The organism is Pseudomonas sp. FG47, from assembly GCF_057809115.1.
On the sequence record NZ_JBMDJI010000005.1, the window covers coordinates 1 to 114,437 of the forward strand.

Annotated in this window: 96 protein-coding genes (1 of these 96 running past the window's edge); 47 read left to right on the top strand and 49 right to left on the bottom strand. The window is 64.4% G+C overall.

Annotated features, from left to right (window positions below; translation table 11 throughout):
* The first annotated feature begins 298 nt into the window (after nt 1–298).
* From ACODS5_RS06420 to ACODS5_RS06430, 3 genes are read left to right on the top strand one after another with little or no spacing between them, the layout of a single operon-like run.
* A complete protein-coding gene (locus tag ACODS5_RS06420) occupies nt 299–1,357 on the top strand; it encodes a putative 2-aminoethylphosphonate ABC transporter ATP-binding protein (protein WP_134691277.1) in 1,059 nt (352 codons plus the stop codon).
* Between the two features lies 1 nt (nt 1,358).
* Nucleotides 1,359–3,083: a putative 2-aminoethylphosphonate ABC transporter permease subunit gene (locus ACODS5_RS06425; protein WP_489108241.1), complete on the top strand. Its 1,725-nt coding sequence runs from the start codon at nt 1,359–1,361 to the stop codon at nt 3,081–3,083.
* 30 nt (nt 3,084–3,113) lie between these two features.
* A complete protein-coding gene (locus ACODS5_RS06430; RefSeq protein WP_134691281.1) occupies nt 3,114–4,136 on the top strand; it encodes a putative 2-aminoethylphosphonate ABC transporter substrate-binding protein in 1,023 nt (340 codons plus the stop codon).
* Between the two features lie 156 nt (nt 4,137–4,292).
* Here ACODS5_RS06430 and ACODS5_RS06435 read toward each other — a convergent pair whose 3' ends face one another.
* Together ACODS5_RS06435 and ACODS5_RS06440 are read right to left on the bottom strand one after the other, a co-directional pair.
* Nucleotides 4,293–5,657, bottom strand: a complete 1,365-nt coding sequence (locus ACODS5_RS06435; RefSeq protein ID WP_489108242.1) for a GTPase/DUF3482 domain-containing protein — start codon at nt 5,655–5,657, stop codon at nt 4,293–4,295.
* Nucleotides 5,650–7,041 (bottom strand): DUF2868 domain-containing protein, encoded by a 1,392-nt coding sequence (locus ACODS5_RS06440; RefSeq protein WP_489108243.1) that lies wholly within the window; start codon nt 7,039–7,041, stop codon nt 5,650–5,652. Before ACODS5_RS06440 ends, ACODS5_RS06435 begins: the two co-directional genes overlap by 8 nt.
* 54 nt (nt 7,042–7,095) lie before the next feature.
* On the opposite strand from ACODS5_RS06440, the gene ACODS5_RS06445 reads away from it, so the two are divergent.
* Nucleotides 7,096–7,611 (top strand): dihydrofolate reductase, encoded by a 516-nt coding sequence (locus ACODS5_RS06445; RefSeq protein ID WP_134691413.1) that lies wholly within the window; start codon nt 7,096–7,098, stop codon nt 7,609–7,611.
* 110 nt (nt 7,612–7,721) lie between these two features.
* Here ACODS5_RS06445 and ACODS5_RS06450 read toward each other — a convergent pair whose 3' ends face one another.
* The gene (locus tag ACODS5_RS06450; RefSeq protein ID WP_134691287.1) at nt 7,722–9,113 is read right to left on the bottom strand and encodes an L-cystine transporter; all 1,392 of its coding nucleotides are present in this window, start codon (nt 9,111–9,113) and stop codon (nt 7,722–7,724) included.
* A gap of 247 nt (nt 9,114–9,360) precedes the next feature.
* On the opposite strand from ACODS5_RS06450, the gene ACODS5_RS06455 reads away from it, so the two are divergent.
* From ACODS5_RS06455 to darG, 4 genes are all read left to right on the top strand, one after another.
* Nucleotides 9,361–10,416 (top strand): HAD family hydrolase, encoded by a 1,056-nt coding sequence (locus ACODS5_RS06455; RefSeq protein WP_167659465.1) that lies wholly within the window; start codon nt 9,361–9,363, stop codon nt 10,414–10,416.
* A 104-nt stretch (nt 10,417–10,520) separates the two neighbouring features.
* Nucleotides 10,521–11,108, top strand: coding sequence for a DarT ssDNA thymidine ADP-ribosyltransferase family protein (locus ACODS5_RS06460; RefSeq protein ID WP_489108244.1), 588 nt, complete (start codon nt 10,521–10,523; stop codon nt 11,106–11,108).
* A complete protein-coding gene (gene darT / locus ACODS5_RS06465) occupies nt 11,105–11,749 on the top strand; it encodes a type II toxin-antitoxin system toxin DNA ADP-ribosyl transferase DarT (RefSeq protein ID WP_489108245.1) in 645 nt (214 codons plus the stop codon). The genes ACODS5_RS06460 and darT overlap by 4 nt, the downstream gene beginning before the upstream one ends.
* Nucleotides 11,746–12,834, top strand: coding sequence for a type II toxin-antitoxin system antitoxin DNA ADP-ribosyl glycohydrolase DarG (gene darG / locus ACODS5_RS06470; RefSeq protein ID WP_489108246.1), 1,089 nt, complete (start codon nt 11,746–11,748; stop codon nt 12,832–12,834). Before darT ends, darG begins: the two co-directional genes overlap by 4 nt.
* 64 nt (nt 12,835–12,898) lie before the next feature.
* Here the strand turns inward: darG and ilvD are convergent, their stop codons facing one another.
* Both ilvD and ACODS5_RS06480 read right to left on the bottom strand, forming a co-directional pair.
* On the bottom strand, nt 12,899–14,740 hold the full coding sequence (ilvD, locus tag ACODS5_RS06475) for a dihydroxy-acid dehydratase (RefSeq protein WP_489108247.1): 1,842 nt from the start codon (nt 14,738–14,740) through the stop codon (nt 12,899–12,901).
* Nucleotides 14,741–15,014: 274 nt separating this feature from the next.
* Nucleotides 15,015–16,211 (bottom strand): class I SAM-dependent rRNA methyltransferase, encoded by a 1,197-nt coding sequence (locus ACODS5_RS06480; protein WP_489108248.1) that lies wholly within the window; start codon nt 16,209–16,211, stop codon nt 15,015–15,017.
* A 268-nt stretch (nt 16,212–16,479) separates the two neighbouring features.
* On the opposite strand from ACODS5_RS06480, the gene ACODS5_RS06485 reads away from it, so the two are divergent.
* Together ACODS5_RS06485 and mutM are read left to right on the top strand one after the other, a co-directional pair.
* A complete protein-coding gene (locus ACODS5_RS06485; RefSeq protein ID WP_177414216.1) occupies nt 16,480–17,298 on the top strand; it encodes an HDOD domain-containing protein in 819 nt (272 codons plus the stop codon).
* A gap of 3 nt (nt 17,299–17,301) precedes the next feature.
* Complete coding sequence (gene mutM / locus ACODS5_RS06490) at nt 17,302–18,114, top strand: bifunctional DNA-formamidopyrimidine glycosylase/DNA-(apurinic or apyrimidinic site) lyase (RefSeq protein ID WP_134691297.1); 813 nt, start codon at nt 17,302–17,304, stop codon at nt 18,112–18,114.
* A gap of 122 nt (nt 18,115–18,236) precedes the next feature.
* Here the strand turns inward: mutM and ggt are convergent, their stop codons facing one another.
* The 6 genes from ggt to ACODS5_RS06520 all read right to left on the bottom strand — a co-directional run bounded on the left by ggt (nt 18,237) and on the right by ACODS5_RS06520 (nt 24,434).
* Nucleotides 18,237–19,919, bottom strand: a complete 1,683-nt coding sequence (gene ggt, locus ACODS5_RS06495) for a gamma-glutamyltransferase (RefSeq protein ID WP_489108249.1) — start codon at nt 19,917–19,919, stop codon at nt 18,237–18,239.
* Nucleotides 19,919–20,170 carry a YfhL family 4Fe-4S dicluster ferredoxin gene (locus ACODS5_RS06500; protein ID WP_011531711.1) on the bottom strand — a complete coding sequence of 84 codons (252 nt, stop codon included), beginning with the start codon at nt 20,168–20,170 and terminating at the stop codon, nt 19,919–19,921. Before ACODS5_RS06500 ends, ggt begins: the two co-directional genes overlap by 1 nt.
* Nucleotides 20,171–20,278: 108 nt before the next feature.
* Nucleotides 20,279–20,758 carry a pantetheine-phosphate adenylyltransferase gene (gene coaD, locus ACODS5_RS06505; RefSeq protein WP_134691301.1) on the bottom strand — a complete coding sequence of 160 codons (480 nt, stop codon included), beginning with the start codon at nt 20,756–20,758 and terminating at the stop codon, nt 20,279–20,281.
* Between the two features lie 111 nt (nt 20,759–20,869).
* Nucleotides 20,870–22,468 (bottom strand): GMC family oxidoreductase, encoded by a 1,599-nt coding sequence (locus ACODS5_RS06510; protein ID WP_489108250.1) that lies wholly within the window; start codon nt 22,466–22,468, stop codon nt 20,870–20,872.
* Nucleotides 22,469–22,518: 50 nt separating this feature from the next.
* Nucleotides 22,519–23,004: a twin-arginine translocation pathway signal protein gene (locus ACODS5_RS06515; RefSeq protein ID WP_489108251.1), complete on the bottom strand. Its 486-nt coding sequence runs from the start codon at nt 23,002–23,004 to the stop codon at nt 22,519–22,521.
* Nucleotides 23,004–24,434 carry a coniferyl aldehyde dehydrogenase gene (locus tag ACODS5_RS06520; RefSeq protein WP_134691307.1) on the bottom strand — a complete coding sequence of 477 codons (1,431 nt, stop codon included), beginning with the start codon at nt 24,432–24,434 and terminating at the stop codon, nt 23,004–23,006. The genes ACODS5_RS06515 and ACODS5_RS06520 overlap by 1 nt, the downstream gene beginning before the upstream one ends.
* 172 nt (nt 24,435–24,606) lie before the next feature.
* On the opposite strand from ACODS5_RS06520, the gene ACODS5_RS06525 reads away from it, so the two are divergent.
* Together ACODS5_RS06525 and ACODS5_RS06530 are read left to right on the top strand one after the other, a co-directional pair.
* Nucleotides 24,607–25,272, top strand: coding sequence for a TetR/AcrR family transcriptional regulator (locus ACODS5_RS06525; protein ID WP_134691309.1), 666 nt, complete (start codon nt 24,607–24,609; stop codon nt 25,270–25,272).
* Nucleotides 25,273–25,307: 35 nt separating this feature from the next.
* A complete protein-coding gene (locus ACODS5_RS06530; protein WP_489108252.1) occupies nt 25,308–26,162 on the top strand; it encodes a sulfurtransferase in 855 nt (284 codons plus the stop codon).
* Between the two features lie 89 nt (nt 26,163–26,251).
* Here ACODS5_RS06530 and ACODS5_RS06535 read toward each other — a convergent pair whose 3' ends face one another.
* From ACODS5_RS06535 to ACODS5_RS06560, 6 genes are all read right to left on the bottom strand, one after another.
* Entirely contained in the window at nt 26,252–27,244 is a 993-nt protein-coding gene (locus ACODS5_RS06535; protein ID WP_134691313.1) for a hydrolase, read from the bottom strand.
* 59 nt (nt 27,245–27,303) lie between these two features.
* Complete coding sequence (locus tag ACODS5_RS06540) at nt 27,304–28,686, bottom strand: M16 family metallopeptidase (protein ID WP_489108253.1); 1,383 nt, start codon at nt 28,684–28,686, stop codon at nt 27,304–27,306.
* Complete coding sequence (locus tag ACODS5_RS06545; protein ID WP_489108254.1) at nt 28,679–29,986, bottom strand: M16 family metallopeptidase; 1,308 nt, start codon at nt 29,984–29,986, stop codon at nt 28,679–28,681. The genes ACODS5_RS06540 and ACODS5_RS06545 overlap by 8 nt, the downstream gene beginning before the upstream one ends.
* A gap of 97 nt (nt 29,987–30,083) precedes the next feature.
* The gene (rsmD, locus tag ACODS5_RS06550) at nt 30,084–30,686 is read right to left on the bottom strand and encodes a 16S rRNA (guanine(966)-N(2))-methyltransferase RsmD (RefSeq protein WP_489108255.1); all 603 of its coding nucleotides are present in this window, start codon (nt 30,684–30,686) and stop codon (nt 30,084–30,086) included.
* On the bottom strand, nt 30,686–32,179 hold the full coding sequence (locus ACODS5_RS06555) for a M16 family metallopeptidase (RefSeq protein WP_489108256.1): 1,494 nt from the start codon (nt 32,177–32,179) through the stop codon (nt 30,686–30,688). The genes rsmD and ACODS5_RS06555 overlap by 1 nt, the downstream gene beginning before the upstream one ends.
* Entirely contained in the window at nt 32,172–33,527 is a 1,356-nt protein-coding gene (locus tag ACODS5_RS06560; protein ID WP_134691323.1) for a M16 family metallopeptidase, read from the bottom strand. Before ACODS5_RS06560 ends, ACODS5_RS06555 begins: the two co-directional genes overlap by 8 nt.
* A 234-nt stretch (nt 33,528–33,761) precedes the next feature.
* On the opposite strand from ACODS5_RS06560, the gene ftsY reads away from it, so the two are divergent.
* The 4 genes from ftsY (at nt 33,762) to rpoH (ending at nt 37,959) form a co-directional block, all read left to right on the top strand.
* Nucleotides 33,762–35,300 (top strand): signal recognition particle-docking protein FtsY, encoded by a 1,539-nt coding sequence (ftsY, locus tag ACODS5_RS06565; protein WP_489108257.1) that lies wholly within the window; start codon nt 33,762–33,764, stop codon nt 35,298–35,300.
* Nucleotides 35,297–35,968 carry a cell division ATP-binding protein FtsE gene (gene ftsE, locus ACODS5_RS06570; protein WP_134691327.1) on the top strand — a complete coding sequence of 224 codons (672 nt, stop codon included), beginning with the start codon at nt 35,297–35,299 and terminating at the stop codon, nt 35,966–35,968. Before ftsY ends, ftsE begins: the two co-directional genes overlap by 4 nt.
* Nucleotides 35,965–36,993: a permease-like cell division protein FtsX gene (gene ftsX, locus ACODS5_RS06575; protein ID WP_134691328.1), complete on the top strand. Its 1,029-nt coding sequence runs from the start codon at nt 35,965–35,967 to the stop codon at nt 36,991–36,993. Before ftsE ends, ftsX begins: the two co-directional genes overlap by 4 nt.
* Before the next feature lie 111 nt (nt 36,994–37,104).
* Entirely contained in the window at nt 37,105–37,959 is an 855-nt protein-coding gene (rpoH, locus tag ACODS5_RS06580; RefSeq protein ID WP_134691329.1) for an RNA polymerase sigma factor RpoH, read from the top strand.
* A 137-nt stretch (nt 37,960–38,096) separates the two neighbouring features.
* On the opposite strand, the gene mtgA is transcribed toward rpoH, so the two are convergent.
* Complete coding sequence (gene mtgA, locus ACODS5_RS06585) at nt 38,097–38,807, bottom strand: monofunctional biosynthetic peptidoglycan transglycosylase (RefSeq protein WP_134691330.1); 711 nt, start codon at nt 38,805–38,807, stop codon at nt 38,097–38,099.
* 64 nt (nt 38,808–38,871) lie between these two features.
* Between mtgA and ACODS5_RS06590 the strand changes: the two genes are divergently transcribed.
* The 5 genes from ACODS5_RS06590 (at nt 38,872) to ACODS5_RS06610 (ending at nt 42,690) form a co-directional block, all read left to right on the top strand.
* Entirely contained in the window at nt 38,872–39,243 is a 372-nt protein-coding gene (locus tag ACODS5_RS06590) for a DUF423 domain-containing protein (RefSeq protein WP_046853826.1), read from the top strand.
* Between the two features lie 103 nt (nt 39,244–39,346).
* Nucleotides 39,347–39,547: a sulfur carrier protein ThiS gene (thiS, locus tag ACODS5_RS06595; RefSeq protein ID WP_038707614.1), complete on the top strand. Its 201-nt coding sequence runs from the start codon at nt 39,347–39,349 to the stop codon at nt 39,545–39,547.
* A gap of 53 nt (nt 39,548–39,600) precedes the next feature.
* A complete protein-coding gene (locus ACODS5_RS06600) occupies nt 39,601–40,413 on the top strand; it encodes a thiazole synthase (RefSeq protein WP_046853827.1) in 813 nt (270 codons plus the stop codon).
* A gap of 9 nt (nt 40,414–40,422) precedes the next feature.
* On the top strand, nt 40,423–41,145 hold the full coding sequence (gene trmB / locus ACODS5_RS06605; RefSeq protein ID WP_134691331.1) for a tRNA (guanosine(46)-N7)-methyltransferase TrmB: 723 nt from the start codon (nt 40,423–40,425) through the stop codon (nt 41,143–41,145).
* A gap of 141 nt (nt 41,146–41,286) precedes the next feature.
* Nucleotides 41,287–42,690, top strand: coding sequence for a S1 family peptidase (locus ACODS5_RS06610; protein WP_489108258.1), 1,404 nt, complete (start codon nt 41,287–41,289; stop codon nt 42,688–42,690).
* Nucleotides 42,691–42,719: 29 nt separating this feature from the next.
* Here ACODS5_RS06610 and ACODS5_RS06615 read toward each other — a convergent pair whose 3' ends face one another.
* From ACODS5_RS06615 to ACODS5_RS06655, 9 genes are all read right to left on the bottom strand, one after another.
* Nucleotides 42,720–43,046, bottom strand: a complete 327-nt coding sequence (locus ACODS5_RS06615) for a DUF3392 family protein (RefSeq protein ID WP_134691333.1) — start codon at nt 43,044–43,046, stop codon at nt 42,720–42,722.
* A gap of 9 nt (nt 43,047–43,055) precedes the next feature.
* Nucleotides 43,056–44,234 (bottom strand): radical SAM family heme chaperone HemW, encoded by a 1,179-nt coding sequence (gene hemW / locus ACODS5_RS06620; protein ID WP_489108259.1) that lies wholly within the window; start codon nt 44,232–44,234, stop codon nt 43,056–43,058.
* Nucleotides 44,231–44,827 (bottom strand): RdgB/HAM1 family non-canonical purine NTP pyrophosphatase, encoded by a 597-nt coding sequence (gene rdgB, locus ACODS5_RS06625; protein ID WP_134691335.1) that lies wholly within the window; start codon nt 44,825–44,827, stop codon nt 44,231–44,233. The genes hemW and rdgB overlap by 4 nt, the downstream gene beginning before the upstream one ends.
* On the bottom strand, nt 44,824–45,258 hold the full coding sequence (locus ACODS5_RS06630) for a DUF4426 domain-containing protein (RefSeq protein ID WP_489108260.1): 435 nt from the start codon (nt 45,256–45,258) through the stop codon (nt 44,824–44,826). The genes rdgB and ACODS5_RS06630 overlap by 4 nt, the downstream gene beginning before the upstream one ends.
* A gap of 25 nt (nt 45,259–45,283) precedes the next feature.
* Nucleotides 45,284–45,904, bottom strand: coding sequence for a methionine biosynthesis protein MetW (metW, locus tag ACODS5_RS06635; protein WP_134691337.1), 621 nt, complete (start codon nt 45,902–45,904; stop codon nt 45,284–45,286).
* Between the two features lie 7 nt (nt 45,905–45,911).
* Nucleotides 45,912–47,051 (bottom strand): homoserine O-succinyltransferase MetX, encoded by a 1,140-nt coding sequence (gene metX, locus ACODS5_RS06640; protein ID WP_489108261.1) that lies wholly within the window; start codon nt 47,049–47,051, stop codon nt 45,912–45,914.
* A gap of 99 nt (nt 47,052–47,150) precedes the next feature.
* Complete coding sequence (locus ACODS5_RS06645; protein WP_134691339.1) at nt 47,151–47,741, bottom strand: YggT family protein; 591 nt, start codon at nt 47,739–47,741, stop codon at nt 47,151–47,153.
* A 10-nt stretch (nt 47,742–47,751) separates the two neighbouring features.
* Complete coding sequence (gene proC / locus ACODS5_RS06650; RefSeq protein ID WP_134691340.1) at nt 47,752–48,570, bottom strand: pyrroline-5-carboxylate reductase; 819 nt, start codon at nt 48,568–48,570, stop codon at nt 47,752–47,754.
* A 38-nt stretch (nt 48,571–48,608) separates the two neighbouring features.
* Nucleotides 48,609–49,295, bottom strand: coding sequence for a YggS family pyridoxal phosphate-dependent enzyme (locus ACODS5_RS06655; protein ID WP_489108262.1), 687 nt, complete (start codon nt 49,293–49,295; stop codon nt 48,609–48,611).
* A gap of 65 nt (nt 49,296–49,360) precedes the next feature.
* On the opposite strand from ACODS5_RS06655, the gene ACODS5_RS06660 reads away from it, so the two are divergent.
* Complete coding sequence (locus tag ACODS5_RS06660) at nt 49,361–50,350, top strand: type IV pilus twitching motility protein PilT (RefSeq protein ID WP_134691342.1); 990 nt, start codon at nt 49,361–49,363, stop codon at nt 50,348–50,350.
* Between the two features lie 79 nt (nt 50,351–50,429).
* Here ACODS5_RS06660 and ACODS5_RS06665 read toward each other — a convergent pair whose 3' ends face one another.
* Complete coding sequence (locus ACODS5_RS06665) at nt 50,430–51,074, bottom strand: C40 family peptidase (RefSeq protein WP_134691343.1); 645 nt, start codon at nt 51,072–51,074, stop codon at nt 50,430–50,432.
* Nucleotides 51,075–51,231: 157 nt separating this feature from the next.
* Here ACODS5_RS06665 and ACODS5_RS06670 point away from each other — a divergent pair, with 157 nt between their 5' ends.
* The gene (locus tag ACODS5_RS06670; protein WP_134691344.1) at nt 51,232–51,657 is read left to right on the top strand and encodes an NINE protein; all 426 of its coding nucleotides are present in this window, start codon (nt 51,232–51,234) and stop codon (nt 51,655–51,657) included.
* An 87-nt stretch (nt 51,658–51,744) separates the two neighbouring features.
* Here ACODS5_RS06670 and ACODS5_RS06675 read toward each other — a convergent pair whose 3' ends face one another.
* The 3 genes from ACODS5_RS06675 to ACODS5_RS06685 all read right to left on the bottom strand — a co-directional run bounded on the left by ACODS5_RS06675 (nt 51,745) and on the right by ACODS5_RS06685 (nt 56,590).
* Nucleotides 51,745–52,446 (bottom strand): SPOR domain-containing protein, encoded by a 702-nt coding sequence (locus ACODS5_RS06675; protein ID WP_134691345.1) that lies wholly within the window; start codon nt 52,444–52,446, stop codon nt 51,745–51,747.
* 1 nt (nt 52,447) lies between these two features.
* Nucleotides 52,448–54,184: an arginine--tRNA ligase gene (gene argS, locus ACODS5_RS06680; protein WP_134691346.1), complete on the bottom strand. Its 1,737-nt coding sequence runs from the start codon at nt 54,182–54,184 to the stop codon at nt 52,448–52,450.
* Nucleotides 54,185–54,370: 186 nt separating this feature from the next.
* On the bottom strand, nt 54,371–56,590 hold the full coding sequence (locus tag ACODS5_RS06685; protein ID WP_489108263.1) for a primosomal protein N': 2,220 nt from the start codon (nt 56,588–56,590) through the stop codon (nt 54,371–54,373).
* A 169-nt stretch (nt 56,591–56,759) separates the two neighbouring features.
* Here ACODS5_RS06685 and rpmE point away from each other — a divergent pair, with 169 nt between their 5' ends.
* The 3 genes from rpmE to ACODS5_RS06700 all read left to right on the top strand — a co-directional run bounded on the left by rpmE (nt 56,760) and on the right by ACODS5_RS06700 (nt 59,237).
* On the top strand, nt 56,760–56,975 hold the full coding sequence (gene rpmE, locus ACODS5_RS06690; RefSeq protein WP_134691348.1) for a 50S ribosomal protein L31: 216 nt from the start codon (nt 56,760–56,762) through the stop codon (nt 56,973–56,975).
* Nucleotides 56,976–56,977: 2 nt separating this feature from the next.
* The gene (locus ACODS5_RS06695) at nt 56,978–57,793 is read left to right on the top strand and encodes a thermonuclease family protein (RefSeq protein ID WP_489108264.1); all 816 of its coding nucleotides are present in this window, start codon (nt 56,978–56,980) and stop codon (nt 57,791–57,793) included.
* A 175-nt stretch (nt 57,794–57,968) separates the two neighbouring features.
* Nucleotides 57,969–59,237, top strand: coding sequence for a malic enzyme-like NAD(P)-binding protein (locus ACODS5_RS06700; RefSeq protein WP_134691350.1), 1,269 nt, complete (start codon nt 57,969–57,971; stop codon nt 59,235–59,237).
* 103 nt (nt 59,238–59,340) lie between these two features.
* Here ACODS5_RS06700 and ACODS5_RS06705 read toward each other — a convergent pair whose 3' ends face one another.
* Nucleotides 59,341–61,791, bottom strand: coding sequence for a penicillin-binding protein 1A (locus ACODS5_RS06705; RefSeq protein ID WP_372239500.1), 2,451 nt, complete (start codon nt 61,789–61,791; stop codon nt 59,341–59,343).
* A 172-nt stretch (nt 61,792–61,963) separates the two neighbouring features.
* Between ACODS5_RS06705 and pilM the strand changes: the two genes are divergently transcribed.
* The 12 genes from pilM to ACODS5_RS06765 all read left to right on the top strand — a co-directional run bounded on the left by pilM (nt 61,964) and on the right by ACODS5_RS06765 (nt 78,473).
* Entirely contained in the window at nt 61,964–62,803 is an 840-nt protein-coding gene (gene pilM / locus ACODS5_RS06710; protein WP_489108265.1) for a type IV pilus biogenesis protein PilM, read from the top strand.
* Nucleotides 62,800–63,339 carry a PilN domain-containing protein gene (locus ACODS5_RS06715; RefSeq protein WP_489108266.1) on the top strand — a complete coding sequence of 180 codons (540 nt, stop codon included), beginning with the start codon at nt 62,800–62,802 and terminating at the stop codon, nt 63,337–63,339. Before pilM ends, ACODS5_RS06715 begins: the two co-directional genes overlap by 4 nt.
* Nucleotides 63,336–64,346: a pilus assembly protein PilP gene (locus ACODS5_RS06720; protein ID WP_134691354.1), complete on the top strand. Its 1,011-nt coding sequence runs from the start codon at nt 63,336–63,338 to the stop codon at nt 64,344–64,346. The genes ACODS5_RS06715 and ACODS5_RS06720 overlap by 4 nt, the downstream gene beginning before the upstream one ends.
* Entirely contained in the window at nt 64,297–65,538 is a 1,242-nt protein-coding gene (locus ACODS5_RS06725) for a type IV pilus secretin PilQ (RefSeq protein WP_489108267.1), read from the top strand. Before ACODS5_RS06720 ends, ACODS5_RS06725 begins: the two co-directional genes overlap by 50 nt.
* A gap of 4 nt (nt 65,539–65,542) precedes the next feature.
* The gene (gene aroK / locus ACODS5_RS06730) at nt 65,543–66,061 is read left to right on the top strand and encodes a shikimate kinase AroK (protein ID WP_134691356.1); all 519 of its coding nucleotides are present in this window, start codon (nt 65,543–65,545) and stop codon (nt 66,059–66,061) included.
* 98 nt (nt 66,062–66,159) lie between these two features.
* Nucleotides 66,160–67,257 (top strand): 3-dehydroquinate synthase, encoded by a 1,098-nt coding sequence (gene aroB, locus ACODS5_RS06735; protein ID WP_134691357.1) that lies wholly within the window; start codon nt 66,160–66,162, stop codon nt 67,255–67,257.
* 15 nt (nt 67,258–67,272) lie between these two features.
* Nucleotides 67,273–68,883 carry an SPOR domain-containing protein gene (locus ACODS5_RS06740; protein WP_134691358.1) on the top strand — a complete coding sequence of 537 codons (1,611 nt, stop codon included), beginning with the start codon at nt 67,273–67,275 and terminating at the stop codon, nt 68,881–68,883.
* Between the two features lie 375 nt (nt 68,884–69,258).
* Nucleotides 69,259–73,704, top strand: coding sequence for a glutamate synthase large subunit (gene gltB, locus ACODS5_RS06745; RefSeq protein ID WP_489108268.1), 4,446 nt, complete (start codon nt 69,259–69,261; stop codon nt 73,702–73,704).
* 122 nt (nt 73,705–73,826) lie between these two features.
* A complete protein-coding gene (locus tag ACODS5_RS06750) occupies nt 73,827–75,245 on the top strand; it encodes an FAD-dependent oxidoreductase (RefSeq protein WP_489108269.1) in 1,419 nt (472 codons plus the stop codon).
* Between the two features lie 128 nt (nt 75,246–75,373).
* On the top strand, nt 75,374–76,858 hold the full coding sequence (locus ACODS5_RS06755; RefSeq protein ID WP_489108270.1) for an amidase family protein: 1,485 nt from the start codon (nt 75,374–75,376) through the stop codon (nt 76,856–76,858).
* Nucleotides 76,859–76,944: 86 nt separating this feature from the next.
* Nucleotides 76,945–78,009 (top strand): uroporphyrinogen decarboxylase, encoded by a 1,065-nt coding sequence (gene hemE, locus ACODS5_RS06760; protein WP_134691362.1) that lies wholly within the window; start codon nt 76,945–76,947, stop codon nt 78,007–78,009.
* 116 nt (nt 78,010–78,125) lie between these two features.
* Nucleotides 78,126–78,473, top strand: a complete 348-nt coding sequence (locus tag ACODS5_RS06765) for a NirD/YgiW/YdeI family stress tolerance protein (protein ID WP_134691363.1) — start codon at nt 78,126–78,128, stop codon at nt 78,471–78,473.
* Between the two features lie 99 nt (nt 78,474–78,572).
* Here the strand turns inward: ACODS5_RS06765 and ACODS5_RS06770 are convergent, their stop codons facing one another.
* Complete coding sequence (locus ACODS5_RS06770; RefSeq protein WP_489108271.1) at nt 78,573–79,835, bottom strand: MFS transporter; 1,263 nt, start codon at nt 79,833–79,835, stop codon at nt 78,573–78,575.
* A 124-nt stretch (nt 79,836–79,959) separates the two neighbouring features.
* Between ACODS5_RS06770 and ACODS5_RS06775 the strand changes: the two genes are divergently transcribed.
* The gene (locus ACODS5_RS06775; RefSeq protein WP_134691365.1) at nt 79,960–80,865 is read left to right on the top strand and encodes a LysR family transcriptional regulator; all 906 of its coding nucleotides are present in this window, start codon (nt 79,960–79,962) and stop codon (nt 80,863–80,865) included.
* 52 nt (nt 80,866–80,917) lie between these two features.
* Nucleotides 80,918–81,691, top strand: a complete 774-nt coding sequence (locus tag ACODS5_RS06780) for a ParA family protein (RefSeq protein ID WP_134691366.1) — start codon at nt 80,918–80,920, stop codon at nt 81,689–81,691.
* Here the strand turns inward: ACODS5_RS06780 and trxC are convergent.
* The 7 genes from trxC to betI form a co-directional block, all read right to left on the bottom strand.
* A complete protein-coding gene (gene trxC / locus ACODS5_RS06785) occupies nt 81,688–82,122 on the bottom strand; it encodes a thioredoxin TrxC (RefSeq protein ID WP_134691367.1) in 435 nt (144 codons plus the stop codon). The genes ACODS5_RS06780 and trxC overlap by 4 nt on opposite strands.
* Before the next feature lie 128 nt (nt 82,123–82,250).
* Nucleotides 82,251–83,711 (bottom strand): protein adenylyltransferase SelO, encoded by a 1,461-nt coding sequence (gene selO / locus ACODS5_RS06790; protein WP_134691368.1) that lies wholly within the window; start codon nt 83,709–83,711, stop codon nt 82,251–82,253.
* A gap of 156 nt (nt 83,712–83,867) precedes the next feature.
* Nucleotides 83,868–87,173: a mechanosensitive channel MscK gene (gene mscK / locus ACODS5_RS06795; RefSeq protein WP_134691369.1), complete on the bottom strand. Its 3,306-nt coding sequence runs from the start codon at nt 87,171–87,173 to the stop codon at nt 83,868–83,870.
* Nucleotides 87,174–87,208: 35 nt separating this feature from the next.
* Nucleotides 87,209–88,951, bottom strand: coding sequence for a potassium/proton antiporter (locus tag ACODS5_RS06800; protein WP_134691370.1), 1,743 nt, complete (start codon nt 88,949–88,951; stop codon nt 87,209–87,211).
* Between the two features lie 248 nt (nt 88,952–89,199).
* The gene (gene betA / locus ACODS5_RS06805) at nt 89,200–90,897 is read right to left on the bottom strand and encodes a choline dehydrogenase (protein ID WP_134691371.1); all 1,698 of its coding nucleotides are present in this window, start codon (nt 90,895–90,897) and stop codon (nt 89,200–89,202) included.
* Between the two features lie 75 nt (nt 90,898–90,972).
* Nucleotides 90,973–92,445: a betaine-aldehyde dehydrogenase gene (betB, locus tag ACODS5_RS06810; protein ID WP_134691372.1), complete on the bottom strand. Its 1,473-nt coding sequence runs from the start codon at nt 92,443–92,445 to the stop codon at nt 90,973–90,975.
* A gap of 38 nt (nt 92,446–92,483) precedes the next feature.
* Entirely contained in the window at nt 92,484–93,140 is a 657-nt protein-coding gene (gene betI / locus ACODS5_RS06815) for a transcriptional regulator BetI (protein WP_489108272.1), read from the bottom strand.
* A 535-nt stretch (nt 93,141–93,675) separates the two neighbouring features.
* On the opposite strand from betI, the gene ACODS5_RS06820 reads away from it, so the two are divergent.
* Together ACODS5_RS06820 and ACODS5_RS06825 are read left to right on the top strand one after the other, a co-directional pair.
* On the top strand, nt 93,676–95,622 hold the full coding sequence (locus ACODS5_RS06820; protein ID WP_256660259.1) for a BCCT family transporter: 1,947 nt from the start codon (nt 93,676–93,678) through the stop codon (nt 95,620–95,622).
* A gap of 145 nt (nt 95,623–95,767) precedes the next feature.
* A complete protein-coding gene (locus ACODS5_RS06825) occupies nt 95,768–100,399 on the top strand; it encodes a dermonecrotic toxin domain-containing protein (RefSeq protein ID WP_489108273.1) in 4,632 nt (1,543 codons plus the stop codon).
* A gap of 4 nt (nt 100,400–100,403) precedes the next feature.
* Here ACODS5_RS06825 and ACODS5_RS06830 read toward each other — a convergent pair whose 3' ends face one another.
* The 4 genes from ACODS5_RS06830 to gpmI form a co-directional block, all read right to left on the bottom strand.
* A complete protein-coding gene (locus tag ACODS5_RS06830; protein WP_489108274.1) occupies nt 100,404–101,171 on the bottom strand; it encodes a divergent polysaccharide deacetylase family protein in 768 nt (255 codons plus the stop codon).
* 8 nt (nt 101,172–101,179) lie between these two features.
* Complete coding sequence (locus ACODS5_RS06835) at nt 101,180–102,511, bottom strand: S41 family peptidase (protein WP_134691377.1); 1,332 nt, start codon at nt 102,509–102,511, stop codon at nt 101,180–101,182.
* Nucleotides 102,512–102,598: 87 nt separating this feature from the next.
* Nucleotides 102,599–103,897, bottom strand: coding sequence for a murein hydrolase activator EnvC family protein (locus ACODS5_RS06840; protein WP_134691378.1), 1,299 nt, complete (start codon nt 103,895–103,897; stop codon nt 102,599–102,601).
* Nucleotides 103,898–104,083: 186 nt separating this feature from the next.
* Nucleotides 104,084–105,619 (bottom strand): 2,3-bisphosphoglycerate-independent phosphoglycerate mutase, encoded by a 1,536-nt coding sequence (gene gpmI / locus ACODS5_RS06845; RefSeq protein WP_489108275.1) that lies wholly within the window; start codon nt 105,617–105,619, stop codon nt 104,084–104,086.
* A 206-nt stretch (nt 105,620–105,825) separates the two neighbouring features.
* On the opposite strand from gpmI, the gene ACODS5_RS06850 reads away from it, so the two are divergent.
* The 3 genes from ACODS5_RS06850 to secB are packed head-to-tail and all read left to right on the top strand — an operon-like array spanning nt 105,826 to nt 107,020.
* Complete coding sequence (locus ACODS5_RS06850; RefSeq protein ID WP_134691380.1) at nt 105,826–106,239, top strand: rhodanese-like domain-containing protein; 414 nt, start codon at nt 105,826–105,828, stop codon at nt 106,237–106,239.
* A 1-nt stretch (nt 106,240) separates the two neighbouring features.
* The gene (gene grxC / locus ACODS5_RS06855; protein WP_134691381.1) at nt 106,241–106,495 is read left to right on the top strand and encodes a glutaredoxin 3; all 255 of its coding nucleotides are present in this window, start codon (nt 106,241–106,243) and stop codon (nt 106,493–106,495) included.
* Nucleotides 106,496–106,534: 39 nt separating this feature from the next.
* Nucleotides 106,535–107,020: a protein-export chaperone SecB gene (gene secB / locus ACODS5_RS06860; RefSeq protein ID WP_134691382.1), complete on the top strand. Its 486-nt coding sequence runs from the start codon at nt 106,535–106,537 to the stop codon at nt 107,018–107,020.
* 83 nt (nt 107,021–107,103) lie between these two features.
* Here secB and trmL read toward each other — a convergent pair whose 3' ends face one another.
* A complete protein-coding gene (gene trmL, locus ACODS5_RS06865) occupies nt 107,104–107,565 on the bottom strand; it encodes a tRNA (uridine(34)/cytosine(34)/5-carboxymethylaminomethyluridine(34)-2'-O)-methyltransferase TrmL (RefSeq protein ID WP_134691383.1) in 462 nt (153 codons plus the stop codon).
* Between trmL and ACODS5_RS06870 the strand changes: the two genes are divergently transcribed.
* The gene (locus ACODS5_RS06870; RefSeq protein ID WP_134691384.1) at nt 107,564–108,001 is read left to right on the top strand and encodes a hypothetical protein; all 438 of its coding nucleotides are present in this window, start codon (nt 107,564–107,566) and stop codon (nt 107,999–108,001) included. The two genes, trmL and ACODS5_RS06870, sit on opposite strands and share 2 nt — an antisense overlap.
* Nucleotides 108,002–108,244: 243 nt before the next feature.
* Here the strand turns inward: ACODS5_RS06870 and ntrC are convergent, their stop codons facing one another.
* From ntrC to glnA, 4 genes are all read right to left on the bottom strand, one after another.
* Nucleotides 108,245–109,681, bottom strand: a complete 1,437-nt coding sequence (ntrC, locus tag ACODS5_RS06875; RefSeq protein WP_489108276.1) for a nitrogen regulation protein NR(I) — start codon at nt 109,679–109,681, stop codon at nt 108,245–108,247.
* A complete protein-coding gene (gene glnL / locus ACODS5_RS06880) occupies nt 109,678–110,763 on the bottom strand; it encodes a nitrogen regulation protein NR(II) (protein ID WP_253093329.1) in 1,086 nt (361 codons plus the stop codon). Before glnL ends, ntrC begins: the two co-directional genes overlap by 4 nt.
* Before the next feature lie 254 nt (nt 110,764–111,017).
* The gene (aroQ, locus tag ACODS5_RS06885; protein ID WP_489108277.1) at nt 111,018–111,560 is read right to left on the bottom strand and encodes a gamma subclass chorismate mutase AroQ; all 543 of its coding nucleotides are present in this window, start codon (nt 111,558–111,560) and stop codon (nt 111,018–111,020) included.
* A gap of 146 nt (nt 111,561–111,706) precedes the next feature.
* Nucleotides 111,707–113,113 carry a type I glutamate--ammonia ligase gene (gene glnA, locus ACODS5_RS06890; RefSeq protein ID WP_134691388.1) on the bottom strand — a complete coding sequence of 469 codons (1,407 nt, stop codon included), beginning with the start codon at nt 113,111–113,113 and terminating at the stop codon, nt 111,707–111,709.
* A gap of 390 nt (nt 113,114–113,503) precedes the next feature.
* On the opposite strand from glnA, the gene thiI reads away from it, so the two are divergent.
* Nucleotides 113,504–114,437: the 5' portion of a tRNA uracil 4-sulfurtransferase ThiI gene (thiI, locus tag ACODS5_RS06895; protein WP_489108278.1), read on the top strand. The gene runs 521 nt beyond the window's last position; 934 of the gene's 1,455 nt are visible here — the first part of the coding sequence; it begins with the start codon at nt 113,504–113,506; its stop codon lies off the right edge, out of view.

A 114,437-nucleotide genomic window follows, 5' to 3' on the forward strand; every position in this document is an offset into this window, starting at 1 on the left:
CCTTCGCAAGGCCTGCGTTCGGCCTCCTGAAGTCGCGAAGTTACGGGCGGCGCTTACACTGGCGCAGCTGTCGCACGTGGGCTATGGCGCTAGCCTCTCGTTCGGCAACGGCAACGGCAACGGCAACGGCAACGGCATCGTAGGCAGGCCAAGCTTGTAGTTGCTTGACGACGCCTCGCCCTGGCAGGGCGCCTACAAAAATTTGCCAATACCACTATCACCCGCTTTTACCTAACCGCCACAGAACCTTCGCACAGCCTGCCTAGCATGGCCCCCATCGCTTCGATGAGGACCGGCCATGAACAACGTCACCCCAGGCGCACAGATGAAAGTGCGTGGTATCCACAAACGCTTCGGCGCCTTCACCGCGCTCAACGACGTGTCCCTCGACGTCGCCGCCGGCGAGCTGGTGTGTCTGCTCGGCCCCTCGGGCTGCGGCAAGACCACCCTGCTGCGCTGCATCGCCGGCCTCGAGCGCCAGGACCGCGGCACCCTGCACATCGGCCACCGCGACATCTCCGAACTGCCGCCCCAGGCCCGCGACTACGGCATCCTGTTCCAATCCTACGCGCTGTTCCCCAACCTCACCGTCGAGGCCAACATCGCCTACGGCCTGACCGGCGACAGCCGCGACGCCACCCGCCAGCGGGTCGCCGAAATGCTCGAACTGGTCGGCCTCTCGGGCAGCGAAAAGAAATACCCCGGCCAATTGTCCGGCGGCCAGCAACAACGCGTCGCCCTGGCCCGCGCCCTGGCACCCAAACCATCGCTGCTGCTGCTCGACGAACCCATGTCGGCACTCGACGCCCGGGTGCGCGAGCACCTGTGCACCGAGCTGCGCCAACTGCAACGCCAGCTCGGCATCACCACCCTGATGGTCACCCACAACCAGGACGAAGCCATGCTGATGGCCGACCGCATCGCCGTGATGAACAACGGCCAGGTCGAGCAATACGCCACCCCCCAGGAAATCTACGACCAGCCGGCCACGCCGTTCGTCGCCGAGTTCGTTGGCCAAGGCAACTGGCTGCCGTTCCAGCGCAGCGGCGACAACCATGCCCAGGTCGGCGGCATGCACATGCGCCTGGCGAGCAACGCCGGCTGTGCCAGCAGTGGTCGGCTGTTCTGCCGCCCAGAGGCGATCACCGTCAACCCGCTGGTGCACGAGGAAAACCTGTTTCCGGCCAAAGTTCGCGAAGTCACCTTCCTCGGCAACCGCTGCCGCATGAGCTTCGAACTCATGGCCCTGCCGGGCCACGCGCTGCTCGCCGAGGTGGCGCCAGAGGCCATGCCACGTCTGGGCTCGCAGGACATCTGGGTGGCGCTGCCGCCGCAGAGCCTGCAGGTGTTTGCCTGAGATGGCCGCGTCCATGACCCAGCCGCTCATCCATGCCAAGGCGGCGCCGCGCACCGGCGTCGCCCTGGGTGACCGCCTGTTCGTCGTCGGCGGCAAGGGATTGCTGTTGGCCCTGCTGGTGTTCGCGGTGCTGATGCCGCTGCTGGCGATCTTCTGGAAGGGCTTCAGTGGCGAGGCTGGCCAGGGTGGCGGGCTGCTGGCTGCCCGTGAACTGTTCGCCAGCGCGAACTTCCACTGGCTGCTGGGCAACAGCCTGTCGGTGGCCTTCACCGTCGCGGCCATCGTCGTGCCGCTGGCCTATCTATTCGCCTACGCGCTGCAACGCACGCTGATTCCGGCCAAGGGCGTGTGGCGTGGCATCTCGCTGCTGCCGCTGCTGGCGCCGTCGATGCTGCCGGCCATCGCCCTGGTCTATCTGTTCGGCAACCAGGGCCTGCTGCGCGGGCTGCTCAGCGACAATATCTACGGCTTCTGGGGCATCGTCCTCGGCGAGGCCATCTACACCTTTCCCCATGCCTTGATGATCCTGCTGTCGGCGCTGTCGCTGGCCGACGCACGGCTGTTCGATGCCGCCTCGAGCATGGGCGCCGGGCCTGTCCGGGCGTTCTTCAGCATCACCTGGCCAGCTACGCGCCAGGCAGTGTTCGCCGCCTTCTGCCTGGTGTTCACCCTGACCATCACCGACTTCGGCGTGCCGGTGGTGGTGGGTGGCGATTACCAGGTACTGGCGCTGGAAGCCTACAAGGCGGTGGTTGGCCAGCAGCAGTTTGGCCGCGGCGCGCTGATCGGAATGGTGCTGCTGGTGCCGGCGCTGCTCAGCTTTGCCGTCGATGCCTGGCTTCGCCGGCGCCAGGGCCAGGGTATGAGTGGCCGCGCCCAGGTGTTCGAGCCCAAGCCGTCGAAGCTACGCGATGGCTGCTACCTGGCCATCGTGCTGCTGGTGTGCGCGGTGCTGCTGGTGGTGATCGGCATGGCGGTGTACTCGTCGCTGGTCAAGTTCTGGCCCTACAACCTGTCGCTGTCGCTCAAGCACTACATGTTCGACGACACCGCCGGTGGCGGCTGGCTGGCCTATCGCAACAGCGTGACCATGGCCCTGTGCACTGCCTTGATCGGCAGCGTGGTGATCTTCACCGGCGCCTACCTGATGGAAAAGACATCGGGGCTGCGTCCGCTCAACCAACTGCTGCGCCTGCTCAGCTTCATTCCCATGGCGGTACCGGGCTTGGTGCTGGGCCTGGGCTACGTGTTTTTCTTCAACCTGGCCGGCAACCCGCTGCATGTGTTCTACGGCAGCATGGCGCTGCTGGTGGTGTGTACCATCGCCCACTACCTGACCACCGCGCAGATGACCGCCACCACCGCCCTGCGCCAGCTCGACGGCGAGTTCGAAGCCGCCGCGCTGTCGCTCAAGGCGCCGCTGTACAAGCATTTCATGCGCGTCACCGTGCCGATCTGCCTGCCGGCGCTGCTGGACATCATCCGCTACCTGTTCGTCTCGGCGATGACCACGGTGTCGGCGGCGATCTTCCTCTACAGCCCCGACACCATCCTTGCCGCCGTCGCCGTGCTGAACATGGACGACGCCGGCAACGTCGGCGGCGCCGCGGCCATGTCCACTCTAATCCTGCTTACCAGCGCCGCCGCTTCCCTGCTCCTTGCTGGCGCCTCACGCGGCCTGTTGCGCCGCTCCCAGGCCTGGCGCCAGCGCGCGCCGGGTCACTGACCGACTGCCCATACCCATAGGAAACGCATCATGTTCAAGCTCCTTGCACTTGCCGCTGCCGTATCCGCCGCCTTCACCCTGCAAGCTTCGGCCGCTACCCAGCTGACCGTCTACACCGCCCTGGAGGCCGAACAGCTCAAGAGCTACAAGCAGGCCTTCGAGAAGGCCAACCCGGATATCGAGATCAAGTGGGTACGCGACTCCACTGGCATCATCACCGCCAAGCTGCTGGCCGAAAAAGACCGCCCGCAGGCCGACGCGGTATGGGGCTTGGCGGCTTCCAGCCTGGCCATCCTCGACCAGAACGGCATGCTTGAAGCCTATGCACCGAAGGACCTGGGCAAGATCTCGACGAACTACCGCGACGCTGCCAACCCGCCAGCCTGGGTGGGCATGGACGTGTGGGCCGCGACTATCTGTTTCAACACCGTGGAGGCCGAGAAGCAAGGCCTGAGCAAACCGGTGAGCTGGCAGGACCTGACCAAGCCCGAGTACAAGGGCAAGATCGTCATGCCCAACCCGGCCTCGTCCGGCACCGGCTTCCTCGACGTGAGCGCCTGGCTGCAGACCTTTGGCGAGCCGCAGGGCTGGGCCTACATGGACGCGCTGCATCAGAACATCGGCCAGTACGTTCATTCCGGCTCCAAACCGTGCAAGCTGGCGGCGGCGGGCGAGTTCCCGATCGGGATTTCGTTCGAATACCCGGCGGTGCAGCTCAAGCGCCAGGGTGCGCCATTGGACATCGTGCTGCCGAAGGAGGGCCTGGGCTGGGAAATCGAAGCCACGGCGCTGATCAAAGGCTCGCCCAAGACCGACGCGGCCAAGCGCTTGGCTGACTTCTCGGCCAGCCCGGCGGCGATGGAACTGTACAAGGAGAACTTCGCCGTACTTGCCGCCCCGGGGATCGCCAAGCCGCAGACCGAGCTACCGGCCGATTACGAGCAGCGCCTGATCAAGAACGACTTCGCCTGGGCCTCGAAAAACCGTGACCAGATCCTCAGCGAATGGCGCAAGCGCTATGACGGCAAGTCGGAGCAAGTCGCGCAGCAGTAGGCCGCGGCCTCGTTCGCCGGCAAGCCGGCTCCTACCGGTCGCTGTAGGAGCCGGCTTGCCGGCGAACATTCCGTGCATCAGGAGCATGCCAGTGCTCTGCGACGGCGAGGACATGGGCGGCGATGGCGTGGTCAGCCACGAACGCATTGGCGCCGTCTACAGCTCCTCTACCAGGGCATCCAACTGCTCCTGGCGCTCGGCCTGGTTGACCTTGGCCCCGGGATTGAGCGTCGACCATTGCGGATGCGCTCTCGCCTTGCTCAGCGCCTCCGGCAGCTTGCCCTCGCGCCATGCCTTCTCGTCCGGTGCTTTCAGGCGAATGCTGTCCTGCGCCGCATGCCCACGCCCCTCCAACGCTACCATCAGTTGCTGCTGACGTAGCGCCAGCAAGCGCAACACCGTGTCGTCCACGGTCAGCTCACGTTGCCCCTTGAGCTTGCCCATCAGCCGCGATCCATAGTTGCGCGCGGTCTGCAGCGCACCGCCGGCAATCGCCCCGGCCAGGGCGGCGGCGCCGAGGGTCAGGCCGCCCACCAGCAGGTCCACCCCCGCGCCCGCCGCCGCGCCTGCGGCCACGCCGCCGCCCAGGCGCACGCCCAGCAGCTTCAAGGTCTCGGGGTTGAACAGGTCATCGCCCCAGCGGCCATCGAGCAATGGCAGGTCACCGGCGTTGGCATCTTCGCGGCGGAAGGCGTAGAGCTTGAGCAGCGCCTCGACGCAGCGCTGCTCGCGCTGGCGCACGTCCTGACGCAGGGCCGCGATGGCCTGGGCCTCGGCGGCAGGTTCGGCGACGACGCCGCGCCGGCAGGCGGCGCAGTCGAGCAGCAATTCGGCGATCAGGCGCTTGCCGCTGTGCCGGCGGGCCAGGCGCTGGGCCTGCTGGTCGTCGATCAGCCGGCGCAGGGCTGGGCCGGCATCCTCCAGCAGCAGCGCCAGGCTTTCATAGAGGCGGCGCTCGCCATCCTCGGGCGGCGCCACGCTGTCGAACCGCACCAGTGCGTGCAGGCCCAGGCGAGCCAGGGCCTCGCGCCATTCCGGCTCGCGATGCTGCGGGCTGGCGACGAAGTTGAGCACCGGCAGCAGCGGTTTGCCACAGCCGGCCAGTACCTCCAGTTCGTCGCGGTACTTGGCCAGCACCGGTTCCCGGGCGTCGATCACGTACAGGCCGGCGTTGCTCGCCAGCAACTGGCGCAACACCTTGGCCTCCTGCTCGAAACGCTGGCGCGCTTCGCTGCCCTGGAGAAAACGCTCCAGGCGGGCCGGGCCGTCCAGGCGCTCGCCCGGGCGTTCCAGGCGTTCGAGGTAGTCGAGCAGGGCGATGGCGTCTTCCAGGCCGGGTGTGTCGTACAACTCCAGCAGCGGCTCGCCATCCACCGACAGGCGTGCGCCTTCGACATGGCGGGTGGTGCTGGGGCGGTGCGAGACCTCGCCGAAACCGACATCGCGGGTCAGGGTGCGTAGTAGCGAAGTCTTGCCGACGTTGGTGTGGCCGACCACCGCCAGTTTCAGTGGCTCAGTCATGGCCTTGCTCCAGCCAGGTCAGGGGGAAGGTGTCGGCGTAGGGCAGGCCCAGGCGTTCCAGCGCATCGTGCCAGTCGCCCAGGCGCGCGGCGTCCAGGGCCTCGCCGGGTTGTGCCTGGAGCAGCCAGATCCGCGTTGCGCCGGCGTTGCGCGCCAGTTCGGCGAGCAGCGCCAGGCTGCCGCGGTCCGGCGAACGGCGTGGATCGCAGGCGATGGTCAGGCGTGCCGGGGGGAAGCGGCTGAGTTGTTCCAGCAACTTGTTGCGCGATTCGCGGCTGTCGAGCACGCCGGCATCGGTCACGCCCTTGGGCAGTGCGGGTGGCCAGGGGCGCTGGTCGTCCAGCTCCAGGCCGACCAGCAGGGCACCGCTGCTGCCGCTTTCCAGCTGCCCGGCCGCGAAGCGTGGCAGTGCCTCGGGCGCGGCGTCCTGCACGCCGATCCGCTCGCTGCGTGGCATCAGGCCTTCGCGCAGTTGCGCGTAACCGGGCAGGTTGAGGTCCAGGGCCAGGCGCGCGCGGCCCTGGCGCCAGCGCCACAGGCACAACGCGGCCAGCACCAGGCGCGGCAGCAGGCCGTAGACCAGCACCACGCCGAGCAGCCAGCTGGCCCAGGCCTGGCGTGCCAGGTCGAGGGCCGGCAGGCTGTCGCCGCTGGCGCGGATCATCGCGGCGTCCGGCACGTTGAAACCGAGCAGCGCGGGCAGGGCGCCCAGGGCCTGGGTCAGGCGAATGAAGGGTTCGGCGGCCAGTAGCGTGGTTTCCCAGACGAAGCCATAGCGCCGCGTCGCCAGCAGCGCCAGGAGCATGCCCAGGGCGCTGAGCATCGCCAGCAGCCACAGACCATGCACCAACAGGCCGAGCAGCCAGCGGTTCAGGCGCTGGCGCTGCAGCAACACCAGCAGCGCCGGGGCCAGTTGCGCAGCCTTGGCATCGCGGGCGAAGCGTTCGCTCAGCCATAGCCACAAGCGCCCCAGCGCCGCCCCTTGGTCGCCGGCGAAGCAGAAGCCCAGCGCCCAGCCGATCAGCAACAGCAGGTTGACCCCGAGCAGGCTGCCCAGGGCCCAGAACACGTTGACCGGGCGCTGGCCGTCGCCCAAGGCCGCCATGCCGAGGCCGGCGCCGCTGATTCCGGCAAACAGCAGCAGGGCCAGCAGCGCCAGGCGCGCGCCCTGCTTCCAGTGGTGCAGCGCCGTGGTCATGCCGTCGCGCTCGGCCAGCCACAGGGCGCGGGTTTCGATACGCGTCGCCAGGTCGCCGCCCAGTTGGCGGGCACGGCGGTTGGCCTCCTGGTCTTCCAGGGGCTCGGCGTGTTCCTCGCGCAGGCGCACCGCTTCGGTGAGCCAGCGCTTGTCGAGTGGCGTCAGTGCGGTCACAAGCTCTTCCATTGCACAGGTCAGGGCGCAAGCATAACCCACGTGCCCGATGCTATCCTCGCCGGCATGAATACATCACTCCCCCTCAGCCTGATCGCGGCGCTCGCCGAGAACCGTGTGATCGGCATCGATAACTCCATGCCCTGGCACTTGCCGGGGGACTTCAAGTACTTCAAGGCCACCACCCTGGGCAAGCCGATCATCATGGGGCGCAAGACCTGGGACTCGCTGGGCCGGCCACTGCCGGGGCGCTTGAATATCGTGGTCAGCCGCCAACCGGGGCTGCAGCTCGAAGGCGCCGAGGTGTTCGCCTCGCTGGAGCAGGCGCTGGTACGCGCCGAGCAGTGGGCGCGGGAGCAGGGTGTCGATGAGCTGATGCTGATCGGTGGCGCGCAGCTGTATGCGCAGGCGCTGGAGAAGGGGCTGGTGAGCCGGATGTACCTGACCCGGGTCGAGCTGTCGCCGCAGGGGGATGCCTGGTTCCCCGCAGTCGACGACAGCCAGTGGCACCTGGCCTCGAGCGCGGCTCAGGCTGAAGAGGGTAAGCCTGCCTATCACTTCGAGGTGTGGGACAAGGCTTGAGATTGCTGGGGCTGCTGCGCAGCCCTCTCGCGACACAAGGCCGCTCCTACAGGGAATAATCGGCGCGGCGCGATTAGATGTAGGAGCCGGCTTTGCCGGCGAATGCGGCCTCAGGAGTGGTTCAACTCGGCATGCTCATCGTCGCCCAGCACCTGCTGGTCGGTCTGCTTGAGCAACTGGCTGGTGACCACGCCGGCGGTCATCGACCCATTCACGTTCAGCGCCGTGCGGCCCATGTCGATCAGCGGTTCCACCGAGATCAGCAACGCCACCAGCTCCACCGGCAGACCCATGGCTGGTAGCACGATCAGCGCGGCGAAGGTTGCGCCGCCGCCGACCCCGGCGACACCCGCCGAGCTCAGGGTGACGATGGCCACCAGGGTGGCGATCCACAGCGGGTCGAAGGTATCGATGCCCACCGCCGGGGCGACCATCACCGCCAGCATCGCCGGGTACAGGCCGGCGCAGCCGTTCTGGCCGATGGTGGCGCCGAACGAGGCGCTGAAGCTGGCGATCGACTGCGGCACGCCCAGGCGCCGGGTCTGTGCCTCGATGCTCAGCGGAATGCTGGCGGCGCTGGAGCGGCTGGTGAAGGCGAAGGTCAGCACTGGCCAGACCTTGCGCAGGAAGCGCAGCGGGCTGACGCCGGTCAGCGCCAGGATCACCCCGTGCACCACGAACATCAGGCCCAGGCCGATGTACGAGACCACCACGAAGCTGCCCAGCTTGAGGATGTCCTCGAGGTTGGAGCTGGCCACCACCTTTGCCATCAGTGCCAGCACGCCATAGGGGGTGAGCTTCATCACCAGGCGCACCAGGCGCATCACCCAGGCCTGCAACACGTCGATGGCCGACAGGGCGCGCTCGCCTTTGTCCTTGTCATCCTTGATCAGTTGCAGCGCGGCAAGGCCGAGGAACACGGCGAAGATCACCACGCTGATGATCGAGGTCGGCTTGGCCCGGGCCAGGTCGCCCACTGGGTTGCTGGGGATGAACGACAGCAGCAGTTGCGGAATGTTGAGGTCGGCGACCTTGCCCGCGTAGTCGTTGTGGATGGCTTGCAGGCGCGCGCTTTCCTGGACGCCGGCCACCAGGCCCTCGGCGCTTAGGCCGAACAGGTTGGTCAGGGCGATGCCGATCAGCGCGGCGATGGCGGTGGTCAGCAGCAGGGTGCCAATGCTCAGCACGCTGATCCGGCCCAGTGACGAGGCGTTGTGCAGACGGGTCACGGCGCTGAGGATCGAGGCGAAGATCAGTGGCATGACGATCATCTGCAACAGGCCGACGTAGCCGTTGCCGACCAGGTCGAGCCAGGCGATGGTGGCCTTGAGCACTGGGTGGCCCGCGCCGTACAGCGTGTGCAGGACCAGGCCGAAGAGCACGCCCAGCACCAGGCCGAGCAGGACCTTTTTAGCCAGGCTCCAGTCGGTGCGGCGGGTTTGCGCCAAGCCCAGCAGCAGGGCCAGGAACGCCAGCAGGTTGAGTGACAGGGGCAGGTTCATTGAAGCTCCAGTTGAAGGCGGAAGAGGCATCGCCTCTGTGAGCGATTACGAACGGAAATGCTAACAGCCTGAAAACAAACGAATTTATACCCAAAAGTAATTTACATAGTCGTTTATGGAATAACGACGTGTCGTTATTGGCAATCAACATGGCGTTTGTGGTTGCGTCGGCGTCGGTACCGAGCGTCTGGATGTCACAAATCGGGTCTAGGGTTGAGCGGCCACGTCTTTGGGAGAACTGCACATGATGTCTGCTCCGAGAATCCTCGCCGCCAGCCTGGCCTTGCTGTTGAGCGCCAACAGCTGGGCGGCCACCGAGCTCAAGCACTGGCCAGCCGAGGCCGCGAAACAGCTGGATGCGATGATTGCCGCCAATGCCAACCAGGGCAACTATGCGGTGTTCGACATGGACAACACCAGCTACCGTTTCGACCTCGAGGAGGCGTTGCTGCCGTTCATGGAGAACAAGGGCTTGTTGAGCCGCGACAAGCTCGACCCTTCGCTCAAGCTGATGCCGTTCAAGGACACCGCCGAGCACAAGGAGAGCCTGTTCAGCTACTACTACCGCCTGTGTGAAGTCGACGACATGGTCTGCTACCCGTGGGTGGCCCAGGTGTTCGCCGGTTTCACCCTCAAGGAACTGAAGGTCCAGGTCGATGAGCTGATGGCTTCGGGCAAGCCGGTGCCGGCGACCTACTTCGACGGCGACCAGGTCAAGACCACCGAAGTGCAGCCACCCAAGGTCTTCACCGGGCAGGCCGAGCTTTACAACAAGCTGATGGAGAACGGCATCGAGGTCTATGTGATCTCTGCGGCGTCCGAAGAATTGGTACGCATGGTCGCCGCCGACCCCAAGTATGGTTACAACGTCAAACCGCAGAACGTCATCGGTGTCAGCCTGCTGCTCAAGGATCGCCAGAGCGGCGCGCTGACCACCGCGCGCAAGCAGATCAGCGCTGGGCACTACGACCCCAAGGCCAACGAAGGCCTGGAACTGACCCCTTACCTGTGGACCCCGGCCACCTGGATGGCTGGCAAGCAGGCAGCGATCCTCACCTATATCGACGAGTGGAAGAAACCGGTGTTGGTGGGCGGCGACACGCCGACCAGCGATGGCTACATGCAGTTCCATGGCGTCGATGTGAACAAGGGCGGCATCCACCTGTGGATAAACCGCAAGGCCAAGTACATGGACCAGTTGAACGGCATGATCGCGAAGAACGCGGCGGCCCAGGCCAAGGAAGGCTTGCCGGTGACGGCGGACAAGAACTGGGTGATCGTCACGCCGGAGCAGATCCAGTAGTCGCTACGCTACGTTGTGAATAACACTTTATAAATACTATTCATGCAGGTTGGATCCAATGCAGGATGCCATCAAATTGATGGCATCCTGCATTGAGGTGTTCAGTGGCAACTGCAATTCGCGATCAGTCCTTTGTCTATCACCTAACGAGCTTCGATAACGTTCCCTCGATTCTCCGGTCGGGGCTGCTGCCCAGGTCAGCCCTTGGACGCGACAAGTTCAAGGATGTGGCCGATCCTCAGATCATTGAAGGCCGCAGCCATGAGTCACTGGAAGACTACGTTCCATTTCATTGGTTTGCGAAAAATCCTTTTGACGGTCGCGTCCACTATGATCGTCCGTCGGATGTCTTTGTCCTCATTGCTGTTTACCGGACCCATGCGCGCCAGAACAACTGGCGTGTCATTCCTCGACACCCTTTGGCTGGAGGCAGATTCGAGCTGTTGGAGTACGATGCAGGCGTGAGGGCTATCGACTGGGATAAGATGGAGGTCCGTGACTACCATGATCCATCTTGTCGCCATGTTTGTATGGCGGAATGTCTTTCTCCTGGTCCAGTTCCTGCCACTGATTTTTCGAAGATTTTCACCCCGTCCGCAGAGATCGAGCACCTGGTGCGTCAGCATGCTCATGACGCTGGCCTGGACGGATTATGGGTCGGCGCGAATCCGAATATGTTTTCAGCTAGATGATCTACAGCAACCTAAATCCTGACAAAGCGCTCATCTGGCGGATTGTCCATCGGGACAACCTGAGCCATGTGCTGGATCATGGGCTGCATGCCATGGGGGCCGGAAAGCGCTTTGAAAATTACGTGAACATCGGGAACCCTGAGCTGATCGGCAAGCGTTCACAACGGAAGGTGATGTTTGCCCCAGGCAGCACCTTGGCTGACTACGTACCGTTCTACTTCACGCCGTTCTCCGTGATGATGAAGAACATTCAGTCAGGGTGGGGTGTGCAGCAAAGATTGAACGAGGAGATCGTGATCCTTGTCTCCAGCCTGTACCATGTCCAGTCGCTAGGCCTTCGCTTCGTGTTCACCGATGCGCATGCCTATCCGGACTGGACTGGCTATTACGACGATCTTCAGCATCTCGACAAGATTGACTGGAAGCTCCTGCAGCACCGTGATTTCAAGCGGGATCCGGATGACCCTCGGAAAATGGAGCGTTATCAGGCCGAAGCCCTCATTTACAGACACGTTCCAGTCGCTGGCCTTCTCGGAATTGTCTGCTACAACGAAGCTGTGAAACGTCGTGTCGATCAGGAGGTTCAGCGGCGCAACCTGAACCTTCCCGTACATGCTCGACCTGGGTGGTATTTCCAATGATTCGCTTTACGCAAGGTAACCTGCTGGAGGCCAAGGCCGAAGCGCTGGTTAATACGGTCAACACTGTGGGGGTGATGGGTAAAGGCATTGCGCTTATGTTCAAGGAGCGCTTTGCGGAAAACTATCGCCTTTATGCTGCTGCCTGCAAAGCGGACGAGGTGGTCACTGGGCGCATGTTTATCACTGAGGTTCGCGAGTTGGATGGGCCGCGCTGGGTCGTGAATTTTCCGACTAAGCGGCATTGGCGTTCACCTTCTCAAATCGCCTGGATCACCGAGGGGCTACAGGACCTACGGCGTTTCATTCTCGCGAATGGTGTGGAGTCTATTGCAATACCACCCCTGGGTGCTGGTAATGGTGGGCTGCCATGGGCTGCCGTGCGTGAGCAAATTGAGGCGACTCTTGGAGATATTGATGCTGATGTGTTGGTTTTCGAACCTATAGGCAAGTATCAGAATGTCTCCAAGCGTAGTGGAGTAGAAAAACTCACGCCGGCCCGGGCACTTATCGCGGAGTTGGTTCGTCGCTATTGGGTGCTGGGGATGGAGTGCAGCTTGTTGGAGATACAGAAGCTGGCATGGTTCCTGGAACGGTCAATCGAGCGTTTCACGCCTGAAGACAACCCGCTGGATTTGCAATTTTCCGCTCACAAGTACGGCCCGTACGCGAACCGCCTGGAGCATCTGCTGGATAATCTTGACGGTAGCTATTTGCACTGTGGGAAACGTATAGGTGATGCGGGGCCCTTGGATGTCATCTGGTTTGATGAGAGCCGCAAGCCTTTTGTACAGGCTTATCTGAACAGTGAAGCGAAGACTTACTTACCTGCGTTGGAATTCACTTCGGACCTGATTGATGGTTTCGAGTCTCCTTTCGGTATGGAGCTTTTGGCGACGGTTGACTGGCTCTTGCATAAGGATGGGGTCGAGCCAACGGTTGATGCCATTCGAGCCGGGTTGAAGCATTGGTCGGGTGGAAGGGGGGCGGCATCCCGGAAGAACAAGCTTTTCGACGACGACTCCTTGGCAATTGCCCTCAAGAAATTATCGGTTTTCCAGTCGCAGGGCGCCGCGTCATTACATTAGTCAATAACCTGCTTGATTAAAAAAACCGGCGCACCAGGCGCCGGTTTTTTCATACGTTCAGGCCTCAAAGCCCTTCGAGCATCGCCTTGTTGCGCACCGCGCCCTTGTCTGCGCTGGTGGCCAGCAGGGCATAGGCCTTCAACGCGGTGGTCACTTTGCGTGGGCGTACTTCGGCCGGTTTCCAGCCCTTCTTGTCCTGCTCGATGCGGCGTGCGGCCAGCTCCTCGTCGCTGACCAGCAGGTTGATCGAGCGGTTGGGGATGTCGATCAGTACCTTGTCGCCATCGCGCACCAGGCCGATGGCGCCGCCCGCGGCAGCTTCCGGCGAGGCGTGGCCGATGGACAGGCCCGAGGTGCCGCCGGAGAAGCGGCCGTCGGTGAGCAGGGCGCAGGCCTTGCCCAGGCCCTTGGACTTCAGGTACGAGGTCGGGTAGAGCATCTCTTGCATGCCTGGGCCGCCTTTCGGGCCTTCGTAGCGGATGATCACGATGTCACCGGCTTTCACCTCGTCGGCGAGGATACCGCGCACGGCGCTGTCCTGGCTTTCGAAGATCTTCGCGGTGCCTTCGAACACCAGGATCGAGTCGTCGACCCCGGCGGTCTTCACCACGCAGCCGTCCAGGGCGATGTTGCCGTACAGCACGGCCAGGCCGCCTTCTTGCGAGTAGGCGTGCTCGACGCTGCGGATGCAGCCGTTTTCACGGTCGTCGTCCAGGGTTTGCCAACGGGTCGACTGGCTGAAGGCGGTCTGGGTCGGGATGCCGGCCGGGCCTGCCTTGAAGAAGGTGTGCACGGCTTCGTCATCGGTCTGGGTGATGTCCCATTTGGCGATGGCTTCTTCCATGCTGCGACTGTGCACGGTCGGCAGGTCGGTGTGCAGCAGGCCGCCACGGGCGAGCGATCCGAGAATGCTGAAGATGCCGCCGGCACGGTGCACGTCTTCCATGTGGTACTTCTGGATGTTCGGCGCCACCTTGCACAACTGCGGTACTTTGCGTGACAGGCGATCGATGTCGCGCAGGTCGAACGCCACCTCGCCTTCCTGGGCCGCGGCCAGCAGGTGCAGGATGGTGTTGGTCGAGCCGCCCATGGCGATGTCGAGCATCATGGCGTTCTCGAACGCCTTGAAGTTGGCGATGCTGCGCGGCAGCACCGATTCGTCGTTCTCGCCGTAGTAGCGCTTGCACAGCTCGACGATGGTGCGCCCGGCGGTGAGGAACAGCTGTTCACGGTCGGCGTGGGTGGCCAGGGTCGAGCCGTTGCCTGGCAGGGCCAGGCCCAGGGCTTCGGTCAGGCAGTTCATCGAGTTGGCGGTGAACATGCCGGAGCACGAGCCGCAGGTCGGGCAGGCGCTGCGCTCGTACTCGGCGACTTTCTCGTCGCTGGCCGAGGAGTCGGCAGCGATGACCATGGCATCGACCAGGTCCAGGCCGTGGCTGGCCAGCTTGGTCTTGCCGGCTTCCATCGGGCCGCCGGAAACGAAGATCACCGGGATGTTCAGGCGCAGGGCGGCCATCAGCATGCCGGGGGTGATCTTGTCGCAGTTGGAGATGCAGACGATGGCGTCGGCGCAGTGGGCGTTGACCATGTACTCGACGGCGTCGGCGATGATCTCGCGGCTGGGCAGCGAATAGAGCATGCCGTCGTGGCCCATGGCGATACCGTCGTCCACGGCGATGGTATTGAACTCTTTCGCCACGCCTCCGGCGCGTTCGATCTCGCGGGCGACCAGCTGGCCCAGGTCCTTCAGGTGCACGTGGCCCGGGACGAACTGGGTGAACGAGTTGGCGATGGCGATGATCGGCTTCTTGAAGTCTTCGTCCTTCATCCCGGTGGCGCGCCACAGGGCGCGGGCGCCGGCCATGTTGCGGCCCTGGGTGGAAGTCTTGGAACGATAATCAGGCATGGAGCGCTCCTGGCGGCTTAATCAGGTCACTAATAGGGGAGTGAGCTTCTCTTCTCCTAATGCGCCGAAGGCCGATTGCCACAGGCAAGGATGGGAGTCGAAGGACCGCGCGGGATCGCCGCAGGCTCGACCAGAGCTCATAAACCCGCCGGGGATGACTGGCGATGAATAGGCCGATTCTACACCGCTGGCGCGGCGAGGGAATGCAGATGTGCAGGCCTGGAGAGGGGATTGCAGCAGGAAAGGGCCGCTTGGCGGCCCTTTTTGGCAGAGATCAGCTGTTGGGCAGCAAGCGGCAGGTGATGCTCTTGATGTAGCGGGTCTCGGCGATCGCCGGGTGCACCGGGTGGTCCGGGCCCTGGCCGCCGCGCTCGAGCAATTGCAGGTTGCGGTCCAGGTGGCGGGCGCTGGTCAGCAGGATGTTGTGCAGGTCGTCCTCGGGCAGGTGCATCGAGCACGAGGCGCTGACCAGGATGCCGTCCTTGTTCAGCATGCGCATGGCCTGTTCGTTGAGGCGGCGATAGGCCGCTTCGCCGTTTTTCAGGTCTTTCTTGCGCTTGATGAAGGCGGGTGGGTCGGCAATGATCACGTCGAAGCGCTCCTCGGCGGCCTTCAGCTCGCGCAGGGCCTCGAACACATCGCCTTCGATGCAGGTCAGTTTTTCGCTGATGCCGTTCAGCGCGGCGTTGCGCTCGACGCCGTCCAGGGCGAAGCCCGAGGCATCCACGCAGAACACTTCGCTGGCGCCGAACGCGCCGGCCTGCACACCCCAGCCACCGATGTAGCTGAACAGGTCGAGCACGCGCTTGCCCTTGACGTAGGGGGCCAGGCGCGCGCGGTTCATGCGGTGGTCGTAGAACCAGCCGGTCTTCTGCCCTTCGCGCACCGGGGCTTCGAACTTGACGCCGTTCTCCTCCAGCGGCACCCAGTCCGGCACTTCGCCGTAGACGGTGTCGACATAACGCTCGAGGCCTTCGGCGTCGCGGGCGGCGGAATCGTTCTTGAACAGGATGCCACTGGGCTTGAGCACCTGGACCAGGGCGGCGATCACGTCGTCCTTGTGCGCTTCCATGGTGGCTGAGGCCAGTTGCACCACGAGAATGTCGAAGAAGCGGTCGACCACCAAGCCTGGGAGCAGGTCGGAATCGCCGTACACCAGGCGATAGCACGGCTTGTCGAACAGGCGCTCGCGCAGCGACAGGGCCACGTTCAGGCGGTGCACCAGCAGCGACTTGTCCAGCGGCAGCTTGGCGTCGCGCGACAGCAGGCGGGCGCAGATCAGGTTGTTCGGGCTCACGGCCACCACGCCCAGGGGCTTGCCGCTGGCGCTTTCGAGAATGGCCTGCTGGCCGGCCTTCAGGCCCTGCAGCGGGGTCGCGGCAACGTCGACTTCATTGCTGTAGACCCACAGGTGGCCGGCGCGCAGGCGGCGGTCGGCGTTGGCTTTGAGACGAAGGCTGGGCAGGGACATGACGTCGCTCCGGGAAAAAAGAGCGGGAGTATACCGCGTCGGCCCCGGATGCGCTGTGGGCCGCGACCAAGCGTGGGTTTATCGCTTCATCCTGTGGGAGCCAGCAAGGCTGGCTCCCACAGCGCTAAAGAAATTCTTGGATCCAACGATCCACTGATAGTTACCCTGCCGGAGTACAGGGTTAGAATTCCCCGTCCCCAGCGAGAGTGCACGCATGTCCCAGGAACTTACCGCCGAACAGATCCAGCAAGCCCTGCAGGGCATTACCATTCCGCCGCAGCCGCAGATCATGGTCGACCTGCAGTTCGAGCAGTACATGCCCGACCCGGACCTGGAGACTATCGCCAAGCTGATCGCGCAGGACCCGGGCCTGTCCGGTGCGTTGCTCAAGCTGGTCAATTCGGCGCAGTTCGGCCTGGCCAACAAGATCGGTTCGATCCAGCGCGCGGTGAACCTGCTGGGCAGCCGCTCGATCATCAACCTGATCAACGCCCAGTCGATCAAGGGCGAAATGAGCGACGAAACCATCGTCACCCTCAACCCGTTCTGGGACACCGCCCAGGACGTGGCCATGACCTGCCTGACCCTGGCCAAGCGCACCGGCATCCAGGCGGTGGACGAGGCCTACACCCTGGGCCTGTTCCACGATTGCGGCGTGCCGCTGATGCACAAGCGCTTCCCCAACTACATGGAAGTGCTGGAAGAGTCCTACGCCAAGGCCAATGACGAAGTTCGCGTGGTGGACACCGAAAACCGCGTGTTCAACACCAACCATTCGGTGGTCGGCTACTTCACCGCCAAGTCCTGGCGCTTGCCGGAGCACATCAGCGCGGCCATCGCCAACCACCACAACGCCGTGGCGGTGTTCCGCGACGAGTCCTCGCGCAACACCCAGACCCAGCTGAAGAACCTGTTGGCGGTGCTGAAGATGTCCGAGCACATCTGCGCCTCGTACCGTGTCCTGGGCAACCAGAGCGTCGATCACGAATGGAACATGGTCGGCCCGCTGGTGCTGGACTACATTGGCCTGACCGAATACGACTTCGAGCAGCTCAAGCAGAACATTCGCGAAATGGGCGGGCACTGAAGCATGCCGGAATTACCAGAAGTCGAGACCACCCGCCGCGGTATCGCCCCGCACCTGGAAGGCCAGCGGGTCAGCCGCGTGGTGGTGCGTGACCGGCGCCTGCGCTGGCCGATTCCGGAAGACCTCGACGTGCGCCTGTCGGGGCAGCGCATCGTCAGCGTCGAGCGCCGGGCCAAGTACCTGCTGATCAATGCCGAGGTCGGCACGCTGATCAGCCACCTGGGCATGTCGGGCAACTTGCGCCTGGTCGAACTGGGCTTGCCGGCGGCCAAGCACGAGCATGTGGATATCGAGCTGGAGTCTGGGTTGATGCTGCGCTACACCGACCCGCGGCGCTTTGGCGCCATGCTCTGGAGCCTCGACCCGCTCAACCATGAATTGCTCATACGCCTGGGGCCGGAGCCGTTGACCGAGCTGTTCGACGGCGAACGTCTGTTCCAGCTGTCGCGCGGGCGGTCGATGGCGGTCAAGCCGTTCATCATGGACAACGCGGTGGTGGTGGGGGTAGGCAATATCTACGCCACCGAGGCGTTGTTCGCCGCCGGCATCGACCCGCGCCGCGAGGCGGGCGGAATTTCCCGGGCGCGTTACCTGAAGCTGGCGATCGAGATCAAGCGCGTGCTGGCGGCGGCCATCGAGCAGGGTGGCACCACCTTGCGCGATTTCATCGGCGGTGATGGGCAGCCGGGGTACTTCCAGCAGGAACTGTTCGTGTATGGGCGCGGTGGCCAGCCGTGCAAGCTGTGTGGCAGCGAGCTGCGCGAGGTGAAGCTGGGGCAGCGGGCGAGCGTGTTCTGCCCGAAATGCCAGCGTTGAGTAACTACGTGCAGCGATCCCTGTGGGAGCGGGCTTGCCCGCGAACACCGGCGTAGCCGGTGCCAGGCACCGCGTTGCCTGGTTCGCCCGCAAGGCTGGCTCCTACAGGAATTTGAACCGGATCAGTCGACGACTGCCGCCTGCCCCACGCCTCTGGGATCACTGGCCGCCTCGACGGTCCCGCCAGTCTTGTTCCAGTACAGCACCTGCTGATTTCCGTACTGGCGCCCGACATCCTTCAGCCGGTACCCACGTCCTTCAAGCTCGGCCTTCTGCCGTGCACTGAACGTCCCCGGCTCATGCTCCAGCACATCCGGCAGGTACTGATGGTGATAGCGCGGTATTGCCGGCCACTCGGCCACCGGCCTGCCTTCGAGCAAACCCATCACCGATAGCAGCACCATGCTGGGTATGCGGCTGCCGCCGGGGGTGCCGAAGCTGGCGAACTGGCCGGGGCTTTCGATGAAGGTCGGGCTCATGCTCGACAGCGGCCGCTTGCCCGCCGCCACGGCGTTCGCCTGGCTGCCTGCCAGCCCGTAGCTGTTGCTGCCGCCAGGATCGGCGGCGAAATCGTCCATCTCGTTGTTCAGCACCAGGCCCGTGCCGGGCACGCTGAAGGCTGCGCCAAACGGCAGGTTGACCGACAGCGTGGCGGAGACGGCATTGCCCTGGGCGTCGATCACCGAGAAATGCGTGGTGTGGTCGCCTTCGCGCCAGGCCGGCGCGGGGGGCAGGGCGCTGCTCGGCGTGGCCTGGTGCACGTCGATGCTGTCGGCCAGGCCGCTCAGGTAGTGCCGTGCCAGCAGGCGATTGACCGGGTTGCTGACGTAGTCCGGGTCGCCCAGCAGGCCGCGGTCGCGGTAGGCGCGGCGTAGCACCTCGATCACGTAGTGGCTGCGCTGCACCGGTTCGGCGCTTTGCCAGGGCAGGCGCTGGAGCATGGCCAGGCTCTGGGCCAGGGCGATGCCGCCGGCCGAGGGCGGTGGGCTGCTGATCAGCTCGCGCTGCTCGGCCAGTGGGTAGCGCAGTGGTTCGCGCCAGGCGCTACGGTAGCTGGCCAGGTCGTCGAGGGTCCAGATGCCGCCGGCCTGGCGCACGCCATCGACCAGGCGCTCGGCCAGCGGCCCGCGATAGAAACCGTCGCGACCATGCTCGGCCATGCGCAGCAGGGTGGTGGCCAGCTCCGGCTGGCGGATCAGCGTGCCCAGGGCCGGCACGTCATTGGCGGTGAGGAACAGCCGGGCGCTCTCGGCGTCGTCACGCAGGGCGTTCAGGCGCATGGTCGCGCGGTCGCGGTAGATGCGGTCGACGGCAAAACCCTGGTTGGCCAGGCGAATGGCCGGGGCCAGGCTGTCCTTGAGCGGCAGCTTGCCGTGGGTGGCGGCGAGGTCGGCCAGGGCCTGGGGCAGGCCGGGAATGGCGGCCGCCAAGGGGCCGTTGATCGACAGGCCCGGCTGCACCTTGCCGTCCTTGAGGTACATATCGGCACGCGCAGCGGCGGGGGCGCGCTCGCGCGCGTCGAGGAAGGCATAGCGTGGCGTGTCGCCCGCTTCGCGCAACAGGAAGAATCCGCCGCCGCCCAAACCCGAGCCATAGGGCTCGACCACGGCCAGCGCGGCGCTGATGGCCACCGCGGCATCGAAGGCGTTACCGCCCTGCTGCAGGATGTGCTGCGCCGCCGCGGTGGCCTCGTGGTGCGGGCTGGCGATCGCCGAGCGGCCCGGGCCGGCGGCCAGGGTAGCGCTGGCCAGCAGCGCGAGAACGGCGCCGAGGGCTGCGTGGCGTATCGCGGCGACGAACGGCATCAGGCCTTGCCGGTGATCCGGCGGTACTTGGCCATCAGTTCGTCTTCGGTTTCCGGGTGGGCTTCATCCAGCGGGATGCAGTCGACCGGGCAGACCTGCTGGCACTGCGGCTCGTCGTAGTGGCCCACGCACTGGGTGCACAGGTTCGGGTCGATCACGTAGATCTCTTCGCCTTGCGAGATGGCGGCGTTCGGGCACTCGGGTTCGCAGACGTCGCAGTTGATGCAATCGTCGGTGATGATCAGGGACATGGGGACTCCGGCCTGGGCGTCGGGCCCGGGCATGTTTCAAAGCGATGGGGGCAATTGTGCCGGATTCGCGCCCGCAGTGCACGCGGGCGCGACATCCTGCCCCGTGGCTTACTTGCGGAAGCGCTCGGTCAGCGCGTCGGCCACGGCCGGGTGGACGAACTTGGTGATATCACCACCCAGCGCGGCGATTTCCCGGACCAGGGTCGAGGAAATGAACGAGTAGCGCTCCGACGGCGTCAGGAACAGGCTCTCGACGTCCGGTGCCAGCTGGCGGTTCATGTTGGCCAGCTGGAACTCGTACTCGAAGTCGGAGACCGCGCGCAGGCCACGCAGGAAGACATTGGCGCCCTGCTCCTTGGCGAAGTGCGCCAGCAGGGTGGAGAAGCCGATGACTTCGACATTGGGCAGGTGCTTGGTGACCTCGCGGGCCAGCTCGACCCGTTGTTCCAGCGGGAACAGGGGGTTTTTCTTGGGGCTGGCCGCCACGGCGATGATCACGTGGTCGAACAGTCGCGAGGCGCGTTCGACCAGGTCGCCATGGCCTTTGGTAATGGGGTCGAAAGTACCCGGGTACAACACTCGGTTCATCGCGTCATCCTGGCTGGAGTGCGTTGGGGAGTCGGATGGTAGCGCAGCGATTGCGCCCGGCCAAGTCGCGTGGCCGGCCGATGGCACTATAGACAGTACGGCCATTGGCTGTCATGCGCGTGCTGCCAGGCGGCCGATCAGTGCGTCGCTGAGCCGCGCGGCCAGGGCATACACCGATAACTGCGGGTTGGCGCCGATGCTGGTGGGGAACAGCGAACCATCGTGGATCGACAGGTTTTCCAGCTGGTGGTGGCGGCCGAGGCTGTCGCAAACGGCCTGGCGCGGATCTTCGCCCAGGGCGCAGCCGCCCATCACATGGGCGCTGCCCAGGCGCATGCGCAACAGTTGCAGGGGCAACTGGTCGATCATCGCCTGGGCTTGCCCGACCGTGTCGACATAGCGGGCGTCGCCGTGCACCGGCAACACCCGGCGGGCACCGGCGGCGAACTGGATCTGCGCCATGCTGTGCCAGGCGCGACGCAAGCCGTCGCGCAGGTAGTCGGTAACCGGGTAGTCGAGCACGGGCGAGCCGTCGCCGCGCAGTTCCACCTGGCCGCCCGGGCTGTCGGGGTGGAAGCCGTCGCGCAGCAGCGCCAGCATCACATGGGTGTGGGGCAGCTCGGCCATGCGCAGGGCGTTGTCCTGGCCATGACCGCCCAGCAGGGTGCTGGCCAGCGCCGGGTGCAGCGGCGGCACCTCGAGCTTGTAGCCGACCGGCCCGGCGACGCCCGCCTGCCATTGGAACTGGTCGCTGTAGATCGACTGCGGGGCGCCGTAGTAAGGGTCGATGCGTGCCTGGAACTGCGCGGCGCTGAAATTGACCAAGTGCAGGAAGGTGCGTTTGCCCAGGCGCTGGTGCGGGTCCGGCGCTTGGGAGCGCAGCAGCAGGGCCGGGCTGTTGATGCCACCGCCGGCCAGCACGTAGTGGCGGGCGCGCACGCGCACATGGCGCCCCGTGGGCTGGATACCCTGGGCATCGAGAGCCTGGCACTGCAGGTGGTCGATGCGCTGGCCGTCGTGGCTGAAACGTTCGGCGCGGGCCAGGTAGAGCAGCGCGCCGCCGTTGTCCAGGGTGGCGGGGATGCTGGTCACCAGCATCGACTGCTTGGCGTTGACCGGACAGCCCATGCCGCAATAGCCCAGGTTCCAGCAGCCGCGCACATTACGCGGGATCACCGCCCAGCGATGGCCTAGGGCTTCACAGCCGCGGCGCAGCACGTCGTTGTTGGCATTCGGCGGCAGGGCCCAGGGGCTGATGCCCAGGCGTTGCTCCATGCGCGCGAACCAGGGGGCCATGGCGGCGCTGTCCAGGCCTTTGACCGCGTGCTCCCGGGCCCAGTGTTCGAGGGTTTGCGGCGGTGTGCGGAAGCTCGAGGTCCAGTTGACCAGGGTGGTGCCACCCACTGCGCGGCCCTGGAGGATGGTAATGGCGCCATCCTTGCTCAGGCGCCCGAGGCCTTCCTGGTAGAGGTCGGCGTAGGCCTGGTTTTCCAGCAGGTGGAAGTCGCTGCTGGTCTTCAGTGGGCCTTCCTCGATCAGCAGCACCTTCAGCCCGGCGGCGCTGAGCAGCTCGGCAGTGGTGGCGCCTCCCGCGCCGCTGCCGATCACGGCGACGTCGGCCTCGAGGGTCTGGTCTTGCTCCAGGCGTGAACCGTCATGGGTGGTCCAGCCTCGTTCGAGGCCTTGGCGAAACGGGTCTGGCACGGGCATGGGCTTCTCTCTGGCGCCTATCGGGTGGTTGAAACCATGGGAGCGATGAGTCAGATCCTGGGTGGTCCGGGGTAGCCGCAGGCCGCCCAGGCTTCGGGGCGCTCGTACCAGGCCATCAACAGCAATTGCAGTAACGACGCATGTCCCTGGCGCAGCAGGCCCAGGGAACTGTCGCGCCAGCGTTGCAGAAACGCCTCGACCTGCGTGGCGTCAGCGTTTGCCCAACTGCCCCAGACCCCGGTCAACGGCCCGCGGGTCAGGGGTAGGCTCAGCACATCGAACAATTGCCGGCTGAGTTTGAGCATGGCTGGCGACAGTGCTGCCAGTTTGTGGTCGAGGCTATGCAGTACCAGCTCTGGGGTCGCCTGGGTGCCGGCCAGCACCACCGGGATCAACGCCCGCAGCAGCGCCAGGTCGTCCTCGCGCAGCGTGTGGTAGCCGGACGAGGGCGTCTGCTGGCTGCAACCGACCAGGCTGGTGGCGCCCAGGAACAGCGTGGCCCCCATGCCGAAGCGCAGCAACTGGCGGCGTTGCATCAGCGGATGAACAGCTTGTAGACCAGGCGTTGCAAGGCCTTGCCATAGGGCGGGTAGATCAGCCGAGCCGCATTGATGCGCTGCTTGGCCAGCACCGCCTTGGCCTTGCTGAAGGTCAGGAAACCCTCGTGGCCGTGATAGTGGCCCATGCCCGACGGGCCGATACCGCCGAACGGCAGGTCATCCTGGGCCACGTGCAACAGGGTGTCGTTGAGGCACACCCCGCCGGAGTGGGTGTCGCGCAGCACCCGCGCCTGTTCGCCGCGGTCGTAGCCGAAGTAGTACAGGGCCAGCGGGCGCGGGCGCTGGTTGATGTAGGCCAGCGCATCGTCGAGGCTGTCGTAGGGCACCAGTGGCAGCAACGGGCCGAAGATTTCCTCGTGCATCACCTGCATGGTGTCGTCCACCCCCAGCAGCAGGTGCGGCGGCAGGCAGCGACCTTGACGCTGCTCTTCGGGGTACAGGTCGAGCACCTGGGCGCCGCGTTCGCGGGCGTCGCTCAGCAGGTGTTCCAGGCGTTGCAACTGGCGTGGGTTGATGATCGCGGTGTAGTCGGGGTTGTCGGTCAGGCGCGGGAACTGCCGACGCACGGCGCGTTGGTAGGCGTCGGCGAAGGCGCCGAGGCGATTGCGCGGCACCAGTACGTAGTCGGGCGCGACGCAGGTCTGGCCGGCGTTGAGGTTCTTGCCGAAGGCGATGCGCTCGGCGGCGGTGTCCAGCGGCACATCCGCGGAGACGATGGCTGGCGACTTGCCACCCAGCTCGAGGGTTACCGGGGTGAGGTTGTGCGCGGCAGCCTGCATGACATGGCGGCCGACGCCGGTGGCGCCGGTGAACAGCAGGTGGTCGAAGGGCAGGCGGGAGAAGGCCTGGCCCACCTCTACCTCGCCCAGCACCACACTGACCAGGTCGGCGGGGAACACCCGTTCGAGCAGGTCCTTGAGCAGCAGGCCGGTGGCGGGGGTGGCCTCGCTGAGCTTGAGCATCACCCGGTTGCCGGCGGCCAGGGCGCCGGTCAGCGGGCCGATGGCGAGGAACAACGGATAGTTCCACGGCACGATCACCCCCACCACCCCCAGCGGCTGGTACAGCACCTTGGCGCTGGCCGGCTGGAACGCCAGGCCCGCGCGCCGGCGCGAGGGCCGCATCCAGCGCTGCAGGTGTCGCTCGGCATGGCGCAGGCCCTGTACCGAGGGCAGCAGCTCGGCGATCAGGGTCTCGTCGCGGCTGCGGCCGGAGAAGTCACTGTCGATGGCGGCGACCAAGGCGTCCTGTTCTTTCACCAACGCTTCGCGCAGGCTCTTGAGCCACTGTCGGCGTTGCGCGGCCGGGGGCATGGAGTTGCCGGCGAATGCCTGGCGCTGGGCGGCGAACATCGTCTCCAGGGCGAGGTCGGATGTAACAGGAGGCGGGGTGGTGATCGAGGTCATGGCGCGGGCACCCGTGGTTGGTCGTGAATAGAGCCTATACTCTAATTCTTTCCACGGTGAGTGGTTGTTCTGCCAGATCAGCGGACATTTGCGCAGTTCGGCCCTGACGGCACCGGTCAATAGTCCGTAAGATGGCCCTTCATCAGAGAACGCCCGGAGACTGGAGCTGAGCATGGCCCCGCGCATGAAGACCCGAGAGCGCATCGTGCAGAACAGCCTGGAGCTGTTCAACCAGCAGGGCGAGCGCAGTGTCAGTACCAACCACATTGCCGCGCACATGGAAATCTCGCCCGGCAACCTGTACTACCACTTCCCCAACAAGCAGGCGATCATCGCCCTGTTGTTCAGCCAGTACGAAGAGCTGGTCGACAGCTTCCTGCGCCCGCCCCAGGGCCGTGTCGCCACCGTCGAGGACAAGCGCTTCTATCTCAAGGCGCTGCTGGCGGCGATGTGGAACTACCGCTTCCTGCACCGCGACCTCGAGCACCTGCTCGACAGCGACCCGGAGCTGGCCGCCCGCTACCGGCGCTTCTCGCGGCGTTGCCTGCAACAAGGCCAGGCGATCTACCGCGGCTTCGTCGAAGCCGGGATCCTGGCCATGGATGGCGCACAGATAGAATCGCTGACCATCAATGCCTGGATCGTGCTGACCTCCTGGGTGCGTTTTCTCAGCACTACCCGCGAGCATAGCGCGCACCTGGGTGAAGAAGCGTTCATGCGCGGCGTCTACCAGGTACTGGTGCTGGAGCTGGGCTTCGTCACCCCGGCCGCGCGCAGTGCCGTGGACACCCTCTGCGAAGAATTCCATGTACCTTTCAACCAGGCCCTGGAGCACTGAGCCAAGGCCTTCGAGTCACTTGTCAGGAGATTGTCATGCCCTTTGCGCAACTGATCACCCCGCAACAACTGGCCGAACGCCTGGACGCCCCCGGCCTGGTGATCCTCGACTGTCGCTTTGCCCTGGAAGATGTCGACTACGGTCAACGCAGCTATGCCGAGGGACATATCGCCGGCGCGCATTTTGCCGACCTGGAGCGTGACCTGAGCGGGCTGGTGGTCAAGGGCCGCACCGGGCGACATCCGCTGCCAGACCCGCAGCGGCTGGTCGAGCGCCTGCGCGAGTGGGGTGTGGACAATGACAGCCAGGTGGTGCTCTACGACGATGGCCCGGGTGCTTATGCCGCCCGTGCCTGGTGGCTGTTGGCCTGGCTGGGCAAGCGCAGCGCGGTGTTCATCCTCGATGGCGGCCTCAAGGCCTGGCATGCCGCGCATTTGCCGCTAAGCCTGGACCCGCCGCCACGGCGCGAGGGCACGTTCAGCGGTGAGCCGGACATGAAGCTGCTGATCGACGCCAAGCACTTGGCCGAGCGCCTGGGCGAGCCGGACTTGACCCTGATCGATGCTCGCGCGTTGCCGCGTTTCCGTGGTGAAGTCGAGCCGCTCGACCCGGTGGCCGGGCATATTCCGGGGGCCCAGTGCGCGGCGTTTACCGACAACCTCGATGCCGATGGGCGATTCCTGCCGGCCGTGCAGCTCAAGCAGCGTTTTGCCGAGAAACTGGGCGATCGCTCGCCAGCGCAGTTGGTGGCCTATTGCGGCTCGGGCGTGACTGCTTGCCACAACCTGTTCGCCCTGGCGCTGGCGGGCTATCCGTTGGGACGTTTGTATGCAGGTTCCTGGAGCGAGTGGATCAATGATTCGCAACACCCCGTGGCGACCGGCGACTGACCTGGACCTGTAGGAGCCAGCCTTGCTGGCGATGCAAGGCGCAGTCTTGCCAGAAGGCCCATTCGCCAGCAAGGCTGGCTCCTACAGAGTCACCGCCCCTGCAGCAGCCATTGTGGAATCCGTCGCTCCAGGTAATACCCCGGATTGCGCAGGCTGCCGTCCACGAACCCAACGTGGCCACCCCGGCTGTGCAGCTCGAACTGTGTCCCTGTGGCCAGCTCATTGGCATTGGGCAGGCTGTGGCCGAACACGAATGGATCGTCGCTGGCGTGGATGATCAGCGTCGGCGTGCGGTTTTCGCCCAGGTAATAGCGGCTGGAGGCCCGCCGATAGTAATCGTGGGCGTCGTTGAAACCATTGAGCGGCGCAGTGACCCGCCCGTCGAAATCCCAGAACGTGCGCAGGTTGCGCAGCGAGCCGAGGCGCTCGAGGGCGGCCAGCCCTTCGTGGTGGCCCTGGTCGCGAAAAAGCCGCTGCTTGTTGTGCACGTAGCCGCGCATCTCGCGCATGAAATGCGCCTGGTAGACCTTCGAGAAACCCTGGCCGATACGGTCGGCGCACTGGTCCAGGCGAAACGGCACCGACACGGCCACCGCCGCCTCCAGCAAGCTGGCCGAGCCACTTTCCCCCAGGTACTTGAGCAGCACATTGCCGCCCAGCGAATAACCCACTGCATACAGCGGTGCCAGCGGTCGCTGGGCACGCAGGTGACGGAGGGTCTCGGCCAGGTCTTCGCTGGCGCCGGAGTGGTAGCTGCGCGGCAGCAGGTTGGGCTCGCCCGAGCAACCGCGCCAGTTCAGCGCGACGCTGGCCCAGCCGTGCGCCTGCAGGGCTTGCTGCAGGCCTTTGACATAGGGCGAGTGGGATGAGCCGGTCAGGCCGTGCAGTACCAGCACCAGCGGTGCCTCAGGCCGGTGCGGGCCGTGCCAGTCGAGGTCGAGGAAGTCGCCGTCGGCCAGCCACAGGCGCTCGCGCTGGCGCGAAAGGTCGGGGAGTTTGCGCCACAGTGGCCCCCACAAGGTTTGCAGGTGGGGGTTGGACAGGCCGGTGGCCGGGCAGAAGGTGGCGCTGAGGCTGGGCATGCTGGGGGCTCGTGTTGTGCCCGCCTAGAGTGCCATGAAACAGCGCCACTGTACCTGCGCTATTGGTCGGTTGTCGTCGGTGCTGGCAACGGCTGCTGATCCAGCGATGGTCCTGCGCTCACCGCGACGATGGCATCGAGGTCCAGCAACTGCAGGGCCTGGCGCACATCATCCACGGTGAGGCTCAGCAACCGATCGACGTAAGTGGATAGATGGTCGTCCGGCAAGTCCTGCTGGCCCATTTTTGCCAAAAGCCGACTGAGTGTCTGGTTGCGGGCGACTTCACGCAGGCGCGTGCCGGCCAGTTGCCGGCGGGCCAGGTCCAGTTCGGGAAGGGTCGGGCCTTGAGTGATGAACTGGCTGAGCACCTCGCTCACCAGATCCTGGGAGGCATCGTTGTAGCGCGCGTCGATCTCCCACTCGATGACCAGTATCGTCGCTGCTTGCAGCGGTATCAGGGTCGATCGCACATCGTAGGTCAGGCCACGCTGCTGTCGCAGTGTGCGCATCAGTCGTGATTCCATGCCCACGCCCAGTACCTGGTTGGCCATCACCATGGCCAGATACGTCTGCGTACCGGCTCGCAGCGGGTGGCGTAGGGGGACGGCCAGTAGTGCCGTGTCGCTGGCGCCCGCTTGTTCCACATGGATGATTTCCGCTACCGGGGCCGGCACGGGGGGCGTATCGATAGCTGTCCAGCCCTGTGGCAGCGCCTGGCAGATGCGTTCAGCCAGGGTTTCGGCCTGTGCCCGGGACAAGTCACCCACCAGCGATATCTGCAGGTTGCTCGCCGAGTAAGCGCGTTGGTGGAAGGTCTTGACGGCGTCGACGTTGATGGACGCTATGCCTGCTTGGGTGGCGCTCAAGGCATGGGCATAGGCATGGCCCTTGAACAACTGCCGAAAGGCTTCGTCGCGAATGCGTGATTGCGCTGAAGCGTCTGTCGCGGCTTGTGCTGCCAGCACCTGGCGTTTGATGCGGGCCACGGCGGCGTCGCTCAATGCAGGTTGCGCGACCATGCCGATCAACAAGTCGACCGCCGGTTCCAGTACGGCGCTGTCGGACAGGCTGCGCAGGCTCACGCTGGCATGCTCTGCGCGCAGGCGCTTGTCGATGGTAACCCCCAGGCTTTCCAGGCGCTCGTTGAATTGATTGGCAGTCAGTGCCTGGGTGCCTTCGTCCAGGGTGTACAGCGTCAAGGCGGACAGGCCTGGTGAATCGCCATCCAGCGCGCGGCCAGCCTTGAACTCGAGCACAAGGTCGACCAGGGCAAGCTGGTGGCTCGGCACGAATCGAACCGAGGTCCCACTCTGGGTGTGCCAATGCTGTACGGGCTTGCTGATCGGCTCGAGCTGGTTCAGGTCCAGGTCCCGGGTCGAGCTGAATTGTTCCGGGATGATGCCGGTGGTTTGCGTTGATTCGCTTCGGATGATGTCATTCATCGGCGTGCTGCTCCTTGCGTTGCAGGTATGTAATGGTCATGCGTTCGCGTGTCAGCCAGGCTTGGGCCGCCTCCTGCACCTGGGCGGCGCTTACCTGGCTGATAAGCCGTGTTTCCTGGTCCAGCAGGTGCGGGTCCTGCCCGCCGACATAGGCTTGGCCAATGGCTGTGGCTTGCTGATCGATGTCGTCTCGCCTGAAGGTCAGTTCGGCCAGCAGGCGAACCTTGGCTCGTTTGAGCTCTTGTGCCGTCGGCGGGGTCGTGCGCAGCAGGTCTATCTGTTCCAGTACGCGCTCGGCTGCGGCGTGCACGGTGGTTTTGGCTGAGGTGTAGGCGGCGAGGGTCCATAAATCGTCACCGCGGCTCAGATGGGTGTAATCGGAGCGCACCCCCAGTAACAGCTCCTCGGTGGTTACCAACTGGCGGGCCAGCCGGGAGCTGGTGCCTTGGGTCAGGATGTGGCAGATCAGGCGCAGTGCATGGGGCTGTGCAGGGAGGATGGCGGTTGCCAGGCTGGGTGCATTGAAGCTGATCAGCACACCATCGCGCAGGCCCGGCAGCGTCAGGGTCTGTTCGCGACGATGCAGCTCGGTGGCGGCACGGGGGATCGTGCGGGGCGGTAACGGTTGCGCTGCGATGTCGTTGAAATGGCGCGTCACCATGGTTTTCAACTGCGCCAAGGTCATATCGGCGACCACCACCAATGCCGCGTTGTTGGGGCGGTACCATTGCCGGTGCCAGTCACGCATGGCTCGGCTGGTCATCCGCTCAAGGTCCTTGCGATGTCCGATCACCGGCGTCGCGTAAGCACTGCCCGTGTGGGCAAGGGCATTGTGCTGTTCGTATGCCAGGCCGAGTGGCATGTTATCGACCTGCGCGCGGCGTTCGGCCATGACCACTGCGAGTTCACGGTCGAAAGGTGACTCGCCCAGCGTTGCACTCGCCATTGCGTCAGCCATTGCTTCCAGGGCGATTTCCATGCGCGAAACGGGCAAGGTCATGTAGAAGCAGGTTGCATCGTGGGTGGTAAAGGCATTCGCAGCGCCGCTCAGATGCTCGATCAGGCGTGAGTACTGGCCGGGTGCGAGTTTGCTGCTGCCCTCGAACATCATGTGTTCCAGCAGATGGGAAAGCCCGGACTGGCCCGTGGGTTCCAGGCTGGCACCTACCTGGTACCACAACTGCGCGCAGGCCAGCGCAGTGCGACGGTCTACGCGCAGGTAGACCTTGAGGCCGTTGTCGAGGGTGAAGTGTTGCAGTGTCGGGGCTGTGGTAGCGCCCGTAGGGGAAAGTGATGGCATGACAGGGTGGCTCCTTGACGGCGGTATGCCGGAGCAGTGTCATGCCAGTGAGGTGCCCGCCTGCGTTACATAGTGCTGCAGGCGGGGCGCCGGTGTTTCAACCGCGTTGCCACAACGCGTAGTGCACCTGCCCGGTCTTTTTCTCGCGGTGCAGGCGCCAGTTACCCGGTATCGGCAGTGAGGAGGGCACGGCTTCGCTTTCGGTGTAGATCCACGCCTGCTCGCGCAGCCACTGGCCTTGTTCCAGCAGGTTGCAGGTGTTGGCCAGCAGGTCCTGGTGGAACGGCGGGTCGAGGAACACCACGTCGAATTGCTGCTTGGCCGGGCCTTGCAGGTAGCGCAGGGCGTCGGTCTGCAGGATCTGCCCGCGCGGGCAGCGCAACACTTCGAGGTTGTCCTTGAGGTTGGTGATGGCCGCGGGGTTGCTGTCCAGCGCCACGGCATCCTTCGCGCCACGGGATAGCGCTTCGAGCACCAGCGCGCCGCTGCCGGTGAAGGCATCGAGCACCAGGGCGCCCTCGATGTAGGGCGCTAGCCAGTTGAACAGGGTTTCGCGCACTCGATCAGGGGTCGGGCGCAGGCCTTCGCCTTCCGGCACGGCCAGGCGCCGGCTGCGCCATTCTCCGGCGATGATGCGCAACTGGCCGGGGCCCTTGCTGGCGCCTGGGGCCGGGCGCGCGGGAGTGTTGGGTCTTGCCATTAGTGCTCCGGTACGCCGAGCGGCTGCTCGGCGGGTTTGTCAGTGGGGGCCGGCAGCGGTTGCTGCGCCACCTTCGGGCCGACGGTGACGATCACCAGCTTGTCCGCCGCGAGATGCTTGTTCATCGCGGCCTTGACCTGCTCGACGCTCAGCGCCTGGGACTGTTGCATGAAGTCCTCCAGCCAGCTCAGCGGCAGGTTATAGAAGCCGATGGCGCCCAGTTGGCCGACGATGCTGGCGTTGCTGGCATTGGACAGCGGGAAGCTGCCGGCCAGCTCGCGCTTGGCGTCGTCCAGTTCCTGCTGGCTCGGGCCGTTCTTCAGGTACTCGGCGAGGATGTCCTGAACCAGCTTGAGCGTGCCTTCGCTAAGCTCGGCGCGGGTCTGCAGGTTGATCATGAACGGGCCGCGCACCTGCATCGGGCTGAACACCGAGTACACGCCGTAGGTCAGGCCGCGTTTTTCGCGCACTTCGCTCATCAGGCGGGTGCCGAAGGCGCCGCCGCCGAGGATCTGGTTACCCAGCGACAGGGCGGGCCAGTCCGGATCGTTACGGTCGATGCCCAGCTCGGCCAGCATCAGGTGGGTCTGCTTGGACGGGAAATCGATGTGGGTCACACCTGGCTTGGGTTGCCGCGGCTGCTCGGGCTTGGCCAAGGGCTGCCCCTTGGGCAGGCCGGCCGATACCTGGTTGGCGATGGCCTCGGCCTCGCTGCGGCTGAGGTCGCCGACCAGGGCGATCACTGCGTTGCCGGCGGTGTAGGCCTTGGCGTGGAAGGCGCGCAGTTGTTCCAGGGTGATGCCGGGGATGGTCTGCGCGGTGCCGTCGCTGGGGTGACCATATGGGTGGCTGCCGTACAGGTTGGCGAAAAGCGTCTTGCCGGCGATCTTGCCAGGGTTCTGCTTCTCGTACTCGAAGCCGGCGAGCATCTGGTTCTTGATGCGCTTGAGGGCGTCCTCGGGGAAGGTCGGTTTGCCGACCACCTCGGTGAATAGCCTGAGTGCTGGCTCGCGTTTGTCAGCGACGCTGAGGCTGCGCAACGAGGCCACTGCCATGTCACGGTAGGAGCCGTTGCCGAAGTCGGCGCCCAGTCCTTCGAAGCCTTCGGCGATAGCGGTCACGTCCTTGCCCGCCACGCCCTCGTTGAGCATGGCGTTGGTCAGGCTGGCCAGGCCAGGGACGCTGCCGTCCTGGCTGCTGCCGGCGGCGAAGGTCAGGCGCAGGTCGAACATTGGCAGCTCGCGGGCTTCGACGAACAGGACGCGGGCGCCTTCGGTGGTGGTCCAGTGCTGGATGTCCAGTTGGCGGCGGCTGGGCGCCTTGCCGTCGAGCTCGGCCAGCGATTGCAGGGTATTGGCCGGGCGGGCGGCGGTGTCCGGCTTGGCTGCGTTATCGGACTGGGCCGGGCGGGCCAGCAGGACGGCAACGGCCACCACCAGCACGATGATCGCCAGGCCGAACAGGGTGTAGCGCGGTGCGCTGCGATCACTCATGAGCGGACTCCTCGGGCAGTACATGGGCAACGCTCAGGCGTTCGCGGGTGAAGTAGGTACGGGCGGCGGCCTGAATGTCCTGCGGGGTGACGCGCTTGAGATCGTCGAGCTCGCTGTCGATCAGTTTCCAGGACAGGCCGACCGTCTCCAGCTGGCCGATGGTGGTGGCCTGGCTGCTGATGGAGTCGCGCTCGTAGACCAGGCCGGCGATTACCTGGGCGCGCACGCGCTCCAGTTCCTCGGTGCTGGGTGGGGTGGTCTTGAGTTCGTCGAGCAGTTCCCAGACGCCTTTTTCAACCTCGGCCAGGGTCTTGTGCTTCTGCACGTTGGGCGTGGCCGAGATCAGGAACAGGCTGTCGCCGCGGGTGAAGGCGTCGTAGCTGGACGAGGCGCCGGCCACCAGCTCCTGGCCGCGCTCCAGGCGCGCGGGCATGCGGGCGCTGTAGCCGCCGTCGAGCAAGGCCGAGATCAGGCGCAGGGCGTTGACGCTGCGCGGGTCCTTGGCGGTGGCCAGGGCCGGGACGTTGAAACCGTAGATCAGGCTGGGCAGTTGCGTGCGCAGGTGCAGGGTCAATTGGCGCAGGCCCGGTTCGGCCAGCTCCAGCGGCAGCTTGCTCGGCGGCACCGCACGCTTGGGGATGGGGCCGAAGTACTTCTGCGCCAGGGCTTTCACTTCGTCGGGCTTGACGTCTCCGACCACCACCAGGGTGGCGTTGTTCGGCGCGTACCAGGACTCGTACCAGTGGCGCAGTTCCTCGACCTTCATGCGCTCGAGGTCGGCCATCCAGCCGATGGTCGGGGTGTGGTAGCCGCTGGCCGGGTAGGCCATGGCGCTGAACAGCTCGAAGGCCTTGGCGTTGGGCTGGTCGTCGGTGCGCAGGCGGCGTTCTTCCTTGATCACCTCGATTTCCCGGCTGAACTCGTCGGCCGGCAGGCGCAGGCTGGCCAGGCGGTCGGCTTCGAGTTCGAAGGCCACCGGCAGGCGGTCGCGGGCCAGCACCTGGTAGTAGGCGGTGTAGTCGTCGCTGGTGAAGGCGTTTTCCTCGGCGCCGAGGTCGCGCAGGATGCGCGAGGCCTCGCCGGGGCCAACCTTGGCGCTGCCCTTGAACATCATGTGCTCGAGGGCGTGGGACAGGCCGGTCTGGCCCGGTGTCTCATAGCTGGAGCCGACCTTGTACCAGATCTGCGAAACCACCACCGGGGCGCGGTGATCCTCGCGCACGACCAGCTTCAGGCCGTTGTCGAGGATGAATTCGTGGGTGGGTTGCACATCGGCGGCCAAGGCCGCGAGCGGCAGGCACAACGTGCCGAGCAACAGGCCTGCGGCGCGGCGGGCTAGAGCATTCATACGGTGTTTAACCTGTTCGGCGGCCCGCTTGGGTTTAGCGTCGGCGGGCCAGGAGGTGCTAGGATACTGATCCGGTTGCCTGGCGACCATGCCTGTCGCCGTTCTGGCCCGCAGGCCCTTACGACAAAACGTTGCGCATGAACCAGATGGCTCCACGGTAGTCTGTTCTGCGTGACTCGAGAATTCCCGATGCGCCGCTGCTGGCCCATCGCTACCCTGAGATAGCCGTCTTCCATGTTTGGTTCCAACGACGACAAAAAAGCGCCGGCCGAGGCTGGCGAGAAGAAAGGCCTGTTCAGCTGGTTTCGCAAGAAGCCGCAGCCCACTGTCGCCGAACAGCCGCAAACCCCTGAAGCGCAGGTCGTAGAGCCGACGGCGCCGGTCGAACCGGTACCTGCGGTCGAACCGCCTGCTGCCGTTGAACCTGTTGCGCCGGTGCCCGCAGCGCCTGTGCCCGAGCCTGTGCCCGAGCCTGTGGTTGTCACGCCGTTGCCGACCCCTGTCGCAGAGCCGGTCGCGTCCGTGCCTGTGCACGCGCCTGTAGTCGAGCCGATGACCGCCGAGCCCTTGCCGATTCCGGTCGTCGAGCCCGTGGTCGCCGAGCCCGCCCCGGCGCCGCTGGCCGAACCAGCTGCGCCGGTGAGCAACCTGGTGCTGCCGGTTGCCGAAGAGCCGGTGGCGCTGGTCCCTGACCTCGAGCCCAAGGCGCCACCGGCTATTCCGGAGCGCCCGGCGGCCGAGCCGGAGGTGGTCGTGGCCGCCGTGGTGGCACCGGTGGTGGCTGAATCTGTCGTCACGGCCGTGGAGCCAGAGCCTGCCCCTGTCGTCACTGAGCCCGCCAAGCCTGGCTTCTTTGCCCGCCTCAAGCAGGGCCTGTCGAAGACCAGTGCCAGCATCGGCGAAGGCATGGCCAGCCTGTTCCTGGGCAAGAAAGTCATCGACGACGACCTGCTCGACGAGATCGAGACCCGCCTGCTGACCGCCGACGTCGGTGTCGAGGCCACCTCGACCATCGTCCAGAACCTGACCCAGAAAGTTGCCCGCAAGCAGTTGGCCGACGCCGACGCGCTGTACAAGTCGCTGCAGGAAGAGCTGGCCGCGTTGCTGCGCCCGGTCGAGCAGCCGCTGAAGATCGAGGCGCAGAACAAGCCCTACGTGATCCTGGTGGTTGGCGTGAACGGCGCCGGCAAGACCACCACCATCGGCAAGCTGGCTAAAAAGCTGCAGCTCGAAGGCAAGAAAGTCATGCTCGCCGCCGGGGACACCTTCCGCGCCGCCGCGGTGGAGCAGTTGCAGGTGTGGGGCGAGCGCAACCAGATCCCGGTGATCGCCCAGCACACCGGCGCCGACTCGGCCTCGGTGATCTTCGACGCCGTGCAGGCCGCCAAGGCCCGCAACGTCGATGTGCTGATCGCCGACACCGCAGGTCGTCTGCACACCAAGGACAACCTGATGGAAGAGCTGAAGAAGGTCCGTCGGGTCATGGGCAAGCTTGATGTCGAGGCGCCGCACGAGGTGCTGCTGGTGCTCGACGCCGGTACCGGGCAGAACGCCATCAGCCAGGCCAAGTACTTCAACCAGAGCGTCGAGCTGACCGGTCTGGCCCTGACCAAGCTGGATGGCACCGCCAAGGGCGGCGTGATCTTCGCCCTGGCCAAGCAGTTCAACATCCCGATTCGCTTCATCGGTGTGGGCGAGGGTATCGACGACCTGCGCACCTTCGAAGCCGAACCTTTCGTCAAGGCGCTGTTCGCCGAGCGTGAACCTTCATGATCCGATTCGAACAGGTAGCCAAGCGCTATCCCAATGGCCATGTCGGCCTGCACGAACTGAGCTTCCGGGCGCGGCGTGGCGAGTTCCTGTTCGTCACCGGCCACTCCGGCGCCGGCAAGAGCACCTTGCTGCGGCTGTTGCTGGCCATGGAGCGTCCGACCAGCGGCAAGCTGATGCTGGCGGGGCAGGATTTGGGGCAGATCAGCAACGCGCAGATCCCGTTCCTGCGTCGGCAAATTGGCGTGGTGTTCCAGAACCACCAGTTGTTGTTCGACCGCACCGTGTTCAACAACATCGCCCTGCCGCTGCAGATTCTCGGCCTGTCCAAGACCGAAATCGCCAAGCGCGTCGACTCGGCGCTGGAGCGTGTGTCGTTGAGCGACAAGGGCGAGCTGTTCCCGGCCGACCTGTCCACCGGTCAGCAGCAGCGCGTCGGCATCGCCCGGGCCATCGTCCACCAGCCGGCCTTGCTGCTGGCCGACGAACCCACCGGTAACCTCGACCCGCGCCTGGCCGCGGAGATCATGGGCGTGTTCGAGGACATCAATCGCCTCGGCACCACGGTATTGATCGCCAGCCACGACCTGGCGCTGATCGCGCGCATGCGCCACCGCATGCTGACGCTGCAACGCGGCCGCTTGATCGGCGATGGGGAGGCCGGGCAATGAGCACCACACGTACACCAAAGGTTTCCGAGCGCGTCGCGCCAAAAGCCGCCGATCCGCAGCCGTCGAAGCAAAAGCGTGGCGATCACGATGACGATGGCCCGGACTTGCGCAGCCTCCTGCACGCCTGGCTGGAAAGCCACCGTGCCAGTTTGGCCGACAGCTTGCGCCGCCTGGGCAAGCAGCCGATCGGCAGTTTCTTCACCTGCCTGGTGATGGCCGTGGCGCTGAGCATGCCCATGGGCCTGTCGTTGTTGCTCAAGAACGTCGAGAAACTCGGCGGTTCCTGGCAGCGCGCGGCGCAGATCTCGCTGTACCTCAAGCTCGATGCCAGCAGCCGCGATGGTGAGGCCCTGCGTGACGAGATCAAGGGCATGCCCGGTGTCGCCGAGGCCCAATACGTCAGCCGCGAGCAGGCGCTGGAAGAGTTCCAGCAACAGTCAGGCCTGGGCGAGGCGCTGCGCGAACTGCCGGACAACCCACTGCCCGGCGTGGTGGTGGTGACCCCGACCGAGGTCGACAAGCCAGCCCTGGAAGCCTTGCGTCAGCGCCTCTCCGAGCTACCTCGCGTGGAAGTGGCGCAGCTGGACCTGGTGTGGGTCGAGCGCCTGGCGGCGATTCTCAAGCTGGGTGACCGGTTCGTCTTCGGCCTGGCGGTGATGCTGATTTCCGCGTTGCTGTTAGTAATCGGTAACACAATTCGTCTACATATCGAAAACCGTCGGGTCGAGATCGAAGTGATCAAGCTCGTCGGTGGCACCGACAGCTACGTACGTCGGCCTTTCCTGTATATGGGCGCCCTGTATGGACTGGGTGCGGGCGTGCTGGCCTGGGGTATCCTGGCGTTCGGCCTGAACTGGCTGAACGACGCGGTGGTCGGGCTTTCCGGCCTGTATGGCAGTGATTTCGCCCTGGGTGGCGTACCGGCCTCTGATGGCCTTTCACTCTTGATCGGGGCGGTACTGTTGGGGTATATCGGTGCATGGATCGCAGTCGCTCGTCACTTGAACGAGCTTGCACCGCGATAAATGTTTCATAGCCAGTATTGACAAATTTTTCATCCTGGAACTTGTACAACGGTTCCTTGTCTATGCTGGCAGTGCCCAAAAGGCATGAGTCTGTAAGCCGGAGGTACTTGAATGACCAATTCGTTGCAACCTGCCTATGCCCTGGTTCCCGGTGCAAACCTGGAAGCCTACGTGCACACGGTCAACAGCATCCCCTTGCTGACGCCGGAGCAGGAGCGTGAACTGGCCGAGCGTCTCTACTACGAGCAGGATCTCGAGGCCGCTCGGCAAATGGTGATGGCCCACCTGCGTTTCGTTGTCCACATCGCCCGTAGCTATGCAGGCTACGGGCTGGCCCAGGCCGACCTGATCCAGGAAGGCAACGTTGGCCTGATGAAAGCGGTAAAGCGCTTCAACCCGGAAATGGGCGTGCGTCTGGTGTCCTTCGCGGTGCACTGGATCAAGGCCGAGATCCACGAGTTCATCCTGCGCAACTGGCGCATCGTCAAGGTGGCCACCACCAAGGCCCAGCGCAAGCTGTTCTTCAATCTGCGCAGCCAGAAGAAGCGCCTGGCCTGGCTGAACAACGACGAAGTGCATCGCGTGGCCGAAAGCCTTGGCGTTGAGCCCCGTGAAGTACGCGAGATGGAAAGCCGCCTGAGCGGTCATGACATGGCCTTCGACCCAGCGGCCGAAGCCGACGACGACAGCGCCTTCCAGTCGCCTGCGCATTACCTGGAAGACCACCGCTACGACCCGGCCGTGCAACTGGAAGACGCTGACTGGAGCGACAACTCCACCAGCAACCTGCACGAAGCCCTGCAAGGCCTGGACGATCGCAGCCGCGATATCCTTTACCAGCGTTGGCTGGCCGAGGAGAAGGCCACCTTGCATGAGTTGGCCGAGAAGTACAGCGTGTCGGCCGAGCGTATTCGCCAGCTGGAGAAGAACGCGATGAACAAGGTCAAGGCATTGATCACGATCTGATCGGCGCTTGGCTGGGTCGAAAAGGCCGCTTGCCTCCTGGGCAAGCGGCCTTTTCATTTGTCTTTCAGGTATCGCCTAACCCTTGTAGGAGCCGGCGTGCTGGCGAACACCGGCGTAGCCGGTGCCATCCATCGCGGTCAACGCCGGTGTGCAGGATCGAGCTGCATCAGGTAGCTCGGCCCGCCCAGTTGGCTCATTTGCCGGCGGATCCAGCCGGCGCGGCTGGCCACATAGGCACTGGGGCGGCTGGCACTCCACTTGATCGGGCTTGGCAGCACCGCGGCCAGCTGCGCGGCCTGTTGTCGTGTCAGGCGGCTGGCATCCACGCCGAAGTGATAGCGCGCCGCAGCCTGGGCGCCGAACACGCCTTTGCCCCATTCGGCGCTGTTCAGGTACACCTCGAGTATCCGCTCCTTCGACCAGAACAGCTCGATCAGCGCGGTGAACCAGGCCTCCAGGCCCTTGCGCAGCCAACTGCGCCCGGACCACAGGAACAGGTTCTTGGCCACCTGCTGGGTCAGGGTGCTGGCGCCACGCACCTTGCCGCCACGCTCGTTGTAGGCCAGCGCCGCCTGGATCGCGGGGATATCGAAGCCCCAGTGGCTGGCGAACTTCTGGTCTTCGCCGGCGATGACCGCCACCTTGAGCTCGTCGGAGATATCCGACCACGGCGTCCAGTCACGTTGCAGGTCGATCGGCTCGCCGCTGGCCCATGACTGCACCTTGCGTTCGACCATCAGCGCGGTGCCGGGCGGCGGCACCCAGCGCAACACCAGGACCACGGCGATGCTGCCAGCAGCGAACCAGAGCAGGGCGCGGGAAAGGCGGCGAAGAAGGGATGACAGCATGGTGATGGCTTGGCCGGACCGTTGGAACGGGCCATTATACAGACCCCTCCAGTGGAGTCGTCCCATGCTTCGCAGCTTCCTGATGCTCGCCGCGTTCTTCGGCTTTACCGGCGTCGCCCTCGGCGCTTTCGCCGCTCATGGCTTGAAAAGCCGCCTCAGCGCCGACTACCTGGCGATCTTCCATACCGGTGTCACCTATCAACTGGTGCATGCCCTGGCGATCCTTGGCGTGGCGGTGCTGTCGGCGCACTTGCCCGGGCGCCTGGTCGGCTGGGCCGGTGGCTTGTTCGCCGTGGGTATCCTGCTGTTTTCCGGTAGCCTCTACGCCCTCACGCTCAGCGGCCTGGGCAAGCTCGGCATGATCACCCCGCTGGGTGGCCTGTGCTTCCTTGCTGGCTGGCTTTGCCTGGGGCTGGCCGCCTGGCGGCTGGGCTGACCGGTCGGTCCACAATCGCGACTAATGGCGTGTGTCGCCCTTGGGTTGCAGGGCGGATCGGGGCTAGAATGCGGGCCCCCAAAGAACAATGGTGGCCGTGCGCATGCGCATTCAATTGAACGGTGAACCTTACGAACTGCCCGCAGGCGAGAGCGTCGCGGCGCTGCTGGGCCGGCTGGAGCTGGCCGGCCGCCGGGTGGCGGTGGAACTGAACCTGGACATCGTGCCGCGCAGCCAGCATGAGAGCACGCAGCTCAAGGACGGCGACCAGGTCGAGGTGGTCCACGCCATCGGTGGCGGCTAACCGCCCCTGAAACCTCGCCAGCAAAGTCCCGCAATCTTTCCTGAGGAACAACGATGAGCAACGTTCGCAGCGACAAGCCCTTCATCCTGGCCGGGCGCACTTTCCAGTCGCGCCTGCTGGTAGGCACCGGCAAGTACCGTGACATGGAAGAAACCCGCCTGGCCACCGAGGCCTCGGGTGCCGAGATCGTCACCGTCGCCGTGCGCCGTACCAACCTGGGCCAGAACGCGGGCGAGCCGAACCTGCTCGACGTGCTGTCGCCAGACAAGTACACCATCCTGCCGAACACCGCCGGTTGCTTCGATGCGACGGAAGCGGTGCGCACCTGCCGCCTGGCCCGTGAGCTGCTCGATGGCCGCAAGTCCCATGAGTCCAGGACGCTGGTGAAGCTGGAAGTGCTGGCCGACCAGAAAACCCTGTTCCCCAACGTCATCGAAACCCTCAAGGCCGCCGAAGTGCTGGTCAAGGAAGGTTTCGACGTGATGGTCTACACCAGCGATGACCCGATCATCGCCCGTCAGCTGGCCGAAGCCGGCTGCATCGCCGTCATGCCGCTGGCCGGCCTGATCGGTACCGGCCTTGGCATCTGCAACCCGTACAACCTGCAGATCATCCTGGAGGAATCCAAGGTGCCGGTGCTAGTCGATGCCGGCGTGGGTACCGCCTCCGACGCCACCATCGCCATGGAAATGGGTTGCGAAGCGGTGCTGATGAACTCGGCCATCGCCCATGCCCAACAGCCCGTACTGATGGCCGAAGCCATGAAACACGCCATCGTTGCCGGTCGCATGGCCTACCTGGCCGGTCGCATGCCGAAAAAACTCTATGCCAGCGCCTCTTCGCCGCTGGATGGTCTGATCAAGTAAGAGCTCCTGATGACTGAATCGCAAGAAACGCCGATCTCCGAAGACGGCGAAACCCGCCCGCACCGCCGTATCAAGAGCTTCGTGATGCGCGCCGGGCGCATGACCGAAGGCCAGCAGCGTGGTCTGGACCAGGGTGGCCCGCAGTTCATCCTGCCGCTGACCGACAGCCCGGTGGACTACGACCAGGTGTTCGGCCGTTCGGCGCCGCGCACCCTGGAGATCGGCTTCGGCATGGGCCACTCGCTGCTGGAAATGGCCGCCGCTTCGCCCGAGCTGGACTTCATTGGTGTCGAAGTGCACCGCCCGGGTGTCGGCGCGCTGCTCAATGGCGTGCTGACACAGGGGCTGAAGAACCTGCGGGTGTACGACTGCGATGCCATCGAAGTGCTCAACCGCTGCGTGGCGGACAACAGCCTTGACCGTCTGATGCTGTTCTTCCCCGATCCGTGGCACAAGGCGCGTCACCACAAGCGCCGGATCGTTCAGCTGGAGTTCGCCGAGCTGGTGCGCCGCAAACTCAAGCCCAGTGGCGTGTTCCACATGGCGACCGACTGGGAGCCCTATGCCGAGTACATGCTGGAAGTGATGAGCGCAGCGCCCGGCTATCGCAACCAGGCGGCTGATGGTACCTACGTGCCACGCCCGGAAGAGCGGCCGATCACCAAGTTCGAGCGTCGCGGCGAGAGGCTAGGGCATGGGGTGTGGGACCTGAAGTTCGAGAAGGTGGCCTGAGCTTCCCGCGCGCCTCTTTCTTACACTGGCTGCCGACACCTGGTCGCGGCTGTATAGCACATGTTATGTCTTCGCCGTCTAGCGGCTGTGTGAGCCTTCTGGTCCCGGGCATTGAAGCCCGACTCGGCCAGGAGGTTCACCATGTGCGTCGCGCGTTATTTCTCTTCTCCCCTTCGTTCGCTACTGACCGCTGCCATGCTGGGTATGACACCCGGTGTCAGTGTCGCGTCGGAGCCCCTTGACCACGGGCTCGATACCTCTGCTATGGGGCTGTATCAACGCACGGTAGGGAGTGACGGGGCGTTCGGTCTGCGTCAAGTTACCCAGGGCACGGCATTTTTGTTCGACAGTGGCAGCGACGCCGCACCGGCTCTGTTGGTGACTAGCGGGCATGCGCTGCATGACGACGGCGATTTTGTCGGCGCGCAGTTGGCCGGGGTTGGCCAGATTAGTTTCGGTAGCGTGCCAGGTCGTTACTTTCAGGTCGCGCACGTGCGTTACCTGTCCCGCCGGGGTCTGGACTTCGCCATCCTCGAATTGCCCCAGACTCAGGGTGAGCTCAAGGCCTTGGGGCTTACGCCAATGACCCTGGCGGGGCGCAAGGCGCTCGATGGCGAGGTGGTTATCGCGACGACGCGCCTGAGCGGCAGTCAGAATGGCGTCGCCAGTTGGCCAGTGCAGGACCTGCCCTGGATCAACATGCAAACCGGCGAGGGGGTCTTGTACCGACACCTGCTGCGAGTGGAAGGCGCAAGCCTGCGTGATGGCGATTCCGGGAGCCCGGTAGTGGATGCCAGTCATGCCGTGGTCGCAGTCTTGCACACCGATCTTGAGGGGGCCGCGCATGCCGCTGACCTGAGTTTTCTCCCGGCTTGCTTGATCCAGGGGCGGTTCAATGCCCAAGCCCCAGGTTGCGGCTTGGGAAACACCTTCAATGCCATAGTGGAAAAGGACGAGGACAACCGCTTGATCTACAAGCAGTCCGATCACAGGCCGATTGTCATCGATCCGTCCGTGTACGCGACGACGTCCTTTTACCAGGCCAAGCTTGCGCAATGGCCGGAACAGTGCGAGGGCTCAGAAGGGTATGGCCCTGTGCGCGCATCGGGGGAGGCGCTGAACCTGTCGGTGGCCGGTTTTATCCTGGCGCCCGCCAATCCAACCGTACTGGCGCTGTGTGTATGGGGGCGCGCGACGGATGGGCCAGAGCCTGCCAACCGCAATGCCTTGGCCGTGCCGGTGCTGGTGCACCCGCCCGGGCCTGCGGCGCAACCGGAACTGAAGGTCAGCGCGCCTTACCTGGACTTTTATGGGCGCAGGGCCTATCGAGTGAGTGTTCCCTCAAGGCACATTTTGTTCCAGCGGGTGGAGTTCAAGCTAGGGCCTTGGCGGCGCACCGATTGTGCGAACCCCCTTCACTACGGCGATTTACCTGGCACGGGGACCGGGAAGATCATCATTCGACAAGATAGCCGGCTGTGTGCCGTGGGGATTGATCATGCAGGGCAGCGTTCGGTAGCGGTAGAGGCCAGGTTGCAACCTTGAATATCGATGACCGCAGGTTGCGCCCAAGCTCAACCGCGGCGGTCTGCCACCACGCCGATCAGCACTAGCACCACCAGCAACACCGGCGCCAAGGCATAGTTGTTGAACTGGGCCAGCCCTTTCACCACCCAAGGCGTCGCGTAGATCAGCGCCGCGCCACTGCCGATCATCACCAGCAGGGCCATGAACGGCACGCGCAGGGCGCCCGCCAGGCCGCCCAGGCGGCCTTCCACCCAGCTCTTGATGTCGGTGCCGAACAGCACCAGCAGGCAGCCCACCAGGGCCAGCGAGATCTCCGACAGGTTGCTGCGGCTCCAGCGGGAAACGGTCGAGAGCAGGTCCAGTACCAGGTCCATGGGTCATCCTTAATTCAAGAAGTACTGCAGCAGGTCGTTGAGGAACAGCTGGCCGCGCGGTGTGGCCGCCAGCCGATCCGGTTCGACCTGCAAAAGGCCTTTTTGTTCGGCATCGCGGCGGGCCTGGGCAAGCTGGGTCAGTGGCAAGCCAGTGCGTTGGCTGAACAGCTCGGCTTGCACGCCATCGGTGAGGCGCAGCGCGTTCATCAGGAACTCGAAGGGCAGCTCAGCGGCCGGGAGCAACTTTTCACCGGCTTTGAACGGCTTGGCCGGGTTGAGATAGTCCTTGGGCAGGCGGGTCTTCCAGGTACGCAGGATGCGGCCGTCGGGGAACGACAGTTTGCCATGGGCGCCGGCGCCAATACCGATGAAGTCGCCAAAGCGCCAGTAGTTGAGGTTGTGCCGTGCGGCCCGGTCGGCCTGGGCATAGGCCGAGACTTCGTATTGCTGGTAGCCATGTGCAGCCATCAACGCCTGCCCGGCCTCCTGGATGTCCCAGAGGATATCGTCCTCGGGCAGCTCCGGTGGCTGGTTCCAGAACACGGTGTTGGGCTCCACCGTCAGTTGGTACCACGACAGGTGCGTTGGCGCCAGTTCGATGGCCTGGCGCAGGTCGCCAAGGGCGTCGTCGAGCGACTGGTCTGGCAAGCCGTGCATCAGGTCCATGTTGAAGTTGTCGAAGCCCGCGGCGCGGGCCATGTCGGCTGCGCGCACCGCTTCGGCGCCATTGTGGATGCGCCCGAGTCTCTCGAGCTTGTCGGGCTGGAAACTCTGCACGCCGATGGACAGCCGGTTGATGCCGGTCTGGCTGTAGGCCTTGAACTTCTCCTGCTCGAAGGTGCCCGGGTTGGCCTCCAGGGTGATCTCGATGTCCGGGGCGAACGGGATACGCTGTTCGACACCGCGCAGCAGGCGCCCCAATGCATCGGCGCTGAACAGGCTGGGGGTGCCGCCGCCGAAGAAAATCGTGCTGATAGGGCGGCCCTGAACGGCAGGCAGCTCCTGGTCGAGGTCGGCCAGCAGGGCATCGATGTATTCGGCTTCCGGCAGCGCCGGGCCGGCCTGGTGCGAGTTGAAGTCGCAGTACGGGCATTTGCGCACGCACCAGGGAATATGGATATAGAGCGACAGCGGCGGGAGTTCGGGAAGGATCAGGCCCGCCGGCTGTACCAACAGCTTTTCGCTCATGCCAGGCCCAGACGCTGACGCAGCAGGGCCATGGCGCGGGCGCGGTGGCTGAGTTGGTTCTTGTCGGCAGGGGCCAGGTCGGCGCTGGAGCATTTGCGCTCCGGCACCCAGAACAGCGGGTCGTAGCCGAAGCCGTGTTCGCCGCTGGCCTCGAACAGGATACTGCCGTGCCACAGGCCTTCGCAGAGGATCGGCAGCGGGTCGTCGGCATGCCGTACCAGGGCCAGCACGCAGACGAACTGCGCGCCGCGCTGGTCTTCAGGCACATCCTTGAGCGCATCGAGCAGCTTGGCGTTGTTCGCCGCGTCGCCCTTGCCGTCGGCGTAGCGCGCCGAGTAGATGCCCGGCGCGCCGCCGAGGAAGTCCACCGCCAGGCCCGAGTCGTCGGCCAGGGCCGGCAGGCCGGAGATGCGCGCGGCGTTGCGGGCCTTGAGTATGGCGTTCTCGACGAACGACAGGCCGGTCTCCTCCGGCTCTACCTGGCTGAATTCGCCGATCGAACGCAGCTGCACGGACTCGCCGAGCATGGCTTGCAGTTCCTTGAGTTTGCCGGCGTTGTGGCTGGCCAATACGAGTTGCTGGAAATTCATCATTCGCCTGGGAACACTTCCTGGTTGAAGCTGAGTGTGTGGCTGACGCCGCCGGATTCGATGTTGAGGTCGAAGGTGACGGTCTCGGCCTGGTCGATCTTGAACTGGGCGATATAGTAAACCGCGCCCTGGTCGGTGATCTGCTTGAACGACAGTGGGTTGCTGCGCCCGGTCAGGTCCTTCACGGTGCCGCTGATCACCGCCATGGCCGGCTTGCCGGCCTTGAGCACGGCGATGTTGAGCACGCCCTGGTTCTTGCTGCGGGTCAGGCCCGTGGCTGCGGCGATCTCCGGTTGCAGCATGCTCGAGGTGAAGGCGCTGTAGTGCACCGTCACGTCGCCGAAGTCCTGCTTGCGCTCGGGCCTGGCGGCATCGGCAGCCAGTACCGGCAAGGCCAGGCACAGGCTGATCAGAAACAGTGCTAGTCGACGCATGATCGCATTCCTCCGTTGACAAGAGTCAGACCGCGAGCTGGTGCTCCTGCAGGCCCGGGCTGCTGACCCGATAGATACCAATTTCACCTAGAAGATTAGGCCAAAGCCGGCCGCCCAACCCATTACGGTGCAGGCGGTCGACGGCCAGGCGGTCGAGCACCTTGGCACTGCGTTCGTGGCACAGGTTCTCGAAGTCTTCGAAGGTGCAGAAGTGGATGTTCGGGGTGTTGTACCAGGTATACGGCATGAAGTCCGATACCGGCATGCGACCCTTGGTCGCCAGGTACCAGCGGCAGCGCCAGTGGCCGAAGTTGGGGAAGGTGATGATGCACTGGCGGCCCACCCGCAGCATCTCGTCGAGGATCCGGTCGGGGTATTCCACGGCCTGCAAGGCCTGGGTCATGACCACCACGTCGAAACTGTTGCTGGCGAAGTTGCCCAGGCCCTTGTCGAGGTCCTGTTCGATCACGTTGACGCCCTTGGCCACGCACGCGGCGATGTTGTCGGCGTCGATTTCCAGGCCATAGCCGGTGACGTTCTTGCGCTCGCGCAGCGAGGCCAGCAGTTCGCCGTTGCCGCAACCGAGGTCGAGTACCCGGCTGCCGGCGGGGATCCAGTCTTGGATGATTTCCAGGTCGGCTCTCATGGGGTCCTCAGACGGCGATGCGGTTCATGTAGTTGGCGAAACCCTGCATATAGCGGGGCGTCGGGATGAGGAAGGCGTCGTGGCCGTAAGGCGAGTCGATGTCCAGGTAGCAGACGTTCTTGCGCGCGGCCATCAGGGCGTCGACGATCTCCCGCGAACGGGCCGGCGAGAAGCGCCAGTCGGTGGTGAACGACATGATGCAGTAGTCCGCCGTCACATGTGCCAGGGTCGCCGCCAGGTCGCCGCCGTGGGCGGCGGCCGGGTCGTAGTAGTCCAGTGCCTTGGTCATCAGCAGGTAGGTGTTGGCATCGAAGCGCCCGGAGAACTCCTCGCCTTGGTAGCGCAGGTAGCTCTCGACCTGGAATTCGACGCTGTGGAAGTCGTAGTTGAGCTTGTCGCTCTTGAGCTCGCGGCCGAATTTCTCGCCCATCGAGTCGTCCGACAGGTAGGTGATATGGCCGACCATGCGTGCCAGCATCAGGCCGCGTTTGGGGATCACACCCTGGTCCTGGAACGAACCACCGTGGAATTCAGGGTCGGTGAGGATCGCCTGGCGCGCCACTTCGTTGAAGGCGATGTTCTGTGCCGACAGCTTGGGCGCCGAGGCGATGTCCACGCAGTGGCGCACCCGGTCGGGGTAGGTGATGGTCCATTGCAGCGCCTGCATGCCGCCCAGGCTGCCGCCGACGATGGCCGCCCAGGTCTGGACGCCTAAGCGATCGGCCAGGCGTGCCTGGCTGTGCACCCAGTCTTCCACGGTCAGTACCGGAAAGTCGGCGCCGTAGGGCTTGCCAGTGGCTGGGTTGAGGCTGCTGGGGCCGGTGCTGCCGTTGCAGCCGCCGAGGTTGTTCAGGCTGACCACGAAGAATCGGTTGGTATCGATTGGCTTGCCGGGGCCGATGCAGCTGTCCCACCAGCCCGGCTTGCGGTCGGTGGCGGCATGGTAGCCAGCGGCATGGTGGTGGCCGGACAACGCATGGCAGATCAGCACGGCATTGCTGGCGGCGGCGTTGAGGGTGCCATAGGTTTCGTAGATGAGCTCGTACGAGGCCAGGGAGCGGCCACAAGCCAGGGCCAGCGGTTCATCGAACCGGGCAATTTGCGGTGTTACCAGACCGACGGAATCTTCGGGAAGGACAGTGGACATCGACCCTGCTCACGCTTGACGGAGGCGTAAGTCTAAAGAGCGCTACCCCCAGCGGCAAGCAAAGGCTTGCCGCTGGAAGTGTCGATGTAGCGGGGCGGATCAGATCATCCGCCACAGCTCCTGCGGCATGCCGGCGTAGGCGGCCAGTTGCGGCATGAGGAACGACTGGATCACCTGGATGGCGATGAAGGCGAAGATCGGCGAAATGTCCATGCCGCCGAGGTTCGGCACCAGGCGGCGGAACGGCGCCAGCACCGGCTCGCTGATCTGGTAGGCCAGCTCGGCGGCCGGGTTGTGGCTGTTCGGCGCGACCCACGAGACGATGACCATGACGATCATCGCCACCCAGAATATTTTCAGGAACAGCGAGGTGATGCCCAGGATCGACCACATCAGTAGGTGCAGGATGTCGCCGAAAGTGCCGTAGGTGACCATCAGCACGAAGGCCATCAATAGCGCCTGGATGATGATCGACAGCAGCAGCGACGAGGTGTCCAGGCCGGCGATGCTGGGGATCACCCGGCGCAGCGGCTTGAGCAGCGGCTGGGTGGCGCGCACGGCGAACTGGCTGAGTGGGTTGTAGAAGTCGGCCTTGACCAGCTGCAGCACGAAGCGCAGCAGGACGATCACCAGGTACAGGCTGACCAGGGTTTGCACCACGAAGATCGCGGCGCCGGACAGTGCATTCATCAAAGGCTCCTTATTTGCCCAGTTGTTCGGCCAGTTCGGCGGAGCGGGTCGCCGCGGCTTGCAGTGCCTGCTCGACGATCGCCTCGAAACCGCTGGCCTGGAACGACTTGATCGCCGCTTCCGTGGTGCCGGCCGGCGAGGTCACGCGACGGCGCAGTTCGGCGGCGTCGACGTCGCTGGACACCGCCATGCGCGCGGCGCCCAGGGCGGTTTGCAGGGTAAGTTGCGAGGCGGTTTCGCGCGGCAGGCCGAGTTTCTCGCCGGCGGCGGTCATGGCTTCGATCAGCAGGAAGAAGTACGCCGGACCGCTGCCGGAAACGGCGGTGACGGCGTCCAGTTGCTGTTCCTGTTGCAGCCACAGGGCGGTGCCCACCGCGGACAACAATTGCTCGGCTTGCTGACGTTGTTCGGCGGACACTTGCTCGGTTGCATACAGGCCGCTGACGCCCTGGCGCAGCAGCGCCGGGGTGTTGGGCATGCAGCGCACCACCGGGACCGCGCCCAGCCAGGCCTGCAGGCTGGCGCAGGTGATGCCGGCGGCGATCGAGACGACCAGTTGGCCGGGTTGCAGGTTGGGTTTGAGCGTTTCGCAGACCGCCTTCATTACCTGCGGCTTGACCGCGAGGACGATCACGTCCACGCCATCGATGGCCTGGGCGTTGCTTTCGAAGGCTTCGATGCCATGTTCGGCCTGGATCCGCGCGCGGGTCTCGGCACCCGGGTCGCTGGCACGAATCTGCGCGGCGTCCAGGCCCTGGGCACGCAGGCCGCCGATCAGGCTGGCGGCCATGTTGCCGGCGCCGATAAAGGCAATACGAGTCTTGCTCATGTCAGGTCCTTGAGGGAAAGAGTGAGTTAAGCATGGATTCAGGCCTGGCCGTAGTCGCGGGCACCGAACAGGGCGGTGCCGATGCGGACCCAGGTCGCACCCTGGGCGATGGCGGCTTCCAGGTCGTGGCTCATGCCCATCGACAGGGTGTCCAGGCCAAGGTCCAGTTGCGCCTGAAGCTGGCGCAGCGTGGCGAAGGCGGCCTCTTGCTCGGCGCGGTCCTCGGTTGGCTCTGGAATCGCCATCAGCCCGCGCAGGCACAGGCCGGGCAGGGCCTTCACCGCCTGGGCCAGGGCCGGCAGTTCGGCGGGCGCGCAACCGGACTTGCTGCCCTCGCCACTTACATTCACTTGCAGGCAGATGTTCAGTGGCGCCAAGTCGGCAGGGCGCTGCTCGGAGAGGCGTTGGGCGATCTTCAGGCGGTCCACGGAATGTACCCAGTCGAAGTGCTCGGCGATGGCCTTGGTCTTGTTCGACTGAATGGGGCCAATGAAGTGCCAGATCAAGGGCAGGTCGGAAAGTGCCTGTTGTTTGGTCAGGGCTTCCTGAAGGTAATTCTCACCCACATCGCGCAGGCCGGCCGTGTAGGCCTCGCGGATAGCGCTGGCGGGCTTGGTCTTGCTCACCGCCAGCAGCTGGACGCTGGCTGGATCGCGCCCGGCGGCCCTGGCCGCGCTGTCGATGCGGCGGGCAATGGCGGAAATGTTGTCTGCTAGGGTGGACATGGTTCGTCGCCGACGGTTTTGGGGTCTGCGGCATTCTACCTGCTTGATCGCCGTTGGGGAGTCTCATGGATGTGACCGCGCTGCTGGGCCAGGCCGTTGCCGCCGGTGCCAGCGACCTGCACCTGGCCGTGGGCGAACAGCCATTGCTGCGTCTGGCTGGCGTGCTGCAGCGGTTGGACCTCGCGCCGTTGACAGCACAGGGGCTGGAACAAGGCATGGCCAAATTGCTGAATGATGGCCAGTGCCAGCAATGGCGAAGCGCAGATGAACTGGACCTGGCGTTGAGCCTGCCTGGCCTGGGCCGATTTCGGCTAAACCTGTTTCGTCAGCGCAATGGGCTGGGTGCCAGCGTGCGCTTGATACCGGCACAGGTGGCGGATATCGAGACGCTTGAACTGGCGGAGGTCTTTGAGCATGTCGTTCGATATCGGGAAGGCCTGGTGCTGGTGGGCGGGCCGACCGGCAGCGGCAAGTCCAGTACATTGGCGGCGCTGGTCGACCGCCTGAACCGCGACCATGCGCTGCACATCGTCACCCTCGAAGACCCGATCGAAGTTATCCACAGCAGTCAGCGCAGCCTGGTCAGCCAGCGCGAGGTCGGGCGTCATAGCCGAGACTTTGCCCAGGGCCTGCGCAGTGCGCTGCGCCAGGATCCGGATGTGATCATGATCGGTGAGCTGCGCGACCTCGAGAGCATTCGCCTGGCGCTGCGGGCGGCGGAAACCGGGCATTTGGTATTGGCCACCGTGCATACGCGCTCGGCGCTGAACAGCATCGACCGGTTGGTGGAGGTATTCGCGCCGGAGGAAAAGCCGCTGGTGCGCACGCTGCTTGCCGACTCGCTGCGCCTGGTGGTCGCGCAGGTGCTGGTCCAGCGTCGCGATGGCGGGCGGGTGGCGGCGCGCGAGGTGCTGGTGGCGACGCCTGCGGTGCGCAACCTGATCCGCGAGGGGCGGATGACGCAGGTCTACTCGTTGATGCAGGCTGGCGGGGCGATCGGGATGCGGACGATGGACGCGGCGATGCAGGTGCTGAAGGTGCGGGGTGTGCTGTAGGAGCCGGCTTGCCGGCGAGCACCCAGGCGCTGCGGCGCCTGCTCGGCCAGCAGGGCTGGCTCCTACAGGGTGCCGTGGCTTAGCGTTTGGCCAGGCGCAGTGCCTGTTGGTCTTTGGGTAGCACGCGCTTGGCCACTACGTAGTGTTTTTGCCAGTAGGGCTTGTCCAGGCTGTCGATACTCACCCGCTTGCCGGTGCGCGGCGCGTGGATGAAGCGGTCGTTGCCCAGGTAGATGGCCACATGGTTGACCCGGCGGCTCTTGATGTTGAAGAAGATCAGGTCGCCTGGCTTGAGGTCACCCTTGGCCACCTTCACGCCCTGGCCCCGAGCCATGGCGTTGGATGTGCGGGGCAGGTCGACATCGGCCACGTCGTTGAAGGCGTACTTGACCAGGCCACTGCAGTCGAAGCCCTTCTTCGGGCTACTGCCGCCCCAGCGATAGGGCGTGCCCAGTACGTTAACCGCGCGGCTGAGCACTTCGCTGCTTTGCTTGGGTGACATTGCCACGGCCTGCAGGCCCGCGGCCTGTTGCTTGGCGGCATTGCCAGGGCGGGCACGCAGGGTGGTGTTGCGGTATTGAACCGGGGCGCGTTTCACCGTGGCATCGGCATTGGCCGTGTAACCGGTGAAACCGCTGGGGAGTCGTTGCTCACGGTTGGTGGCGTGGGCGGCCAGGGGCAATAAAAGGCAGAGGGTCAGCCATGTCTTGAAAAAAGGTGGCATAGATGAAGCTCTTATAGGTGTTGGCGCGCAACTTTATAACAGCTTTTTGATCAAATTCTGATCCGTTGGTCGCTCAGCCACGTACCATATGTCGGGTCAACACGGAAAAGTCACATTTTCCGTTAGAAAATTTTCGGCTAACCCACGAGGGCTTCGAATGAATGGTTATCAACAGGGTGTGCCCGCGCACGACACCCACAGCAAGGTCCTCGGCTACCTGCTGTGGATCTTCGGCTTCACCGGCTCGCACCGTTTCTACTATGGCAAGCCGATAACCGGGACGATCTGGTTCTTCACCCTCGGTTTGCTGGGCATCGGCTGGTTGATCGACTTGTTCCTGATCCCATCGATGGATCGCGAGGCGGACACGCGCTTCGAGTCGGGCGGCGTGGATTACAACCTGGCGTGGATCCTGTTGACCTTCCTGGGCATTTTCGGCGTGCACCGGCTGTACCAGGGCAAATGGATCAGTGCGTTGATCTACCTGTTCACCGGCGGTTTGTTCCTGCTCGGTGTGCTGTATGACTTCTGGACACTCAACAGCCAGATTTCCCAGGTCAACGCCGAGCGGCGCCGGGTTTGATAGCGGCAAGCTGCGAGCCACAAGCTGCAAGAAGAGGTACAGGTCGATCCTGCTTTTTCTTGACGCTTGAGGCTCGTGGCCTGGCGCTTACTGGCGGCGCTGTTGCAACAGCAGGTTGCTGAAGCCTGCCCCGGCCAGTTGCTTTTGCGCCACGGTCAGCTGTTCGCGGTTGCTGAACGGGCCGACCATCACGCGGTACCAGGTCTCTTCCTTGACCGTCCCCGACTCAACCTTCACCGCCTGGCCGAGCAGGATGATCTGTGCACGGACCTTGTCGGCGTCCGCCTGCTTGCGGAACGAGCCGGCCTGCAGGAAGAACTGGGTGGTGGCCGCCGGCTTGATCACCGGTGGTGCCGGTGGCGGTGTCTGGCCCAGCAAAGCGGCCTGGGCGCGGGCGGTGTCGATCTTCGCCGCCTCTGCAGGGGTGACCGGAGTGCTCGGCACCGGTGGCTGCGCCGGTACCGGCGGGGTTTTCTCCGGCACGGCCTCGGGCGGCACGATCACCTCCGACTCCGGCAGCAGGGTGTAGAAGTCGTACTTCGGCTTCACCGGCTGCTGGGGTGTCGGTGTGGTGGTCTTGCTGGCCTCGGCGACTCGCTCCGGTTTCTGCTGCTCGGGCTTGGCGCGCTTGATATCGCCGCCGCCGGGTTCGAGCTTCATCAGGAATACGATAAAGGCGCCCACGGTCAGGCCGACCGCCAGCCACACCCAGCCGGGAATCGGCTGCTTGGCGGGTGGCTGGTGGCGGCTGGCGCCGCGCTTGGGCGCGGGTTTTTTCTTTGCAGCCAACTTACATGCGCTCCAGGGTTTCCAGGCCGAGCAGTTCCAGGCCCTGCTTGAGGGTGCGGCCGGTCAGGGCGGCCAGGCGCAGGCGGCTCTGCTGTTGTTCGGCGGTATCGGCGGAGAGGATCGGGCAGTTCTCATAGAAACTGGAGAACAGGCCGGCGAGGTCGTACAGGTAGCTGCACAGTACGTGTGGAGTACCTTTTTCGGCAACGTTGTTGAGGATTTCGCCGAACTGCGCCAGGCGCGCGGCCAGGTCCTGTTCGTGCGCGGCTTGCAGGACGATGGTGCCGTCGATCTCGCCAAAGCCTTTGCCCAGCTTGCGGAACACGCCGGCCACCCGGGTGTAGGCGTACAGCAGGTACGGTGCGGTGTTGCCTTCGAAGTTGAGCATCAGTTCGAAGTTGAAGCTGTAGTCGCTGGTGCGGTGCTTGGACAAGTCGGCGTACTTGACCGCGCCGATGCCGACCACCTCGCCGATGTGGCGCAGTTCGTCCTCGGCCAGCGAGGGGTTCTTTTCCTTGACCAGCGCGTAGGCACGGTCCTTGGCCTCGGTGAGCAGGTCGATCAGCTTGACGGTGCCGCCATCGCGGGTCTTGAACGGGCGGCCGTCGGCGCCGTTCATGGTGCCGAAGCCCATGTGCTCCATCTTCATCGGGTGGCCGACGAAGCCGGCGCGGCGGGCCACTTCGAACACCTGGTTGAAGTGCAGGGCCTGGCGCTGGTCGACGAAGTACAGGGCGCGATCAGCCTGCAGCTTGTTGCTGCGGTAGCGCACGGCGGCCAGGTCGGTGGTGGCGTACAGGTAGCCGCCGTCGGCCTTCTGCACGATCACCGGCAGTGGGTCGCCCTCGGCGTTCTTGAATTCGTCGAGGAACACGCACTGGGCGCCCTGGTCCTCGACCAGCAGGCCCTTGGCCTTGAGGTCGGCGACCACGTTGGCCAGGTCGGCATTGTAGGCGCTCTCGCCCATCACGTCGGCCATGGTCAGCTTGACGTTGAGCAGCTCGTAGGTTTTTTGGCAGTGCGACAGCGAGATGTCCTTGAAGCGCGTCCACAGCGCCAGGCACTCGGGGTCGCCGGCTTGCAGCTTGACCACCAGGCCACGGGCGCGGGTGGCGAACTCTTCGGACTCGTCGAAGCGTTTCTTCGCGGCGCGGTAGAAGTTCTCCAGATCTGACAGCTCGTCACTGGTGATCGGGTTTTCCTGGAGGTAGGCCATCAGCATGCCGAACTGGGTACCCCAGTCACCCACGTGGTTCTGGCGGATGACGTCGTCGCCGAGGAACTCCAGCACCCGCGCGACGCTGTCGCCGATGATGGTCGAGCGCAGGTGGCCGACGTGCATTTCCTTGGCCAGGTTCGGTGCCGACATGTCGATGACGACTTTCTCGGCCGGGCCAGCCTTGCGCGCACCCAGATGGGCATCGGCCAGGGCGGCGTCGAGGCGCTGGGCCAGGGCGGCGGTGTTCTGGAAGAAGTTCAGGAAGCCGGGGCCGGCGATCTCGACCTTGGTGATGTCAGGGCTTTTCGGCAGGGCGTTGATCAGCTTCTCGGCCAGGTCGCGCGGCTTCATGCCGGCCGGCTTGGCCAGCATCATGGCGATGTTGCTGGCGAAGTCGCCGTGGGTCTTGTCCCGGGCGTTTTCCACCTGGATCGCCGGCGTCAGCCCTTCAGGCAGCACACCGTCGGTGACGAGTTGGGTGAGGGCTTGCTGGATCAGCTGGCGAATGGTGTCTTTCATGAGGGTCTCTTTTCGACCGCAAGCGCGGTGGAGCGCTTCGATGCGCAGGTGGAAAAACTGGGCATTATCCGTTGCCCGGCGCGGGTTGCCAACCTTTGAGCGGATAGCGCCAAGCTTCAAGCTGTAAGCCGCAAGCTGCAAGCGTCAGTGCAGGGCTGCTTTTTCTTGAAGCTTGCAGCTTGTCGCTTAGTACAGATCGACCGGATCGACATCCAGCGACCAGCGCACTTGGCGCCCCGATGGCATCTGCTCCAACACTAGCAACCAGGCGCTGATCAGTCGATGCAGGGGCGCCCGGGCATTGGCCTGGAGCAATAGTTGCGCGCGGAACCGGCCCGCCCGTCGCTCCATTGGCGCAGGCACCGGGCCCAGCAGCTCGATGCCGTGCAGGCCTTGCTCGCGCAGCAGGCGCTCGGCGGCGCTGCAAGCCTCGTCGAGGAAACCCTCGGCCTGGCCCGGCTTGTGCGCATCGGCGCGTAGCAGGGCCAGGTGGGCGAACGGTGGCAGGCCGGCGGCGCGGCGCTCGCTCAGGGCCTGCTCGGCGAAGGCGAAGTAGCCCTGCTCGGTGAGTTGCACCAGCAGTGGGTGGTCGGCCAGGTGGGTCTGCACTATCACCTTGCCGGGCTCCTCGGCGCGGCCGGCGCGGCCGGCCACCTGGACGATCAGCTGGGCCATGCGCTCGCTGGCACGGAAGTCGCCGGAGAACAGCCCACCGTCGGCATCGAGGATGGCCACCAGGGTCACCCGCGGGAAATGGTGCCCCTTGGCTAGCATCTGGGTGCCGACCAGGATGCTCGGCTGGCCGCGCTGGATGGTGCTGAACAGCTGGTGCATGGCGTCCTTGCGCGAGGTGCTGTCGCGGTCCACGCGCAGGACCGGATACTCGGGGAACAGCACCTTCAGGCGCTCTTCGGCGCGCTCGGTACCGGCACCCACCGGGCGTAGGTCGACATGGGCGCACTGGGGGCACTGCAGCGGCAGGCGCTCGTCATAGCCGCAATGGTGGCAGCGCAGCACGCCCGAGCGTTGGTGCACGGTCATGCGCGCGTCGCAGCGCGGGCATTCCGACAGCCAGCCGCAGTCGTGGCACAGCAGGGTCGGGGCGAAACCGCGGCGGTTGAGGAACACCAGCACCTGCTGGCCGGCCTCCAGGGTCTGGCGGATGGCCTGTTGCAACGGGCCGCTGATGCCGCTGTCCAGCGGCAGGCTGCGCACATCCAGGCGCAGGAAGCGTGGTGGCTTGGCGCCGCCGGCGCGTTGGTTCATGCGCAGCAGGCCGTAGCGGCCGCTGTGGGCGTTGTGCAGGCTCTCCAGCGACGGCGTGGCCGAGCCCAGCAGGATAGGCACGTTCTCCTGGTGCGCGCGCACCACCGCCAGGTCGCGGGCGTGGTAGCGCAGGCCTTCCTGCTGTTTATAGGAGCCATCGTGCTCCTCGTCGATGATGATCAGCCCGGGGTTCTTCATCGGCGTGAACAGTGCCGAGCGGGTGCCGATGATGATATCGGCCTCGCCGTCGCGGGCCGCCAGCCAGGCGTCCAAGCGCTCGCGGTCGTTCACCGCCGAGTGCAGCAGGGCGATACGGGCGTTGAAACGCTGTTCGAAGCGTTGCAGGGTCTGCGGGCCGAGGTTGATCTCGGGGATCAGGATCAATGCCTGCTTGCCGGCCTCGAGGGTCTCGCGGATCAGTTGCAGGTAGACCTCGGTCTTGCCGCTGCCGGTGACTCCGGCCAGCAAATAGGCGTGGAAGGCGCCGAAGCCCGCGCGTACGGCCTCGAAGGCAGCACGTTGTTCTTCGTTGAGCGGCAGCTCTGGCTGGGCCAGCCAGTGTTCGTGGCGCGCGGCCGGCAAATGGCGGCGTACTTCGACCTGCACCAGTTCCTTGGCCAGCAGCAGGTCGAGGCTGTCCTTGTTCAGGCCGAGCTTGCCCAGCAGCGCGTGAGCGACACCGTGGGGGTGCTGTGACAGGGTCTTGAGCGCTTCGCGCTGGCGCGGCGCACGGGCGATGCGAGGGTCCTCCAGGCGCGCGCCGGGGGCAACGTGCCAGAAACGCTCCTGGCGGGCCTCGGCCGGCTCGCCTTGGCGCAGCAGCGTCGGCAGGGCCCAGCTGAGGGTATCGCCGAGGCTGTGCTGGTAATACTGGGCAGTCCACAGGCACAGCTTGAACAACGCTGGCGGCAGCGGCGAGGTTGGGTCGAGCAGAGCGCTGGCGGGCTTGAGCTTGTCGGCCGGCACTTCGCTTTTGTCGGCGACCTCCACCAGTACGCCGATCATCTCGCGTCGGCCGAACGGCACACGGATGCGCATGCCGGGGGCCAGCGCCTGGCGCGCCATGCTCGCGGTGGCCCGGTAGTCGAACAGGCGACGCAGGGGCGAGGGCAGGGCAAGGCGCAGGATGACGTCGGACACGCGGAAGGTCTCTGGAGGGCGTTTCACAAATCAGGCGAGCCTAGCAGACGACAGCCGGTGCAAGCGACAACTTGCGCTGGCACCGTGCTCTGGTATTATTCGCCGCCTAATTACGTGCGGTATTCAACAATAGGTGTTGGGTGGCGGCACGCAGCTCGAGGAAGTGACCATGAAAGCAGATATTCATCCGAACTACGAAGCGGTTGCAGTCACCTGCAGCTGCGGCAACAAATTCGAAACCCGTTCGACCCTGGGTAGCACCCTGGCGATCGACGTTTGCAACCTGTGCCACCCGTTCTACACCGGTAAGCAGAAAGTCCTGGACACCGGTGGTCGCGTACAGAAGTTCGCCGATCGCTTCGGTATGTTCGGTACCAAGAAGTAATCATGCGCATGGCGAATCTCTCGAGGTTCGCGCTGTTGCAAAAGAAGGCGCCCCTTGTGGGCGCCTTTTTTGTGGGCGCGATCTGGCATTTTCCAGCCCAGGCGTTCTGCCCGTTGCCCAAGCAGGCGCAGCAGGTGGAGGTGCGCACAGTGGTCGATGGCGACACCCTGCGCTTGGTCGATGGCCGCAGTGTGCGGCTGATCGGTATCAATGCGCCGGAAATCGGCCGCAAGGGGCGTACCAGCGAACCCTATGCCGAGGCGGCCAAGCGGCGCCTGCAGGCCTTGGTCAAGGCTAGCGACGGACGGATCGGGCTGGTGCCGGGGGCTGAGTCCAGGGACAAGTACGGGCGCACCCTGGCGCACATCTATGGCCGTACTGGCGACAATTTCGAAGCACAACTGCTCAGCGAAGGCTTGGGCTATCGGGTTGCCATTGCTCCCAACGTCAGCCTGTCGGGCTGCCAGCAGCAAGCCGAGCACACGGCGCGCAGGTCGGCTGTCGGGCTATGGCGGCAGTCGCCGGTGCTGCGCGCCGGGGACATCCGCCAGTCCGGCTTTGCCGTCATCAGCGGTAAAATCACAAATATCGAGCGCAATCGTGGTGGTACCTGGCTGGAGCTCGACGACCACGTGGTATTGCAGGTCCCCGCTCGTCTGCAACGCAGCTTCCCTGCCAGCTTCTTCGCTAACCTCAAGGGACGCCAGGTCGAGGCGCGCGGTTGGGTGCTGGATCGTTCCCGCAAAGGCGGGCTCAAGCCCGGGCAGCGACGCTGGCTGTTGCCATTGACCGATCCGAGCATGGTGGAGCCTAAATAGTTGTAGACAGTTTGCTATTGGATTGTACACACTGGGCCCGGTAAGCCCCGTGGGTTATAGCGTAAAGTCGTAGGCCAGAGGCCTTGACACCGAGTGACCGGGCAGTCTTGTCGCCCCCCGGCTCTTTGCGTATCCTCGGCGGTCCGTCAGAACAGTAAACAGCGGAATGCCCATCATGTCAGACCTGAAAACCGCCGCTCTCGAATACCACGCTCAGCCTCGTCCGGGGAAACTGAGCGTCGAGCTCTCCAAGCCCACCGCCACTGCCCGCGACCTCGCCCTGGCCTACAGCCCAGGCGTCGCCGAACCCGTGCGTGAGATCGGTCGTGATCCAGAGCTGGCCTACAAGTACACCGGCAAGGGCAACCTGGTCGCGGTGATTTCCGATGGCACCGCCATCCTCGGTCTGGGTGACCTCGGCCCGCTGGCCTCCAAGCCAGTGATGGAAGGCAAGGGTGTTCTGTTCAAGCGTTTCGCCGGTATCGACGTGTTCGACATCGAAGTCGAGTCCGAGAGCCCGCAGGCTTTCATCGACACCGTACGCCGCATCTCCATCACCTTCGGTGGCATCAACCTCGAGGACATCAAGGCGCCAGAGTGCTTCGAGATCGAACGCACCCTGATCGAGCAGTGCGACATCCCGGTGTTCCACGATGACCAGCATGGCACTGCCATCGTCACCGCGGCCGGTATGATCAACGCCCTGGAAATCGCCGGCAAGAAGCTCGAAGACGCCAAGATTGTCTGCCTGGGTGCCGGTGCCGCCGCCATCTCCTGCATGAAGCTGCTGGTGAGCATGGGTGCCAAGGTCGAGAACATCTTCATGATCGACCGCAGCGGCGTGATCCACGCTGGCCGTGACGACCTGAACCAGTACAAGGCCCAGTTCGCCCACGCCACCGACAAGCGCACCCTGGCCGACGCCCTCGACGGCGCCGATGTGTTCGTCGGCCTGTCCGGCCCGAACCTGCTGAGCGCCGAAGGCCTGAAGTCGATGGCGGCCAACCCGATCGTGTTCGCCTGCTCGAACCCTGATCCGGAAATCAAGCCAGAGCTGGCCCACGCCACTCGCAGCGACGTGATCATGGCCACCGGTCGTTCCGACTACCCGAACCAGGTCAACAACGTACTGGGCTTCCCGTTCATTTTCCGTGGTGCCCTGGACGTTCGCGCCAAGCGCATCAACGAAGAAATGAAGATCGCCGCCGCCATCGCCCTGAAGGACCTGGCCAAGCAGCCGGTGCCGCAGGAAGTGTGCGAGGCCTACGGTGTGCAGGCCCTGGAATTCGGCCGTGAATACATCATTCCGAAGCCTCTGGACGCACGTCTGATCACCGTGGTTTCCGATGCCGTGGCCAAGGCCGCCATCGAATCCGGCGTGGCTACCCTGCCGTATCCGAAGCACTATCCGCTGAAAAGCGTGGATGACGTGTTCAACGGCTGATCCAGCCGTAGCGACATGAAAAAGCCCCGGCTCGTGAGAGTCGGGGCTTTTTGTTTGCCGATGTCCGGCTGACGCGGTCCCTTGTAGGAGCGGCCTGTCAGGTTTAGAACAGATCCATCGGCGCTGCTTCATCCGCTGGCAGCGGGCTGCCTGGTGCCGCGCCATTGCCCAGTTCGTCCACCGAAGGCGGCGAATCTTCGGCCTTGAACAGCTCGAAGTAGGCATTCGGCGTGCTCGGTGTGGCGGCGCGGCCGCTCACTGGATCAACGCGCAGGCTGAGAATTCCCTCGGGCTCGGCGGGCGCATGCTCGGGCATGCCCTTGAGGGCGGCGCCCATGAAACTCATCCAGATCGGCAGGGCCACGGTGCCGCCGTACTCGCGGCGGCCCAGGGTTTCCGGCTGGTCGAAACCGACCCATACGGTGGTGACGTAGTCGGCGTTGTAACCGGAGAACCAGGCGTCCTTGGACTCGTTGGTGGTACCGGTCTTGCCCGCCAGGTCGGTACGGCCCAGGGCCAGCGCCCGGCGGCCGGTGCCACGCTTGATCACGTCCTGCAGCATGCTGGTGAGGATGTACGCGGTGCGCCCGTCGATGATCTGCTCGGCCACTGCTGGCGCCTGCGGCGCAGCCGCGACCTGGCCGTAGGCCGATGGCGCCTCGCCGGGTACCGGTGCGACGTTGATCGGCTGCTCGGGAGCGGCGAGACCGGCCTGGTCCTGGCTGCCCTGGGGCACGCGAGCCGGGTTGGCGGTGAACAGCGTCTCGCCGTTGCGGCTGTCGATACGCTCGATCAGGTAGGGGCTGATCTTGTAGCCGCCGTTGGCGAAGGCGCTCCAGCCGGTGGCGATCTCCATCGGGGTCAGCGTCGCGGTGCCCAGTGCCAGCGACAGGTTGCGCGGCAGGTCCTGCTTGTTGAAGCCGAACTTGGCGATGTAGTCGATGGTGCGGTCCACGCCCATGGCTTGTAGCAGGCGGATCGACACCAGGTTACGCGACTTGTACAGCGCCTCGCGCATGCGGATTGGGCCGAGGAAGGTGTTGGTGTCGTTCTTCGGGCGCCAGACCTTGTCCAGGTATTCGTCGACGAACACGATCGGCGCGTCGTTGACCAGGCTGGCGGCGGTGTAGCCGTTGTCCAGGGCAGCGCTATAGACGAAAGGCTTGAAGCTCGATCCCGGCTGGCGCTTGGCCTGCATGGCACGGTTGTAGTTGCTCTGCTCGAACGAGAAACCGCCGACCAGGGCGCGGATGGCGCCATCGCGGGGGTCGAGGGTGACCAGTGCGCTCTGCGCGCCCGGCACCTGGCTGAACTTCAGCGTGCCGTCTTCCAGGCGCTGCAGGCGCACCAGGTCGCCGACCTGGGCGACATCGGCCGGTGCTTGCGGCGCGCGGCCCTGGGCGTTGCTGTTGAGGTATGGCCGGGCCCACTTCATGGTGTCCCAGGCCACGGTCTCTTCCAGGCCGCCACGGGTCATCACCTTCAGGCCAGTCTTCTCGACCTGGGTGACGATCGCCGGCTCCAGGCCGCCGAGGGTGCGTTGCTTGCCCAGGTCCTGCAGCCAGGCGGCGCGGGTCTTGCCAGGGAAACGTGCTTCCGGGCCGCGGTAGCCGTGGCGCTCGTCGTATACGCTGAGGCCGTTGAGCACGGCGTTGTTGGCCATCTGCTGGGTGGCGCTGGGCACCGTGGTGGTGACGCGGAAACCTTCGGTATAGGCGTCGCTACCGTAGCGGCCGACCATCTCGGCGCGGGCCATCTCGGCCACATAGGGGGCGCTCACTTCCGGGGTCGGCACGTGGTAGCTGGCGTTCAGCGGCTCGGCCAGGGCGGCCTGGTAACTGGTCTGGTCGATCTTGCCGAGCTTGTACATGCGCCCGAGGATCCAGTCGCGGCGCTCCTTGGCGCGCACCGGGTTGGCCAGCGGGTTGAAGCGCGACGGCGCCTTCGGCAGGCCGGCGATCATGGCCATCTGCGCCAGGCTGACATCGCGGATCGACTTGCCGTAGTACACCTGCGCCGCGGCATCGATGCCATAGGCGCGGTTGCCCAGGTAGATCTTGTTGACGTACAGCTCGAGGATCTCGTCCTTGGTCAGCTCGCGCTCGATCTGCAGGGCCAGGAGAATCTCGTTGGTCTTGCGCGAGAAGCTGCGTTCGCTGGTCAGGAAGAAGTTCTTCGCCACCTGCATGGTGATGGTGCTGCCGCCGGTCTGGATGTGCCCGGACTTGAGCAGCTGCGACGCGGCGCGCATCAGGCTGCTGGGATCGACGCCGTAGTGGTTGAGGAAATTGTCGTCCTCGGCCGACAGAAGCGCCTGGATGAACTGTGGGGGAATTTCCTGGAACTTGATGGGCGAGCGGCGCATTTCGCCGAACTCGGCAATCAGCTTGCCGTCGCTGCTGTAGACCCTCAGGGGGATTTGCAACTGGACGCTTCTGAGCGCGTCGACCGAGGGCAGGCTAGGGCTAAGATACAGAAACGCACCGCTCACACCGAGTACGAGCGCGCAGATGACTGCGACGAAAGACCACCAGAAGAACTTCAGCAGGCGTATCAAGGCTTTGGGGTGTCCTGGTTGAGGAGTGGAGGGCGCGAGGGGCCGGCGGACGGGAAAATTCGCTGGGCATTATAAGCATTTTTCGCCCCGCCGGGTGACCGTCCGGGGCGGCGCGGCGACCGCCTGCAGCGCAATGGCACGGGCTGCGCACGACAGGGAAGTGACAGTCATGCTTGGAGACTTTGGCGGCAGCGTCGGTTCACTGCTGGGGGTGGAAATCACCGACGATTCCATAAGGATGCTGCATCTGGGCCGGCAAAGGCGGGCCTTGCGGGTCGCCGGTTGGGCCGTCGAGCCTTTGCTGGGCACGCCGTCCGCGGGCGGCGGGCAACTGCAAACGGCGTTGCGCAAAGCGCATGAACGTTGCGCGACACGTCAGCGTCAGGTGGCCCTGGCACTGCCGGCCTCCCAGCTAATCTGCAAGGTTTGCCAAGTGGTGGCCGACCCGTCCGGTGAGGTCATGGAGGCACAGTTGTTGGGGCTCGCCGACCAGCTCTTTCCTTTCCCGCTGGATGATCTTGCCCTGGACTTTCAACTGCTCGGGCCCAGCGCCCAGGCGCCGGGCATGATCGACGCCCTGGTCGTGGCCTGTCGGCAGAGCCAGCTCGATCCCTTCGAGCAACTGTTCGCTCAGGTTGGGTTGGAGCTGGTGGCGGTAGAGGTGGACAGCGTAGTGCTTTGGCGCGCACTGACACCTGGCGACAGCCTGGTCCTGCAGATGGAAAACACGCAACTGGTGACGCACCGCTGGGCGGATGGTGATGTGCCCCAGCGCCAGCAAAACGTGATGGTTTCGCCGGATCAATGGGGTGAACACATCGATGGGTTGGCTACAGCCCAGGAGGTCCTGTTGATCGGGGCCGCTGCCAGTCCTGGGCGAGCCCGGTCGATCTCCGAGCGGCTGGGAGTGGCCTGCCGCATGGCTTGTCCGCCTGCATTGGCTGGCCTGGAGGATATCGGTCCATCCATGGTGCTGGCTTACGGGCTGGCGCAGGGCGGTGCCGCATGAGGGTGCGACTGAACCTGATGCCTTGGCGCGAGCAGCGGCGGGCGAAGACATTGCGGCGCTTTCAGCAGGTACTGGTGCTCAGCCTGATCCTGGCCTTGGCCGGTGTGTTGCTGCTCGACCAGGCGGTGCGGGCACGGCTGGCGAGGCAGGCCGAAGTGGTTGCCCGGCACCAGGCTGAGCTTGCCCGGCTAGAGGGTGGACTGCTGCAGCTTGAGCGGCTGCGTGAGGCGCGCCAGGCGGCGCAGGCGCAATATGCCGCCTTGACCACGCTTCGTGCCAGGCAGGCGTTGCTACCGGGGCTGTTGCTCAGCCTGGAGCAGGCGATGCCCGAGGGGGCGCAACTGACCGAGGTGGACTGGCAGGGCGAGCGCTTGCAGCTAGCCGGGCTGGCCGCCTCGGCGGCGGTGGTGGCGCGGCTCATGCGTGACTTGCAGCAGACCGGTGTGCTGCAGGAGGTCGAGCTGGTCCATCTGCGTTACCACCAGGCGGGTGACGAGTTTCTGCTGGCGGCGCGTTTGTCGCCGGAGGCGTCATGAATGGCTGGCGCTGGGGCGACTGGCAAGCGCGGGTCTGTCGGTCCCCGGCATTCGGCGTCGTGCTGGTCTCGTTAGGCGTATTAGCGGTGCTGGTCGCGGGGTACTTCATTCGTCTTCGCGAGCCGGGCCTTGCGTATGGCGCGGCTGCCGTCCAGGCACGTGCCGTGCAGCAAGCGTTGCGGGAGCGTGAAGCGCAGCTCGTTGAGCTGGGTGCCGAACGTCAGGCACTTGAGGAGGCCGAACAGCATGTGCGCACGGAGCGCTGGCGACTTTCCGCAGGAGAGGGCATCAGCGACTGGCTCGATACCTTGGCGGTATCCGGCCACGAGCACGGCCTGTTGTTCGAGCGCCTCGATGTGCGCGAGGAACAGCGTGAGCTGGATTATCGGCTGATTCCCCTGGAAGTCCGGGTGAGGGGGCGTTACCCGGCGGTGCGTGCCTGGCTGGAACAAGGGCAACGGCAGTTGCGCTTGTTGAACGTGGCGCGGCTGCGCCTGACTCGGGCTGATGAGCGTTCGGACCTGATCGTGGGGCAGTTGCTGATCAATGCCTATCACGCCGGCGAAGCGTTGCCGGTACCGGCCGAGCTGGCGCACGAGCCTGCTCGGCAGGCCCTGGCCGTGACGGCATTCGATCCATTCCGGGCCTGGTCATCGGCGCGGCCGGGTCTTGGGCTTGGCCGTATCCCGCTGGACCAGCTGGAAATGGTTGGCACTCTGGCGCGTGGCGGGCGGCATCAAGCGCTGTTGCGCTCGGGTGGTCATGTGTATCGGGTCGGGGAGGGCGAGACGCTGGGGCGTGACGAAGGGCTAGTGGTGGCCATTGCGGCGGACCAGGTAACAGTGCGCGAGCGGATCTATATCGGGGATGCCTGGCAGGAACGCCACCGGTATCTGCTGCTTGGGGGGCGTGTGAAGGGGGAGGTCAGGGATGAAGTCGATGCAATGGTTGGGCACGATGCTGCTCGTACTGGTGGTGGGGCGGGGCGCCTTGGCGACAGAGGGTGAGTCGCTGTCGCTGAACTTCCAGGACGTCGAAGTTCGCGCGGTCCTGCAGATCATGGCGGACTATGTGGGGGTCAACCTGGTGGCCAGTGACACAGTGCAGGGGCGGATCACCTTGCGTCTGGAGCAGGTGCCATGGGACCAGGCCCTTGACCTGGTGCTGCGCAGCCGGGGCCTTGGTCGTCGTCAGGAGGGTAACGTGTTGCTGGTCGCGCCCTTGGCGGAGCTGACCGAGCGGACTATGGGCGTTCGCCAGGAGCAGGCCCTGGAAGCGCAGTTGGAGCCGCTGCAACGTGCATTGATCCCGGTGTTCCATGCCAAGGCGGCGGAGCTGGCCGAGCTGCTGATGGCTAGCCTGTCCGGCGACGATATCCTCGCCGGGCGTGGCACCGTCAGTGTGGATGCGCGTACCAATACCTTGGTGCTCGTCCAGCCTGCGCGGCAGATGGTGGAGCTGCGCAGGCTGGTGGCGCAGCTGGACGTGCCGGTGCGCCAGGTGATGATAGAAGCGCGGATCGTCGAGGCCAGCGTCGATTATGAAAAGGCCCTCGGCGTACGCTGGGGCGGGCCGCTATATGGCCAGGGCAACGGCCTGGGCAGCGAGCTGTTCGTTGACCTTGGTGTCGAGCGTGCCACCTCCGGCCTGGGTGTCGGCCTGCTGCGCAGCGACATTCTGCTCGACCTGGAGCTCAGTGCCATGGAAAAGAGCGGCAATGGCGAGATCATCTCCCAGCCCAAGGTGGTCACCGCCGACAAGGAAACCGCGCGGATCCTCAAGGGTACCGAGGTACCCTACCAGGAAACCACCAGGAGCGGTGCCACCTCCATCTCCTTTCGCGAGGCCTCGCTGTCGCTGGAGGTGACCCCGCAGATTACCCCTGACGGCAAGGTAGTGATGGCGGTACGGGTGACCAAGGACGAGCCGGACTTCATCAATGCCCTGAACAACGTACCGCCGATTCGCAAGAACGAGGTCAATGCCAAGGTGCGCGTGGCCGATGGCGAAACCATTGTGATTGGCGGCGTGTACTCGACGTCGCATAACAAAGTGGTCGACAAGGTGCCATTTTTTGGCGATCTGCCGTATGTTGGACGGCTGTTTCGACGCGATGCTTTACAAGAGAAAAAATCCGAGCTGCTGGTCTTCCTGACTCCGCGTATCATGAGTGACCAGGCGATTGCTGTGAGTCGTTGATTCTGTGCGAAATTTGATACTTGTGGGGCCCATGGGCGCTGGAAAAAGCACCATCGGACGCCTGTTGGCCAAAGAGCTGCGCCTGCTGTTCAAGGATTCCGACAAGGAAATCGAGCTGCGAACCGGCGCCAACATCCCGTGGATCTTCGACAAGGAAGGCGAGCCGGGCTTTCGTGATCGCGAGCAAGCGATGATCGCCGAGCTCTGCGCCCTTGATGGCGTGGTGCTGGCCACCGGTGGCGGCGCGGTGATGCGCGATGCCAACCGTGCCGCGCTGTACGCCGGTGGGCGGGTGATCTACCTGCATGCCTCGGTGGAGCAGCAGGTCGGGCGCACCTCGCGGGATCGCAACCGACCGCTGCTGCGCACTGCCAACCCAGAGGCCACCCTGCGGGCCTTGCTGGAAACCCGGGACCCGCTCTATCGCGAGATCGCCGACCTGGTGGTAGAAACCGACGAACGACCACCGCGCATGGTGGTGCTGGACATTCTCGAGCGCTTGCAGAAGTTGCCGCCCCGCTGAGCGGGGACTATGCTCGGCGACCAACGCCGAGACGGGGTTGAACGTCATCGCGCGGGGCCGCTCCGACGCCACCGCGCCTTAGTACATTGTGGGGATACATGCAGACACTAAAGGTCGACCTGGGCGAACGTAGCTACCCGATCTACATTGGCGAGGGCCTGCTGGACCAGCCCGAGCTGCTGGCGCCGCACATTGCCGGCCGGCAGGTCGCCATCGTCTCCAACGAGACCGTCGCCCCCCTGTACCTCGAACGCCTGAGCAAGACCCTGGGTGCCTATTCGGTGCTGCCGGTGGTGTTGCCTGACGGCGAGGCCCACAAGAACTGGGAAACCCTGCAGCTGATTTTCGATGCGCTGCTCACGGCCCGGCACGATCGCCGTACCACCGTGGTCGCCCTCGGTGGCGGGGTGATCGGCGACATGGCCGGCTTTGCCGCCGCCTGCTACCAGCGCGGCGTCGATTTCATCCAGGTGCCGACCACCCTGCTGTCCCAGGTCGATTCCTCGGTGGGCGGCAAGACCGGTATCAACCACCCGCTGGGCAAGAACATGGTGGGTGCCTTCTACCAGCCCAACGCGGTGCTGATCGACACCACCAGCCTGAAGACCCTACCCGAACGCGAGCTATCCGCCGGTCTTGCCGAAGTCATCAAGTACGGCCTGATCTGCGACGAACCGTTCATGGCCTGGCTCGAAGACAACATGCAGGCACTGCGGGCGCTGGAATCGGTTGCGCTGACCGAGGCCATCCGTCGTTCCTGCGCGGCCAAGGCCGTCGTGGTTGGCGCCGATGAGCGCGAGTCGGGCGTACGCGCCACGCTCAACCTTGGCCATACCTTTGGCCATGCAATCGAAACCCATATGGGCTATGGCGTCTGGCTGCACGGCGAAGCCGTGGCGGCGGGCACGGTCATGGCCCTGGAAATGTCCATGCGCCTGGGCTGGATCGACCAGTCGGCGCGGGACCGCGCCATTCGCCTGCTGCAGGACGCAGGATTGCCGGTGGTGCCACCACAGGAAATGACCCCGGCGCATTTCATGGAGCACATGGCGGTCGACAAGAAAGTGCTCGACGGGCGCCTGCGCCTGGTGCTGTTGCGCCAGCTGGGCGAGGCCGTCGTCACCGACGACTATCCGAAAGAGATTTTACAGGCCACGCTGGCGGCGGACTACCGCGCGATCGTGGCCCAGCTTTGAGGTTGTGACAACGCAATGAGCACTCTGCATGCCGATGAGGCGTTCCTCGAACATTACCAGTTGACCCACGATCCGTTCGCGCCGCGGGTGCCTGGCTTCAAGTTTTTCCCTGCCCAGCGCAAGCCGGTATTGGGCCAACTGCATCACCTGGCGCGCTACAGCCAGCTGATGCTGGCGGTCACTGGCCCCATGGGCAGCGGCAAGACGTTGCTGCGCCAGGCGCTGGTGGCTAGTACCAACAAACAGTCGGTGCAAAGCGTGGTGGTTTCCGCCCGCGGCGCTTCGGACGCGGCCAGCGTGCTCGGTCAGGTGGCCCAGTCGCTGGGTGTGGCCCAGGCCGAAGTGCAGGCGATCCTCAAGCAGGTGGTGCAACTGGCCCTGACCGGCCAGGAAGTCTATCTGTTGGTGGACGACGCGGAACAACTCGACGAGTCGGCACTCCAAGCGTTGCTGGAGTTGGCGGCCGGCGTCGCCGAAGGGCGACCGCATGTGTTCCTGTTTGGCGAGCCGTCGTTGATCGCCGGGCTGGAGGAGCTCAATGCCGATGGCGAGCGTTTCCATGTCATCGAGCTGGCGCCCTATAGCGAGGAAGAGACCCGCGAATACCTGGAGCAGCGCCTGGACGGCGCCGGCCGGGGTATCGAGGTGTTCACCCGCGAACAGATCGTCGACATCCACGAAAACTCCGACGGTTGGCCTGGCAACATCAACCAGGTTGCCCGCGATACCTTGATCGAAGCCATGATCGCCAGCCGCACCACGGCCAAGCGACCATCCATGGGGTTCAAAATGCCTAAGAAACACGTGCTCGCGTTGTCCGCTGTGGTCGTGGTCGCCGTTGGCGCGGCGGTCCTGATGCCCAAGAAGGGCGACAAGGCCCCGGCCGAGGCGCCCGCCGCCCAGGCTCAGCTGCCGTTGGGCCAGGGCGGCAATGGCGGCGCGCCCGCCATCGAGTTCTCCGGTTCCTCGCAGCCAATGCCATTGCCGCTGGTTGGCCAGTCGCAACCGGTGATGCGCGAGCCGCTGGCCGAAGCCGCTGGCATGGGCGAGGGCGAGGAAGGCGGCCCGGCCGGCAATACCGCGCTGCAACCTGCCGCGCCCTCGGCGGCCGTACCGCCGACCGTGACCACCATCGCGCCGCCAGCCGGTGCCACCGCAAGCCCCGCGCCAACCCCGGCCCAGCCGGTAGCAACCGCTCCGGCGCAGTCGGTTGCTCCAGTTACGAAGCCAGTTGCAACCCAGCCAGTCAAGTCGGTTGCACCTGCCAAGCCGGCAGCGGCCCCGACCCAGGTCGCCAGTGCCAAGCCCGCAGCCAAACCGGCTGCCGGTGGCGCCGGCAACAGCAGCTGGTACGCTGGGCAGAAACCCGGTAATTACGTGGTGCAGATCTTCGGCACCAGCTCCGAGGCGTCGGCCCAGTCGTTCGTCAAGGCCCAGGGTGGCGACTATCGCTACTTCAAGAAAAACTTGCAGGGCAAGCCGCTGTACGTGGTGACCTACGGCAATTTCGCCAACCGCGACGCCGCCGCCGCCGCCATCAAGAACTTGCCAGCCAAGGTCCAGGCTGGTAAACCTTGGCCACGTACCGTCGGCAGCGTCCAACAAGAGCTGGCCACGGCCCGCTGATACCTTCCGGGCGGCACCACCCCGCCGCCCAGTTGCTGAGCGAATCCTGATTCACGTCTAGCCTGCTGCGCACCCCGCGCGGCAGGCTTTTCTGTCCCAGACTGCCGGCCACAAGCCCGTTCTTGCAGTCCTGGCTGAAACGCTTCAGACTCCAGTCATGCCGCTATCACGGCGTACGACTTAAAAACATTCAAAATTGCGACATAAATTTTCAATGGTGAGACATGAAAATTTGTGGGCGTCGCTGTCGCTGTGCAACAATGGTTTTCCATGGCCACCGCAAAAAAGCTGGCGTTTGATCGGCGTGGATGGTAAGTGGTTGTTAAAAAAGAGATTTGCCTCCGGTTGAGAGGTGAACCTGGTGAGAAAGTGTCTATGAAAACAGGTCTGTACCATCCCGAAGAATTCAAGGACAACTGTGGTTTCGGCCTGATCGCCCACATGACGGGCGAGCCGAGTCACCACCTTCTGCAAACCGCCATGCAGGCGCTGACCTGCATGACCCACCGCGGCGGCATCAACGCCGACGGCAAGACCGGCGACGGTTGCGGTCTGCTCATGCAGAAGCCCGATCAATTCCTGCGCGCCGTGGCCCAGGAACACTTCGCCGTCGAGCTGCCCAAGCAGTACGCCGTCGGCATGGTGTTCTTCAACCAGGACCCGGTCAAAGCCGAAGCTGCCCGCGCCAACATGGATCGCGAGATCGTCAACGCCGGCCTGAGGCTGGTCGGCTGGCGCAAGGTGCCGATCGACACCAGCGTGCTCGGACGCCTGGCCCTGGAGCGCCTGCCGCAGATCGAACAGGTGTTCATCGGCGGTGAAGGCCTGAGCGATCAGGAATTCGCCATCAAGCTGTTCAGTGCCCGTCGCCGTTCGTCCGTGGCCAATGCCCATGACGCCGACCACTACATCTGCAGCTTCTCGCACAAGACCATCATCTACAAAGGCTTGATGATGCCGCGCGATCTCGCGGCGTTCTATCCGGACCTGGGCGATGAGCGCCTGCAAACCGCGATCTGCGTGTTCCACCAGCGCTTCTCCACCAACACCCTGCCGAAGTGGCCGCTGGCCCAGCCCTTCCGCTTCCTCGCCCACAACGGCGAGATCAACACCATCACCGGCAACCGCAACTGGGCCATGGCCCGTCGCACCAAGTTCGCCAACGACCTGATCCCCGACCTCGAAGAGCTCGGCCCGCTGGTCAACCGCGTCGGTTCCGACTCCTCGAGCATGGACAACATGCTCGAACTGATGGTAACCGGCGGCATCGACCTGTTCCGTGGCGTGCGCATGCTGGTACCGCCAGCCTGGCAGAACGTAGAGACCATGGACGCCGACCTGCGCGCTTTCTACGAATACAACTCCATGCACATGGAGCCGTGGGATGGCCCGGCCGGCATCGTCATGACCGAAGGCCGCCACGCGGTGTGCCTGCTCGACCGTAACGGTCTGCGCCCGGCGCGCTGGGTGACCACCACCAACGGCTATATCACCATCGCCTCCGAAATCGGCGTGTGGGGCTACCAGCCTGAAGAAGTGCTGGCCAAGGGCCGGGTCGGACCGGGGCAGATCCTTGCCGTGGACACCGAAACCGGCCAGATCCTCGACACCGACGCCATCGACAACCGCCTGAAGTCGCGCCACCCTTACAAGCGCTGGCTGCGTCAGCACGCCACGCGCATCCAGGCGACCCTGAGTGACGACCAGGGCGTGGCCAGCTACGACGCCGACCAGCTCAAGCAATACATGAAAATGTTCCAGGTCACCTTCGAGGAGCGCGACCAGGTGCTGCGTCCGTTGGGCGAGCAGGGCCAGGAAGCGGTCGGCTCGATGGGTGACGACACGCCCATGGCCGTACTGTCCCAGCGTGTGCGTTCGCCGTACGACTTCTTCCGCCAGCAGTTCGCCCAGGTGACCAACCCGCCGATCGACCCGCTGCGCGAAGCGATCGTCATGTCGCTGGAAATCTGCCTGGGCGCCGAGCGCAATATCTTCCAGGAATCCCCCGAGCATGCCTCGCGGGTGATCCTCAGCTCGCCGGTGATCTCGCCCGCCAAGTGGCGGTCCTTGATGAACCTGGAGCGTGAGGGCTTCGAGCGCCAACTGATCGACCTCAACTATGACGAGGGCGTCGGCCTGGAAGCGGCCATCCGTAACATCGCCGATCAGGCCGAAGAGGCCGTGCGCAGCGGCAAGACCCAGCTGGTGCTGAGCGACCGCTACATTGCGCCGGGCAAGCTGCCGGTGCATGCCTCCCTGGCCGTCGGTGCGGTGCACCACCGTCTGACCGAGCAGGGCCTGCGTTGCGACAGCAACATCCTGGTCGAGACCGCCACTGCCCGCGACCCGCACCACTTCGCCGTGCTGCTGGGCTTCGGTGCCTCGGCTGTGTACCCGTACCTGGCCTACGAAGTGCTCGCCGACCTGATCCGCACCGGCGAAGTGCTGGGCGATCTGGACGAAGTGTTCAAGTACTACCGCAAGGGCATCTCCAAGGGTCTGCTGAAGATCCTGTCGAAGATGGGCATCTCCACCATCACCTCGTACCGTGGCGCGCAACTGTTCGAAGCCATCGGTCTGTCCGCGGAAGTGGTGGGCCTGAGCTTCAAGGGCGTGTCCAGCCGCATCAAGGGTGCGCGTTTCGAAGACCTGGAGAGCGACCAGAAGCTGCTCGCTGCCGAAGCCTGGAGCGCGCGCAAGCCGATCCAGCAGGGCGGTCTGCTCAAGTTCGTCCACGGTGGCGAGTACCACGCCTACAACCCGGATGTGGTCAACACCCTGCAAGCCGCCGTGCAGCAGGGTGACTACGGCAAGTTCAAGGAATACACCAGCCTGGTCGACCAGCGCCCGGTGTCGATGATTCGCGATCTGCTCAAGGTCAAGGTTGCCGACCAGCCACTGGCGCTGGAGCAGGTCGAGCCGCTGGAGGCGATCCTCAAGCGCTTCGACTCGGCCGGCATCTCGCTGGGCGCGCTGTCGCCAGAAGCCCATGAGGCCTTGGCCGAGGCGATGAACCGCCTGGGTGCGCGTTCCAATTCCGGCGAGGGCGGTGAAGACCCGGCCCGCTATGGCACCCTCAAGAGCTCGAAGATCAAGCAGGTGGCCACCGGCCGCTTTGGCGTGACCCCGGAGTACTTGGTCAACGCCGAAGTGCTGCAGATCAAGGTGGCCCAGGGCGCCAAGCCCGGCGAGGGCGGCCAGCTGCCAGGCGGCAAGGTCAACGGCTTGATCGCCAAGCTGCGCTATGCGGTACCCGGCGTGACCCTGATCTCGCCGCCGCCGCACCACGACATCTACTCGATCGAAGACTTGGCCCAGCTGATCTACGACCTCAAGCAGGTCAACCCGCAGGCCCTGGTCTCGGTCAAGCTGGTCGCCGAAGCCGGCGTGGGCACCATCGCCGCCGGCGTGGCCAAGGCCTATGCCGACCTGATCACCATTTCCGGCTACGACGGCGGTACCGGGGCGTCGCCGCTGACCTCGATCAAGTATGCCGGTGCCCCTTGGGAGCTGGGTCTGGCCGAAACCCACCAGACCCTGCGCGGCAACGACCTGCGCGGCAAGGTGCGGGTACAGACCGACGGCGGCCTGAAGACCGGCCTGGACGTAATCAAGGCCGCAATTCTCGGCGCCGAGAGCTTCGGCTTCGGCACCGCGCCAATGATCGCCCTGGGTTGCAAGTACCTGCGTATCTGCCACCTGAACAACTGCGCCACCGGCGTGGCCACGCAGAATGACAAGCTGCGCAAGGACCACTACATCGGCACTGTCGACATGGTGATCAACTTCTTCACCTTCGTCGCCGAGGAAACCCGCGAATGGCTGGCCAAGCTGGGCGTGCGCAGCCTCGGCGAGCTGATCGGGCGTACCGACCTGCTCGACGTGCTGCCGGGCGACACCGAGCGCCAGGGCCACCTCGACCTGTCGCCGCTGCTGGGCAGCCCGCACGTTCCGGCCGACAAGCCGCAGTTCTGCCAAGTGGACAAGAACCCGCCCTTCGACCAGGGCGAACTGGCCGAGAAGATGGTCGCCATGGCCTTGCCGGCGATCCGCGACCTGGCCGGTGGCGAGTTCGCCATGGACATCTGCAACTGCGATCGCTCCATTGGTGCGCGCATCTCCGGCGAGATCGCCAAGCTGCACGGCAACCAGGGCATGGCCGCGGCGCCAATCACCTTCCGCTTCAAGGGCACCGCGGGCCAGAGCTTTGGCGTGTGGAACGCCGGCGGCTTGAACCTGCGCCTGGAAGGCGACGCCAACGACTACGTCGGCAAGGGTATGACCGGTGGCAAGCTGACCATCGTGCCACCAGCCGGCAGCCCATTCGAAACCCAGCACAGCGCCATTGTCGGCAACACCTGCCTGTACGGTGCCACCGGCGGCAAACTGTTCGCCGCCGGCACTGCAGGCGAGCGCTTCGCTGTGCGTAACTCCGGCGCCCACGCTGTGGTCGAGGGCACCGGCGATCACTGCTGTGAATACATGACCGGCGGCTTTGTCTGCGTCCTGGGCAAGACCGGTTACAACTTCGGCTCTGGCATGACCGGCGGTTTCGCCTACGTGCTCGACATGGACAACTCCTTCGTCGACAAACTCAACCATGAGCTGGTGGAAATCCAGCGTATCAGTGGTGAAGCGATGGAGGCCTACCGCAGCCACCTGGCGCGGGTCCTGGGCGAGTACGTGGAAGAAACCGGCAGCGAGTGGGGGCGTGAGCTCTCGGAGAACCTGGACGACTATGTGCGGCGCTTCTGGCTGGTCAAGCCGAAGGCGGCCAACCTCAAGCAACTGATGTCCAGCACCCGCGCCAACCCACAGTAAAAGCAGCTGCAAGTGGCAAGCCTCAAGCTGCAAGTGGAAGCAGTTCGAGGTTTGCCCGGCTTAAGTGATCGTCTTGCGGCTTGCAGCTTGTAGCTTGCAGCTGCTGTTAAGAGGTTTGAAAAATGGCTGAACGTCTGAACAACGACTTCCAGTTCATCGAAGTGGGCCGCAAGGACCCGAAGAAAAAATTATTGCGCCAGCGCAAGAAGGAGTTCGTCGAGATCTACGAACCTTTCAAGCCGCAGCAATCGGTCGAGCAGGCCCACCGCTGCCTGGGCTGCGGCAACCCGTACTGCGAGTGGAAGTGCCCGGTGCACAACTTCATCCCCAACTGGCTGAAGCTGGTCGCCGAAGGCAACATCCTGGCCGCGGCGGAGTTGTCGCACCAGACCAACACCCTGCCGGAAGTGTGTGGCCGGGTGTGTCCGCAGGATCGCCTGTGCGAGGGTGCCTGCACCCTGAACGACGGCTTTGGCGCGGTAACCATCGGCTCGGTGGAGAAGTACATCACCGACACCGCCTTCGCCATGGGCTGGCGCCCGGACATGTCCAAGGTCAAGCCCACCGGCAAGCGTGTCGCCATCATCGGTGCCGGCCCTGCGGGCCTGGGCTGCGCCGACGTGCTGGTGCGTGCTGGCGTGACCCCGGTGGTGTTCGACAAGAACCCGGAGATCGGCGGCCTGCTGACCTTCGGCATCCCTGAGTTCAAGCTGGAAAAGACTGTGCTGAGCAACCGCCGCGAAGTCTTCACCGGCATGGGCATCGAGTTCCGCCTGAACACCGAAGTGGGTAGGGACATCAGCATGGAGCAGCTGCTGGCCGAGTACGATGCGGTGTTCATGGGCATGGGCACCTACACCTACATGAAGGGCGGTTTCCCTGGGGAGGACCTGCCGGGCGTGCACGACGCGCTGGACTTCCTGATTGCCAACGTCAACCGCAACCTGGGCTTTGAAAAGTCGCCGCAAGACTTCGTCGACATGCAGGGCAAGAAGGTCGTGGTGCTCGGCGGTGGCGACACCGCGATGGACTGCAACCGCACCTCGATCCGCCAGGGCGCCAAATCGGTGACCTGCGCCTATCGCCGGGACGAAGCGAACATGCCGGGTTCGCGCAAGGAAGTGAAGAACGCCAAGGAAGAGGGCGTGAAGTTCCTCTACAACCGCCAGCCTATCGCCATTGTCGGCGAGGACAAGGTCGAGGGCGTGAAGGTGGTCGAGACCCGTCTTGGTGAGCCGGATGCCCGTGGCCGTCGCAGCCCCGAGCCAATCCCGGGTTCCGAAGAGATCCTGCCGGCAGATGCCGTGGTGATCGCTTTCGGTTTCCGTCCGAGCCCGGCGCCGTGGTTCGAGCAGCATGACATTCAGCTCGACAGCCAAGGTCGCGTGGTGGCGCCGGAGAAGGGCAAGTTCAAGCACCAGACCAGCAACCCAAAGGTGTTCGCCGGTGGCGACATGGTACGGGGGTCGGACCTGGTGGTGACGGCGATCTTCGAAGGGCGCACGGCGGCTGAAGGAATTCTCGATTACCTTGGTGTGTAACCGGTCGCCTGGAATGTAGGATGCATCCTACATGTCTGGGCGAAATGTCAGGCTAGTTCTGCGTACAGCTGATTCCGAGACTGGAGGTTCCCTTCACAGGGCGAATATTCAGTCAAGGAATCAGAAGTATGAAAAATCAACAGCAGCAACCAGCTAATTCTGTAATGGGGAACTATTCCCCCCTCAATGAAAATCCAGGTGAGGACTTTGACGGTCCGATCTTTGCCTCGGTCATTACCCCTGACGACAACGATTTCGCTAGCATTTCCGCGCTTCAGGCGCAGATGGCCGATGGGACTCTGACCTCCGCGGATCTGGTAACGCGCGCCTTGGCGCGGGTTGCCGCCCTCAACGAGCAAGGCCCAGCGCTGAAGGCTGTCATCGAGATCAACGCTGCTGCGTTGACGCTTGCCCAGACCCTGGACACGGAACGAGCCGCGGGAACCGTGCGTGGCCAACTGCATGGCATTCCGGTGTTGATCAAGGACAACATCGATACGGGTGACGGCATGCAGACCAGTGCCGGATCGCTGGCGCTGGTGGGCCAGGCGGCCTCGACGGATGCCTACATCGTTGAGCGCCTGCGGGCGGCCGGCGCGGTCATCCTCGGCAAGGCCAACACCTCGGAGTGGATGGGGTTCCGTGACATGGCTGTCCCAGAGGGATGGAGTGGTCGTGGCGGCCAGACCCTGAGCGCGCGGGGCAAGGGCATGCCGGTTTCGGGGTCGAGTGTCGGATCCGCGGTTGGGGTGAGTGCGGGCCTGGCCACTGTCGCCGTGGGTACCGAGACCAGTGGTTCGCTGATCAAGCCGGCTTATCTCAGCCAGGTGGTCGGCATGCGCCCAACGCATGGGCTGCTTGGCCAGTCGGGTATCGTTCCGCTGTCGAAAAGCCTGGACACTCCTGGGCCGATGGCGCGCAACGTGACTGATGCCGCGATTTTGCTGGATGCGATGTTCGGTACGGGTGCCTGGAGTGAGCCGCCAACTGGCGTGCCCACGGAACAGACCGATTTCGCGGGTGAGTTGGATGCGGCAGCTCTGAACGGCGCTCGGCTGGGTTATCGTTCGGACAGCCCACTGCCGTCCTCCGTGGTCACGGCCCTGGAGAATGCTGGTGCGACTCTGGTGCCGGTCGAGCTTGTGTTCCCGCCCATGTTCGCTGACCTGTTCTCGGTGGTGAAACATGAGTTCAAGCGCGACCTGGCCGAATACTTGGCCTCGCGCCCGGGAATCGAGGTGAAATCCCTGGCCGACGTGATCGCCTTCAATACGGCGAACCCGCTACCGGAGGAGTATCAGCAAGGGCTTCTGGAATATGCTCAGGCACAGGAGCTTGAGGAAGCGGATTATGTGGCGGCTGTCGGCAGGCTGGTCAGCCAAAGCCGTGCGCTGATCGATGACGCCCTCGCCACGCATAATGTGATCGCGCTGCTCGACCAGCCAATGGGGGCGTTGCCCGCGTATGGCGCCAACGCCGGTTATCCAGGGCTGATGGTACCGGTCCCAGGGGACAGCGCAGTGCCGGTCGGCTTGTATTTGGGTGGCGCGCAGTGGAGCGATCAATTGCTGCTGTCGCTGGGGCTGGGGTTCGAACGCAGTCTCTCAGAGTAACCCTTCAGCTAAAAGGCACGGCTTGGCGCCGTGCCTTTTCCGGCGGGGTCTGCGAAAATGCCCCCACCTTTCTGCCGGATATCGCTATGACCGCCCTGAAGAACGATCGTTTCCTGCGTGCACTGCTCAAGCAACCCGTGGACGTAACCCCAGTGTGGATGATGCGCCAGGCCGGCCGCTACCTGCCGGAGTATCGCGCCAGCCGGGCCAAGGCCGGCGACTTCATGAGCCTGTGCATGAACCCGCAGTTCGCCTGCGAGGTCACCCTGCAGCCGCTGGACCGCTACCCGCTGGACGCGGCGATCCTTTTCTCGGACATCCTCACCATCCCTGACGCCATGGGCCAAGGTCTGTACTTCGAGACCGGCGAAGGTCCACGTTTCAAGAAGGTCATCAGCACCCTGGCCGACATCGAGGCGCTGCCGATTCCTGATCCGCAGAAAGACCTTGGCTACGTGATGGACGCGGTCAGCACCATTCGCCGCGAACTCAATGGTCGCGTACCGCTGATCGGTTTCTCCGGCAGCCCTTGGACCCTGGCCACTTACATGGTCGAGGGCGGTTCGTCCAAGGACTTCCGCAAGACCAAGGCCATGGCCTATGACAACCCCCAGGCCCTGCATCTGCTGCTGGACAAGCTGGCCCAGTCGGTCACCAGCTACCTCAATGGCCAGATCCTGGCCGGTGCTCAAGCGGTGCAGATCTTCGACACCTGGGGCGGCAACCTGTCGGCGGCGGCCTACCAGGAGTTTTCCCTGGCCTACATGCGCAAGATCGTCAGTGGCCTGATCCGCGAGCACGAAGGGCGCAAGGTGCCGGTGATCCTGTTCACCAAGAACGGTGGTCTGTGGCTGGAAAGCATCGCCGAGGCCGGTGCCGACGCGCTGGGCCTGGACTGGACCTGCGAAATCGGCGATGCCCGCCGCCGCGTCGGTGACAAAGTGGCGCTGCAAGGCAACATGGACCCGACCGTGCTGTATGCCAAGCCCGAGGCCATCCGCCAGGAAGTCGCGCGCATCCTCGCCAGCTATGGCAAGGGCACTGGCCATGTGTTCAACCTGGGTCACGGCATCACGCCGGAAGTCGACCCGGAGCACGCCGGCGTGTTTATCAACGCTGTGCATGAGCTGTCGGCGCAGTACCACCAGTAAGCGCCTTTGTGTTGCAAGGAGCCCGGCCAGGTGCCGGGCTTTTTGTTGTATTAAGTTTCAATTCAGCGATCGTCGGTAATCTGTTGCCATCAAAACGCAAACAGGACCCGATCACCATGAAAGCCCGTTACCTGCCCCTGATCCTCGCCCCACTGTTCAGCACCGCCGCCCTGGCAGCCGGCTACACCGGCCCTGGCGCTCAAGCCGTGACCACCGTTGCCGCCGCCAAGGAGGCTGCCGATGACACCCCCGTGGTACTGCAGGGTTACGTGACCAAGAAGATCAACAACGACGACAAGTACGAGTTCAAGGACAACACCGGCAGCATCACCGTTGAAATCGACGATGAAGACCTGCCGCCGACGCCATTCAATGAGAAGACCAAGGTCAAGCTGACCGGCGAGGTGGAGAAGCACCTGATGAGCCGTGAAGTGGATGTGGATATCGTCGAGATCATCAACTGATCCCAGGCTGATATCGTTCGGTAGGAGCCAGCTTGCTGGCGAACCAGGCGCCGCGCTGCATGGCACCGGCTGTGCCGGTGTTCGCCGGCAAGCCGGCTCCTACGTTGCTTGCGTCACGTGTGAGGCCGTCTTCGGCGCTAACTTGCTCAGGTGCAACGCCACCAGCAACGCCACCGCCAGCAGGCTGGCGATGAACAGCCCGATGCCGTTCCAGCCCCACTGGTGCCAGAACACCCCGCCCGCCGTCCCGGCGACACTCGACCCCGCGTAATAGCTGAACAGATACAGCGACGACGCCTGCCCCTTGGCCTTCAGCGCCCGCCGTCCGATCCAGCTGCTGGCCACCGAGTGCGCGCCGAAGAAGCCGAAAGTGAACACCAGCATGCCGACGATGATCAGCGCCAGCGGGCTGGCCAGGGTCATCAGCAAACCGCCGGCCATCACCACGATACTGGCCCAGAACACCTTACGCCGCCCCAGTTTGTCGGCCAGCGCGCCGACCTGCGCCGAGCTGTAGATCCCCGACAGGTACACTACCGACAGCAGGCCGACCAAGGCCTGGTTCATGTGGTAAGGCCCGGCCAGCAGCCGGTAGCCTATGTAGTTGAACAGGGTGACGAAGGCACCCATCAGCAGGAACGCCTCAAGAAACAGCCAAGGTAGCCCGGCGTCCTTGAAGTGCATGACGAAACCGTCCAGCAGGCTGCGTGGCTGCAATGGCCGAGGGCGGAAGTTGCGCGACTCGGGCAGGACTTTCCAGAACACCACGGCTGCCACCAGGGCCAGGCCGCCCATCACCAGCATTGCCGTATGCCAGCTGACGAAGTCGATCAGCACGCCGCTGATCAGTCGCCCGCTCATGCCGCCGATGGCATTGCCGCCGATGTACAGGCCCATGGCCAGGCCGATGTGCTGCGGGTGGATCTCTTCGCTCAGGTAGGTCATGGCCACCGCCGCCAGACCGCTCAGCGACAGGCCCACCAGGGCGCGGGCGACCAGCACCAGTTCCCAGCTTTGCATCACCGCACTGGCGAGGGTCGACAATGCCGCGCACAGCAGGGCGAAGACCATCACCGGCTTGCGCCCGATGCGGTCGGAAATAGGGCCGGTGATCAACAAGCCGATGGCCAGCATGGCGGTGGACACCGACAGCACCAGGCTGCTCTGCGCGGCGTTGATGGCGAATTCCCGGGACAGCAGCGGCATCATCGGTTGCACGCAGTACAACAGGGCGAAGGTGGCGAAGCCGCCGCTGAACAGCGCCAGCACGGTCTTGATGAAGGCGGGAGTGCCTTTTTCGATCCAGATATCGTTGACCACGGGTGTGGGTTCAGGGGGCAGGGGGGCGACGGCGGATCTCACGGACGGATACCTCGGGCGCAGGGGCCAGGTGTTGCGGTGAAAAAAGCATATAGCTGGCTAATGATTAGATCCAATATATTGTTCGACCTGTTTGAGACGTTTTACGACTTGTTTGGAGCGGGCCATGGAACTGCGTCACCTGCGTTATTTCGTCGCTGTGGCCGAAGAGCTGCATTTCGGTCGCGCCGCCCAGCAACTGGGAATCTCCCAGCCGCCGCTGAGCCAGCAGATTCAGGCGTTGGAACAGGAGCTTGGGGCGCGCCTGTTCGAGCGCACCAACCGTCGTGTAGCGCTCAGCGAGGCCGGCCGGTTATTCCTGGAAGAGGCCCGGCAGGTGCTGGCGCAAGTGGAAAAGGCCGCCGATGTGGCCCGCCGGGCACAGTTGGGCGAACTGGGCGAGATGAAGGTCGGCTTCACCTCTTCGGCACCGTTCACCTCGCGTATTCCCCAGGCCATCCATGCTTTCCGCCAGCGCTTCCCGGCGGTGCACCTGAACCTGAAGGAAATGAGCAGCCGCGAAGTGGTGGAGGCCGTATTTGACGAGTCCATCGAGGTCGGCCTGATGCGCCCAATGCCTTTGCCGGACGGTATCGTCTGTACCGAGTTGTTCCGCGAGCCCCTGGTGGCAGTGCTCAATGCCTCGCATCCGCTGGCGGCCGGCAGCGCCCAGGGGCTGTACATGCAGGCCCTGGCCCAGGAGCCGTTCGTGTTCTTCCCGCGCAGCTACGGCAGCGGCTTGCACGCCCAATTGCTGAGCCTGGCGCGCAAGGCCGGCTTCACCCCGCATTTCGCCCAGGAGGCGGGCGAGGCGATGACCATCATCGGCCTGGTCTCGGCGGGGCTGGGAGTATCGGTGCTGCCGGCGTCGTTCCAGCGCATGCGCATCGAGGGCGTGGTGTATCGCACCCTGTTGGACGAGGAGGCGATGACCGCTGTCTGGCTGGTGCGTCGCGCGGCGTCGGGCTCGGCCATGGCCAATGCCTTCGTCGCCCTGCTGGCTGGGCTGGAGCAGCCCGATGGTGCTGGCTAAACCGCCGCGCTGGCCACATACTCGGGCATTCGTTGATACACGGAGGTCTCTCATGCGGCGCGTGGTGTTCAATCAGAAAGGTGGCGTGGGCAAGTCGAGCATCGCTTGCAACCTGGCGGCGGTCAGCGCCAACGAGGGCTACCGGACCCTGCTGATCGACCTGGATGCCCAGGCCAACTCGACCCAGTACCTCACCGGCCTGACCGGCGACGACATCCCCATGGGTATCGCCGACTTCTTCAAGCAGTCGCTGTCCAGCGGGCCGTTCGCCAAGAAGAACAAGGTCGATATCTACGAAACGCCGTTCGACAACCTGCACGTGGTCACTGCCACCCCCGAGCTGGCCGACCTGCAGCCCAAGCTCGAGGCCAAGCACAAGATCAACAAGCTGCGCAAACTGCTTGACGAGTTGGACGAGGATTATGAGCGGATCTATATCGATACTCCGCCGGCCTTGAACTTCTATGCGGTTTCTGCGCTGATCGCCGCCGATCGCGTGTTGATCCCTTTCGACTGTGACAGTTTCTCGCGCCAGGCCCTGTATGGCCTGCTGGCCGAGATCGATGAGCTCAAGGAAGACCACAACGACGAACTGGTGGTCGAGGGCATCGTCGTCAACCAGTTCCAGTCCCGCGCCAGCCTGCCCCAGCAGATGCTCGACGAGCTGCTGGCCGAAGGCCTGCCGGTGCTGCCGGTGTACCTCGGCAGTTCGGTGAAGATGCGTGAGTCGCACCACGCCAGCCTGCCGCTGATCCACCTGGAGCCACGGCACAAGCTGACCCAGCAGTTCGTCGAGTTGCATGATCTGCTGGAGCGCAGCGCCTAGATCCCTTGGCTGCGTAGCCATTCCAGTAATGACTGAAGTGGAAACGCACCGGCCTGGCGGGTCAGTTCGCGGCCATTCTTGAACAGGATCAGGCTGGGGATCGAGCGGATACCCAACTGGCCGGCCAGGTTGCGGTTGGCTTCGCTGTCGAGCTTGGCCAGGCGGCAGCGGCCCGAGAGCTGCCGCGCGGCTTGCTCGAAGGTCGGGGCGAAGCTCTTGCACGGGCCGCACCAGTCGGCCCAGACATCCAGCAGCAGCGGCAGATCACCTTTGATCTGGGCGGCATAGTTGCCTTCGGTCAGCTCGAACGAGGTGCTCAGCAGCACGTTCTGTTTGCAGCGGCCGCATTTCGGGGTGTCGCCCAGGCGGTCGGTGGGGATGCGGTTGAGGCCGTTGCAGTGGGGGCAGGGGATTACCAGCGGATTGGACATCGGGGTCTCCAGTCGAAAGATGCTGCGGCGAACTGCGGCTCCCACAGGGTTGGCGCGCTCATTGTGGGAGCCGGCTTGCCGGCGATCGAGGGCGAAGCCCTCGCAGAGTTTCACGTGCAGCAATGAAATCAGGACGAACAGCTGATCTCCAGGTGCTTGCCCCACTCCGGCGGTCGCTCGGCATACGCTTGCATCCCGGGCTGTTCCTCGAACGGTTTGCTCAGCACCTGATGCAGCCGACGCACTTCACTGTAATCACCGGCCTCTGCCGCTTCGATAGCCTTCTGCGCTAGATAATTGCGCAGTATGTACAGCGGGTTGACCGCATGCATCCGCTCACGGCGACCTTCGGCATTACCCGGCTCACGCTCGCAGCGTGCCAGGTAGTCCGCACCCCAGGCATCGAAACCGGTCAGGTCGACGAAATCGTCGCGCACCACTTGCAGGGCCTGGGCTACCGGTTGCTCGCCCAGGCGGCGGAAGAACAGCGTGTAGTCCACACCGCCGCTCTGCATGCGTTGCAGCAGGCGTTCGACCAGCGCCATGTCGTCGTCCTCGGCGGTAGTCAGGCCGAGGCGGCGTCGCATCAGGTCCAGATAGTGGGCCTGGTACAGCGGCAGGAACAGCGCCAGCGTCTCCTTCAGTGGCTCGACCTCGATTGCCGTGGTCAGCGCCTGGGCCAGGGCGCTGAGGTTCCAATGGGCGATTGGCACCTGGTTGGCGTAGCTGTAGCGGCCACGGTCGTCGGAGTGGTTGCAGATGAAGTTGGCGTCGAAGTCGTCGATGAAGGCGTAGGGGCCGAAGTCAAAGGTGATGCCGAGGATCGACATGTTGTCGGTATTCATCACCCCGTGACAGAAGCCGTAGGCCTGCCAGCGGGCGATGAGCTCGGCATTGCGTTCGACGATGGTGCGGAACATGGCCAGGTAAGGCTGTTCGGCGTCGCGGCATTCGGGATAGTGCTGGTGCAGCACATGGTCGATGAGCACTCGCTGCTGCTCTGGCTGTTTCGTGTAGTAGAAGTACTCGAAATGGCCGAAGCGCACATGGCTCTGGGCCAGGCGCAGCAGCATCGCGGCGCTTTCGCGGGTTTCCCGCCACACCGTGGTGCTCGAGCCGATCACGCACAGTGCCCGGCTGCTTGGGATGCCCAGCGCGCTCAGGGCCTCGGAGGCAAGGAACTCGCGAATCGACGAGCGCAGTACGGCCCGGCCATCACCCATGCGTGAGTAAGGCGTCTGGCCGGCGCCCTTGAGGTGCAGGTCCCAGTGTTCGCCGGCGTCGTTGAGCACTTCGCCCAGCAGCAAGCCACGGCCATCGCCCAGGCGCGGGTTGTAGGAGCCGAACTGGTGGCCGGAGTACACCATCGCCCGCGGGTCGACGTGTTCCCACAGCTTGTGGCCGCTGAACAGTTCGGCGAACACGGCTTGCTCGGCCTGGGCCGGGTCGAGGTCGAGCAGGGCCATCGCCGATGCGCTGGCCACAACTAGACGCGGGTCGGCGATCGGATCGGGTAGGACCTGGGTGGAGAAGGCGTCGCCCAGGCGGGCGAAGCGGTTGTCGAAGACGAGTTGGTCGAGGGACTTCACGAGGCCTGCTCCTGGGTGGCGGTGCCATGGGGCCGCTTTGCGGCCCTTCGCCGGCAAGCCGGCTCCTACAGGTGGGCGGTGTAGGAGCCGGCTTGCCGGCGAACGAGGGCAAAGCCCTCGCAGCGAATGTGCACAGGATAAAGTATTCGAGCGTTCTCAGGCCGACGCCGTGCCATCCGGCTTCGATTGCTCCATCGGGATCAGTTGCTGCTTGCCGCCCTTCTGGTCCATGAGGAATACCTCCACCTGGCGCACCGAAATCTTGATGTTGTGCGCCTTGAACTCACGGTTGATGTAGCGGTTCATCTCGTCCAGGGTCGGATTGCGGTCGCCCAGGTCGCGCACGTGCATGCGCAGTTCGTGGTCCAGCGAGCTTTCGCCGAAGTTGAGGAAGTACACCAGCGGCTCCGGGTCCTTGAGCACCCGCGGGTTCTCGTGGGCGCCCTTGAGCAGCAGGTCGCGCACCAGGTCCAGGTCCGAACCGTAGTCGATGCCCAGCTTCAGCGTCACCCGAGTGACCGTGTCGGTCAGCGACCAGTTGATCAACTGGCCAGTGATGAAGGTCTTGTTGGGGACGATGATGTCCTTGCGGTCGAAGTCGGTGATGGTGGTGGCGCGGATGCGAATACGGCTGACCGTGCCGGACAGGTTGCCGATGGTGATGGTGTCGCCAATGCGCACCGGGCGTTCGAACAGGATCATGATGCCGGAGATGAAGTTGGCGAAGATCTCCTGCATGCCGAAGCCCAGGCCCAGGGACAGGGCCGCTACCAGCCACTGCAGCTTGTCCCAGCTGACCCCGAGGGTGGCCAGGGTGCTGACGATACCAACGCCGGCGATGACATAGGACAGCAGCGTGGTGATCGCATAGGCGCTGCCCTGGGCCAGGTTCAGGCGTGATAGCACCAGCACTTCGAGCAGGCCTGGCAGGTTGCTGGCCAGGGCCACGGCGATGCCGGCGATGACCATGGCGCCGAGCAGGTCGCCGAGGCTGATCGGCACCATGCTGGCGGCCGCGCCGGTGCCGCTGCTGTATTCGTACAGGGTGACGTTGTTGAGGTAGGCGAACACGCTGATCAGGTCGGCCCAGACCCAGTACAGGCCTCCGATGAAACCGCCGAGCAAGGCCAGGCGAATCAGGCGCAGCGACTGCTGGTTGACCTGTTCGATGTCCAGGGTCGGCTCCTCGACCACCACTTCGCCGTCCAGGCCCTCCTTGGCCGCCTGGCGCTTGCTCAGGGCGCGCTGGTAGGCCAGGCGCCGCGCCGCCACCGACAGGCCGCGGACGAACGCGGCTTCGATCACCAGCCAGAACAGCAGCAGGTACAGGGTGTAGATCAGGCGGTCGGTGAGCTTGAGGGCGGTGTAGTAATAGCCGAAGCACACCGCCACGAACAGGGCGATGGGCAGCGCGGTGAAGGCCACCCCTACCGCCTTGCGGAACAGCGAGGTGTTGCGGTGCGCCGGGCTGCTCAGCAGCAGGCGGCTGAGCAGCCAAGCCATCAGCGCGTAGCAGGTCAGCACCACGCCGATGCCCAGCACGTCGTCGGCCAGCGCCGAAGGCTGGTGCTCGGCCACCGCCACCACGCCGACCAGGGCCAGCACCACGGTGCCCAGGCGGCGTACCCAGCCACGCAGGAACTCGACCTGCGGCTTGTGCCAGCGGAAGTGGATCTCGGCGACCCCACCGGGGGCGAGGATGCGGTAGGCGGTGTAGAACACCAGCCAGGCCTGGGCGAGCTGCCACAGCGCGGCGCCGAGGTTGGCGTTCTGCCCACGGGCGTCGAGTTGCAGGGCGTAGCTGCCCAGGGTCAGGGCCAGGGCCACCGGCAAGGCCAGGAGGATGTTGATCAGGATCGCCTGGGGCGTGTGCCACTGGCTGTCGCGCTTGAAATGGCCGATGTCCTGGTGGACCTTGCCCAGGCGCCGGTACAGCGCCTTGCGCCGCCACAGCAGGGCGCCGATCACCAGGATCAGCGGCAGGAACAGCAGTGGCTGCTGCACCAGGCCGTCGCCCAGTTCCTTCACTCCGGCGCCCCAGGGCAGGCTGGCCACCTGGTAGGTCAGGCGCTGGGGTACGTCGCGCAACCATTGCCAGTCCAGCGGCTTGTTGCTGGGGATCCAGAACATCTGTTCTTCGAGGGTGGTACGCAGGTTCTGCGCGGTGCTCAGCAACTGCTTCTGGTTCAGTTGCAGGGTGATGCTTTCATTGAGCAGAGCTGACAGTTCGCGGTTCAGCCGTTCCAGCAGGTCGCTGCGGGTAATCGCCACCTCCAGCAGGGCCTTGCGCAGCTGGGGGGTGATGTCTTCCTGGGGCTGGTTGGCCAGCAGCTTGTCCACATAGCTGGACGGGCTGCTCATCTGCTCGCGTTCCTGGTTGATCTCGAACTGGTAGAGGCGGATATCGGCAATCTGGTCGGCCAAGTCGCGGTCGACCTTCAGGTGCGGCAGGGCTTGCTTTTGCTTGTAGAGGATCTTCGATAGCAGCAAGCTGCCCTTGAGCACGCTGATCTGTTCGTCGAGGGCCTGGTCGGCCTGGGTCAGGCTGTCGAGCTGCTGCTTGGTGCGCAGGTTCTGCTGGGTGACCTCGTTGAGGCGGTCGGTGCTGCGCAACAGGTAGTCGGACAGTTGCAGGTTCTCGGCGCTCTCGCTGGCCAGCAGATTACTGCCGCCGGCCTTCTGCGCTTCGATCGACTGCTGGGTGACGGTCTGCTGCGATTGGGCCAGGCGCTTCTGGTTGATCAGCGTCTGCAGGTCCTGGATCTCCTGCTCCAGGCGCGTCGCCCGTTCGATCAGCAGGTCGTGCCGGGCGTTGCCGAGGTCTTGCAGTTGGCTGTTACCCGCCAACTCCTGGCGACGCAGCAAGTTCAGGGCATTGAGCGAGGCCTGCTCGGCGTTGAGCTGGTTGCGCTGGTCCGCGTTCAGGGCCTTGCCGTTATCCTTGCCGCTTTTCAGGCTGTTGTTGATCTGCTGGATGCGTATCTGGTTGTTGCTGATCTCGGCTTGGGCACGCTCGGGGCGGGTCTGGGAGTTGATGATCAGGCTGTTGGCCTCGGACAGCGCCTTTTGCAGGTCGCCCTGCTGGGCGCTGCGTTCGCTGAGCATCTGTTCGAGCTGCGGCACCGGGAGGGCGGCATAGCGCTGGGCCACCGGTATCGGGTTGGTGGCCTTGAGCTTGATCAGCTCGCGCTGGTTGTCGCGTATTTCCTGAGGCGCGCTGGCCAGCTGTTGCTTGAGTTCGGCGAGTTTCTTCTCGCTGTCGTCGCGCGCGGCCAGTAGGGCCAGGGTCTGCTCCAGCACCTGCTGCACGGCCTTCTGCTCGGGCTCGGGCAGCTTGCGCTCGGTGATCTTGCTCAGGCTGCCCTGGATGCCCGGGGTAGTCGGGACTTCCGCCATGGCGGTGAACGGGAGGGTCAGGCACAGCCCCAGCAGGGCTGTGCGGCAGTACGCACGCAGGGACATAGGCAACATTCTTGGATTACGAGGCAAATCGGAGTTTAGAGGAACAACCCGGGGCCGGGTCGAGTACCTTCGGGGAATCTGACGCCCACTTTCTGGATCTTGTTCCCGTCCATGACCGCGACGGTCCAGATCGTGCTGTGCCATTCGATCTGGTCGCCTACTACTGGCGCGCCTCCGACCTTCTGTCGGATGAACTGCGCCAGCGGCATTTTTGCGTCCAGGCCATCGAGTTTCAGGCCGTACAGTGCGGCCACCGCGCCCAGCTCGGCGTCACCCTCGAGCACGAAGTCGCCGAAGAAGCGCAGGTCCAGGCCGCGCTGTGGCGCCTGGCTGAACAGCTTGCCCAGGGCCGGCAGGTTGTGTTCGTGGCCGATCACGCAGAGCATGTCGCCGACTTCCAGCACGGTGCTGCCCGAGGGGTGCAGCAGTTGCTCGGCGCGAAACAGCGCGGCGATGCGCGTGCCTTCGGGCATCTTCAGCTCGCGCAGGGCGGCGCCGATGCACCATTTTTCCGCGCCCAGGCGGTAGACGAACAGCTCCCACTCGCTGGTGATATGCACCTCCAGCGCCGAGCGGGAGATGGGCGCCGGGTCTGGCGGCACGGTGACTTTCAGCAGCTTGGCCATCCACGGCAGGCTGGTGCCCTGCACCAGCAGCGATACCAGCACGATGAAGAACGCCAGGTTGAAGAACAGCTGCGCATCCGGCAGGCCGGCCATCAGCGGGAACACCGCGAGGATGATCGGCACCGCGCCGCGTAGGCCGACCCAACTGATGAAGCCCTTCTCGCGACCATGGAAGGCCTTGAACGGCAACAGCGCGGCAACCACCGACAGTGGCCGGGCGAACAGGATCATCCACAGCGCCAGGCCCAGCGCTGGCAGGGCGATGGGTAGCAGGTCGTGGGGGGTGACCAGCAGGCCCAGCACCAGGAACATACCGATCTGCGCCAGCCAGGCCATGCCGTCGAGCATGTGCAGGATGCCGTGGCGGCTGCGGATCGGTTTGTTGCCCAGCACCAGGCCGCACAGGTAGACGGCGAGGAAACCGCTGCCGTGCAGGGCGTTGGTCAGCGAGAACACCACCAGGCCGCCGGCCACCACCAGGATCGGGTATAGGCCGCCGGCCAGGTTGATGCGATTGACCAGTTGCAGCATCAGCCAGCCGCCGCCCAGGCCGAGCAGGCCGCCGATGCCGAATTCGCGCAGCAGGTGGGTCAGCAGGCTCCAGTGCAGGCCGGTCTGGCCGCTGGCGATCATGTCGATCAGGGTGACGGTAAGGAACACCGCCATCGGGTCATTGCTGCCCGACTCGATTTCCAGGGTGGCGGTGACCCGCTCGTTCAGGCCTTTGCCGCCGAGCAGCGAGAACACCGCCGCAGCGTCGGTGGAACCGACGATGGCGCCGATCAGCAGGCCCTGGATAAGGCTCAGGTCGAACAGCCAGGCGGCGACCATGCCGGTCAGCCCAGTGGTGATCAGGACGCCGACGGTGGCCAGCGACAACGCCGGCCATAGCGCCACGCGAAAGCTCGCCACCCGGGTGCGCAGGCCACCGTCGAGCAGGATCACCGCCAGGGCCAGGTTGCCCACCAGGTAGGCGGTCGGGTAGTTGTTGAAGATGATGCCGCCACCGTCCACGCCCGCGACCATGCCGACGGCGAGGATGATGACCAGGATGGGGATGCCCAGGCGCGACGACAGCGAGCTGACCAGGATACTGGCCCCGACCAGCAACGCGCCGATCAGGAACAGACTGTTGATGGTGCTCGCATCCAAAGGCGGTACTCCGGGACAGCGCAGAGAAAAGGGACCTGCCGCGTGAACTAGCAGGTCGCGTGCCAATCGATTCTAACCTGATGAATTGGCAGGCTGTAAAGCGTTTCTGCAGATGTAGAAAAGGCACCCGAAGGGTGCCTTTCCATGCGTCGCCAGGGAGGGCCTCATCGCCGGCAAGCCGGCTCCTACGGGATGATCGCAGGCCGTGAAACCTGCGCCATCCTTGTAGCGATGGGGCTGGAGCAGTATTACGCCTGCTTCACTTCCCGCATCGGCTTGCCCTTCACCGGGGCATCGCCGGCCACGTAGTACTTGGCGGTGCTGCGCGGCAGTGGCTTGCGGCCACGGATCTTGTCCGAGATTTTCTCGGCGATCATGATCGTGGTGGCGTTGAGGTTGCCGGTGATGATCAGCGGCATGATCGAGGCGTCGACCACGCGCAGACCCTGCATGCCATGCACGCGGCCCTCGCCATCGACCACGGCCATGTCGTCGGTGCCCATCTTGCACGAGCAGGACGGGTGGAAGGCGGTCTCGGCGTGCTCGCGGATGAACTTGTCCAGTTCTTCATCGGTTTGCACGTGGGCGCCCGGGCTGATCTCGCGACCGCGGTACGGGTCCAGCGCTGGCTGGGCCATGATTTCGCGGGTCAGGCGGATGCCGTCGCGGAACTCCTGCCAGTCCTGCTCGGTGGACATGTAGTTGAACAGGATGCTCGGGTGCTGGCGTGGGTTCTTCGACTTGGCCTGGATGCGACCACGGGCCGGCGAGCGCATGGAACCCATGTGCGCCTGGAAGCCGTGCTCCTTCACGCCGTTCGAGCCGTTGTAGTTGATGGCTACCGGCAGGAAGTGGTACTGGATGTTAGGCCATTTGAACTCAGGGCGAGTACGGATGAAACCACCGGCCTCGAACTGGTTGCTGGCGCCGATGCCGGTGCCGTTGAACAGCCACTCGGCACCGATGGCCGGCTGGTTCCACCACAGCAGCGACGGGTACAGCGACACTGGCTGGGTGCAGGCGTACTGCAGGTACAGCTCAAGGTGGTCCTGCAGGTTCTCGCCGACGCCCGGCAGGTCGTGGACCACCGGAATGTCGAGGCTTTCCAGCAGGGCACGGGGGCCGACGCCGGAGCGCTGCAGCAGTTGCGGCGAGGCGATGGCGCCGGAGCTGACGATGACTTCTTTGCGCGCGCGGGCTTCGACGCGCTCTTCGCTGTCACCGACGAGGTAGGTCACGCCCACGGCGCGCTTGCCATCGAACAGCACGCGGTCGCTCAGGGCGTGGGTGACGATGGTCAGGTTCGGGCGCTTCTTGGCCTGGTCCAGGTAGCCGCGCGCGGTGCTCGAACGACGGCCTTTCTTGGTCACTGAACGGTCCATCGGGCCGAAGCCTTCCTGCTGGTAGCCGTTGAGGTCTTCGGTGCGCGGGTAACCGGCCTGCACGCCGGCCTCGACCATGGCGTGGAACAGCGGGTTGTTGCCGGCCTTGGGCGTGGCCACGCTGACCGGGCCTTCGCCGCCGTGGTAGTCGTTCGGGCCGATGTCACGGGTTTCAGCTTTGCGGAAGTACGGCAGGCAGTCCAGGTAGGTCCAGTCCTCGAGGCCTGGCAGTTCAGCCCAGCCGTCGAAGTCCATGGCGTTGCCGCGGATGTAGCACATGCCGTTGATCAGCGAGGAGCCACCCAGGCCCTTGCCACGACCGCATTCCATGCGGCGGCCGTCCATGTGCGGCTCCGGGTCGGTCTCGTAGGCCCAGTTGTAGCGACGACCCTGCAGCGGGAAGGCCAGGGCGGCCGGCATCTGGGTGCGGAAGTCGAAGCGGTAGTCCGGGCCGCCGGCTTCCAGCAGCAGGACGGTGACGCTGGCGTCTTCGGTCAGGCGGGTGGCCAGGGTGTTACCGGCCGAACCGGCACCGACGATGATGTAATCGAACTCTTGGGACATTGAAGTACCCTCGTTGGCAGTTGTCAGGGAGCGGAAACGCCCGTGCACGAAGGCACGGGCGTGGCTAGACAGGGTTTAGAAAACCGAGTTGTAGCCGCCCAGCTCGACCTGGACCGACTTGATGCGGGTGTATTGAGCCAGCGAGCTGACACCGTTCTCACGGCCGACGCCCGACTGCTTGTAGCCACCGACCGGCATTTCGGCCGGCGATTCGCCCCAGGCGTTGATCCAGCAGATACCGGCTTCGAGCTTGTGGATGATGCGGTGGGCGCGGCTGATGTCGTTGGTGCAGACACCAGCGGCCAGGCCGTATTCGGTGTCGTTGGCGCGACGGATGACTTCTTCCTCGGTCTCGTAGCTGAGGATGCTCATCACCGGGCCGAAGATCTCTTCCTTGACGATGGTCATGTCGTCGGAGCAGTCGGTGAACACGGTCGGGGCGACGAACGCGCCCTTGGCGAAGTCGCCATCCAGCAGACGCTCACCGCCGCAGAGAACGCGGGCGCCTTCTTCTTTGCCCTTGGCAATGTACGACAGCACGCTTTCCATGTGGGCGAAGCTGACCAGCGGGCCGAAGTTGGTGTTCTCGTCTTCCGGGTTGCCAACGCGGATGCGCGCGACGCGCTCGGCGATCTTGGCTTCGAAGGCAGCTTTCATCGAGGCTGGGATGAACACGCGGGTGCCGTTGGTGCAGACCTGACCGGAGCTGTAGAAGTTGGCCATCATGGCGATGTCGGCGGCCTTGTCCAGGTCGGCGTCGTCGCAGATGATCAGCGGCGACTTGCCGCCCAGTTCCATGGTGACTTCCTTGAGCGAGGAGCTCGAGGCGCTGGCCATGACTTTCTTGCCGGTGGTGGTGCCGCCGGTGAAGGAGACTTTCTCGATGCGCGGGTGCTCGGTCAGCCAGGTGCCGACTTCGCGGCCGCTGCCGGTCAGGACGTTGAACACGCCGTTCGGCAGGCCGGCCTCGGTGAAGATCTCGGCCAGTTTCAGGGTGGTCAGCGAGGTGACTTCCGAAGGCTTGAAGATCATCGCGTTGCCGGCGGCCAGGGCCGGGGCGGATTTCCACAGGGCGATCTGGATCGGGTAGTTCCAGGCACCGATACCGGCGGTCACGCCCAGCGGCTCGCGGCGGGTGTAGACGAAGGACGATTCGCGCAGCGGGATCTGCTCGCCTTCGATGGCCGGGACCAGGCCTGCGTAGTATTCCAGCACGTCGGCGCCGGTGACGATGTCGACGTAGCGGGTTTCGGAGTACGACTTGCCGGTGTCCAGGGTTTCCAGCATGGCCAGCTCGTCGTTGCGCTCACGCAGGATCTCGACGGCGCGGCGCAGGATGCGCGAACGCTGCATGGCGGTCATCGCGGCCCAGACTTTCTGGCCACGTTCTGCGCTCTCGACGGCCTTCTCGACGTCAGCCTGGGTAGCGCGCTGCACGTGGGCGAGGACTTCGCCGGTGGCTGGGTTGATGGCTTCGAAGGTGGCATCGCTGCCAGCGTCGACGTAAGCGCCATCGATGTAGAGTTTTTGCGTTCCGAAACGGGCCATAGTGTCCTCGCAAGTGCAGTGTGTGGTTGGCTACCGCGTCACGCTCCTGCCGCTTGGCTGGTCGCTGCGCGCGGCTGTTCAGCGGCCTGGTCGGTTGTGCCCAGGGTCTGCTGCTTAGCCAGTTGTAGATCCATGTATTCGTAAGCGATGCGTATTGCCTGCTCGGTGTCGAATGCGTCACCCGACAAGGCGCCACGCAGCCACAAGCCGTCGATCAACGCCGCCAGCCCGCGGGCAGCCTTGCGCGCATGGTAAAGCGGCAGGACGCGGCGGAACTGGCAGCACAGGTTGGAATACAAGCGGTGATCGTTGATCCGCTGCAACCTGTGCAAAGACGGCTGGTGCATGCTGGAGGCCCAGAAGGCCAGCCAGGTTTTCATTGCCGGGCCGTTCACCTGGCTGGCATCGAAGTTGCCCTCGATGATCACCTTCAGGTGGGCGCGCGGGCTGTCATCCGTGAGGGCCTGCCGACGCGCGATCACGCCCTCGTTGAGCATGTTCATGATGTAGCGCATCGTCGCTGCGATCAGGCCGTTCTTGTCCTGAAAGTAGTGACTGATGATGCCGTTCGACACACCGGCCAAACGGGCAATCAGCGCAATGCTGGCATCTCCCAGACCGACCTGATCGACCGCCAGCAAGGTGGCTTCGATCAACTGCTGGCGGCGGATGGGTTGCATACCGACCTTGGGCATCTTGCTATCTCCTCAGGCCTGCGGGCAGACGACGAGCGGCTGCCTCGGCGAAGGCCAGTCTATTTTGTTTTGATTGAACGTTCAATCAATAAAGAATAAGCTCTGCGACAATTTGTGCCATTGACAGTTTTCAGGACGGTCACAGAAGCACGAATCGACACCCCAGGAAATCGCGTAACCCCCGGAATACAAGGCGTTGACGGGCATGGGCGATGCAAAATACAGATTCTGCCGAGCGGTCACAGGCTGCGCGGTCGGCCCTTGGAGCGGGCCAGGTGTCTGTGGCGAATGCGCGCACCTCCACTCGGAGAGCGTGGTTTTTCACAGGCGACCGGTCTGGTTTTTTTGCAACGTTTCTATTCGGGATCACGGTTTCCAGGGTGCTTTTATAACACCTGTCGCAGTAGGGCTATTGCACCAATTGCGTGGGAAATAACTGTTTAGCCTCCACTGCCGCACTGCCCGGAGCATTCGTGCAATGAGTTCTGCCTCCCTGACAAAGCCTCCCGCCGAGCGGGTACGGGTCAATCGCGTGGTGTTCTTCACCTCGGCGATGATGATCCTCGTTCTGACTGCCCTGCTGATCGCTGTACCCGATATCGCCGGCCAGGTGCTGGGTGTCGCCCAGAAATGGCTGACCCGTACCTTTGGCTGGTACTACATGCTGGTGATCTGCGGTTACCTGCTGTTCGTCGTCTACCTGGCCTTCTCCGACTACGGCAAGCTCAAGCTTGGCGGCAAGGACGACACCCCCGACTTCAGCTACGGCGCCTGGGCCGGCATGCTGTTCTCCTCCGGTATCGGTATCTCGCTGCTGTACTTTGGCGCCTCCGAGCCGCTGGATCACTACTTCAACCCGCCAGAAGGCACGCCCGCCAGCCTCGAGGCCGCGCGCCAGGGCCTGCAGCTGACCTTCCTGCACTGGGGCCTGCACGGCTGGGCGATCTACGCCCTGGTCGGCCTGGCCGTGGGTTACTTCGCCTACCGCCACAACCAGCCGCTGGCACTGCGCTCGGCGCTGTACCCGCTGGTCGGCGAGCGTTGGGTCAAGGGCGGTGCCGGCCACGCCGTGGACATCTTCGGCATGTTCGTCACCCTGCTGGGCCTGGTGACCAACCTGGGTATCGGCTCGATGCAGGTGGCCTCGGGCCTGGAATACCTGTTCGGCATGGACCACAGCAAGACCAACCTGCTGGTGGTGATCCTGGTCATGGCCGGCGTGGCCACCGTGGCCGCGGTGTCGGGCGTGGAGAACGGCATCCGCCGTCTGTCCAACCTGAACATCCTGCTGTTCAGCGGCCTGCTGATCTTCGTGCTGCTGGCCGGCAATACCCTGCACCTGCTCAACGGCTTCGTGCAGAACATCGGTGACTACCTCAACGGCGTCGTGCTGAAGACCTTCGACCTGTATGTCTATGAAGGCGACAACGACAAGTCCGAGCGCTGGCTGGGCCTGTGGACCGTGTTCTACTGGGCTTGGTGGATCTCCTGGGGCCCGTTCGTCGGCATGTTCATCGCCCGTATCTCCAAGGGCCGTACCGTGCGCCAGCTGGTCAGCGGCGTGCTGCTGATCCCGCTGGGCTTCACCCTGGCCTGGCTGTCGATCTTCGGTAACACCGCATTGGACCTGGTGATCAACCAGGGCGCGGTGGAGCTGGGCAAGACCGCGCTCGAACAGCCGTCGATGTCTATCTACCAACTGCTGGAATTCTTCCCGGCCGCCAAGATCGTCATCGGCCTGGCAGTGTTCGTCGGCTTCGTGCTGTTCCTCACCCCGGCCGACTCCGGCGCGGTGATGATGGCCAACCTGTCGTGCAAAGGCGGCAAGGTCGACGAAGACGCCCCGCACTGGATGGTGGTGTTCTGGTCGGTGGTCATCACCCTGGTCACTATCGGCCTGCTGTTCGCCGGTAACTTCGAAGCCATGCAGACCATGGTGGTACTGGCCGGCCTGCCGTTCTCGGTAGTCCTGGTGCTGTTCATGTTCGGCCTGATGAAGGCCATGAAGCAGGACGTCGCGGTCGAAAGCGAGCGCGCCGAACTGGCCGCCCGTGGCCGTCGCGGTTTCAGTGAGCGTCTCAGCCAGCTGGACCTGCAGCCGACCCAGGCCGTGGTGCAGCGGTTCATGGACAAACAGGTCAGCCCGGCGCTGAAAGAAGCCGCCGAGCAGCTGCGTACCCTGGGCTTCGAGGTCGAGACCCGGGTAGGTCAATCGCGCAACATGATGGGCCTGCGGGTGATGATGGAAGAGGGCAACCCCTTCGTCTACGAAGCCAGCCTGGATGGCTACCTGGCCGCGCCGAGCGAGGCGCCGGTCGAGGGCGAGCCGGAAGTACAGCAGCGCTTCTATCGCGCCGAGGTGTACCTGCACGACGGCAGCCAGGAGTACGACCTGATGGGCTTCACCCGCGAGCAGATCGTGCGTGATGTGCTTGATCAGTTCGAAAGCCACCGCCAGTTGCTGGGGCGTGTGTACAGCTGATAACGGCTGATCTCAGGCAAGGGCCCGGTTCGTGAGAACCGGGCCCTTTTCGTTTCGCCTGCGGCCTTTGCACTATCAACATGTAGTGCCTGGTGATACGGCGAAATGGCCACCCTGGTGCCTCTGTTCAATGGAGTGCACCCTCATGTCAATCGCGACACTTCCTCTCTTCGACTTCAAGGCGGTGGTTGCCCGGCAGTTCGCCGACCGACCCAGGCTGCGGCAGGTGCTGGGCGAGCAACTGCTGGCGCTGCTGGTCAGAAAACACCCCATTCTGGCGCGAGTGACGCCGACGCTCGCTTCGGCGGATGCCTTGGAGTTGTTGATCCCTGACCCGCACAGGCAGTCCTGGCAAAGAAAACCGCTGCTCGATGTGGCCGTGCAGGCCGCGCTGGACGGCGCCGCGCTGAGCCTCGATCCGGTCGGCGGGCGCCACTTCGGCTTGGCGCTAGCAGAGCCGTACCGATTCCCGGGGGCTTCGGATCGTTTCGAGTACCACCAGATCGACGCGTCCGATGCCGAACTAGACGAGCTGCTCCTGGCGCTCCCCGACTATTGGCGTCAGGCGCAGGTGGATTATTGGCGCGCCGCTGGCCCGTCCGGTGTCAGTCGCGACCGCTGGTTGCAATTGGTGCTGAAGATGGCCCTGTTGCGCAACTTGCCGCTGCAGGGGCTGGATACTTATCAGCAAGCCTGCGTGCATGGGTTGCTTGGCCCGATCGCCAAGCGTCCGTCGGTCTTCGCGGTGAGCGTGCAGATGACGTCCAAGGGCCAGCACTTCAACGAACAGCAGGCGTGCCTGCTGGTGACCGGGGAATGGGATGAGCAGCAGGTGATCCTGTGGTGTTCGCCATCGAGCGTGGTCAGGGCCTTCGACTCGCTCGGCGACTTTGCCACGGCGCTGCGTGACGAGTTGGCCGGTCGCCATCGCTTCGATGAGATGACCTGGCACCGCCAGGAGCTGGAGGGCGATGTGTTCGCCCAGCAGGCGGCACTGATGCTGGAGGCCATGTTTGCGCGGTCGCAGCAAGTTGCTGGCCGGGTGCTGGAAGGGGCGTCTGAGAAAAACCGCGTGATCGATGCCTTGAGCGATCCCGCGCAATGGTTCATCGACGGTTATTACCTCGCCCCGCCCCGCCAGGCCGTGCCGCCGCCGGGTGTGGCCAGGGCTGGCGTGGCCAGCAGTTTTGCCTACCAGGATGCGCTGTTCGCGCTGGCGCTGGACCAGGCCGTCTCGCAGGGGGCACGGGCGTTGGATGGCATTGAGGATTTGCGCAGCTATACCCGTAAGCAGTTGCGTCAGGCCTTGCTGGAGGACCATCCGCTCGATGCCAACTACCAGTCGGATGACCTGATCCTCGAGCTCAAAAGCGCCGAGGGCGTGCCCGGAGGCGCCGCCACGGGGGCGGGCGGTGGCGAGCCGCTGGTGCCGCTTGCCGGCAAGTCGCTGACGGACTTCGCCATCGGCAACCTGGGGTCGTTGCAGGGCGCGCTCATCACGGCGGTCAAGCATCGCGATGGCCAGCTGATCATGCCGTGGTTGACCGCCGATTACTTGCGGGCGCTGGTCCAGCGCGTCGATATCGGTGGCCGATATCCCGCTTACGTGGCGCGGTCAATGGACGCGCAGCAAGGGCGCGCACAGCGTGTCGAGCACTTCGCCAGGGAGTGGCGCCAGGCGCTGCTATTCAGCGCGCTGGCGGCAAGGCTCGACGGCAAGCTCAGCGAGGCTGGGCTGCAGATTGTCACCGACTATGTGCGCGGCTTGGCCGATACGACTACCTCGCTTATGCCGCTGGCTTACACCGAGGCGGGGCCATCATCGCGCTATGACACCGTGCATGGCATGTATGTGCTGAGCTGCATCGCACCTGCGCGGGTGATCCTTTATCGGCCACTATACGGCCACGAGGCTGTGCGGGAGTTCAGCGACCTGGAGGCGCTCGGTAGCGCGATTCGGCAGTCGTCCACCTTGCGCGCCAGCGTTTTGCAATGGCTGGACGAGGATGCGCGCACGCATTACCACGGCGACCTCAGCGCCGATACCCTCCTGGTGCACGCTGGCATCGACCCTGGCCTGCTGCCCGAGCCGGCACAGTTGGCTCAGCGCTTCTGGCTCATCGATGTCGACACCAAGCTGTACAACGCCAATCGTGACTGGTTGGTAGCCATCGCCGAACAAGCGACGACCTCCACGGCGCAAAGCCGTTGGCGGATGTTCGAACAGGTAGCCTGGCTGTTGTTCCAGACTGCCGCGCCGCTGTTGCGGGGGCCGGTCGCGGTGGTGGCATGGTTGACACAATCGGTCATGGCGTTTTCGAGCGATGTGTCGGCATTGCTCGAAGGTACTGCGTTTGATGCATCGCAAGCGGTGGTGGATCTGGTACTCAATGTCGGCATGGTCTTGCTGCATAAGCAACTACCTGGGGTGACGTCCACGCTGCCTGAGCCTGTGGCTGGGTTTGACTACGCCTTGCACGGCTACTCGCAGGGCCGCGAAGCAAGCGTGGAGCCGACCCAAGGCAAAGTCGGTTTGCCGGGCGCGGTAGTGGATACGCAATTGGATTTTTCCTGGCGTGGTAACGCCGGCTTCAACTGGCTCGATCCGCAGCGGCGCCAGGCTGTTCGCCAGTTGCGTGTGAGCGTGAACCTCGAAGGTATCGCGCCGTTGGGCGCGGGGGAGGCGAGCGGGCTCTATCCAGTTGATGGGCGGCTGTATGCGGTAATGGCCAATGATGTCTATCCGGTGACGGTACTCGACGGCGAAGTACGCCTCCTCGATGCGCAGGGTGCGCCGCAGGCATGGATCACCCAGCAGGATGGTGCTTGGCGTATCGACGCCTCGATGAGGCTGGCAGGAGGAGGGCCCAAAACCCGTCTCGCGCTCAAGCAGCAGGAGAACCAGCGCCTGATCGTGGCACTGAAGGACGAAGAGAAAAGACTCATTACCGAATTGCTCGGACTGGATCGGGAGTTCGCCAGGCATCGCGATTTCTACACCCGGGCGACTGCGGACTTGAGAGCGCTGCAAGCTATCGAGCCCAGGGAGGCGCACGTCGAACAACGCTTACAGCTCCAGAAGAGAATACAGCATCAGGCCAAGTTGCGAGTTGTCGAGGACTTGAGGGGGCTGGTCGAGAAGGGCCTCGCCCAGGACAGCGTGATTTCGCGCCTTGAGTCCATGCGGCTGACTGACCCCACGCTGCCGGAGGCGATCAGGTTGCAGCGTAATGCCACGCGTGAGGAGCTGCTTTCGCGTTGTGATATCTACTACAACGAGCTGACCTCCCTGATCAACGATGTGAACGTGCAAGCCTTGCTCCATGACTTGGCGATCCTTCCTGAGTCGCCGCAAGAGATCCAGTATTACCAGGATTTTTATACGCAGCTGGAGCAAGTCATTGGCTGGGAGGGCGAGTTGATCAACCTGTCGGTTGAATACGACCGGTTGTTGGAGGAGACCCTTCGGGATGACTCGATCCACTTCGAGCCAGGCGCCGATGGCAGGCCGGCCAGTAAGCAAGCGCAATTGAGGGCGAGCATCGAGCAGCGTCGCTTGACTGCCACCGATCTGGTCTTCAGACGGTTGATGGATCTCGCCGAGGCCAGCCTGAATCGCCTGGCGAACGTTGATGAGAGCACCCTGGAGGAGTATGAGCAGTACTTGTCCGGGCCTGAACTCGTCAGTGCGGGAACCGCCCATGGCGATCTGGCTGGGAGCGTGCTGACGCTCAACGAGCGTATCGACATTCTCACTGGCGTGTTGGAGTCCTACGCTGAGGCTGAGGTCATGAGCCAGTACTTGTCCAGTCTGGGGGGGGATGCCGTGCGCCGGCTTCGTTTGCAGGAATACCGCCAGGCGCTTCGGGTGTTGATAGAGAGCGCGCAGGACACGTTGGAGCAGGCTGTGCGCGAGCAACAACTGGCTGAAAGAGTCCCACCTCGTCCGGCGGTTTACGCGATGCGTGGTGGCAGGCGACAGGTAGTCAGGACTCTGCGTGGCAGAAGTGTTGTGGGTGAGCGTCGACAATTGGACGGCGAGGAGGTCGTGCAGCAGGTGGACTCGCGTGAAGCGGTGCTCAAAACATTCCGTCGACAAGGGGAGGATTGGGTCGAGGAGGTTGCCCTGCGCGAACCGCAACCTGCGCCGGTCGTCGACACTGGCAGGTTGAGGAGGCAAGGGGTAACGCTGGTCGAGCAGATCGAGTCGGTGGTCAAGTTGGCCAAGCAGTACGTCAAGACCGACGAGCCCAGCGGGTTGTCCACTGTTCTCGATCAGCATATCGAGAAGCTTCAGGACGTGCTGGAGAGCCTGCCTGATGATGACGGGAACACTGAGCTGCGCGAACAATTGGATTCTGGGATCAACCGCTTGGACTCGACCCGTCAAGACCTGCTCGAGGCCTTGTACCTCACCACAAGCCATCCCAATGCCGAGAGCCTGCGTTACCTGCTGTCGCGTGATCAGGTGACGGTTACCCGGGTGCCTGGGCGCACGCCGCTCAAAGTGGATGATTACCTGGATGTCTACGAGATCCGGCGCAAGCCCAGAAAAGAGGGGCATCCTGGGAGCGGCTTATGGGAAGCGCACTTTCACTACCCGGCGGCGGATACCCCTGGGCGGCAGTTCAGCAAGGGGCATATCAAGCTCTGGTCCGAACGCAAGCTGGGTCGGGAAGCCCAGTTGCGCGCGGCGCTCGAGCGCAATGAGTTGCTGCCGATCTATCGCGGCAATGTACAACTTGCCCAGGTGGACGGCCTGATCCCGTTCGATTGATGCCTCAGCGGTTGCTGTAGACCCCATGCCTGCCATGAGCGGGCATGGCCTGGTTGCCACGTTCGGCGATCATCTGGCGCAGGCTGATCAGTTCGACCCCCTGGTCCTTGAGCCGGGGGATCTCGCGTTCCAGTACTTCCAGCGTCTGCGGGTAGGGGTGTCCGATCAGTACCGCCGAGCCTTGCTTGCGCGCCAGCTCGATGCCTTTGCGCAACTGCCCGGCAATGGCTTCGGTGGTGCGCTCGTCATCGAGGAACACGTCCCGCGAAACATGCGCCAATCCCCGTGCCTGGGCCTCGGCTGCTGCCACGGTGGCCGCGCTGGTACGGCTGTCGACGAAGAACAGATGACGCCGTTGCAGCTCCCCCATCAACCAGGTCATGGGTTCGCGCTGCGCTGTCATGCGGCTGCCCATGTGGTTGTTGATGCCCGCGGCATAGGGCACCTTGGCCAGGGCATGGTCCAGGCGTTGGGCCAGTTCCTCGATGGCGATGCCTGGATGCCAGGCATAGGGCCCGGTGGCCGGGTCCATGGGCATGTGCAGGATCACCGTGCGCCCGGCCTTGTGGGCCTGGCGGGCGAAGTCGGTGGCGTGCGGGGTGTCGGGCATGATCGCCATCGTCACTGGCCCGGGCAGGGCGAGGGTGCGGCTGTCGCGTGCGCTGCTCTGGCCGAGGTCGTCGATGATGATGCTCATGTAGGCCTTGCCGGCAGGTGCCGCGTGCGCGACACCGGCCAACAGGCAGAACAGCAGGGACAGCAGATAACGCATGGGAGGCTTCAGTCACCCTTGGTGATGTTCAGGCCCTTGAGCAGGCTGAGGGCCTGGCTGAGCTGGAAGTCGTTGTCCTGCGGGCGATCCTTGCGCTTGGCGCTGCCGCTGGGGCGGTCGGCGCCACCGTTGCCGTTGCCCAGGTGACCCTGCAGGTCGGCTTCCTTGAAGTTGTCGGTGTCGGCCTCGGCGGTGAGCTTGGCCGGGCGCACCTCGATGTCCGGAACGATGCCCTGGGCCTGGATCGAGCGGCCGTTGGGGGTGAAGTACAGCGCGGTGGTGAGCTTGAGCGCGCGGTCGTTGGCCAGTGGCAGCACGGTCTGCACCGAGCCCTTGCCGAAGCTGTCGGTGCCCATCAGCACGGCGCGTTTCTGGTCTTGCAGGGCGCCGGCGACGATTTCCGAGGCCGAGGCGCTGCCGCCGTTGATCAGCACCACCAATGGCACGCCCGCGCTGGCGTCGGCCGGGTCGGCGGAGTAGCGCAGTTCGGAGTTGGCGATACGGCCCTTGGTGTAGACGATCAGGCCCTTGGTCAGGAAGTGGTCGGCCACTTCCACCGCCGATTGCAGCACGCCGCCGGGGTTGTTGCGCAGGTCGAGGACCACGCCGCGCAGCTTCTTGCCGTTGTCCTTGCGCAGCTTGGCCAGGGCCTTGCCCACCTCGTCGCCAGTCTTGACCTGGAACTGGGTGATGCGGATGTAGCCGTAGTCGTTTTCCAGCAGTTGGCTCTTGACGCTCTTGACCTGGATCACTGCGCGGGCCAGCGTGACGTCGAACGGCGTGCCGCCATCGCGGACCAAGGTCAGGGTGATCTTCTCGCCGATCTTGCCGCGCATCTTGTCCACGGCTTCGGTCATGCTCTGGCCGCGAGTCGGCGCGCCGTTGATCTTGACGATCAGGTCGCCGGCCTCGATGCCGGCGCGCGAGGCCGGCGTGTCGTCGATGGGCGAGACCACTTTGACGAAGCCGTCTTCCATCCCGACCTCTATGCCCAGGCCACCGAACTCACCGCTGGTGCTTTCCTGCAGCTCCTGGAAGTCCTCGGGGCCGAGGTAGGCCGAGTGCGGATCGAGGTTGCTGAGCATGCCCTTGATGGCGTTTTCCAGCAGGGTCTTGTCATCCACCGGCTCGACATAGGCGGCCTTGATGCGGTCCATGACCTCGGCGAAGGTGCGCAGCTCGTCCAGCGGCAGCGGCGCCTTGGCGGTCACCTCGGTGGCCGGCACCGCGGCGGGCTTGGCCGCCATCGGCTTGGCCGGCTCGGCGGCAACGGCCAGGGGCGCGCCGACGACCAGGGCGATGGTCAGGGCCAGCTGGGTGAGGCGGGGCGAGTGCAGCATGTCGAACGAACTCCTGATCCTGTTGGTGCTCCTGTTGGGAGCATCGGCGCCGCCGTTTCGCGGGTGGCGCCGTAAAAGTAGCATTAACTAGCCTCGGCACCATTGCGCGGGGTCGCTGGGCCGGCCTTGCTGGCGAATCGCGAAGTACAGCCCGGCGCTGTCCTGGCCGCCGCTGTCGCCGACAGTGGAGATCGCCTCGCCGGCCTTGACGATGTCGCCGGCGCTCTTGAGCAAGCTCTGGTTGTGGCCGTACAGGCTCAGGTAACCGTTGCCATGGTCGAGGATGACCAGAAGTCCGGCGCCGCGCAACCAGTCGGCGAACACCACGCGCCCGCCATGCACCGCGCGCACCTGGGTGCCGGCGCTGGCGCCGATCATCACCCCGTCCCACTTGGCTCGGGCATCGCTGCCGCGGGCGTCACCGAAGCGTGCCAGCAATCGACCATTGACCGGCCATGGAAGTTTGCCCCGGGCTGCAGAAAAAGCGCCGCCATAGCTGGCGCCGTCGCTGGAAACCACCGGGCCCAGGGTGGTGCGGGCTTTTTTCGGGGCTTCTTCGGGGGCATTGTCACGGGCGGCGGCCAGGGCCTGGGCCTTGCGTCGCTGTTCTTCTTCCTGCTTGGCCAGCAGGGCGCGCTGGCGGGCTTCCTCGGCTTCGCGGGCCTGGCGGGCTAGGGTTTCCTCGATGGTCTTGAGCACCTTGCTCAGGTCGGCCTGGTCCTGCTCGCGGCTTTGCAGCCTCTGGTCGCGTGCTTTCATGTCGTTGTTGAGCTTGGCCAGCACTTGTTGGCGCTTGTCGCGCTCGGCGACCAGGGCCTGACGGCGATTGTCGAGATCGGCGCGCTGGGTCAGCAGTTGTTCCTGCTGGCGGCCGATGTCCTGCTCGACGTTGGCCAGCTGGCGCAGCGTTTCGTTGAAGGCGCGCAACTGCGCCAGGCGCGCCTGGCTCAGGTAGTCGTAGTAGGTCAGGGTGCGGGCGAATTTCTCGGGGTTCTGCTGGTTGAGCAGCAGCTTGAGGTATTCCTCGCGACCGTTGTTCTGGTAGGCCGAACGGGCCTGGATGGCGATCAGGCGTTGCTGTTCAACGCGGGCGCTCTGGAGTTTTTTTTTCTCGTGGTCAAGGCGCTCCAGCTCGCCCTCGGTCTTTTTTAATTCTTTTTGCAGTGCCTCCACCTGTTTTTCGAGGTTGCCGATATCGGTCTCGGTGGACTTGAGGTCTTTCTGCACGCCGGCTTTTTCCTCCTGGAGCTTGCCCAGCATTTTTTTCAGCTCGGCGATGTCCTGGCGGGTGGCGTCCAGCTGTTGCTGGGTCTGTGCGCGCTCATCGGCGGCGAAGGCCGGGGTGAGCAGGCATGACAGGGCGAGTAGGATGAGGGCGCGGAGCATGGGGTTGGGCGTACCAGGGATGGAGACTGGCCTAGTATGCCCGCGCAGGCGTGCAAAAAAAACGCCTCGCGGCGTGTGCGGCGAGGCGTTTGTCTGGAATCCGGGTGTTTTAGCGGTACCGTTCGCCGGCAAGCCGGCTCCTACGAGGCTTCTGTAGGAGCCGGCTTGCCGGCGAACAGGTCTCGATCAGGCATCAACCAGGATCGAGGTCCCGGTCATCTCTGCCGGTTTTTCCAGCCCCATCAGCTTGAGCATGGTCGGCGCCACGTCGGCCAGCACGCCGCCGTCACGCACCTTGACCTTGCGCTTGCCGACATAGATGAACGGTACCGGCTCGGTGGTGTGGGCGGTATGCGCCTGGCCGGTGCATTCGTCCTCCATCTGTTCGACGTTGCCATGGTCGGCGGTGATCAGTGCTTCGCCGCCGACCTTGTCCAGCGCCTCGACGATGCGGCCGACGCAGCCATCCAGGGCTTCCACGGCCTTGACCGCGGCGTCGAACACGCCGGTGTGGCCGACCATGTCACCGTTGGCGTAGTTGACCACGATCACGTCATAACGCTGCTGCTCGATGGCCTCGACGATACGGTCGGTAACTTCCGGCGCGCTCATTTCCGGCTGCAGGTCGTAGGTGGCGACTTTCGGCGACGGGATCAGGATGCGTTCTTCGCCTTCGAACGGCTCTTCGCGCCCGCCCGAGAAGAAGAAGGTGACGTGGGCGTATTTCTCGGTTTCGGCGATGCGCAGCTGGGTCTTGCCGTTTTTCGCCAGGTATTCGCCGAGTACGTTGTGCAGGCTGGCCGGGGCGAAGGCAGCGGGGGCGGGGATCTTCGCCGAGTACTGGGTCAGGCCGATGTAGGCCGCCAGCTTGGGCAGGCGCGCGCGCGGGAACTCGTTGAACTCGGGCTCGACGAACACGCGCGACAGTTCGCGGGCGCGGTCGGCGCGGAAGTTCATGAAGATCACCGCATCGCCGTCTTCGACCTTCACCGCCTCGCCGATGCGCGTGGCTTTGACGAACTCGTCGCTCTCATCGCGGGCGTAGGCGGCCTCAAGGCCGGCCACGGCGTTCGGCGCGGTGTATTCGGCGGCGCTGTCGACGATCAGGTCGTAGGCGGCTTGCACGCGGTCCCAGCGGTTGTCGCGGTCCATCGCGTAATAGCGGCCGATCAGGCTGGCGATGCGGCCTTTGCCCAGCTTGGCGAAGGTGGCGTCGAGCAGTTCGATGGACGACTGGGCGCTGCGTGGCGGAGTGTCGCGGCCATCGAGGAAGGCGTGCAGGTAGATCTTCTCGGCGCCACGCTGGGCGGCCAGTTCGGCCATGGCGATCAGGTGGTCCTGGTGGCTGTGCACGCCGCCGTCGGAGAGCAGGCCGAGGATGTGCACGGCCTTGCCGGCGGCGGCAGCCTTGTCCACTGCACTGGTGAGCACCGGGTTTTCGAAGAACTCGCCGTCACGGATGGCCTTGGTCACCCGGGTGAAGTCCTGGTACACCACGCGGCCGGCGCCGAGGTTCATGTGACCGACTTCCGAGTTGCCCATCTGCCCGTCGGGCAGCCCCACGTCCATGCCGGAACCGGAGATCAGGCCATGCGGCTGGGTGGCGCGCAGGCGGTCGTAGACCGGTGTGTTGGCGGAGTAGATGGCGTTGTATTCGGGGCTTTCGCTGTGACCGAAGCCATCCAGGATGATCAGGACCAGGGGTTTAGGCGTGCTCGTCATCAATCAAACTCACGGTTGTTCAAAGATGATAAAGACACGCATTTTAGGGCAAATACGCCAGCGGCGGCGAATATTCCTCCCTTTGCCTGACCGGCGCACTCGGCTATGTGCCATCCAGCCCGGTTTGCCGGTGGCCCGGTGGGCTTTGGCGGTCATGGGGGGCTGTGTATACTGGCCGCCATTTTCAATCGCCTGGAACACCCCCGATGGTTGCTCACCTGATTCAATTCGCGACAGATCACTTCATCCTGGTGGCGATCTTCGTCGTTCTGCTGGTTTTGCTGCTGATCAACGAAGTCCGCCGCGGCGGCCAGAGCCTGAGCAACGGCCAGCTGACCGCGCTGGTCAACGCCGACAAGGCGCTGGTGATCGATATCCGCCCCGCCAAGGACTACTCGGCCGGGCACATCGTCGGGGCAGTGAACATCCCGCAGGACAAGCTGGTCAGCCGCATGACCGAGCTGGAAAAGCACAAAGAGAAGACCCTGATCGTCGTCGACGCGATGGGCCAGCAGTCCGGCAGCATTTGCCGCGAGCTGCTCAAGGCTGGTTACACCGCGGCCAAGCTCAGCGGTGGCGTATCCAGCTGGAAAGCCGATAACCTGCCCCTGGTGAAGTGACATGAAGCCCGTCATCGTTTACTCCAGCGACTACTGCCCCTACTGCATGCGCGCCAAGTCCCTGCTCCAGAGCAAGGGCGTGGCGTTCGAAGAGATCAAGGTCGACGGCAAGCCCCAACTGCGCGCCGAGATGAGCCAGAAGGCGGGCCGCACCTCGGTGCCGCAGATCTGGATCGGCAGTATGCATGTCGGGGGTTGCGATGACCTCTATGCCCTGGAGCGCGCCGGCAAGCTCGACGCGCTGCTGGCGGCCTGATTCGCACTGCATTCAAGAACATTAGGAAAAGGATCTGCCATGACCGAGCAACAGACCAACGGCGCTGCCGCTGAAGAAACCGCACCACAATTCTCCCTGCAGCGCATCTATGTGCGCGACCTGTCGTTCGAGGCGCCGAAAAGCCCGCAGATCTTCCGCCAGCAGTGGGAGCCGAGCGTCTCGCTGGACCTGAACACCCGTCAGAAAGCCCTGGAAGGCGACTTCCACGAAGTAGTGCTGACCCTGTCGGTTACCGTCAAGAACGGTGACGAAGTGGCGTTCATCGCCGAAGTGCAGCAGGCTGGTATCTTCCTGATCGCCAACCTGGATGCCGCTTCGATGAGCCACACCCTCGGCGCGTTCTGCCCGAACATTCTGTTCCCGTACGCCCGCGAGACCCTGGATAGCCTGGTGACCCGCGGCTCGTTCCCGGCGCTGATGCTGTCGCCGGTCAACTTCGACGCCCTGTACGCGCAAGAGATGCAGCGCATGCAGGAAGCCGGTGAAGTGCCGACCGTGCAGTAATTTCTGCCGGTAAAGAAAAAGGCGACCTTCGTGGTCGCCTTTTTCATGTCTCGTGCTGGTATAGGGCCTGAGAGGCGAGCACATCAGCTTCCGGCAAACCCCTGCTGGCGCCACGCCTCGTACACCGTCACGGCCACGGTGTTGGACAGGTTCAAGCTCCGGCACCCCGGCCGCATCGGCAGGCGCAGGCGTTGTTCGGCAGGCAGGCTGTCCAGCACCTCGGCCGGCAGGCCACGGCTTTCGGGCCCGAACAGGAAGGCGTCACCGGGCTGGTACTCGACCTCATTGAACGGGTGCGAGCCTTTGGTGGTGAACGCGAACAGTCGAGGCTGATTCAGGCTTTCCAGGCATTCGGCCAGGCTTTGGTGGCGCTGTAGCGTGGCATACTCGTGGTAGTCCAGCCCCGCGCGGCGCAGGCGTTTGTCGTCCAGTTCGAAGCTGATCGGCTCGATCAGGTGCAAGGCGCAGCCGCTGTTGGCGCACAGGCGGATGATGTTGCCGGTATTCGGCGGAATTTCTGGTTGAAAAAGGATGACGTGAAACATGCACGGCTCCAAGCATGAAGATGACGAGCATTCTACCCCCGAAGCGGACCCGCGTTCGAAGGCCTGGCCGCGAGTGCTGTTGTCGCTGGCGATCTTCGGCATGCTCGTGGGCCTGATGATCGGCCGCTTGACGGCACCCGAGGAGCGGGTGCTGGAGCAGGTGGAAGTGGTACAGGGTGGTCTCGACCTGTGGTTCAACGAACAACCGCAGTTGCATGGCGAGAATGTCGAGGGCACCGTGGCGCTGGTGTTCCAGGCCGAGGGCAAGGCCGCCCGCGGTCAGTTGCTGTTGCAGGGCAAGCCGGTGGGTTGGCGTTTGCAGAAAAGCGAGGAAGGCTTGCTGCTGACGCTGGTCGCCGCACGCCCCCTGCGCGGGGAATGGTCTGGCGCGCAGGAGGCGGGGCGTTGGCGGGTGCAGGTGCGCCTGCACGAATAAAAGAGGGGATTGCCCGGCCTGCCTGTACCAGGGTCCCCGAAACTGGAGATGTCTGGGTTATTGCAGGTGTCGTGCCAGTTTTATGGGTATGGAAAAGCAAGGGTTTGCCCATATCTACAGCGGTCTTGGCGGATTATTTGCCTCGCCACGGTGCAAGGGGCACGTAATCGGTGCATGAACCGCTCCCACGACATCCATAGCGTGGGAGCGGGCTTGCCCTGCAATTCGTTGCAACGTTTGGGCTCAGTGCTCTTGCGCTTCGTCGTCATCCCCGCCGTCAACATTCATCCCCAGCTCCTTGATCTTGCGCGTCAGGGTATTGCGTCCCCAGCCCAGCAACAGCGCCGCATCGCGACGGCGCCCGGCGGTGTGCTTGAGCGCGGTCTCGATCATGATCCGCTCGAAGCTCGGCACCGCGCTGTCCAGCAGGTCGCTCTGACCGCGGGCCAGGGCCTGGTCGGCCCACTGGCGCAGGGCCTGCTCCCAGTTGGTGACCGGCGCGGCGTCTTGTGGCAGGTTGAGCAGCTCGGGTGGCAGGTCGCCGATCAGCACTTCGCGGCTGGAGGCCATCACGGTGATCCAGCGGCAGGTGTTCTCCAGTTGGCGCACGTTGCCCGGCCAGGGCAGGTTGCGAATGAACGCCTCGGTTTCCGGCTTGAGCAGCTTGGGCTCCACGGCCAGCTCCTGGGCAGCGCGGCCGAGAAAGTGACGGGCCAGCGCCGGGATGTCCTCGCGACGGTCGGCCAGGCGCGGGATATGGATGCGAATCACATTCAGGCGGTGAAACAGGTCCTCACGGAACTTGCCGGCCTGGACCAGGGATTCGAGGTTCTGGTGGGTGGCGGCGATGATGCGCACGTCCACCTTCACCGGTACATGCCCGCCGACCCGGTAGAACTCGCCATCGGCCAGTACCCGTAGCAGGCGAGTCTGGGTGTCGGCGGGCATGTCGCCGATCTCGTCGAGGAACAACGTACCGCCGTCGGCCTGCTCGAAACGGCCGCGGCGCAGGTTGGCGGCACCGGTGAACGCGCCTTTCTCATGGCCGAACAGCTCGGACTCCATCAGGTCCTTGGGGATCGCCGCCATGTTCAGCGCGATGAACGGTGCAGCCGCCCGTGGGCTGTGGCGGTGCAAGGCGTGGGCCACCAGCTCCTTGCCGGTTCCCGACTCGCCGTTGATCAGCACGGTGATGTTGGAGTGGCTGAGCCGGCCGATGGCGCGGAACACCTCCTGCATTGCCGGCGCCTCGCCGATGATCTCGGGGGTGCGGGCCAGGGCCTGGGGTACTTCCAGGGCCTGTTGCTCCTGGGCGTGCTGGTTGGCGCGTTTGACCAGCGATACCGCTTCATCCACGTCGAACGGCTTGGGCAGGTACTCGAAGGCGCCGCCCTGGTATGAGGCCACGGCGCTGTCCAGGTCGGAGTGGGCGGTCATGATGATCACCGGCAGCCCTGGGTGCTGTTCGCGGATCTGCGCCAGCAGGTCGAGGCCACTGGCCCCCGGCATGCGGATATCGGAGATGATCACGTCCGGTTGCTGGCGGGCCAGGCGACCCATGACGCCATCGGCGCTGTCGAAGCTCTGGGTGGCCATGCCTTCCTGTTGCAGGGCTTTTTCCAGCACCCAGCGGATGGAACGATCATCATCGACGATCCAGACGGTTTCACTTCGGCTCATGGGGCGGTGGCTCCTTGTTCCAGGGGCAGGTAGATGGAGAACGTGGTGTGGCCGGGGTGGCTCTCGCACTCGATCAGGCCCTGGTGCTGGCTGATGATGTTCTGGGTGATGGCCAGGCCCAGCCCGGTGCCGTCCGGGCGGCCGCTGACCATGGGGTAGAAGAGGGTGTCCTGCAGTTCGGCTGGGATGCCGGGGCCGTTGTCGACGATCTCGACCCGCGCCACCAGGCGGTGGCGCACATGGCCGATGGTGAACTGGCGCACCGCGCGGCTGCGCAGGGTGATGCGGCCCAGGCGCAGCTCGTTCTGGCCGCCGATGGCCTGCATGGCGTTGCGCACGATGTTGAGCACGGCCTGGATCATCTGCTCGCGGTCGACCAGCACATCCGGCAGGCTCGGGTCGTAGTCGCGCACCAGGGTTATGCCACCCTGGCTCTCGGCCTCGACCAGGCTGCATACCCGTTCGAGCACTTCGTGGATGTTGGTCATGGCCAGCGACGGCAACTTGTTCGAGCCGAGCATGCGGTCGACCAAATTGCGTAGGCGGTCGGCTTCTTCGATGATCACGTTGGTGTAGTCGCGCAGACCGTCCTCGGGCAGTTCGCGGGCTAGCAGTTGGGCTGCGCCACGGATGCCGCCGAGGGGGTTCTTGATCTCGTGGGCCAGGCCGCGCACCAGCATCTTGGTGGTTTCCTGCTTGCTCAACTGGGCTTCTTCCTTGGTGATGCGCAATAACCGGTCGCGCGGGTGCACCTCGAGCAACAGCAGGGTCTGGCCCTGGTGCAGGATGGGGGTCACGGCGTAGTCGACGGTGATGGTCTGCCCGGTCAGCGAGGTCAGTTGGGCTTCGCGCTTGGTGAACGGATGCGCGTGCTCCACGGCCTGGCGCAGCGAGTTGAGCGCCTCGGTCGATTCGGTGAATAGCTCACTGATGAACTGCCCATGGCTGCGCTGGCCGCTGACGGCCAAGAGCATTTCCGCGGCCGGGTTCATGTATTCCAGGCGCAATTCGCCATTGAGCAGCAGCGTGGCTGTGGTCAGGTTGTCCAGAAGCAGACGGTGCTGTGCATCGCTGATGGTCATAAGGCGTCGTTGACCTCTTTTGGCACAGTGGCGCCCGAGGGCTCTGGCCTGGGGCGCGCACGGAAGAGTGCTGGATGCAGTGAAAATGCAAGAACCAAACCAAAGCTCCGAAAAGAAGCGGGAAATCCAGACAAAGACCTGAAATTGCGCGAACTCTAGCCAGAAAGCCCTGGTTTATTGGTTCTTTCGATCCAAAATGGGGTGCATGATAGGGCGCATCGCCTATCCATGCACCAATATGGAGCATAGGGTGGTCAGCGCAATTTGCACAGCTGGGCGCTGGCGCGAACCAGGGCGAGATGGCGCGTGGAGTCCTGGGTGCGATGTTGCAAGGCGTCGGCCAAGTGATTGGCGCAATGCTCTGGTGGGGTCTGGTCAAAGCGGGCCAGGTCGCTCAACAGCTGTTCCTGGAGCAGGTCCAGTTCAGGGCGCACTTCGTTGGCCAGGTCGCGGCGTGGCAGGGTTGGTGCTTGTCGGGCGCGATGCCAGGTGTCGAGCAGGTGGTACTGCAGGAGCTTGTTGGCTTCGATCTGGTCGGCAAAAAACGCCCCGGCGCGAGCCGGGTCCAGATGGTGGGCGACGGCGGCCTGGCGTGCGCTGAGCAGCACCTGGTGCTCGCGGTCGCTGGCTTGCACGGGTTGCTGGTGATCCCACTTGTGCAGCGCGACAGCCTCGGCCAGGTCCAGGCGCCGGTCGATGGTGGCAAGCAACTGGTCCAGGGAAGGCGTGATGCTCGGTGAGGAGGCACAACCGGATAGGGCGAAGCAGCAGGTCAGGGCGAGGGTGGTGGCACGCATGGCGATCTCCTTTGGAATGAAGCCTCGAGTGTCGCCTTTGGCTTTACGGCGGCTATATAGGTGTTGTTCGATGATGAGGGCGTGAAAAAGAAACGGCCTCCCGAAGGAGGCCGTCATCCTGTCATCGACGCGGAGCGCCGATCAGATCAGCAGCTGTAGTACAGCTCGTATTCCAGCGGGTGCACGAAGGTACGGACCTTGATCTCTTCCTCGCTCTTCAGCTCGATGAAGGCATCGATGAAGTCGTCGGAGAACACGCCGCCCTTGGTCAGGAACGCACGGCCCTTGTCCAGCTCTTCCAGGGCTTCCTTCAGGCTGCCGCAAACCTGCGGGATGTCCTTGGCCTCTTCCGGCGGCAGGTCATACAGGTTCTTGTCGGCGGCGTCGCCTGGGTGGATCTTGTTCTGGATACCGTCCAGGCCAGCCATCAGCAGGGCCGCGAAGGCCAGGTACGGGTTGGCCGATGGGTCTGGGAAGCGCGCTTCGATACGGCGGGCTTTCGGGCTGCCGACGTAGGGAATACGGATCGAGGCGGAACGGTTGCGTGCCGAGTAGGCCAGCATGACCGGGGCTTCGAAGCCTGGGACCAGGCGCTTGTACGAGTTGGTCGACGGGTTGGTGAAGCCGTTCAGGGCCTTGCCGTGCTTGATGATGCCGCCGATGAAGTACAGGGCGGTGTCGGACAGGCCTGCATAGCCTTCGCCGGCGAAGGTGTTCTTGCCTTCTTTCCAGATCGACATGTGCACGTGCATGCCCGAACCGTTGTCGCCGTACAGCGGCTTGGGCATGAAGGTGGCGGTACGGCCGTAGGCGTCGGCAACGTTGTGCACCACGTACTTCAGGGCCTGTACTTCGTCAGCCTTCTTCACCAGGGTGTTGAACTTGACGCCGATTTCGTTCTGACCTGCGGTCGCCACTTCGTGGTGGTGAACTTCGACGGTCTGACCCATCTCTTCCAGTGCGTTGCACATGGCGGTACGGATTTCGTGGTCGTGGTCGAACGGCGGAACCGGGAAGTAACCGCCTTTCACGCCCGGACGGTGGCCTTTGTTGCCGCCTTCGACGTCGGCATCGGACATCCACGAGCCTTGCTCGGAGAAGATCTTGAACATCGAGCCGGAGATGTCCGACTTGAACTTCACTTCGTCGAAGATGAAGAACTCAGGCTCAGGGCCGGCGAACACGGTGTCACCGATGCCGGTGCTCTTGAGGTACTCTTCGGCGCGCTTGGCGATCGCACGTGGGTCGCGATCGTAGCCCTGCATGCTCGACGGGTCGACGATGTCGCAGGTGATGATCAGGGTCGGCTCTTCGGTGAACGGGTCGAGCACGGCGGTCTCGTCGACCGGCATCAGGATCATGTCCGAGGCTTCGATGCCTTTCCAGCCAGCGATGGAGGAGCCGTCGAACATCTTGCCGACTTCGAAGAAGTCTTCGTCCAGGCCATCGCGCGCCGGCATGGTCACGTGATGCTGCACGCCTTTGGTGTCCGTGAAACGCAGATCAATCCACTTGACGTCATGATCTTTGATGAGTTGAACCGACTTCGACATGTTGTCCTCCGGATGGTCTAGGGCGCTTGGCCGCGGCCCTGGAAAAAGGGTGTCGCTGGGCGCGGATAGTCGGCCAAGCTTACCTGCCTCACAAGGGAGCAAATTGCATGCCAGTGCCCGAAAATGGCGAGGGCGGGATAAAAGGGGACGTTGGCGGGCATTTGCCAAGGTGGCGCTGATAAAGAGTGCACTCATAAGATGCGCTTTTCGGGACTAATGCACCATTATGGTGCTTGCCTGGGTGAAAGCCTCATCGAGGGGCAAACCCGCTTCCACGGGTACGTGCGCGATAAATCCAGCCTCTGTACAAAAGTTGGTCAAAAGCTGAGCAATTTCCGCTATAATTCGCGCCCCTCATTTTCGGTAGGCCCTGGGCGCGCTGTTAAACCAATGAAACTTATCGTCAAAGTCTTCCCAGAAATCACCATCAAGAGCCGGCCGGTGCGCAAGCGCTTCATCCGCCAGCTCGCCAAGAACATCCGCAACGTGCTCAAGGACCTTGATCCCGAGCTCGCGGTTGATGGTGTCTGGGATAATCTCGAGGTGGTCACCCGCGTCGAGGACGAAAAGATCCAGCGCGAAATGATCGAGCGCCTCACCTGCACGCCGGGTATCACCCACTTCCTGCAGGTCGAGGAGTATGCACTGGGCGACTTCGACGACATCGTCGCCAAGTGCAAGCACCACTTCGGCCACCTGCTGGCCGGCAAGCGCTTCTCGGTACGCTGCAAGCGCGGCGGTCACCACGACTTCACCTCGATGGACGTCGACCGCTACGTCGGCAGCCAACTGCGCCAGCAGTGCGGCGCCGCCGGCATCGACCTGAAGACGCCAGAAGTCGTGGTACGCATGGAGATCCGTGACCAGCGCCTGTACGTGATCCACAGCCAGCACAACGGCATCGGCGGCTACCCGTTGGGCGCCCTGGAGCAGACCCTGGTACTGATGTCCGGTGGCTTCGACTCCACCGTGGCGGCGTACCAGATGATGCGTCGCGGCCTGATGACCCATTTCTGCTTCTTCAACCTCGGTGGCCGTGCCCACGAGCTGGGCGTGATGGAAGTGGCCCACTACCTGTGGAAGAAGTACGGCAGCAGCCAGCGCGTGCTGTTCATCAGCGTGCCGTTCGAGGAAGTGGTCGGCGAGATTCTCAACAAGGTCGACAACAGCTACATGGGCGTCACCCTCAAGCGCATGATGCTGCGCGGCGCCGCCCACATGGCCGAGCGTCTGCAGATCGACGCGCTGGTCACCGGCGAGGCGATCTCCCAGGTGTCTAGCCAGACCTTGCCGAACCTGTCGATCATCGACTCGGCCACCGACA

Excerpts from the sequence above, each read along its gene's own strand:
- rpmE (WP_134691348.1), top strand. The coding sequence starts at position 56,760 with ATGAAAGCAGATATTCATCCGAACTACGAAGCGGTTGCAGTCACCTGC.
- ACODS5_RS06715 (WP_489108266.1), top strand. The coding sequence starts at position 62,800 with ATGAGGGTGCGACTGAACCTGATGCCTTGGCGCGAGCAGCGGCGGGCG.
- ACODS5_RS06520 (WP_134691307.1), bottom strand. The coding sequence starts at position 24,434 with ATGACCTCGATCACCACCCCGCCTCCTGTTACATCCGACCTCGCCCTG.
- aroB (WP_134691357.1), top strand. The coding sequence starts at position 66,160 with ATGCAGACACTAAAGGTCGACCTGGGCGAACGTAGCTACCCGATCTAC.
- coaD (WP_134691301.1), bottom strand. The coding sequence starts at position 20,758 with ATGAACCGAGTGTTGTACCCGGGTACTTTCGACCCCATTACCAAAGGC.
- aroQ (WP_489108277.1), bottom strand. The coding sequence starts at position 111,560 with ATGCGTGCCACCACCCTCGCCCTGACCTGCTGCTTCGCCCTATCCGGT.
- argS (WP_134691346.1), bottom strand. The coding sequence starts at position 54,184 with ATGAAAGACACCATTCGCCAGCTGATCCAGCAAGCCCTCACCCAACTC.
- mtgA (WP_134691330.1), bottom strand. The coding sequence starts at position 38,807 with ATGCTGTCATCCCTTCTTCGCCGCCTTTCCCGCGCCCTGCTCTGGTTC.
- ftsE (WP_134691327.1), top strand. The coding sequence starts at position 35,297 with ATGATCCGATTCGAACAGGTAGCCAAGCGCTATCCCAATGGCCATGTC.
- betA (WP_134691371.1), bottom strand. The coding sequence starts at position 90,897 with ATGTCCCAAGAGTTCGATTACATCATCGTCGGTGCCGGTTCGGCCGGT.
- ACODS5_RS06425 (WP_489108241.1), top strand. The coding sequence starts at position 1,359 with ATGGCCGCGTCCATGACCCAGCCGCTCATCCATGCCAAGGCGGCGCCG.
- ACODS5_RS06775 (WP_134691365.1), top strand. The coding sequence starts at position 79,960 with ATGGAACTGCGTCACCTGCGTTATTTCGTCGCTGTGGCCGAAGAGCTG.
- ACODS5_RS06515 (WP_489108251.1), bottom strand. The coding sequence starts at position 23,004 with ATGCAACGCCGCCAGTTGCTGCGCTTCGGCATGGGGGCCACGCTGTTC.
- hemE (WP_134691362.1), top strand. The coding sequence starts at position 76,945 with ATGACCGCCCTGAAGAACGATCGTTTCCTGCGTGCACTGCTCAAGCAA.
- trxC (WP_134691367.1), bottom strand. The coding sequence starts at position 82,122 with ATGTCCAATCCGCTGGTAATCCCCTGCCCCCACTGCAACGGCCTCAAC.
- gpmI (WP_489108275.1), bottom strand. The coding sequence starts at position 105,619 with ATGACGAGCACGCCTAAACCCCTGGTCCTGATCATCCTGGATGGCTTC.
- ftsX (WP_134691328.1), top strand. The coding sequence starts at position 35,965 with ATGAGCACCACACGTACACCAAAGGTTTCCGAGCGCGTCGCGCCAAAA.
- ACODS5_RS06440 (WP_489108243.1), bottom strand. The coding sequence starts at position 7,041 with ATGGAAGAGCTTGTGACCGCACTGACGCCACTCGACAAGCGCTGGCTC.
- rdgB (WP_134691335.1), bottom strand. The coding sequence starts at position 44,827 with ATGATGAATTTCCAGCAACTCGTATTGGCCAGCCACAACGCCGGCAAA.
- ilvD (WP_489108247.1), bottom strand. The coding sequence starts at position 14,740 with ATGCCTGATTATCGTTCCAAGACTTCCACCCAGGGCCGCAACATGGCC.
- glnL (WP_253093329.1), bottom strand. The coding sequence starts at position 110,763 with ATGACCATCAGCGATGCACAGCACCGTCTGCTTCTGGACAACCTGACC.
- ACODS5_RS06525 (WP_134691309.1), top strand. The coding sequence starts at position 24,607 with ATGGCCCCGCGCATGAAGACCCGAGAGCGCATCGTGCAGAACAGCCTG.
- ACODS5_RS06835 (WP_134691377.1), bottom strand. The coding sequence starts at position 102,511 with ATGCTGCACTCGCCCCGCCTCACCCAGCTGGCCCTGACCATCGCCCTG.
- ACODS5_RS06480 (WP_489108248.1), bottom strand. The coding sequence starts at position 16,211 with ATGTCCCTGCCCAGCCTTCGTCTCAAAGCCAACGCCGACCGCCGCCTG.
- ACODS5_RS06535 (WP_134691313.1), bottom strand. The coding sequence starts at position 27,244 with ATGCCCAGCCTCAGCGCCACCTTCTGCCCGGCCACCGGCCTGTCCAAC.
- ACODS5_RS06500 (WP_011531711.1), bottom strand. The coding sequence starts at position 20,170 with ATGTCCCTGATCATCACCGACGATTGCATCAACTGCGACGTCTGCGAA.
- ACODS5_RS06540 (WP_489108253.1), bottom strand. The coding sequence starts at position 28,686 with ATGAATGACATCATCCGAAGCGAATCAACGCAAACCACCGGCATCATC.
- ftsY (WP_489108257.1), top strand. The coding sequence starts at position 33,762 with ATGTTTGGTTCCAACGACGACAAAAAAGCGCCGGCCGAGGCTGGCGAG.
- ACODS5_RS06750 (WP_489108269.1), top strand. The coding sequence starts at position 73,827 with ATGGCTGAACGTCTGAACAACGACTTCCAGTTCATCGAAGTGGGCCGC.
- ACODS5_RS06445 (WP_134691413.1), top strand. The coding sequence starts at position 7,096 with ATGAATACATCACTCCCCCTCAGCCTGATCGCGGCGCTCGCCGAGAAC.
- ACODS5_RS06830 (WP_489108274.1), bottom strand. The coding sequence starts at position 101,171 with ATGCGTTATCTGCTGTCCCTGCTGTTCTGCCTGTTGGCCGGTGTCGCG.
- mutM (WP_134691297.1), top strand. The coding sequence starts at position 17,302 with ATGCCGGAATTACCAGAAGTCGAGACCACCCGCCGCGGTATCGCCCCG.
- ACODS5_RS06530 (WP_489108252.1), top strand. The coding sequence starts at position 25,308 with ATGCCCTTTGCGCAACTGATCACCCCGCAACAACTGGCCGAACGCCTG.
- ACODS5_RS06765 (WP_134691363.1), top strand. The coding sequence starts at position 78,126 with ATGAAAGCCCGTTACCTGCCCCTGATCCTCGCCCCACTGTTCAGCACC.
- ACODS5_RS06725 (WP_489108267.1), top strand. The coding sequence starts at position 64,297 with ATGCTGCTCGTACTGGTGGTGGGGCGGGGCGCCTTGGCGACAGAGGGT.
- thiS (WP_038707614.1), top strand. The coding sequence starts at position 39,347 with ATGCGCATTCAATTGAACGGTGAACCTTACGAACTGCCCGCAGGCGAG.
- ACODS5_RS06420 (WP_134691277.1), top strand. The coding sequence starts at position 299 with ATGAACAACGTCACCCCAGGCGCACAGATGAAAGTGCGTGGTATCCAC.
- betI (WP_489108272.1), bottom strand. The coding sequence starts at position 93,140 with ATGCCCAAGGTCGGTATGCAACCCATCCGCCGCCAGCAGTTGATCGAA.
- mscK (WP_134691369.1), bottom strand. The coding sequence starts at position 87,173 with ATGTCCCTGCGTGCGTACTGCCGCACAGCCCTGCTGGGGCTGTGCCTG.
- ACODS5_RS06615 (WP_134691333.1), bottom strand. The coding sequence starts at position 43,046 with ATGGACCTGGTACTGGACCTGCTCTCGACCGTTTCCCGCTGGAGCCGC.
- ACODS5_RS06720 (WP_134691354.1), top strand. The coding sequence starts at position 63,336 with ATGAATGGCTGGCGCTGGGGCGACTGGCAAGCGCGGGTCTGTCGGTCC.
- ACODS5_RS06700 (WP_134691350.1), top strand. The coding sequence starts at position 57,969 with ATGTCAGACCTGAAAACCGCCGCTCTCGAATACCACGCTCAGCCTCGT.
- grxC (WP_134691381.1), top strand. The coding sequence starts at position 106,241 with ATGAAGCCCGTCATCGTTTACTCCAGCGACTACTGCCCCTACTGCATG.
- secB (WP_134691382.1), top strand. The coding sequence starts at position 106,535 with ATGACCGAGCAACAGACCAACGGCGCTGCCGCTGAAGAAACCGCACCA.
- ACODS5_RS06555 (WP_489108256.1), bottom strand. The coding sequence starts at position 32,179 with ATGAGTGATCGCAGCGCACCGCGCTACACCCTGTTCGGCCTGGCGATC.
- ACODS5_RS06455 (WP_167659465.1), top strand. The coding sequence starts at position 9,361 with ATGTCTGCTCCGAGAATCCTCGCCGCCAGCCTGGCCTTGCTGTTGAGC.
- ACODS5_RS06510 (WP_489108250.1), bottom strand. The coding sequence starts at position 22,468 with ATGCCCGTGCCAGACCCGTTTCGCCAAGGCCTCGAACGAGGCTGGACC.
- ACODS5_RS06740 (WP_134691358.1), top strand. The coding sequence starts at position 67,273 with ATGAGCACTCTGCATGCCGATGAGGCGTTCCTCGAACATTACCAGTTG.
- pilM (WP_489108265.1), top strand. The coding sequence starts at position 61,964 with ATGCTTGGAGACTTTGGCGGCAGCGTCGGTTCACTGCTGGGGGTGGAA.
- ACODS5_RS06600 (WP_046853827.1), top strand. The coding sequence starts at position 39,601 with ATGAGCAACGTTCGCAGCGACAAGCCCTTCATCCTGGCCGGGCGCACT.
- ACODS5_RS06755 (WP_489108270.1), top strand. The coding sequence starts at position 75,374 with ATGAAAAATCAACAGCAGCAACCAGCTAATTCTGTAATGGGGAACTAT.
- ACODS5_RS06545 (WP_489108254.1), bottom strand. The coding sequence starts at position 29,986 with ATGCCATCACTTTCCCCTACGGGCGCTACCACAGCCCCGACACTGCAA.
- ACODS5_RS06560 (WP_134691323.1), bottom strand. The coding sequence starts at position 33,527 with ATGAATGCTCTAGCCCGCCGCGCCGCAGGCCTGTTGCTCGGCACGTTG.
- ACODS5_RS06435 (WP_489108242.1), bottom strand. The coding sequence starts at position 5,657 with ATGACTGAGCCACTGAAACTGGCGGTGGTCGGCCACACCAACGTCGGC.
- ACODS5_RS06610 (WP_489108258.1), top strand. The coding sequence starts at position 41,287 with ATGTGCGTCGCGCGTTATTTCTCTTCTCCCCTTCGTTCGCTACTGACC.
- rpoH (WP_134691329.1), top strand. The coding sequence starts at position 37,105 with ATGACCAATTCGTTGCAACCTGCCTATGCCCTGGTTCCCGGTGCAAAC.
- ACODS5_RS06645 (WP_134691339.1), bottom strand. The coding sequence starts at position 47,741 with ATGAATGCACTGTCCGGCGCCGCGATCTTCGTGGTGCAAACCCTGGTC.
- ACODS5_RS06665 (WP_134691343.1), bottom strand. The coding sequence starts at position 51,074 with ATGCCACCTTTTTTCAAGACATGGCTGACCCTCTGCCTTTTATTGCCC.
- ACODS5_RS06870 (WP_134691384.1), top strand. The coding sequence starts at position 107,564 with ATGCACGGCTCCAAGCATGAAGATGACGAGCATTCTACCCCCGAAGCG.
- ACODS5_RS06695 (WP_489108264.1), top strand. The coding sequence starts at position 56,978 with ATGCGCATGGCGAATCTCTCGAGGTTCGCGCTGTTGCAAAAGAAGGCG.
- trmL (WP_134691383.1), bottom strand. The coding sequence starts at position 107,565 with ATGTTTCACGTCATCCTTTTTCAACCAGAAATTCCGCCGAATACCGGC.
- rsmD (WP_489108255.1), bottom strand. The coding sequence starts at position 30,686 with ATGGCAAGACCCAACACTCCCGCGCGCCCGGCCCCAGGCGCCAGCAAG.
- ggt (WP_489108249.1), bottom strand. The coding sequence starts at position 19,919 with ATGCCGTTCGTCGCCGCGATACGCCACGCAGCCCTCGGCGCCGTTCTC.
- ACODS5_RS06825 (WP_489108273.1), top strand. The coding sequence starts at position 95,768 with ATGTCAATCGCGACACTTCCTCTCTTCGACTTCAAGGCGGTGGTTGCC.
- ACODS5_RS06590 (WP_046853826.1), top strand. The coding sequence starts at position 38,872 with ATGCTTCGCAGCTTCCTGATGCTCGCCGCGTTCTTCGGCTTTACCGGC.
- ntrC (WP_489108276.1), bottom strand. The coding sequence starts at position 109,681 with ATGAGCCGAAGTGAAACCGTCTGGATCGTCGATGATGATCGTTCCATC.
- proC (WP_134691340.1), bottom strand. The coding sequence starts at position 48,570 with ATGAGCAAGACTCGTATTGCCTTTATCGGCGCCGGCAACATGGCCGCC.
- ACODS5_RS06450 (WP_134691287.1), bottom strand. The coding sequence starts at position 9,113 with ATGAACCTGCCCCTGTCACTCAACCTGCTGGCGTTCCTGGCCCTGCTG.
- betB (WP_134691372.1), bottom strand. The coding sequence starts at position 92,445 with ATGGCCCGTTTCGGAACGCAAAAACTCTACATCGATGGCGCTTACGTC.
- hemW (WP_489108259.1), bottom strand. The coding sequence starts at position 44,234 with ATGAGCGAAAAGCTGTTGGTACAGCCGGCGGGCCTGATCCTTCCCGAA.
- ACODS5_RS06850 (WP_134691380.1), top strand. The coding sequence starts at position 105,826 with ATGGTTGCTCACCTGATTCAATTCGCGACAGATCACTTCATCCTGGTG.
- ACODS5_RS06670 (WP_134691344.1), top strand. The coding sequence starts at position 51,232 with ATGAATGGTTATCAACAGGGTGTGCCCGCGCACGACACCCACAGCAAG.
- trmB (WP_134691331.1), top strand. The coding sequence starts at position 40,423 with ATGACTGAATCGCAAGAAACGCCGATCTCCGAAGACGGCGAAACCCGC.
- gltB (WP_489108268.1), top strand. The coding sequence starts at position 69,259 with ATGAAAACAGGTCTGTACCATCCCGAAGAATTCAAGGACAACTGTGGT.
- metW (WP_134691337.1), bottom strand. The coding sequence starts at position 45,904 with ATGAGAGCCGACCTGGAAATCATCCAAGACTGGATCCCCGCCGGCAGC.
- metX (WP_489108261.1), bottom strand. The coding sequence starts at position 47,051 with ATGTCCACTGTCCTTCCCGAAGATTCCGTCGGTCTGGTAACACCGCAA.
- glnA (WP_134691388.1), bottom strand. The coding sequence starts at position 113,113 with ATGTCGAAGTCGGTTCAACTCATCAAAGATCATGACGTCAAGTGGATT.
- ACODS5_RS06780 (WP_134691366.1), top strand. The coding sequence starts at position 80,918 with ATGCGGCGCGTGGTGTTCAATCAGAAAGGTGGCGTGGGCAAGTCGAGC.
- darT (WP_489108245.1), top strand. The coding sequence starts at position 11,105 with ATGATCTACAGCAACCTAAATCCTGACAAAGCGCTCATCTGGCGGATT.
- darG (WP_489108246.1), top strand. The coding sequence starts at position 11,746 with ATGATTCGCTTTACGCAAGGTAACCTGCTGGAGGCCAAGGCCGAAGCG.
- ACODS5_RS06630 (WP_489108260.1), bottom strand. The coding sequence starts at position 45,258 with ATGCGTCGACTAGCACTGTTTCTGATCAGCCTGTGCCTGGCCTTGCCG.
- ACODS5_RS06840 (WP_134691378.1), bottom strand. The coding sequence starts at position 103,897 with ATGCTCCGCGCCCTCATCCTACTCGCCCTGTCATGCCTGCTCACCCCG.
- ACODS5_RS06660 (WP_134691342.1), top strand. The coding sequence starts at position 49,361 with ATGGATGTGACCGCGCTGCTGGGCCAGGCCGTTGCCGCCGGTGCCAGC.
- ACODS5_RS06430 (WP_134691281.1), top strand. The coding sequence starts at position 3,114 with ATGTTCAAGCTCCTTGCACTTGCCGCTGCCGTATCCGCCGCCTTCACC.
- ACODS5_RS06655 (WP_489108262.1), bottom strand. The coding sequence starts at position 49,295 with ATGTCCACCCTAGCAGACAACATTTCCGCCATTGCCCGCCGCATCGAC.